The sequence below is a fragment of the Erythrobacter sp. YT30 genome, assembly GCF_001542875.1.
Taxonomy (GTDB): Bacteria; Pseudomonadota; Alphaproteobacteria; order Sphingomonadales; family Sphingomonadaceae; genus Erythrobacter.
In genome coordinates this window covers 1-112,413 of sequence record NZ_LMAF01000001.1, presented here as the reverse complement: position 1 = coordinate 112,413, position 112,413 = coordinate 1, and the positions used below count along the sequence as shown (strand labels likewise).

Annotated in this window: 111 protein-coding genes, 6 tRNA genes and 1 other RNA gene (1 of these 118 only partly in view); 46 read left to right on the top strand and 72 right to left on the bottom strand. The window is 56.4% G+C overall.

All coding sequences use genetic code 11. From position 1 onward, the window contains the following. Positions 1-945: the 3' portion of a winged helix-turn-helix domain-containing protein gene (locus AUC45_RS00580; RefSeq protein WP_067596829.1), read on the top strand. Its footprint begins 570 nt before the window's first position; 945 of the gene's 1,515 nt are visible here — the last part of the coding sequence; its start codon lies off the left edge, out of view; its stop codon occupies positions 943-945. 79 nt (positions 946-1,024) lie between these two features. Here the strand turns inward: AUC45_RS00580 and AUC45_RS00575 are convergent. The 7 genes from AUC45_RS00575 to AUC45_RS00545 form a co-directional block, all read right to left on the bottom strand. Beyond that, positions 1,025-1,101: transfer RNA gene (locus tag AUC45_RS00575), tRNA-Met, on the bottom strand. 125 nt (positions 1,102-1,226) lie between these two features. After that, a complete protein-coding gene (locus tag AUC45_RS00570) occupies positions 1,227-1,757 on the bottom strand; it encodes a 2'-5' RNA ligase family protein (protein WP_067596827.1) in 531 nt (176 codons plus the stop codon). 12 nt (positions 1,758-1,769) lie between these two features. After that, a complete protein-coding gene (gene mltG / locus AUC45_RS00565; RefSeq protein WP_067596825.1) occupies positions 1,770-2,738 on the bottom strand; it encodes an endolytic transglycosylase MltG in 969 nt (322 codons plus the stop codon). A 4-nt stretch (positions 2,739-2,742) separates the two neighbouring features. Next, positions 2,743-4,002, bottom strand: coding sequence for a beta-ketoacyl-ACP synthase II (gene fabF, locus AUC45_RS00560; protein WP_067596823.1), 1,260 nt, complete (start codon positions 4,000-4,002; stop codon positions 2,743-2,745). Between the two features lie 127 nt (positions 4,003-4,129). Continuing rightward, positions 4,130-4,366: an acyl carrier protein gene (locus AUC45_RS00555; RefSeq protein ID WP_067596821.1), complete on the bottom strand. Its 237-nt coding sequence runs from the start codon at positions 4,364-4,366 to the stop codon at positions 4,130-4,132. Positions 4,367-4,474: 108 nt separating this feature from the next. Further along, positions 4,475-5,254, bottom strand: a complete 780-nt coding sequence (locus AUC45_RS00550; RefSeq protein WP_067596820.1) for a hypothetical protein — start codon at positions 5,252-5,254, stop codon at positions 4,475-4,477. Between the two features lie 66 nt (positions 5,255-5,320). Further along, on the bottom strand, positions 5,321-6,337 hold the full coding sequence (locus AUC45_RS00545) for a tetratricopeptide repeat protein (protein ID WP_067596818.1): 1,017 nt from the start codon (positions 6,335-6,337) through the stop codon (positions 5,321-5,323). 204 nt (positions 6,338-6,541) lie between these two features. On the opposite strand from AUC45_RS00545, the gene AUC45_RS00540 reads away from it, so the two are divergent. Next, positions 6,542-6,979, top strand: coding sequence for a PA2169 family four-helix-bundle protein (locus AUC45_RS00540; protein WP_067596817.1), 438 nt, complete (start codon positions 6,542-6,544; stop codon positions 6,977-6,979). Between the two features lie 187 nt (positions 6,980-7,166). Here the strand turns inward: AUC45_RS00540 and aspS are convergent, their stop codons facing one another. Then, on the bottom strand, positions 7,167-8,969 hold the full coding sequence (aspS, locus tag AUC45_RS00535) for an aspartate--tRNA ligase (RefSeq protein WP_067596816.1): 1,803 nt from the start codon (positions 8,967-8,969) through the stop codon (positions 7,167-7,169). A 193-nt stretch (positions 8,970-9,162) separates the two neighbouring features. On the opposite strand from aspS, the gene rnd reads away from it, so the two are divergent. The 5 genes from rnd to AUC45_RS00510 all read left to right on the top strand — a co-directional run bounded on the left by rnd (position 9,163) and on the right by AUC45_RS00510 (position 13,719). Next, entirely contained in the window at positions 9,163-10,365 is a 1,203-nt protein-coding gene (gene rnd / locus AUC45_RS00530) for a ribonuclease D (RefSeq protein WP_067598806.1), read from the top strand. Further along, positions 10,365-11,261: a hydrogen peroxide-inducible genes activator gene (locus tag AUC45_RS00525; RefSeq protein WP_067596814.1), complete on the top strand. Its 897-nt coding sequence runs from the start codon at positions 10,365-10,367 to the stop codon at positions 11,259-11,261. Before rnd ends, AUC45_RS00525 begins: the two co-directional genes overlap by 1 nt. Before the next feature lie 247 nt (positions 11,262-11,508). After that, complete coding sequence (locus AUC45_RS00520) at positions 11,509-12,117, top strand: hypothetical protein (RefSeq protein ID WP_156423703.1); 609 nt, start codon at positions 11,509-11,511, stop codon at positions 12,115-12,117. 86 nt (positions 12,118-12,203) lie between these two features. Continuing rightward, positions 12,204-12,701, top strand: a complete 498-nt coding sequence (locus AUC45_RS00515) for a hypothetical protein (protein WP_067596810.1) — start codon at positions 12,204-12,206, stop codon at positions 12,699-12,701. A 100-nt stretch (positions 12,702-12,801) separates the two neighbouring features. Then, positions 12,802-13,719 carry a bile acid:sodium symporter family protein gene (locus AUC45_RS00510; protein WP_067596809.1) on the top strand — a complete coding sequence of 306 codons (918 nt, stop codon included), beginning with the start codon at positions 12,802-12,804 and terminating at the stop codon, positions 13,717-13,719. Between the two features lie 50 nt (positions 13,720-13,769). Here the strand turns inward: AUC45_RS00510 and AUC45_RS00505 are convergent, their stop codons facing one another. Continuing rightward, complete coding sequence (locus AUC45_RS00505) at positions 13,770-14,672, bottom strand: OmpA family protein (RefSeq protein WP_067596807.1); 903 nt, start codon at positions 14,670-14,672, stop codon at positions 13,770-13,772. A 281-nt stretch (positions 14,673-14,953) separates the two neighbouring features. Continuing rightward, complete coding sequence (gene pgsA, locus AUC45_RS00500; RefSeq protein WP_067596805.1) at positions 14,954-15,562, bottom strand: CDP-diacylglycerol--glycerol-3-phosphate 3-phosphatidyltransferase; 609 nt, start codon at positions 15,560-15,562, stop codon at positions 14,954-14,956. A 161-nt stretch (positions 15,563-15,723) separates the two neighbouring features. Here pgsA and AUC45_RS00495 point away from each other — a divergent pair, with 161 nt between their 5' ends. Continuing rightward, entirely contained in the window at positions 15,724-17,127 is a 1,404-nt protein-coding gene (locus tag AUC45_RS00495) for an MFS transporter (RefSeq protein WP_067596804.1), read from the top strand. On the opposite strand, the gene AUC45_RS00490 is transcribed toward AUC45_RS00495, so the two are convergent. Further along, a complete protein-coding gene (locus AUC45_RS00490; protein WP_067596803.1) occupies positions 17,128-17,418 on the bottom strand; it encodes a hypothetical protein in 291 nt (96 codons plus the stop codon). A gap of 147 nt (positions 17,419-17,565) precedes the next feature. On the opposite strand from AUC45_RS00490, the gene AUC45_RS00485 reads away from it, so the two are divergent. Next, the gene (locus tag AUC45_RS00485) at positions 17,566-19,263 is read left to right on the top strand and encodes a thiamine pyrophosphate-binding protein (RefSeq protein ID WP_067596801.1); all 1,698 of its coding nucleotides are present in this window, start codon (positions 17,566-17,568) and stop codon (positions 19,261-19,263) included. Between the two features lie 4 nt (positions 19,264-19,267). Here AUC45_RS00485 and AUC45_RS00480 read toward each other — a convergent pair whose 3' ends face one another. Continuing rightward, positions 19,268-20,017 carry an SDR family oxidoreductase gene (locus AUC45_RS00480; RefSeq protein WP_067596798.1) on the bottom strand — a complete coding sequence of 250 codons (750 nt, stop codon included), beginning with the start codon at positions 20,015-20,017 and terminating at the stop codon, positions 19,268-19,270. A 70-nt stretch (positions 20,018-20,087) separates the two neighbouring features. Further along, positions 20,088-20,480 (bottom strand): EVE domain-containing protein, encoded by a 393-nt coding sequence (locus tag AUC45_RS00475; RefSeq protein WP_067598804.1) that lies wholly within the window; start codon positions 20,478-20,480, stop codon positions 20,088-20,090. Between the two features lie 238 nt (positions 20,481-20,718). Here AUC45_RS00475 and AUC45_RS00470 point away from each other — a divergent pair, with 238 nt between their 5' ends. From AUC45_RS00470 to AUC45_RS00450, 5 genes are all read left to right on the top strand, one after another. After that, entirely contained in the window at positions 20,719-22,404 is a 1,686-nt protein-coding gene (locus tag AUC45_RS00470) for a bifunctional diguanylate cyclase/phosphodiesterase (protein ID WP_082700892.1), read from the top strand. A 76-nt stretch (positions 22,405-22,480) separates the two neighbouring features. Beyond that, positions 22,481-23,302 carry a diaminopimelate epimerase gene (gene dapF / locus AUC45_RS00465; protein WP_067598802.1) on the top strand — a complete coding sequence of 274 codons (822 nt, stop codon included), beginning with the start codon at positions 22,481-22,483 and terminating at the stop codon, positions 23,300-23,302. Continuing rightward, on the top strand, positions 23,299-24,495 hold the full coding sequence (locus AUC45_RS00460) for a MiaB/RimO family radical SAM methylthiotransferase (RefSeq protein WP_067596795.1): 1,197 nt from the start codon (positions 23,299-23,301) through the stop codon (positions 24,493-24,495). Before dapF ends, AUC45_RS00460 begins: the two co-directional genes overlap by 4 nt. Beyond that, positions 24,492-25,421, top strand: a complete 930-nt coding sequence (gene ftsY, locus AUC45_RS00455) for a signal recognition particle-docking protein FtsY (RefSeq protein ID WP_067596793.1) — start codon at positions 24,492-24,494, stop codon at positions 25,419-25,421. Before AUC45_RS00460 ends, ftsY begins: the two co-directional genes overlap by 4 nt. Then, the gene (locus tag AUC45_RS00450; protein ID WP_067596791.1) at positions 25,421-26,083 is read left to right on the top strand and encodes an inner membrane-spanning protein YciB; all 663 of its coding nucleotides are present in this window, start codon (positions 25,421-25,423) and stop codon (positions 26,081-26,083) included. The genes ftsY and AUC45_RS00450 overlap by 1 nt, the downstream gene beginning before the upstream one ends. 89 nt (positions 26,084-26,172) lie before the next feature. Here AUC45_RS00450 and AUC45_RS00445 read toward each other — a convergent pair whose 3' ends face one another. The 11 genes from AUC45_RS00445 to AUC45_RS00400 all read right to left on the bottom strand — a co-directional run bounded on the left by AUC45_RS00445 (position 26,173) and on the right by AUC45_RS00400 (position 34,995). Beyond that, entirely contained in the window at positions 26,173-26,370 is a 198-nt protein-coding gene (locus AUC45_RS00445) for a hypothetical protein (RefSeq protein WP_067596789.1), read from the bottom strand. A gap of 270 nt (positions 26,371-26,640) precedes the next feature. Further along, complete coding sequence (locus tag AUC45_RS00440) at positions 26,641-28,566, bottom strand: potassium transporter Kup (RefSeq protein ID WP_067596787.1); 1,926 nt, start codon at positions 28,564-28,566, stop codon at positions 26,641-26,643. Between the two features lie 89 nt (positions 28,567-28,655). Beyond that, the gene (locus AUC45_RS00435; protein WP_067596785.1) at positions 28,656-29,306 is read right to left on the bottom strand and encodes a tetratricopeptide repeat protein; all 651 of its coding nucleotides are present in this window, start codon (positions 29,304-29,306) and stop codon (positions 28,656-28,658) included. Beyond that, positions 29,303-29,728 carry a cytochrome c-type biogenesis protein gene (locus AUC45_RS00430; RefSeq protein WP_067596783.1) on the bottom strand — a complete coding sequence of 142 codons (426 nt, stop codon included), beginning with the start codon at positions 29,726-29,728 and terminating at the stop codon, positions 29,303-29,305. The genes AUC45_RS00435 and AUC45_RS00430 overlap by 4 nt, the downstream gene beginning before the upstream one ends. After that, the gene (locus AUC45_RS00425; protein WP_067596781.1) at positions 29,728-30,255 is read right to left on the bottom strand and encodes a DsbE family thiol:disulfide interchange protein; all 528 of its coding nucleotides are present in this window, start codon (positions 30,253-30,255) and stop codon (positions 29,728-29,730) included. The genes AUC45_RS00430 and AUC45_RS00425 overlap by 1 nt, the downstream gene beginning before the upstream one ends. After that, positions 30,252-32,264: a heme lyase CcmF/NrfE family subunit gene (locus tag AUC45_RS00420; protein ID WP_067596779.1), complete on the bottom strand. Its 2,013-nt coding sequence runs from the start codon at positions 32,262-32,264 to the stop codon at positions 30,252-30,254. Before AUC45_RS00420 ends, AUC45_RS00425 begins: the two co-directional genes overlap by 4 nt. An 18-nt stretch (positions 32,265-32,282) precedes the next feature. Further along, on the bottom strand, positions 32,283-32,765 hold the full coding sequence (gene ccmE / locus AUC45_RS00415; RefSeq protein ID WP_233998480.1) for a cytochrome c maturation protein CcmE: 483 nt from the start codon (positions 32,763-32,765) through the stop codon (positions 32,283-32,285). Continuing rightward, the gene (locus AUC45_RS15440; RefSeq protein ID WP_082700891.1) at positions 32,762-32,902 is read right to left on the bottom strand and encodes a heme exporter protein CcmD; all 141 of its coding nucleotides are present in this window, start codon (positions 32,900-32,902) and stop codon (positions 32,762-32,764) included. The genes ccmE and AUC45_RS15440 overlap by 4 nt, the downstream gene beginning before the upstream one ends. Then, positions 32,902-33,660 carry a heme ABC transporter permease CcmC gene (ccmC, locus tag AUC45_RS00410; protein ID WP_067596775.1) on the bottom strand — a complete coding sequence of 253 codons (759 nt, stop codon included), beginning with the start codon at positions 33,658-33,660 and terminating at the stop codon, positions 32,902-32,904. The genes AUC45_RS15440 and ccmC overlap by 1 nt, the downstream gene beginning before the upstream one ends. Positions 33,661-33,771: 111 nt before the next feature. Further along, positions 33,772-34,839 (bottom strand): Glu/Leu/Phe/Val dehydrogenase dimerization domain-containing protein, encoded by a 1,068-nt coding sequence (locus tag AUC45_RS00405; RefSeq protein WP_067596773.1) that lies wholly within the window; start codon positions 34,837-34,839, stop codon positions 33,772-33,774. A gap of 79 nt (positions 34,840-34,918) precedes the next feature. Continuing rightward, positions 34,919-34,995, bottom strand: a tRNA-His gene (locus AUC45_RS00400). A gap of 244 nt (positions 34,996-35,239) precedes the next feature. On the opposite strand from AUC45_RS00400, the gene AUC45_RS00395 reads away from it, so the two are divergent. Together AUC45_RS00395 and AUC45_RS00390 are read left to right on the top strand one after the other, a co-directional pair. Beyond that, on the top strand, positions 35,240-35,872 hold the full coding sequence (locus tag AUC45_RS00395) for a 2OG-Fe(II) oxygenase (RefSeq protein ID WP_067596771.1): 633 nt from the start codon (positions 35,240-35,242) through the stop codon (positions 35,870-35,872). A 128-nt stretch (positions 35,873-36,000) separates the two neighbouring features. Continuing rightward, positions 36,001-36,570, top strand: a complete 570-nt coding sequence (locus tag AUC45_RS00390; protein WP_067596769.1) for an MOSC domain-containing protein — start codon at positions 36,001-36,003, stop codon at positions 36,568-36,570. Positions 36,571-36,579: 9 nt separating this feature from the next. On the opposite strand, the gene AUC45_RS00385 is transcribed toward AUC45_RS00390, so the two are convergent. The 11 genes from AUC45_RS00385 to pyrH form a co-directional block, all read right to left on the bottom strand. Then, complete coding sequence (locus tag AUC45_RS00385; protein ID WP_067596768.1) at positions 36,580-36,906, bottom strand: multidrug efflux SMR transporter; 327 nt, start codon at positions 36,904-36,906, stop codon at positions 36,580-36,582. 97 nt (positions 36,907-37,003) lie between these two features. Continuing rightward, complete coding sequence (gene rpmE, locus AUC45_RS00380) at positions 37,004-37,228, bottom strand: 50S ribosomal protein L31 (protein WP_067596766.1); 225 nt, start codon at positions 37,226-37,228, stop codon at positions 37,004-37,006. Positions 37,229-37,322: 94 nt separating this feature from the next. After that, on the bottom strand, positions 37,323-37,808 hold the full coding sequence (fabZ, locus tag AUC45_RS00375) for a 3-hydroxyacyl-ACP dehydratase FabZ (protein WP_067596764.1): 486 nt from the start codon (positions 37,806-37,808) through the stop codon (positions 37,323-37,325). A gap of 30 nt (positions 37,809-37,838) precedes the next feature. Further along, entirely contained in the window at positions 37,839-38,531 is a 693-nt protein-coding gene (locus AUC45_RS00370; RefSeq protein ID WP_067596760.1) for an OmpH family outer membrane protein, read from the bottom strand. Then, on the bottom strand, positions 38,531-41,242 hold the full coding sequence (gene bamA, locus AUC45_RS00365; RefSeq protein ID WP_067596757.1) for an outer membrane protein assembly factor BamA: 2,712 nt from the start codon (positions 41,240-41,242) through the stop codon (positions 38,531-38,533). The genes AUC45_RS00370 and bamA overlap by 1 nt, the downstream gene beginning before the upstream one ends. A 190-nt stretch (positions 41,243-41,432) precedes the next feature. Continuing rightward, the gene (rseP, locus tag AUC45_RS00360) at positions 41,433-42,566 is read right to left on the bottom strand and encodes an RIP metalloprotease RseP (protein WP_067596755.1); all 1,134 of its coding nucleotides are present in this window, start codon (positions 42,564-42,566) and stop codon (positions 41,433-41,435) included. 8 nt (positions 42,567-42,574) lie between these two features. Continuing rightward, positions 42,575-43,738: a 1-deoxy-D-xylulose-5-phosphate reductoisomerase gene (dxr, locus tag AUC45_RS00355; protein ID WP_067598799.1), complete on the bottom strand. Its 1,164-nt coding sequence runs from the start codon at positions 43,736-43,738 to the stop codon at positions 42,575-42,577. 11 nt (positions 43,739-43,749) lie between these two features. After that, positions 43,750-44,433, bottom strand: coding sequence for a phosphatidate cytidylyltransferase (locus AUC45_RS00350; RefSeq protein WP_067596752.1), 684 nt, complete (start codon positions 44,431-44,433; stop codon positions 43,750-43,752). Continuing rightward, positions 44,426-45,154 carry a polyprenyl diphosphate synthase gene (uppS, locus tag AUC45_RS00345; protein WP_067596746.1) on the bottom strand — a complete coding sequence of 243 codons (729 nt, stop codon included), beginning with the start codon at positions 45,152-45,154 and terminating at the stop codon, positions 44,426-44,428. The genes AUC45_RS00350 and uppS overlap by 8 nt, the downstream gene beginning before the upstream one ends. Before the next feature lie 25 nt (positions 45,155-45,179). Beyond that, positions 45,180-45,737 carry a ribosome recycling factor gene (frr, locus tag AUC45_RS00340; protein ID WP_067596744.1) on the bottom strand — a complete coding sequence of 186 codons (558 nt, stop codon included), beginning with the start codon at positions 45,735-45,737 and terminating at the stop codon, positions 45,180-45,182. Positions 45,738-45,743: 6 nt separating this feature from the next. Next, a complete protein-coding gene (pyrH, locus tag AUC45_RS00335) occupies positions 45,744-46,466 on the bottom strand; it encodes a UMP kinase (RefSeq protein WP_067596742.1) in 723 nt (240 codons plus the stop codon). Between the two features lie 148 nt (positions 46,467-46,614). Here pyrH and AUC45_RS00330 point away from each other — a divergent pair, with 148 nt between their 5' ends. After that, positions 46,615-47,451: a metallophosphoesterase gene (locus tag AUC45_RS00330; protein WP_067596740.1), complete on the top strand. Its 837-nt coding sequence runs from the start codon at positions 46,615-46,617 to the stop codon at positions 47,449-47,451. On the opposite strand, the gene AUC45_RS00325 is transcribed toward AUC45_RS00330, so the two are convergent. The 3 genes from AUC45_RS00325 to rpsB form a co-directional block, all read right to left on the bottom strand. Further along, positions 47,448-48,182, bottom strand: coding sequence for a hypothetical protein (locus AUC45_RS00325; protein ID WP_156423702.1), 735 nt, complete (start codon positions 48,180-48,182; stop codon positions 47,448-47,450). The genes AUC45_RS00330 and AUC45_RS00325 overlap by 4 nt on opposite strands. Before the next feature lie 513 nt (positions 48,183-48,695). Continuing rightward, positions 48,696-49,631, bottom strand: coding sequence for a translation elongation factor Ts (tsf, locus tag AUC45_RS00320; RefSeq protein WP_067596736.1), 936 nt, complete (start codon positions 49,629-49,631; stop codon positions 48,696-48,698). A gap of 105 nt (positions 49,632-49,736) precedes the next feature. Next, complete coding sequence (rpsB, locus tag AUC45_RS00315) at positions 49,737-50,522, bottom strand: 30S ribosomal protein S2 (protein ID WP_067596734.1); 786 nt, start codon at positions 50,520-50,522, stop codon at positions 49,737-49,739. A gap of 315 nt (positions 50,523-50,837) precedes the next feature. Between rpsB and AUC45_RS15650 the strand changes: the two genes are divergently transcribed. Next, complete coding sequence (locus AUC45_RS15650) at positions 50,838-51,122, top strand: hypothetical protein (protein ID WP_156423701.1); 285 nt, start codon at positions 50,838-50,840, stop codon at positions 51,120-51,122. Here the strand turns inward: AUC45_RS15650 and AUC45_RS00310 are convergent. The 4 genes from AUC45_RS00310 to AUC45_RS00295 all read right to left on the bottom strand — a co-directional run bounded on the left by AUC45_RS00310 (position 51,085) and on the right by AUC45_RS00295 (position 55,412). After that, entirely contained in the window at positions 51,085-51,882 is a 798-nt protein-coding gene (locus AUC45_RS00310) for a phosphatidylcholine/phosphatidylserine synthase (RefSeq protein ID WP_067598795.1), read from the bottom strand. The two genes, AUC45_RS15650 and AUC45_RS00310, sit on opposite strands and share 38 nt — an antisense overlap. Positions 51,883-51,988: 106 nt before the next feature. Beyond that, a complete protein-coding gene (locus AUC45_RS00305; protein WP_067598793.1) occupies positions 51,989-52,738 on the bottom strand; it encodes a phosphatidylserine decarboxylase in 750 nt (249 codons plus the stop codon). Positions 52,739-52,821: 83 nt separating this feature from the next. Further along, on the bottom strand, positions 52,822-53,991 hold the full coding sequence (locus tag AUC45_RS00300; protein ID WP_067596732.1) for a beta-ketoacyl-ACP synthase III: 1,170 nt from the start codon (positions 53,989-53,991) through the stop codon (positions 52,822-52,824). A 41-nt stretch (positions 53,992-54,032) separates the two neighbouring features. Next, positions 54,033-55,412 carry a ShlB/FhaC/HecB family hemolysin secretion/activation protein gene (locus AUC45_RS00295; RefSeq protein WP_156423700.1) on the bottom strand — a complete coding sequence of 460 codons (1,380 nt, stop codon included), beginning with the start codon at positions 55,410-55,412 and terminating at the stop codon, positions 54,033-54,035. Between the two features lie 389 nt (positions 55,413-55,801). Between AUC45_RS00295 and AUC45_RS00290 the strand changes: the two genes are divergently transcribed. Together AUC45_RS00290 and AUC45_RS00285 are read left to right on the top strand one after the other, a co-directional pair. Further along, positions 55,802-57,448 (top strand): FecR family protein, encoded by a 1,647-nt coding sequence (locus AUC45_RS00290; protein ID WP_067596728.1) that lies wholly within the window; start codon positions 55,802-55,804, stop codon positions 57,446-57,448. Between the two features lie 157 nt (positions 57,449-57,605). Then, positions 57,606-59,894, top strand: a complete 2,289-nt coding sequence (locus tag AUC45_RS00285; RefSeq protein ID WP_067596726.1) for an EAL domain-containing protein — start codon at positions 57,606-57,608, stop codon at positions 59,892-59,894. Between the two features lie 70 nt (positions 59,895-59,964). On the opposite strand, the gene AUC45_RS00280 is transcribed toward AUC45_RS00285, so the two are convergent. Further along, positions 59,965-60,050 (bottom strand) — tRNA-Tyr (locus tag AUC45_RS00280). Positions 60,051-60,207: 157 nt separating this feature from the next. Between AUC45_RS00280 and rlmB the strand changes: the two genes are divergently transcribed. Both rlmB and AUC45_RS00270 read left to right on the top strand, forming a co-directional pair. After that, entirely contained in the window at positions 60,208-60,999 is a 792-nt protein-coding gene (gene rlmB / locus AUC45_RS00275; protein WP_067596724.1) for a 23S rRNA (guanosine(2251)-2'-O)-methyltransferase RlmB, read from the top strand. A 13-nt stretch (positions 61,000-61,012) separates the two neighbouring features. Beyond that, positions 61,013-61,969, top strand: a complete 957-nt coding sequence (locus AUC45_RS00270) for a hypothetical protein (RefSeq protein ID WP_082700889.1) — start codon at positions 61,013-61,015, stop codon at positions 61,967-61,969. Between the two features lie 118 nt (positions 61,970-62,087). On the opposite strand, the gene AUC45_RS00265 is transcribed toward AUC45_RS00270, so the two are convergent. From AUC45_RS00265 to AUC45_RS00225, 9 genes are all read right to left on the bottom strand, one after another. Further along, positions 62,088-62,360, bottom strand: a complete 273-nt coding sequence (locus AUC45_RS00265; protein ID WP_067596720.1) for an HU family DNA-binding protein — start codon at positions 62,358-62,360, stop codon at positions 62,088-62,090. 182 nt (positions 62,361-62,542) lie between these two features. Further along, entirely contained in the window at positions 62,543-64,951 is a 2,409-nt protein-coding gene (lon, locus tag AUC45_RS00260; protein WP_067596718.1) for an endopeptidase La, read from the bottom strand. 137 nt (positions 64,952-65,088) lie between these two features. Further along, positions 65,089-65,859, bottom strand: coding sequence for a hypothetical protein (locus AUC45_RS00255; protein ID WP_156423699.1), 771 nt, complete (start codon positions 65,857-65,859; stop codon positions 65,089-65,091). Positions 65,860-65,868: 9 nt separating this feature from the next. Next, the gene (locus tag AUC45_RS00250) at positions 65,869-66,210 is read right to left on the bottom strand and encodes a YbaB/EbfC family nucleoid-associated protein (RefSeq protein WP_067596714.1); all 342 of its coding nucleotides are present in this window, start codon (positions 66,208-66,210) and stop codon (positions 65,869-65,871) included. A 26-nt stretch (positions 66,211-66,236) separates the two neighbouring features. Continuing rightward, on the bottom strand, positions 66,237-68,033 hold the full coding sequence (locus AUC45_RS00245; protein ID WP_067598790.1) for a DNA polymerase III subunit gamma/tau: 1,797 nt from the start codon (positions 68,031-68,033) through the stop codon (positions 66,237-66,239). A 50-nt stretch (positions 68,034-68,083) separates the two neighbouring features. Next, positions 68,084-68,178, bottom strand: an RNA gene (gene ffs, locus AUC45_RS00240) — signal recognition particle sRNA small type. Between the two features lie 35 nt (positions 68,179-68,213). Continuing rightward, positions 68,214-68,492 carry an ETC complex I subunit gene (locus AUC45_RS00235; RefSeq protein WP_067596712.1) on the bottom strand — a complete coding sequence of 93 codons (279 nt, stop codon included), beginning with the start codon at positions 68,490-68,492 and terminating at the stop codon, positions 68,214-68,216. A gap of 41 nt (positions 68,493-68,533) precedes the next feature. Then, complete coding sequence (gene hrpB / locus AUC45_RS00230) at positions 68,534-70,960, bottom strand: ATP-dependent helicase HrpB (protein WP_082700888.1); 2,427 nt, start codon at positions 70,958-70,960, stop codon at positions 68,534-68,536. A gap of 18 nt (positions 70,961-70,978) precedes the next feature. Next, the gene (locus tag AUC45_RS00225; RefSeq protein WP_067596708.1) at positions 70,979-71,989 is read right to left on the bottom strand and encodes a polyprenyl synthetase family protein; all 1,011 of its coding nucleotides are present in this window, start codon (positions 71,987-71,989) and stop codon (positions 70,979-70,981) included. Positions 71,990-72,087: 98 nt separating this feature from the next. Between AUC45_RS00225 and AUC45_RS00220 the strand changes: the two genes are divergently transcribed. Continuing rightward, a complete protein-coding gene (locus AUC45_RS00220) occupies positions 72,088-72,372 on the top strand; it encodes a chorismate mutase (protein ID WP_067598787.1) in 285 nt (94 codons plus the stop codon). A 149-nt stretch (positions 72,373-72,521) separates the two neighbouring features. Here AUC45_RS00220 and AUC45_RS00215 read toward each other — a convergent pair whose 3' ends face one another. From AUC45_RS00215 to AUC45_RS00185, 7 genes are all read right to left on the bottom strand, one after another. Beyond that, positions 72,522-73,046: a hypothetical protein gene (locus AUC45_RS00215; RefSeq protein WP_156423698.1), complete on the bottom strand. Its 525-nt coding sequence runs from the start codon at positions 73,044-73,046 to the stop codon at positions 72,522-72,524. A gap of 143 nt (positions 73,047-73,189) precedes the next feature. After that, a complete protein-coding gene (locus AUC45_RS00210) occupies positions 73,190-74,140 on the bottom strand; it encodes a hypothetical protein (RefSeq protein ID WP_067596704.1) in 951 nt (316 codons plus the stop codon). Continuing rightward, positions 74,137-74,730, bottom strand: coding sequence for a sigma-70 family RNA polymerase sigma factor (locus AUC45_RS00205; protein ID WP_067596702.1), 594 nt, complete (start codon positions 74,728-74,730; stop codon positions 74,137-74,139). The genes AUC45_RS00210 and AUC45_RS00205 overlap by 4 nt, the downstream gene beginning before the upstream one ends. A 114-nt stretch (positions 74,731-74,844) precedes the next feature. Then, the gene (locus tag AUC45_RS00200) at positions 74,845-76,170 is read right to left on the bottom strand and encodes a HAMP domain-containing sensor histidine kinase (RefSeq protein ID WP_082700952.1); all 1,326 of its coding nucleotides are present in this window, start codon (positions 76,168-76,170) and stop codon (positions 74,845-74,847) included. A 118-nt stretch (positions 76,171-76,288) separates the two neighbouring features. Continuing rightward, positions 76,289-76,966, bottom strand: a complete 678-nt coding sequence (locus tag AUC45_RS00195; RefSeq protein WP_067596697.1) for a response regulator transcription factor — start codon at positions 76,964-76,966, stop codon at positions 76,289-76,291. Positions 76,967-77,088: 122 nt separating this feature from the next. Further along, on the bottom strand, positions 77,089-77,433 hold the full coding sequence (locus AUC45_RS00190; protein ID WP_082700887.1) for a PepSY domain-containing protein: 345 nt from the start codon (positions 77,431-77,433) through the stop codon (positions 77,089-77,091). 81 nt (positions 77,434-77,514) lie between these two features. Then, the gene (locus AUC45_RS00185; protein WP_067596695.1) at positions 77,515-78,276 is read right to left on the bottom strand and encodes an SIMPL domain-containing protein; all 762 of its coding nucleotides are present in this window, start codon (positions 78,274-78,276) and stop codon (positions 77,515-77,517) included. Between the two features lie 70 nt (positions 78,277-78,346). Here AUC45_RS00185 and AUC45_RS00180 point away from each other — a divergent pair, with 70 nt between their 5' ends. Further along, positions 78,347-80,161, top strand: a complete 1,815-nt coding sequence (locus AUC45_RS00180) for an ABC-F family ATP-binding cassette domain-containing protein (RefSeq protein ID WP_067596693.1) — start codon at positions 78,347-78,349, stop codon at positions 80,159-80,161. Further along, positions 80,158-80,754 carry a uracil-DNA glycosylase family protein gene (locus AUC45_RS00175; protein ID WP_067596692.1) on the top strand — a complete coding sequence of 199 codons (597 nt, stop codon included), beginning with the start codon at positions 80,158-80,160 and terminating at the stop codon, positions 80,752-80,754. The genes AUC45_RS00180 and AUC45_RS00175 overlap by 4 nt, the downstream gene beginning before the upstream one ends. Before the next feature lie 9 nt (positions 80,755-80,763). Here the strand turns inward: AUC45_RS00175 and AUC45_RS00170 are convergent, their stop codons facing one another. Beyond that, positions 80,764-81,312 carry a DUF4199 domain-containing protein gene (locus tag AUC45_RS00170; RefSeq protein ID WP_156423697.1) on the bottom strand — a complete coding sequence of 183 codons (549 nt, stop codon included), beginning with the start codon at positions 81,310-81,312 and terminating at the stop codon, positions 80,764-80,766. Between the two features lie 124 nt (positions 81,313-81,436). Next, a complete protein-coding gene (locus AUC45_RS00165; RefSeq protein WP_067596690.1) occupies positions 81,437-81,862 on the bottom strand; it encodes a LuxR C-terminal-related transcriptional regulator in 426 nt (141 codons plus the stop codon). 102 nt (positions 81,863-81,964) lie between these two features. Here AUC45_RS00165 and AUC45_RS00160 point away from each other — a divergent pair, with 102 nt between their 5' ends. Then, positions 81,965-82,318, top strand: coding sequence for a nuclear transport factor 2 family protein (locus AUC45_RS00160; protein ID WP_067596688.1), 354 nt, complete (start codon positions 81,965-81,967; stop codon positions 82,316-82,318). Between the two features lie 6 nt (positions 82,319-82,324). Here AUC45_RS00160 and AUC45_RS00155 read toward each other — a convergent pair whose 3' ends face one another. Beyond that, positions 82,325-82,798: a DUF6456 domain-containing protein gene (locus AUC45_RS00155; protein WP_067596686.1), complete on the bottom strand. Its 474-nt coding sequence runs from the start codon at positions 82,796-82,798 to the stop codon at positions 82,325-82,327. 98 nt (positions 82,799-82,896) lie between these two features. Between AUC45_RS00155 and AUC45_RS00150 the strand changes: the two genes are divergently transcribed. Together AUC45_RS00150 and AUC45_RS00145 are read left to right on the top strand one after the other, a co-directional pair. Beyond that, positions 82,897-83,478 carry a helix-turn-helix domain-containing protein gene (locus AUC45_RS00150; protein ID WP_067596684.1) on the top strand — a complete coding sequence of 194 codons (582 nt, stop codon included), beginning with the start codon at positions 82,897-82,899 and terminating at the stop codon, positions 83,476-83,478. 111 nt (positions 83,479-83,589) lie between these two features. Further along, on the top strand, positions 83,590-84,753 hold the full coding sequence (locus AUC45_RS00145) for a glycosyltransferase (RefSeq protein WP_369815206.1): 1,164 nt from the start codon (positions 83,590-83,592) through the stop codon (positions 84,751-84,753). Between the two features lie 13 nt (positions 84,754-84,766). Here AUC45_RS00145 and secF read toward each other — a convergent pair whose 3' ends face one another. Genes secF through yajC form a run of 3 tightly spaced genes read right to left on the bottom strand, consistent with a single transcriptional unit; the run spans position 84,767 to position 87,735 of the window. Continuing rightward, positions 84,767-85,759 carry a protein translocase subunit SecF gene (gene secF, locus AUC45_RS00140; protein WP_067596680.1) on the bottom strand — a complete coding sequence of 331 codons (993 nt, stop codon included), beginning with the start codon at positions 85,757-85,759 and terminating at the stop codon, positions 84,767-84,769. A gap of 12 nt (positions 85,760-85,771) precedes the next feature. After that, complete coding sequence (gene secD, locus AUC45_RS00135) at positions 85,772-87,373, bottom strand: protein translocase subunit SecD (protein WP_067596678.1); 1,602 nt, start codon at positions 87,371-87,373, stop codon at positions 85,772-85,774. A 38-nt stretch (positions 87,374-87,411) separates the two neighbouring features. Further along, the gene (gene yajC, locus AUC45_RS00130; RefSeq protein WP_067598781.1) at positions 87,412-87,735 is read right to left on the bottom strand and encodes a preprotein translocase subunit YajC; all 324 of its coding nucleotides are present in this window, start codon (positions 87,733-87,735) and stop codon (positions 87,412-87,414) included. A 223-nt stretch (positions 87,736-87,958) separates the two neighbouring features. Between yajC and AUC45_RS00125 the strand changes: the two genes are divergently transcribed. The 4 genes from AUC45_RS00125 to AUC45_RS00110 all read left to right on the top strand — a co-directional run bounded on the left by AUC45_RS00125 (position 87,959) and on the right by AUC45_RS00110 (position 91,665). Next, positions 87,959-88,035, top strand: a tRNA-Pro gene (locus AUC45_RS00125). Positions 88,036-88,093: 58 nt separating this feature from the next. Further along, positions 88,094-90,247 (top strand): TonB-dependent siderophore receptor, encoded by a 2,154-nt coding sequence (locus AUC45_RS00120; protein WP_082700886.1) that lies wholly within the window; start codon positions 88,094-88,096, stop codon positions 90,245-90,247. 37 nt (positions 90,248-90,284) lie between these two features. Continuing rightward, positions 90,285-91,169, top strand: a complete 885-nt coding sequence (locus tag AUC45_RS00115) for a CoA ester lyase (protein ID WP_067596674.1) — start codon at positions 90,285-90,287, stop codon at positions 91,167-91,169. 82 nt (positions 91,170-91,251) lie between these two features. Continuing rightward, the gene (locus AUC45_RS00110; protein ID WP_067596672.1) at positions 91,252-91,665 is read left to right on the top strand and encodes a holin family protein; all 414 of its coding nucleotides are present in this window, start codon (positions 91,252-91,254) and stop codon (positions 91,663-91,665) included. Positions 91,666-91,670: 5 nt separating this feature from the next. On the opposite strand, the gene AUC45_RS00105 is transcribed toward AUC45_RS00110, so the two are convergent. Next, the gene (locus tag AUC45_RS00105; RefSeq protein ID WP_156423695.1) at positions 91,671-92,093 is read right to left on the bottom strand and encodes a hypothetical protein; all 423 of its coding nucleotides are present in this window, start codon (positions 92,091-92,093) and stop codon (positions 91,671-91,673) included. 51 nt (positions 92,094-92,144) lie between these two features. Between AUC45_RS00105 and AUC45_RS00100 the strand changes: the two genes are divergently transcribed. The 5 genes from AUC45_RS00100 to AUC45_RS00080 all read left to right on the top strand — a co-directional run bounded on the left by AUC45_RS00100 (position 92,145) and on the right by AUC45_RS00080 (position 98,288). Then, positions 92,145-92,594, top strand: coding sequence for a type II 3-dehydroquinate dehydratase (locus AUC45_RS00100; RefSeq protein ID WP_067596668.1), 450 nt, complete (start codon positions 92,145-92,147; stop codon positions 92,592-92,594). 119 nt (positions 92,595-92,713) lie between these two features. Next, the gene (gene accB, locus AUC45_RS00095) at positions 92,714-93,220 is read left to right on the top strand and encodes an acetyl-CoA carboxylase biotin carboxyl carrier protein (protein WP_233998479.1); all 507 of its coding nucleotides are present in this window, start codon (positions 92,714-92,716) and stop codon (positions 93,218-93,220) included. 7 nt (positions 93,221-93,227) lie between these two features. After that, on the top strand, positions 93,228-94,577 hold the full coding sequence (accC, locus tag AUC45_RS00090) for an acetyl-CoA carboxylase biotin carboxylase subunit (RefSeq protein ID WP_067596667.1): 1,350 nt from the start codon (positions 93,228-93,230) through the stop codon (positions 94,575-94,577). 221 nt (positions 94,578-94,798) lie between these two features. Continuing rightward, complete coding sequence (locus AUC45_RS00085) at positions 94,799-96,238, top strand: NAD(P)/FAD-dependent oxidoreductase (RefSeq protein ID WP_082700885.1); 1,440 nt, start codon at positions 94,799-94,801, stop codon at positions 96,236-96,238. A 187-nt stretch (positions 96,239-96,425) separates the two neighbouring features. Continuing rightward, entirely contained in the window at positions 96,426-98,288 is a 1,863-nt protein-coding gene (locus AUC45_RS00080) for a hypothetical protein (RefSeq protein ID WP_067596665.1), read from the top strand. A gap of 10 nt (positions 98,289-98,298) precedes the next feature. Here the strand turns inward: AUC45_RS00080 and AUC45_RS00075 are convergent, their stop codons facing one another. From AUC45_RS00075 to AUC45_RS00065, 3 genes are read right to left on the bottom strand one after another with little or no spacing between them, the layout of a single operon-like run. Continuing rightward, on the bottom strand, positions 98,299-98,694 hold the full coding sequence (locus AUC45_RS00075) for a hypothetical protein (protein ID WP_067596664.1): 396 nt from the start codon (positions 98,692-98,694) through the stop codon (positions 98,299-98,301). Positions 98,695-98,729: 35 nt separating this feature from the next. Next, positions 98,730-99,206, bottom strand: coding sequence for a GFA family protein (locus AUC45_RS00070; RefSeq protein WP_233998478.1), 477 nt, complete (start codon positions 99,204-99,206; stop codon positions 98,730-98,732). A gap of 24 nt (positions 99,207-99,230) precedes the next feature. Beyond that, the gene (locus tag AUC45_RS00065) at positions 99,231-99,692 is read right to left on the bottom strand and encodes an Lrp/AsnC family transcriptional regulator (RefSeq protein WP_067596662.1); all 462 of its coding nucleotides are present in this window, start codon (positions 99,690-99,692) and stop codon (positions 99,231-99,233) included. A 248-nt stretch (positions 99,693-99,940) separates the two neighbouring features. Here AUC45_RS00065 and AUC45_RS00060 point away from each other — a divergent pair, with 248 nt between their 5' ends. The 5 genes from AUC45_RS00060 to AUC45_RS00040 all read left to right on the top strand — a co-directional run bounded on the left by AUC45_RS00060 (position 99,941) and on the right by AUC45_RS00040 (position 103,565). Continuing rightward, complete coding sequence (locus AUC45_RS00060; RefSeq protein ID WP_067596660.1) at positions 99,941-101,695, top strand: histidine kinase dimerization/phospho-acceptor domain-containing protein; 1,755 nt, start codon at positions 99,941-99,943, stop codon at positions 101,693-101,695. Between the two features lie 66 nt (positions 101,696-101,761). Then, a complete protein-coding gene (locus tag AUC45_RS00055; RefSeq protein ID WP_067596658.1) occupies positions 101,762-102,763 on the top strand; it encodes a polysaccharide deacetylase family protein in 1,002 nt (333 codons plus the stop codon). A gap of 115 nt (positions 102,764-102,878) precedes the next feature. After that, positions 102,879-102,955: transfer RNA gene (locus AUC45_RS00050), tRNA-Ile, on the top strand. A 45-nt stretch (positions 102,956-103,000) separates the two neighbouring features. Further along, a tRNA-Pro gene (locus tag AUC45_RS00045) sits at positions 103,001-103,077 on the top strand. A gap of 137 nt (positions 103,078-103,214) precedes the next feature. Beyond that, positions 103,215-103,565, top strand: a complete 351-nt coding sequence (locus AUC45_RS00040) for a MerC domain-containing protein (protein WP_067596656.1) — start codon at positions 103,215-103,217, stop codon at positions 103,563-103,565. A 75-nt stretch (positions 103,566-103,640) separates the two neighbouring features. Here the strand turns inward: AUC45_RS00040 and AUC45_RS00035 are convergent, their stop codons facing one another. Together AUC45_RS00035 and AUC45_RS00030 are read right to left on the bottom strand one after the other, a co-directional pair. After that, positions 103,641-104,894, bottom strand: a complete 1,254-nt coding sequence (locus tag AUC45_RS00035; protein ID WP_067596654.1) for a GGDEF domain-containing protein — start codon at positions 104,892-104,894, stop codon at positions 103,641-103,643. A gap of 166 nt (positions 104,895-105,060) precedes the next feature. Beyond that, positions 105,061-106,278: a diguanylate cyclase gene (locus AUC45_RS00030; RefSeq protein WP_067596652.1), complete on the bottom strand. Its 1,218-nt coding sequence runs from the start codon at positions 106,276-106,278 to the stop codon at positions 105,061-105,063. 193 nt (positions 106,279-106,471) lie between these two features. Between AUC45_RS00030 and ettA the strand changes: the two genes are divergently transcribed. Both ettA and AUC45_RS00020 read left to right on the top strand, forming a co-directional pair. Beyond that, positions 106,472-108,151: an energy-dependent translational throttle protein EttA gene (ettA, locus tag AUC45_RS00025; RefSeq protein WP_067596650.1), complete on the top strand. Its 1,680-nt coding sequence runs from the start codon at positions 106,472-106,474 to the stop codon at positions 108,149-108,151. Between the two features lie 67 nt (positions 108,152-108,218). Continuing rightward, positions 108,219-109,427 carry a diguanylate cyclase gene (locus tag AUC45_RS00020; protein ID WP_067596648.1) on the top strand — a complete coding sequence of 403 codons (1,209 nt, stop codon included), beginning with the start codon at positions 108,219-108,221 and terminating at the stop codon, positions 109,425-109,427. A gap of 31 nt (positions 109,428-109,458) precedes the next feature. Here AUC45_RS00020 and AUC45_RS00015 read toward each other — a convergent pair whose 3' ends face one another. Further along, positions 109,459-110,094: a pyridoxamine 5'-phosphate oxidase family protein gene (locus tag AUC45_RS00015; RefSeq protein ID WP_233998477.1), complete on the bottom strand. Its 636-nt coding sequence runs from the start codon at positions 110,092-110,094 to the stop codon at positions 109,459-109,461. 150 nt (positions 110,095-110,244) lie between these two features. On the opposite strand from AUC45_RS00015, the gene AUC45_RS15815 reads away from it, so the two are divergent. Then, positions 110,245-111,546: an RcnB family protein gene (locus tag AUC45_RS15815; protein ID WP_233998476.1), complete on the top strand. Its 1,302-nt coding sequence runs from the start codon at positions 110,245-110,247 to the stop codon at positions 111,544-111,546. Between the two features lie 106 nt (positions 111,547-111,652). Next, entirely contained in the window at positions 111,653-112,321 is a 669-nt protein-coding gene (locus tag AUC45_RS00005) for a 2OG-Fe(II) oxygenase (protein ID WP_067596646.1), read from the top strand. Positions 112,322-112,413 lie beyond the last annotated feature (92 nt).

The window sequence follows — 112,413 nt, the reverse complement described above, 5'->3', positions numbered from 1 at the left end:
CATTGTTCGATGACTGAAATTGCATCTGGAAGGATCTTATGGTCGGACGTCATCTATTGCCCTGCCCGGCCGCTGTTATCGACCGGCATTCCGGCTCATGAACTTGTTGTCGACTTGGCTTCGCGGTTCAGCACCATTGTAATCCGCGAAGTGACCGAGAGTTCGCTCGCACTCGATAAAGCCCAATCGGCCTGGCAGGCGGTCGTGCGTGCCAACGCCGCCTATCAGCAGATTGACTTGGCCAGCCTTGCTAGGGCCATTGAAGAGGCGCGTGCGGCAGTATCCATGGAGCCGAGGTATGCTGCCGCCCATGCCGCGCTCGCCAATGCATTGGCTGCACATTACGAGCTTGGCGGAGCGCAACGCGAAGAAGAGGCCGAAGAGGCACGGAAACACTGCGACATTGCGCTTGCGCTTGCTCCTGAAGACGCAAATGTGCTCGCCTGGATTTCCCAAGCATTGCTTATGATCACACGTCCAGCCGAAGGCATGTCGTTGGCGAAAAAGGCAGTCGAGCTTGCGCCCTGGCATCCAATCGCGCACCTCTACTTAGCACGGCACTACCTGCACCAAGGCTTGCCTGCAGAGGCCGAGCAGGCGCTGGATGATCATTCCCGCGTTGCCCCTCTCTTTCCATGGAAATACTTTCCAGAGCTCAATCGCGGTATTGCGCGCTTCATGCTCGGCGATCTGGACGGAGCACAAAAGCATCTTGAAGAGGCGGCGAGCCTGAATCCTCGCTATCCTTACAGCTGGATTTCCTTGATGGTGTTAGGTGCATTGCAGCAAGACAATGATCTGATGCGCAACTCGGCACGCCGTTTGCGACAGATTGACGGGAATGATGATCTCGAATTGCAGCTTGCTAGGCTAGCGCATTCATACCCCGATCCATCACAGGCCGCGCTGGTGCAAGCAGCATTCAAGACGGCCTGGACAGCGTGAAGATCACTTCATTAGCCCAAGGCAAGGATGCAGTTTGGACTTACATCATTTAACCAGCAGGCTATTCAACCAATGAGATTGGTAGCGGAGGAGGGACTTGAACCCCCGACACGCGGATTATGATTCCGCTGCTCTAACCACCTGAGCTACTCCGCCCCATACCTGCCATTTCAAAGGGCTGACAGGAGCAATTGCCGCGGGCTTAGCCGCAGGCGAGCAGCGCACATAGGGCGGCCATTATCCGGGGTCAACCATTTGTGCGCGACCCTCGAAGAATGTCACTACAATTGCTCTTTTCCTCTGAAGACCTGCCGCTTTACCAGCTCCCATGGGCCGTCCTTGTAAAGGTGCAATTCAAGGGACGGGAAGACAAAGGGTCCCGCGTCTTGTTTCAGCTCAATCTCCAGCGCGAGAGCTCGCTGCAGTTCGCGCGCTTCGCGTTTTGTGACCTTGTTCTGGATAGTGATATGTGGGCGAGGCTCGTATAGGTCCTGATCTGTTAGACTGCCGTGGAAATGTTCCGCAATCATTTCGCGAAGAGCGAGTAATGGTTCAGCGGACAAGGCGATGGCGGTGCCTGTGCCAAGGTCCATGATGCCGCTCACTTGCCCAACGGGCGGCGCGAATTCGGCAGTGATGCGCGGCAAAAAAGTCTTGAGTTCATCCAGCAGCGATGGTGCGAAAGAGTGGAACATCGTCACATGCGCAAGGAGGTGGTTGCGCTCTGGCGGGTAGTGCGCGCGGCGCAGCCCGTCTGCCCAGCCCTGTACTTCGGGCGGTAAGGCAGCTGTTAGGATAAATGGGCGAGCCACAGGGTAGCGGACCTACATCTCGCCGCGTTCTCTGCGCAGCTGATACCAACGCTCAACCGCTTCTTGATGGCCTGAGATAGTGGTGTTGAATTCGTGTCCGCCCGTCCCATCGGCTACCATGAACAGCGCATCTGTCGCCTCAGGATTGAGCACTGCGGCAATGCTTTCACGCCCCGGATTGGTGATCGGTCCTTCGGGCAGCCCTGTCCGCGTATAGGTGTTGTATCCATTGACCGACGCGATTTCGGATTGGCGGATGCGGCGGCCTAACGGTTTGCCCTGCGTGATGGGATAGATGATTGTGGGGTCAGCCTGCAGCATCATGCCTGTTTTCAGTCGGTTTGAATAAAGTCCTGCGATCATGCGTCGCTCTGACGGTTTGCCCGTTTCTTTCTCGACGATAGAGGCGAGGATCAAAGCCTCTTTGAGCGTATCAACAGCGATATCGGGTTTGCGATTGGCCCAAGCCTCTGCAAGGTATTCATCCATAGCCGCCTGCATCTGCTCAACCAGCGAAGCGCGCGATTGGCCGCGGACATAGGAATAAGTGTCTGGTAGCACCGACCCTTCGAGTGGGACGTCCACTTCTCCAGTGAGAAATTCCTCCGCCATCAGTCGTTCAGCAACCAGAATAGACGGCATGCCCTCGGGGATCGTCACAAATCGCCGTACGACATCACCTGATTGAAACAGGGCGAGGATATCGCCCTGGCTCATTTCAGGTTTCAGCTCAAATTCGCCTGCCTTGATAGGCTCTGATGATCCAAACAGGCGCGCGTTCATGATGAAGCCATCGGCGGAAGCAATGTGTCCCTGCTCCTCCAGATCGCGCGCTACCGAAGTGACAGATGCGCCGTCGGGAATGATGAATGACGTCTCCTGCTTGATGGTTGCCGCGCCCAGATACAAGCTGCCCATGTAGAGCGCGCCTGCGACCATAACCACAAGCGCAATCCCGGCGATCAGACCGAGACGTTTCATCGACTTAGTCCACCTTCTGCATAATCAGAGAAGCATTGGTCCCGCCAAAGCCGAAACTGTTGTTGAGCACAGCACGCACTTCGCGTTTCTTGGCCTTTAATGGCACCAGATCGATCCCTTCTGTACCCTCGTCCGGATTGTGAAGATTGAGCGTTGGTGGCACCACGCCATCGCGCATCGCAAGGATGCAGAACACCGCCTCAACTGCTCCTGCGCCGCCCAGCAAGTGGCCGATGGCCGACTTGGTTGAACTCATCGATGCGCCGCTCAGATCAGCACCCAGAACGCGTTTGACAGCGGCGAGTTCAATCGTATCGGCCATGGTCGATGTGCCGTGGGCGTTCACATAGTCGATATCGCCGGGGCCCAATCCCGCTTTTTTGAGCGCCATCTTCATAGCGAGCTCTGCGCCCTTGCCTTCGGGATGAGGCGCTGTGACGTGGTAAGCATCGCCTGAAAGACCGTATCCGGTAACCTCGGCATAGATATTCGCACCACGCGCCTTGGCATGCTCGTATTCTTCAAGGATTACGATGCCTGCGCCCTCCCCCATCACAAATCCTTCACGGTCCTTGTCGTAGGGCCGGCTCGCCTCTGTCGGGCGATCGTTGAAGCTGGTGTTGAGCGCGCGTGCCTGAGCAAAGCCAGCAATGCCCAGCGGATTGATGGTGCTCTCGGCCCCTCCAGCAACCATTATATCTGCATCATCCATCGCAATCATGCGCGCAGCATCTCCGATTGAGTGCGCGCCCGTTGAGCATGCAGTCACAACCGCATGGTTCGGCCCCATAAAGCCGTATTTGATCTGCACTTGCCCCGTGACGAGGTTGATGAGGCGCCCGTGGACGAAGTGAGGAGATACCCGACCAGGTCCGCGCTCATGGAGGTTTACACTCTCCAACTCGATCCCCGGAAGGCCGCCAATGCCAGCGCCAATGGAACAACCCACGCGCTCTTTTTGATCGTCACTAAGATCGGTGAGACCTGCATCTTCCAAAGCCTGACCGGCTGCATCGATACCGTAGACAATAAACGGATCGACTTGCCGCTGAATCTTACCGTCCACGCGCTTGTCTGCGTCAAAGCCCCAAGGGTGATCCTTGCCCTTCACCTCGCAAGCGATGGTGCACTTCTGCCCTTCGGGTTCAAACCGCGTAATCGGCCCCGCACCGCTTTCGCCCGCAATGAGGTTCTTCCATGAGGTTTCCACGTCACCGCCCAAAGGCGTGACAAGACCAAGCCCGGTTACCACCACACGGCGCATGCACTACTCTCCCAGTTCCGATTGGCCCAAAATCATCTTGGCCGAAATACTACAGGCCCGCACCCATATCAGGGTTCGGGCCTGTCGATAGGTCGCCCGCCAATACAGCGGCGCGGTCGGGACTCAATCAGCCCTTATGCTCTTCGATAAACTTGGTCGCATCGCCCACGGTTGAGATCTTCTCAGCCGCATCATCGGGGATTTCAACGCCGAACTCTTCTTCAAATGCCATCACCAGTTCAACGATGTCGAGGCTATCTGCGCCCAAATCATCGATAAAGCTGGCTTCCTGGGTAACTTTGTCGCCTTCAACACCAAGGTGTTCGACAACAATTTTCTGCACGCGGTCGGCAGTATCGCTCATGTGTATCCCTCTTGAATTTGGGGTTTTGAAATCTTTGTTGTGCCCTAAAGGTCGGTTTCGTTAAGCGCAAGTCAAGATGCAACCTTGCGAAACGCGAATTGCAGCACCTCACATGAAGAGGTCTCGGGTGTCGAGAAGTTTGATATCGCGTCGCCCTTCAAGACTGTTCAAAATCATATACTTATGCGCAGTTCCGAACATGATGAGTGCGGTAAGACCTTGCCCGCTGATGGAATCGAGCGCGCTGTTGATAAGATCGGTGTGCGCAGCGTTAATCGCAGTCCAGCCACCGGGGCCCAGATCATCGTCAAAATACTGCTGATAGGGTGTGCGCGATGCTTCGACGAGCCGGTCGAATTCCTCCGTGTGGATGAAGAGCGGATCATCCCCTCGTCCCGCCACTCTACGGCTGTACTCACGCAAAGCCTCTTGGTGCGCTGCCCATTGATCCGCGCGAGCGGGATCATCTTCAATCGCATTGAGCGCTTCCCGCCGATTATCCGCTATCTCGCGCGTCCATCCTGCAGTGCCAACGATACGAAAGTCCATCTTTTCGCTCAAAGGGAAGACGACATCGGTGTATTCTGGAAACACTTCGGTACGCGGCTCGTCAACTTCGCCGGTTTCGCGAAAGCTGGTGGTTGCCTTATCAATCCGGTCAGGCGGGATTTCTGACAAAACAACGTCTGGCGCAGCCTTCCGCACAGCTGAGCGAAGCGCGTCGAGCGAGTAGCTATCGCTTTCTCGGTGACGCCCATGGATGACGCCCATGACATAAACGCGCGTGGTGCCCGGATCGATTGGCTCGCCAATACCGCAACCCGCAAAAGGTATCGCGGCAAGGCAGGTAAGCCCCAGTGAAAGCGCCGAGCGTCGATCATGCGTCATATCTTGAGATTAGTAGCCTATCACCAATCCGTTACAAATCACATGTCTCGAAGACGCCTTTCCGCCTTAATTTCCTTCTGCAGAGGCAGGGTCTGAAGGCTGAGCGCCATCCTCAGCAAGATTGGGCGCAGGTTCTGAATAGCGCGCAAGCATATTCGCCTCTCGCTCACGCAATTGACGTTCCGCCTTCATCCAAGCCCGAACGCGATCGACCGATTCCAGAGCCATAAGCTTTTTGGGCTCAACAGCGAGCGCCCGATCGAGCGTCGCGAGCGATGCGGAGTAGTCGCCCTCACGCTCCTGACACATGGCGATATTGAATAGAACGGAGACCTGAGCGGGATTGTTCGCCTCCAGCTCTTTGAAGGCATCGCACGCATCGTTTTCATCGGTCTTGGTCAGTTTCACAGCTGCCTTAAACGCTTTGCGATCCTCTTTGCGAAGTCCCTTACGCCGCTCAAGTATGCGGTAATCGCGCTGCAAATACCGCGGGGCAAGAGCGGTGCGCACTTGCCAGACGAAATTGCCGATCAACTCGTCACCCATTGCATTCACTGAAGGAGAAGCGCCGGCATCCGCGCAACTATCAATTGCTCGCCTCAACTCATCGCGCACCGCGTGGATGACGTACCCATCCTCTCCGATCACCTCGATATCGGGATAGAGCGATACTTCAGTGCGAGTGCATTCATAAATGTCTGTGCGATACCGGACGCATTGATCATCATCGTTTTTCTCTTCGCACTCGCGCACTTCTTTGGGTTGCAGTTCGACGACCGACCCCTGAAACGATGCGCTTCCCTGGATGACAGCGTTCACAGCGCTGGTGTTCATAGGGACGATCTCGAACCAGGGTTCGCCCTCGACACGCGTTTGTCCCAGCGTTTCTTTCAGTTCGAACGCCAGCTGGCTTCCCTTCGCGCCGCGCAGTTCATCAACCGCGATTGTCTCGATGTTAAGGCCAGCATCGGTCGTGGCCGGCAGATGAGCGCCCACTCGCAGCGTTTCTGCATGCGCAGTTCCGGCATATAAAGTTGCCGCCAGAGCCACGAAGGAAGCCGATGTTTTGCAGATGATGGCCATGTTCGCCCTTCCCTATTTAATCCTATCCACTGCCTTGCAGCAGCCACATTAGGAAAGGATGAACCGGCCCCTTTCTCGACTTATCTCAGCTCATGAACGGGTTAGCGAACACTCGGAACAAAATGGCAAGTTCGCCCGTTAAGTTATTGAAAGCGCGGCGCATTCGGTGCCACGCAGTAAACGAAAACTCGATCAAGGAGAACCATGAACAATATTAATACTCTGAAGAAACTTACCCAAACAACATTTGATTCAGTCGAAGGCTATCGCAAAGCAATCGACAAGGCGGAAAGCCCAGCACTCAAGAGTGCATTTGAACGCCGTTTGAACTCGCGCGAAGAAACGCTGACCAAGCTGAATAACGCGCTCGCAGGACGCGGCGAAGATAGAATTGACAGCGCAAGCGTGTCAGGCACCGCCCACCAGACCTTCTTTAGTATCGCCGATGCATTTTCGGACAGCAACGAAGCCGCGATTGAACGCGTCGAAGAGGGCGAAGATTATCTCGCAGAACAGTTCCGTGATGTGCTGAAGGATGATGCCGAGATGGACCAATCCATCAAGATGGTAATTGAGCAGGCATACGAGGAAGTACGCGAAGGTGAACGTTTCACCGACATGCTGGAAAAGCAGTACGCGTAATTTGTAGCGTAGATTGATCATTACATTCGCAGGTGGGGACTTGCGAAAGGGCGTCGAGCGGGCTTGCCGCGCAAAGCTCAAGGTAGCTGGCCGGTCGAGCCACGCTCCGCTCGAAATTCAAAACAATAACGACATTCCCTGAAGACTTGGGCGCTCCCTTTTGAGGCGAGCGCCCTTTTTCATGCGATCATGCCTTCGGTGCTTCGGTGCCCGGCTTCTTAGGTGGCTCAACGACGCGAATGGAAAGCTCACGCAATTGCGCTGGTTCCGCCCGCGAAGGTGCACCCATCATCAGGTCTTCGCCCTTCTGGTTCATCGGAAAAGCGATGACTTCACGGATCGCTTCTTCCCCTGCAAGCAGCATCACAATACGATCAATACCCGGTGCCGAACCGCCATGGGGCGGCGCGCCCAGTTTGAACGCTTCGATCATGCCAGAGAAGTTCGCATCAACGTCTTCTTTTGAATAGCCGGCGATCTCAAATGCCTTGTACATGATGTCCGGGCGGTGATTCCGGATTGCGCCTGACGAAAGCTCATATCCGTTACACACGATATCATATTGCCACGCCTTGATTTCGAGCGGGTCCATCGACTCCAGCGCTTCCATCTCGCCCTGCGGCATTGAGAAGGGGTTGTGGCTGAAATCGACCCGTTTGGTGTCCTCGTCATACTCGAACATCGGGAAATCGACGATCCAGCAGAACTTGAAGCAATCAGGCTCGATCAAGTCCAATTGTTCAGCAACTTGTGTGCGCGCAGCACCGGCCAGCTTCGCAGCGTCGGTCTCCTTGCCGGCTGCAAAGAACAAACCATCGTCCGGGCCAAGGCCAAGCTCATTATAAAGCTCTTCCATGCGGTCAGGCCCGTGATTTTTCGCAATCGGGCCACCAAATTCGCCGCCCTTGCGTGTGACATAGCCAAGACCAGCAAAGCCTTCGCCCCGCGCCCAATTGTTCATGTCATCGAAGAATTTACGGCTCTTCTCGTTCGTGTTGGGCGCAGGCACCACGCGCACGACGCCGCCACCGCCAACAATCTTTTCAAATAGGCCAAAGCCGGATTTTTCGAAGTGGCTTGTAACATCCGAAATGATCAGCGGATTGCGCAGATCAGGCTTGTCAGTGCCGTATTTAAGCATCGCCTCCTTGTAAGGGATGCGGGGAAACTCACCCACAGGCGTCACGCTTTTGCCGTTCGCGAATTCGGCAAACAAGCCGCCCAGCACGGGTTCAAGCGCTTGGAATACATCTTCCTGTGTCACAAAGCTCATTTCAAAATCGAGCTGGTAAAATTCGAGGCTGCGATCAGCGCGTAAGTCCTCATCGCGGAAGCATGGTGCGATCTGGAAATACCTATCAAAACCCGACACCATCAAAAGCTGTTTGAACATCTGCGGTGCTTGCGGAAGCGCGTAGAATTTGCCCTGCTGCATACGTGAGGGCACGAGGAAGTCGCGCGCGCCCTCCGGTGAAGAGGCAGTGAGGATCGGGGTTTGAAACTCGGTAAAGCCCTGTTCCACCATCCGATTGCGGATCGAGGAGATTACCTGGCTGCGCAGCACGATGTTGCGGTGCATGGTTTCGCGGCGCAGATCGAGGTAGCGATACTTCAACCGGATTTCTTCGGGATAGTCCGGTTCTTCAAACACCGGCATTGGCAGCTCTTCAGCGGCGCTTTGAACGGTGATTGAGCGAGCGAACACTTCGATCTCACCGGTTGAGAGGTTTGCATTCACCGTTTCGGGCGTGCGCGCTTTCACTTCGCCATCGATCGTAACCACCGATTCGGCGCGCAGGCTCTCAAACACGGGCAGCGCGGGCGAATCTTCGTCCGCAACAATTTGTGTAATCCCGTAGTGATCCCGCAAATCGACAAACAAGACCCCGCCATGATCGCGTTTTCTGTGCATCCAGCCAGACAAACGGACGGTTTCGCCCACATTTTCTGAAGAAAGCTGTGCGCAGGTGTGGGTACGATAGGCGTGCATCTAAACTCTTGTCCTGTTCGCGGGTATGGAGCAAAGGGCGCAGCTTGAATTGCCACGACCGTTAAGGCGCGTATTTGCGCCTCTAACATGGGGCGCGCTAACAGGGGAACCGGGGGGCTTTGTCAAGCCACCTGACACTTACATGGAGCAAGAGCTCCGCGAGCGGCACTCCGCTCCAAGCCAAGAAGACGATATGAAAATACATGATCTGATAACGACGACCGACGAATTGACTGCCTTGTGCGAGCGTCTCGCCCAGTCTGAATTCGTTGCGGTTGACACCGAATTCATGCGCGAGAACACCTATTGGCCGGAACTGTGCCTGGTGCAGATCGCCAACACCGAAGAAGCCGCCGCTATCGATCCGCTTGCCGAAGGGCTCGACATGACGCCCTTGCTCGATCTGATGTGCGAGAATGAGGACGTCTTGAAAGTCTTCCATGCAGGCGGACAGGACGTTGAAATCATAGTCAATCTGACGGGCAAGACCCCGCACCCGGTATTCGACACACAAATCGCGATGATGGCGATTAGCCAGTCAGAACAGATCGGCTATGCGAATCTGGTCGAAACCTGGCTCAATATCCAGATCGACAAGGGCGCGCGTTTCACCGATTGGAGCCGCCGCCCATTAACCGATCGGCAGATCGAATACGCGATTGGCGATGTGACGCATCTGTCGAAGATATTTCCCAAGATTCTCAAAAAGCTGATCAAAACAGGGCGCGGCAACTGGTTGAATGCGGAAATGGAAAAGCTCGCTGATCCGTCCAATTATTTGATCAATCCGGAAACCTCGTGGAAACGTATCCGGTCTCCGGGTCGCAATCCTCAGGTTCTGGGCCGATTGAAAGCGCTTGCGGCATGGCGCGAAGGCGAAGCGCAGCACAAGAATATTCCGCGCGGCCGCATCATGCGCGATGAGACACTGGCCGATATCGCAGCGCATCCTCCCAAGAGGCAGGCTGATCTCGCAAAAGTGCGCGGGCTCTCTTCGGCCTGGAAAGACAATGACATCGGCAAAAGGTTGATGAAGGAAATCGCCGAGGCCGAGCCGCTCCCCAAATCCGAAATGCCAGAAAAGATGAAACGCGGCGCTCCTTTAGGCAAAGAAGGTGCTTTAGTTGCGGATTTGCTCAAACTTCTCCTGAAAATCCGCGCGCGCGAAATTGATGTCGCAGCTCGCCTACTCACCCGCGCTGACGAAATGGAAGCGCTCGCCGCCGGAGTGCGGGATCTAAAAGTGCTCGAAGGCTGGCGTTATGACGTGTTCGGCAAAGACGCATTGGAACTGGTCGAAGGTAAGCTGGCCTTTGCCGTCCAAGGCGGGAAACTCGCCATGACACACATCGATGACATGCAAGCAAGCATGGAAGAAGCGCTGGCAGCGGAGTAGTGTCGACCTACCTCCCCACAATCAAACAGCTTCAATATCTCGTCGCGCTGCACGAGCATGGCCACTTTGGCCGCGCTGCTGATGCTTGCTTTGTTTCGCAATCGACACTTTCGGCAGGGCTTCGCGAATTAGAGTCGCTTCTTGGCGTGACACTGGTCGAACGATCCCGGCGTGTTGTGCGGTTTACGTCGTTGGGCGAACAAGTTGTTGCAAAGGCTGGCCGGTTGCTGCGCGAGGCAGAAGAACTATCCGATCTCGTGCAGGCTTCGGGAAAGCCGCTGTCTGGTCAACTGCGCATGAGCGTTATCCCCACCATCGCGCCTTTTATGCTCCCGCGCTTCCTGCCGCGCCTTGGCAAGGAACGACCTGATCTGAAGCTGATGCTGCGCGAGGAAACCAGCCAGGATGCAATGGAATCGCTCACCCATGGGCGCGTCGATTGCGTGCTCCTCGCCCTTCCCTTCGACACAGGCGATGCGGCGATTGAGCATATCAGCGATGATCGTCTGTTTGTCGCCTTCCCAAAGGATGATCCGCGCGATCCACCAGCGCAAGTGCCTCCTGACATGATCGATCAGGGTCGATTGCTCCTTCTCGAAGACGGACACTGCCTGCGCGATCATGCCCTGGCTGCGTGCAACCGATCCGAATTGCGCGCGAGTGCGGCCATGATCGGGACGAGCCTCCACACGCTGGTGCAGATGGTCGATCATGATCTGGGGCTCACCATGCTCCCTGAAATGGCGATCGAGGCTGGCATTCTTGCGGGCACTGATGTCGTCGCGCGGCCCGTGAAAAGCGACACCGCCAAGCGAGAGATTGTGTTGGTTTGGCGCAAGAACTCCCCGCGCGAAGCGGATTTCAAGCTGCTCGCCGAGGAATTGCGCGCGGGTTGATTGCGACCACTCGCCCTTGAAGAGGGACGAGAAGCCTTGGCGTTTGTTGCGTTTTTATGACAATCGGCCTAGCCCCTGTAAAAATATCAGTAAAAACAATCACTCAGGCTATCAGGATCCCTCCTGAATTGAGGTGAGCATTCTAGACCGGAAGTCTTTCTCCGCACTATTGCTGATTTGGCTTCCGCTGCTGGCATCGGCGACTTGGTTCGCACTCGCTTTCAATCCTGCAACATACGACTTCGCCGTGAGCGGTTTTCTGGACCGCCGAGAATACACCTTCACGGAAATGGCAACAGTTGGCTGCTTCCTTGCCGCATCCGTGGCGGCTGCAATTCTCGCCTTCCGGCATTGGAGGGATCGGAAAGACAGCTTTATCGCAATTCTGTTCATAGGCTTTGCTGCCACGGCGTTTTTGGTCGCCATGGAAGAGGTGCAATGGGGCCAACCGATCCTTGGATATGATATTCCGGGATTCATCGAAGGTGGCAATCGGCAGAACGAGATGACCCTGCACAATCTCGAAGGAATGCACGGCAAGGCAGGACGGTTTTACATGGTCTTTTGCATTGCGGCACTGACCTTGAGTCTACCGAGGGTCTGGCTGCTCTCTGACAATCTCTGGTCTGCTGTTAAATCACCCAAGGCCCTACTCCCGATTGTATTGCTCATCCTCCTAATGGCTTTGCTTAAGGTGTATGCGGAAATTTTCGAGAACCCGTTCAAGCCGATCCAGCCAATCCGCTGGACAACTGAGATTGCAGAACTGCTTATTGCCTATTGGTGTGTGGCTTACATCGTTATCAAATTGATAGAATTACGAGGCAAAGAGCGTAAGCGTGCATCATCCGCGTAAGGCTTTGTAAACCGTGCGCTTCAACTCAAATCCAAATGATTTTCCCTAGGTTAACCGCAATCCACGGGTAACTTCGGACTGAAATCATGATGAAGATAACGAAACTAATCGGTGTGACAGCGGCGCTCTTTGCTAGCAGTGCAGCTTGGGCAAGCGATGGAAGCTGGACGATCTCGGACGCCGATGGGCAAGTTACCGTCACTCGTGCAGACAAGCCGCTCTACGGCGCCAAGGGAACAGTTTTGAAGGCTGGTGATGTCATCTCCACCAGCAAGACAGCGCGCGCCGTATTGGTCCGGGATGGCAAGTTTGTTGTGGTGGAACCGGGAAAGAAAGTTCGGATTTCCAAGCCCACGGAAAAGGGCGCGATGACCCGCATTTTCGAATACTTGGGCAATATCGTGTCGACGAGCTCACCGCGAAACTCGTTCAACGAACAGACTGCCGCTGCTGTCGTTAAGGGATACGACAAAGACGTCGAAAAAAGCCTCTCCACAACAAACAAGGCGACATACAACGCCGCATCGGATTCCGATGATCCAGCCATGTGGAAAGAGATGGAGCCTCAGACCGTCCAGCCATGATTGGGCGCGCCAAAACCCTCTGAAATGGAAAAAAGCCGCTACGCTTGATCGAGCTGGCGGTGTTAGGGCATAGCTCGCGCTCTTCGCGGCCGGGGGTCTTATGGGCGAGCTTTATCTCGAATATGAATACTGGGTGGCAGTATTCCAGCTGTTTACCGCAATGCTCGGCATGGGCGCCACGCTTACCCTTCGCGATTTTCGCGAAGTCTTGATTGAGCCCAAAGCGGTAAGCATTGGTACGGTCATTCAATTGGTGCTCGTGCCACTGGTCGCAGGCGGCTTTATTGCCGCATTTGGGCTTACCGCAGGAATTGCCGTTGGGCTCGCGCTGATTGCAGCGATACCCGGCGGGACCGTCAGCAACATCTTTACCTTTTTTGCGCGCGGCAATGTCGCGTTGTCGATAACCATCACCGCGCTCACAACGCTTGCATGTCTGTTCACGACGCCGCTGATCCTCGAACTGCTGATCACGGAATACATGCCGGCCGATTTCGTAATGCCGCGCATGCGGATCATGACGGAGATTGCGTTGGCGCTGTTGCTGCCGCTCGCGATCGGGATGGTCATCCTCAAATTGATGCCTTCGATTGCTGAAGCATTTTCGAAATGGTGCGTGCGTGCTTCGCTCTTCGGGATAGTCCTGATCGTCGTTGGATCAGCGTCCTCCGGCAGGCTCGATTTCGCAGCATTTGGTGCGACAAATGTTGCGATAACCGCCGGGCTGGTCGTAGTTTTGATGCTAGCTGGCTGGGTCGCGACAAAGGCGGCGCGCCTCTCGTCGCCCGATCAGAGCGCGATTACGATCGAAGTGACAGTGCGCAACATCAATCTTGGCGTAATGCTGAAAGCGTCGCTGTTTCCGGCTGCCGCTGCCGCATCAGATCCAATCGGTGACACGGTGCTGTTTGCGCTGCTCTTGTACGGATCGCTGCAATTGTTGCTCGCCACAGGCCTTATCGCGTTGGGGCGACGTGGAGCCAGGCAAAGGGCGGAAGCCCCAATGCAAGCGGGGTGAGACAGCGATTTTGTTGCCCCACCCCGCTCGTGGTTCAGTCCAAGTGAGACTTAGATGCCGTCAACACTCTTGCTGACGAGGATATTCACAGCAACGCGGCGGTTCTGTGCTTTGCCCTCCGGCGTGGTGTTGTCAGCAGCTGGATCAGATGCTGCCATGCCGGTTGGCGTAAGCATACGCCATGGCTGCCAGCCGCATTCCTGCTGGAGGAAGTTCACAACGCGGCCAGCGCGCTTTTCAGAAAGCTCCTGGTTGATTTCATAGCTGCCGGTTGAATCGGTGTAGCCAACCACCAGAAGCAGTGCATTGTCCATGGCTTCCGCTTGCGATGCCGCTTGGCAAAGCTCGGCGCGTGCCTGACCTGAAAGGTTGTAACGGCCAGTGTCGAAGTACACGTTCGTGGTGCCACGAATGTTGTACTTGTCGATGTCAGCAACGCGGCCTTTTAGAGCTTCGGTTGCTGCAGCGTTGGCAGCGATCTCAGCTTCGTTCATGCCGAAACGCTGATCGGTGCCGTTGCGGATCATCTGAGCTGTTTTCAGATCTTTGCCTTTCAACGCAATCTTCGAAGCAACAAGCGAATTGGCCCACTGCACAGTGTCCACTTTCACCGGAAGGCCATTGAGCAGCTGATCTGCACCCAATTGATCGCGATTAAGACCAAGGAAACCGCCCGATGCACGGATGCTGGTACCTTCGCTCAGCGAAATAGTCATGTTCTGGCCGCTTTCGGTGGTGACCTGGAAGTCATTGCCGTTGCGCGCCGAAATGATGCCTTCGACCTCTGGACCTTCAGCAAGGCCTTCAAGATCAGCTGGCGGCGTTCCGACCACAGTGGTCAGCACTTCGCCTTCATCAGTAGTGTACTCCTGCGCCACCGCACCAATTGATGCAGTGCCTGCAAGCAAGCCGATGACGGCAAGCTTTGCTGCGCTTTTTGAAGTGATGGTCATTGTATTACTCCTTTAACCTGTCACGGCGATGATTTTGGGGTCTTCCCTCTGGGTAGTCTGCGATCCGCCCCCTAGGGAAAAGCGTCATCCTCCGTGTGAATCCCTGTTGGTTTGTCCTCGTGTGTCAGTGAGCTGTTAGATGCGGTGCCTAACCGCGATTCCTGCTCACAGCCGACGAAATGCCGCCGAGACATTGCGCGTAAATGAATGATGCTTTCAGGAACAATGGACTCGAAGACGGCAAGAGTGCAGCTTGCGATGAACCGTTAATAACTGTCGATTCATTCCATATGTTTGAGGCCGACGCGCAGGTAATCCCACCCCGTAATGCACGTCAAAACGGCTGCTGCCCACAGAGTCGTGAGGCCCAGAACATGGATCCAGTTGTCCGCAACCGTGCCGCAATCCTCCGCAAGAGACTGGCACGGCTGGCCATGGATTGCACCGCCCAGGATTAGCGCTGCAAGGCTTATCAGCTGGAAAGTCGTCTTCCATTTGGCGAGTTTCGAAACCGGCACCGATATCTGAATCCCGCCCAGAAATTCGCGCAATCCCGACACAGCAATCTCGCGGATCAGAATGATAGCGCCAGCAATCACATGCATATCGCCCACATAAGGGCCGCGCAGATATCCTTGCGCTGTGAGGATAAGAATGACGGACGCGACCATGATCTTGTCCGCAATCGGATCGAGAAACTGGCCCAGTTTCGAAACGGTCCCTTGCGCGCGTGCGAGATAGCCGTCGAAAAAATCGGTGATGGCAATCAAACCATAGAGCAGAAAGCCAATAAGAAAGCCGAGCTTCCATTCCGGCCACCACAGGAAAAAGCCCAGCAGCGGCACTGCCAAAATACGCGATAGCGTAAGGATGTTGGGCAAGGTCAGCATGATCTTCAGATTCCCTTAGCCGCTTGGGCCTAGAACCCAAACCTTAAGCGAATGGCAATTCACAGACCCAATCATCCCACAAACCTTGTGCCCTCAGTGTTCATCGCTATGTCAGGCGGCCTAAGGGGAATACGCGCATCGGCGCACTTACGCATTAACGCATGACGACATCGACGAACCTCTTGCGCAAAAAGCGCTTTTTGCCGCTCATGGTCACGCAATTTTTCAATGCGTTTAACGATAATTTGTTCAAGACGGCATTGGTCCTGTTTGTCGTTTACTCTGTCTACAATGACGAGAAACAAGAGGCGCTCTTCAGCGGACTTGCCTCGGTTATCTTTATCGTGCCGTTCGTCATTCTTTCAGCGCTTGCCGGGCAATTGGCCGATACGCGGGATAAAGCAGCGATAATTCGCACGGTGAAGATTTGCGAGATTGGGTGGGCCAGCCTCGGGGCATTTGGCCTATTTCTCGCCTGGCAGGGGATCGCGGTACATACATTCGCCATCCCGCTTTTGCTGTTCGTGGTGTTCTTGGCCGCTGCGCAATCGACTTTCCTGGGACCGATTAAATACGCGATCCTCCCGCAGCATCTTGAGAAAGACGAAGTGCTACCAGGCACCGGATTGATTGAAGCGGGCACTTATATCGCCATCCTGACAGGGACAATACTTGCCGGCTTCATATCGGTAGAGGTCGCGATGGTGCTCGTCGTCATCACCTCATTTATTGGCTATCTTGTGTCGCGGTTCGTGCCCGATGCTCCTCCGCAGAGCGATTACGAAATGCACTATCCGCTCCTGGAACCCTATTCGGAGCAAGTGAAAAGCCCCTTGCTGCGCTGGCTTGGTTACGCTCCTGTTGCCGTGGCCGATCAGGCCGTCATGAGCTGGCGCCTGATCCGCGACACCATGCACAATCGTGAGATTTGGCTTTCTATCGTCGCCATCAGCTTTTTCTGGACGATTGGTGCAGTGCTTTTCATCCAGTTTCCGCCGCTCGCCAAGAACCAGCTGCTCGCGAGCAAGGAAGTCGCCAGCCTGTTTCTGGTGATCTTTTCAGTCGGTATTGCGATTGGTTCGGTTGGTATCAACGCGCTGTTGAAAGGCGAGGTGTCTGCGCGATTTTCGCCCTTCTCCGTCGTCGTGATGGGCGCGTTTGTGCTTGGCTTTTATCTCGTGGCGAAGGCCTGGACACCCAACGCAGCGGGTGAATTGTTGCCAGTCGAGATTTGGATCTTGGAGCCGCTCGCAATCCCGCTCTCACTCATGCTGCTAGGCATTTCGACTGCGGGCGGCTTCTTCGTGGTGCCACTCTACGCGTTCCTGACAACGCGGTGCGAACATGACGCGGCATCGCGGACGATTGCCGCCAACAACATTGTTAATTCGCTGTCGATGGTGATCGGATCGATCTTTGCTATTGGGCTGACGACACTGGGCATTCCTGTTGTCGAACAATTGCTGTTCGCTGCCGCAATGACGGTTGTGTCAGCGTGGCTGGGATACCTGCTTTACAAGGCAGAGAAGGACGCGAAAGCGCTCACCCCGCAAGCTGCTGAATGATCAGATAATGAAAGCAAAGATGGCTGCGGTAGCGGCGACATAAGTCGTCACTGCTCCTCGCACGTCATCCTTTGTCAGACGCCACAGGCTTTCTGCCGGTATATCGTGCAAATCCTCTCGCACGTGCGGGGGAAGGCTTGCGCGATAGGGATGGTTGGCGCCGTCATCAGTCAGAACAAGCGAACGGCGTCCATCAGAAAAGCGCGTGTTGGTGGGGGGGAAAGGGGTCTGACTACCCTCAGGATCACGTTGGGGACGGATCCTCACTTGCGTAAGGCTGGCATAAGTCATGAGGTCGACGTTAAGACTTTCTTAACGGTTTGCCAGAGCAGGTTTTCCCCATGTTGCACGGCGGGACAGTTCCCAACCTATCTTAACCGCGTTGATTGACCATGCTGTGCGCGATAGAGCGCTGCGACCAAAGGGAGAGCAGCCTCAATGACCGGCAACACCACGCAAACAGCTGCAAAAACCGCAGGGCAATTGCTCGTCGAGTGCCTCGCTGAACAGGGCACTGATCGCGTTTTTACGGTGCCGGGGGAGAGCTTTCTTGCCGTGCTCGATGCGCTGCACGATGCGGATGGGATCGAGACGATTACCGTGCGGCAGGAAGGCGGAGCCGCATTTATGGCATGCGCGGACGGAGCGTTGAGCGCTGCTGAAACGCTGCGACCCGGTGTTGCTTTCGTAACCCGCGGCCCAGGCGCAACCAACGCGAGCATTGGCGTCCATGTGGCACACCAGGATTCGCAACCCATGATACTGTTCGTGGGTGATGTGGCCCGCGATATGAGAGATCGCGAAGGGTTTCAGGAGATTGATTTTACTGCCTTTTTCGCCCCCATTTCGAAATGGTCAGCGCGTATCGATGATCCCGCGCGCATCCCCGAATACGTAGCGCGCGCCTTTTCGGCCGCCATATCGGGGAGGCCCGGCCCTGTCGTCCTGGCGCTTCCCGAAGATATGCTGTGCGATACCGTTTCCGCCGATGTCTCCCCTCGCCCAGCCGTCAATCGTCCTACCCAAGCCGTTTGCCCTGATGCGATGCAGGCAATGTTTGCGATGCTTTCCGATGCGGCGAGCCCAGTCGCGATCATCGGCGGTGCTGGCTGGAATGTGAAGGCACGCGATCACTTTGAAAGCTTTGCAGAAAAAATCGGACTGCCCGTCGCAACAGCATTCCGACGTCAAGACGCCATTGCGCCATCTTCGCCGGTCTATGCAGGAAATCTGGGATATGGCCCCAATCCCAAGCTCGTGAAGCGAGTGAAAGAGGCCGATTTGATCCTCGCGGTCGGCGCGCGTCTCGGGGAAGCAACCACCGATGGCTACACAGTGCCCTTACCCGGAACGCGCGATCAAAAGCTGATCCATGTTCACCCAGACCCGAACGAGCTCGGCAGCGTCTATCCTGCCGATCTTGCGATGGCTTGCTGCATGGATGAATTTGCTGAGGCTGCAAGCCTCTGGGAAGATGCTGGAATCATCCCCTTCGATGCGGGAGAAGAAGCGCACCGCGAATGGCTCGATTGGGCAACGCACAAACCCGCTGATAACCCGCCAGCTCTCGACATGGCTGCCTGTGTTACCGCCATGCGCAAGGCGCTGCCTCAAGACACGATAATCTGTAACGGAGCGGGCAATTTTGCTGGCTGGTGGCACCGTTATTGGCGGTATCAGGGCCATCCCACCCAGCTTGCCCCCACATCAGGCGCAATGGGATATGGCGTGCCAGCTGCCGTTGCTGCTGCGCTACGCTATCCGGAGCGAACCGTGGTCGCCGTCGCAGGAGACGGCGATTTCATGATGAACGGGCAGGAACTTGCCACGGCTGCGCAGTATGATGCGAACATGATGGTGCTTGTGGTCGACAACGGCGCCTACGGCACAATCCGCATGCATCAGGAGCGCGACTATCCAAAGCGTGTTTCTGCCACGCAGCTTTCAAATCCGGATTTTGCCGCCTTAGGCGCGGCCTATGGTGCATGGGAGGCGACAGCCACGACGACAGCCGAATTTGAAAGCGCGCTGGCACAGGCGAAGGACAAAAAAGGGCTCCGACTGATTCACATGAAAATCGATGTCGAACAGCTCGCTGCGAGCGGTGCGACGGTGAGCGGGTTGAGAGCGCGCTGATTGATCAGCGCATCGTCATTCCGCCATCGACCATGTATTCCGATCCCGTCACATAAGAACTGTGATCGGAGAGCAAGAACAGCGCAACTTGCGCCACTTCATCAGCCTCAGCCAGACGGCCAAGCGGGACGGCCTGCTCAATCTGCTCAAGGAACTGTTCCTTTTCCTCTTCGGACAGTCCCATGCCGTTCATGAAGTTGGTGTCAACCGGACCTGGAGCGATCGAATTGACGCGCACTTTGCGAGGGGCCAGAGCGTTCGCCCAGCTGCGCGTCATCGCGGTTACTGCGCCTTTCGTGCCGGCATAAACCGCGCCCTCAGCCTGTCCGAGATACGGCGAGACGGAAGAGGTAACGACGACCGATCCCCCGTCAGACACCGCATCCATCAATTCGGCCATCTGCAAAACAGGGCCGCGCACATTGACGTTGTTCATGTGATCGAAGAAATCAGCGTCCATCGCATCGTTGGGCCCAAACTTGCCGTAACCCGCATTAAGCCAAAGCCCATCAATGGAGCCCATCTGCTCTTTCACCTTGTCGCCCAACTCTTTGGCAGCGTCGGGATCAGCGGCGTCATTGCGCAGCACAAGCGAGCCTGAAGGCAGCGAACGGCCAGCTTCATCAAGGTGATCTTGCGTGGTGCCGGTGACAGCAACCTCGCCGCCTTCTGCGACGATCTGCTTAGCCGCAGCAAGGCCCATGCCGCTTGTTCCGCCGGTGATGAGTATACGCTTGTTTTCGAACCTGTTCATGGTCGTCTCCGCTGATGAATGTGTGTTGGTTCATCAATGGATTGGCGACCCTCATCGTTCCAACGACGTGTCAGCTTTCGGACATCTTGCAGATCAGGTCCCATTCGTCAGGTTTAATGCTGGCAACAGACAACCTTGAAAGGCGGACCAATTCACAATCGGCAAGCTTGGGTTCCGCCTTGATCTGCTTGAGCGTCACCGGATTATCGAACTTGCGTTTTGGCTTGATCTTCACGGCCGCCCATTTGCCCGTTTCATCGGTCGGATCGGAAATGCCATCGACGGTTATCTCTGCAATACCGACAATCTCCAGGCCCTCGCGCGAGTGGTAGAAAAAAGCCTCATCCCCCACTTTCATGGCCTGCAAATTGTTCTTCGCCAGATGATTGCGCACCCCGTCCCAGGTGCCCTCTTTTTCTTCAACCAGATCATCCCAGCTATATTTAAACGGCTCTGATTTCATTAGCCAGTAATTGGGGCGGTCTTTGGCCACGAAGCGTCTCCTGTTGATTTCCAAATCGGCAAGGGGGTGTGAGCGCTCTCGCCTATTACGCACGGAAGGAGGCGAAAACCCAAAAGTAAACTGATGTTACGGCAAATTCGAAGTTAACCCAATCTTTATGCGCTCTGCGTACGTCCCCTCAGTTGCGAAAGGCAATTTCACGGGGAATGCACCGTAAAAACGTGCATGAGAGCAATTGGTGGCGACTAAACAAGAACCTGATCGGATCAACAGCGCGCATCGCGATGTCGTAACGCTGGGGATTGCGACAGCAGCGATAATTCTTTTCATCGGCACTGGCGGATCGGTTTTGCCGAGTGTCGTCAAAGTCGTTCTAGCAAGCGGCGACGGGCCCGATGTGATGCTCGTCAATGCTTTGCTTCTTAACATCGCTCTCATCATCTTTGGCTGGCGCCGATACACGCAGCTCACCCTTGAAATCCGCGAACGTGAAATCGCCGAAGAACTTGCGCGGCAGTTATCCGAAATCGATCCGCTGACAGGCTGCCTCAACCGCCGCAGTATGGCGAGCGCCACTGAAGAGACGAGAACAGCAGCCAACGAACGCGGCGAAGGCATTGCCTATGCCATGATTGACGTCGACAACTTCAAGCAGATCAATGACATGCACGGCCACACTGTCGGCGATCAATTGCTTGAGAGAATGGCAGAACGTCTGCGCGCCCTGCTTCCGGTTGATACGCCGCTTGCAAGGTTGGGCGGCGATGAGTTTGCATTTGTGATTCCTGTTGACAAAGCGCAGCAGGAACGGGTTGATGACCTCGTTATCCGCCTGTTTGAAACCGTTGCCACCCCATTCAAGCTCTCAAAGCTGACCCTGCACGCAACCATTTCCATTGGTGTCGCTAGCGAGTTTACGGACAGAGCCACAAGCCCTGACGAGCGCGACACCGGATCGCTGATGCATCATGCAGACATCGCGATGTATCACGCCAAGAAAGAGGGAAAAAACCGCTTCTGCTGGTTTGAGCCTTCGATGGAAAACGAGCTGCGGTTCCGCAACCAGCTTGAAATCGGCATTCGCGATGGCATTGAGCGCGATGAATTCCTGCCATTCTACGAACAGCAGGTTGATCTGGAAACGGGTGAATTGGTCGGGTTTGAAGTGCTGGCGCGTTGGCAATCGCCCGATTTGGGCCTTGTAAGCCCCGAACTATTCATTCCGATCGCTGAAGAAATCGGCCTCATCAACGACCTGTCCGATATCGTCATGCGCAAGGCTTTTGCCGATGCGCGCGAATGGGATCCATCACTCTCTATCTCGGTCAACATTTCGCCCATGCAGATGCGCGATCCCTGGTTTGCGCAGAAGCTTTTGAAAACGCTGATTGAATGCGATTTTCCCGCGAGCCGCCTTGAAATTGAGATCACCGAAAGCTGTCTGCACGACAATATCTCTCTCGTGCGTTCAATGATCACCAGCCTCCGCAACCAGGGCATTCGCGTCAGCCTTGATGATTTCGGCACCGGCTATGCAAGTCTTGAACAATTGCAGACGCTGCCATTCGATCGCCTGAAGATCGATCAATCCTTCATCCGCGACCTTGCCGATAAATCCAGCAGCACCACGGTTGTCGATGCCATCATCGCGTTGGGCAATGGCCTGGGCATGCCTTTGACGGCGGAGGGCATTGAAACGCAAGCCACCGCTGATGCGCTTAAAGGCAAAGGCGGGTTCAAAGGCCAAGGCTATCTCTATGGACGGCCCGAATGCAGCGAGGACGTGCGCAAGCGCCTGATGGCAAAAGGTCGTCTGCTGGCCCAGGCATCGGAAAAGAAGCGCACACGAGCCGACGCGCTGGCGAACGAGCGCGAGGATTTTGCCGATCACCAGACCGATTGGCGCCGCACCGTCACCAACTGATCCGCTTCAACGCCATCGCCCCAAAATCGCAGCACTGGACGCGGGCCATCGCGGTGCATAAATGCGCACCGAAACTATGCGCGTTCCCTTCATCAAGATGCACGGGCTGGGCAATGATTTCGTTGTGCTGGACAGGCGCAAGGATGATTGGCCTGCCATGACTGCGAAAGCCGCCCGCGCGCTGGCTGACCGACGCACAGGTGTTGGCTGTGATCAACTGATCCTGCTGGAAAAAAGCGAGCGCGCTGATTTCCGGATGCGCATATTCAATTCGGATGGCGGTGAAGTGGAGGCTTGCGGCAATGCCGCCCGCGCGGTCGCCTTGCTTCACGGGGACCCAGCGCGGGTCGAAACAGACGGCGGGATAATCGCCTTGTCACCTGCGAATAGCGGCGCGAGCGTAGACATGGGATCACCGCGATTTGATTGGGACGAAATCCCGCTTGGATACGCGATGGATGCCTCTGCCATGCCCGTGGGCTGGAGTGAGGGCAAAGACACGCTTGAGGCACCCATGGCGGTAAATGTGGGCAATCCGCACGCCGTGTTCTTTGTCGATGACGCGAACGCGGTCGATCTGGCTGCGATCGGCCCGATGATCGAAAATGATCCAGTTTTCCCTGAGCGCGTGAATGTGAATGTAGCGAGCGTGGCTGGCGAAAGTCACCTCAGGCTGCATGTGTGGGAACGCGGGGCAGGACTTACCCGCGCTTGCGGAACGGGAGCGTGTGCGACGGGAGTTGCGGCGATCCGCAAAGGACTGGTGCAGAGCCCAGTGACAGTGACCCTTCCCGGCGGCGATCTGGTGATTAAGTGGCAGCAAGGCGGCTCCATCACCATGACAGGGCCAGCAGCCGAGGCATTCCGCGGTGAGTTCGAATGGGGGGATTTTGCATGAACGCGCCCTCCAAGCCGACGCGCAAATCGGAAGTCATCAATCTCGGCTGCCGTTTGAACATCGCGGAAGCTGAACGCATGCGCGCCATGCTTGCAAATGAGAGCGATGTGGTTGTCGTCAATTCGTGTGCGGTGACATCCGAAGCTGTCCGCCAAACGCGTCAGGCCATCCGCAAAGCGCGCCGCGAACGCCCCCATGCGCGGTTGATCGTGACAGGCTGCGCGGCCGATATCGAGCGCGAGGCATTGGCCTCCATGGAAGAGGTCGATGGCCTTATCCCAAACGCGGCAAAGCTGGACCCGCGCAGTTTCAATATCCCCTCTGAGAAAGCGCCGCTAGCTCCAACAAAAACCCGCGCCTTTATCGCGGTGCAAAACGGCTGCGATCACGCCTGCACGTTCTGCGTCATTCCCCAGGGGCGCGGGGTCAGTCGATCTTTGGCAGTCAACGAAGTGTTGGCGGAGGTAGAACAGCATCTCGAATTGGGCGCTAAGGAAATTGTGCTGACGGGTGTCGATCTTACCAGTTGGGGACACGATATTTCCAACACGCCCAGACTAGGCGATCTCGTTCACACCATACTGAATGCCTTTGGTGAACTAAAACGTCTCCGCCTATCCTCGATGGATGGCATCGAAGTCGACCCCCTGCTCGAAAACCTGATCGCATCGGACCAGCGGATCATGCCGCATATTCACCTTTCGCTTCAGCACGGCGCGGACCTCATTCTCAAACGTATGAAGCGCCGTCATCTGAGAGGCGATGCTGTTGCGCTGGTGGAACGGCTCAAAGCACGCCGTCCGGATATCGCTGTGGGGGCAGACCTGATGGCAGGCTTCCCTACGGAAAGCGCGCAGCATCACGCCGAAAACCTCTCGATCATCCGCGAACTGGAAATTGTCCACGGCCACATCTTCCCGTTCTCCCCCCGCCCCGGCACTCCCGCCGCCCGGATGCCACAATTGGATCGCGCCCTTATCAAGGCCCGCGCAGCAGACTTGCGCAACGAAGTGTCAGAAATCCGCAGGGAATGGCTCGATGCCCATGTGGGCAAAGCACAAAGCGTCCTCGCAGAACGCGATGGCACAGGCTATGCGCCTGACTATGCAAGGATTGCTCTTCCGGAAAACACGTCAGCAGGCTCCATCGTGAGTGTCACCCCGACCCGCATCGACGAAGGTCTGCTGCGATGAGCGATGCGCCATCTGGCTGGAGCGACCGCGTTCTTGGTGGCTTCCGCAAAACGTCCGAGCGCCTCGGCGAAAACCTTTCAGGTCTTGCCGGGGGAGGCAAGCTCTCCGACGCTGAACTCGACGATATCGAAGACGCGCTGATCATATCCGATCTTGGACCCTCAGCGGCAGGCCGTATCCGCGCCAAGCTGGCCGAAAAGCGGTTTGGCAGCAGCATTACCGAGCGAGAACTGAAAGAGGCGGTGGCCGAGGAAATCGCAGAAATCCTGCGCCCGGTGGCAAAGCCGCTCGAAGTGACGGCATTCCCGCGCCCGCAAGTGATCCTCGTGATTGGCGTCAACGGGTCGGGCAAAACAACCACCATCGCCAAGCTGGCTCACCTCTTCATGGAGGATGATTATGGCGTGCTCCTCGCAGCAGGTGACACCTTCCGCGCTGCCGCCATTGGCCAACTTGCGACATGGGCAGAGCGCGCAGGCGTAGATATCGTCAAAGGACCAGAAGGCGGTGATCCGGCTTCGATCGTATTCGACGCTGTAAAGCAGGCGACTGATACAGGCATCGACGCGCTGATCGTAGACACGGCTGGTCGTTTGCAGAATAAAGCCGAGTTGATGGACGAACTGGCGAAAATCCGCCGCGTCCTCGGCCGCCTCAATGAAGCTGCACCGCATGACGTTGTATTAGTACTCGACGCAACCAATGGGCAGAACGCGCTGTCACAGATCGATGTGTTCAAAGAAGTCGCCGGTGTTACAGGCCTGATCATGACCAAACTCGATGGGACAGCGCGCGGAGGCGTCTTGGTCGCCGCGGCAGAGCAATATGGCCTTCCGATCCACGCGATTGGCGTTGGCGAAAAGATGGAAGACCTGCGCCCCTTCGATCCCGATCTGGTCGCGCGCGTGATTGCAGGAGTGGCGTAGTGGCCGAAGCTGAGAATACCCAGACGAAGAAGCCCGCATCAGGCTGGCTAAATGTTGCGATCGATTATGGCCCGCTGCTGGTGTTCCTCGCCGTCTATCGTTGGAATGCACCCGAAGATCCGAACCCGGCAGGCGAACTCACAGCTATCATTTACGGCACCGGAGCCTTTATGATTGCCGCCGTCATCGCTCTGTTCAGCAGCCGCGCGCTGCTCGGTAAAGTCTCGCCGATGCTGTGGTTTTCAACTGCGCTCATCGTCGGATTTGGTGCGCTAACAATCTTCTTTGGCGATCCGGTGTTCGTGCAGCTGAAGCCGACGATCATATACACCGTCTTCGGCGTCGCTCTTCTTGCTGGCTTTTTTGCAGGCCGCGCGCTTCTCAAGATATTGCTTGAGGCTGCTTTCGAAGGACTAACAAGCGCGGGCTGGCTCAAGCTTTCGCGCAATTGGGGTGTCTTTTTCCTATTCCTCGCAGGCTTGAACGAAGTTCTCCGAGCGTACCTCACATTTGAAAGCTGGCTGTGGGCTAAGCTGTGGGTGTTTCTTCCCCTCACCTTCCTTTTCACGTTCACGCAGATTCCCATGCTGCTGAAGCATGGCCTCGATATCGGCGATGATGAGGGGGAAAACTCAGCGAAAGACGAGAAAAGCCCCTCCTAAATCAAGTACGCCCGATGCTCGCTTGAGCACCGGGCGGCAATTGGTTTGCTGTCCGTCAGGCACCCACGCTGGGAGCCCCCCTCACTATATCAGGCTGCGTGGTACTCCCACGCGCTGCCTGCCAATTCGCAATTCATGTAGAGATCGCGGCGGGCCCGTTCTGTACGGACGGCCTGCAGGACCTCTTCCTGATTGTCGACGACCCGGCTGGTGCCGAAATCCAGATATCCGTAATGCCCAAAACGGTTATCTCTGTGACCGGAGCTGTAAATGCGGCGCGCTGCCATAATTATTCCCCTTTAAGTTTGACCAATTGCCTAGCTCGTAATTCTGCCCTTGTTGAATTCTGTATCACGCTACATCTTTCATCCGGAAACGCCTCGTGAGGATAAGACCACATCGGGACGGCTCCGTGCGAAAGGTTAACTCCAAAGTGGAGAAACTTTCCGAATAGAGTAAACACGGGTTAGGGTTTTAACGGATAGTAGAAACCCGTCATTTTGGACGCAGTTCCCAAATTATCGGCGAATAAATCTGTGAAAGACTCGAGTCTTAGCTCAGATTTCGACTTGACTGCCCAATTCAACGACTCGGTTCGTCGGCAGTTTGAAGAAGTCCATTGCGCTTGCCGCATTGCGCAGCATCCATGCGAAAATCTTTTCTCGCCAGATCGGCATTCCCGGCTTGTCCGATGCGAGAAGCGTCTGGCGTGAGAGGAAGAAGCTGGTGTGCATCATGTCAAAATGGCCGCCGCAATAGACGCCCATCCCTTCAAGCCCCTTGGGCACGTCAGTTTCCTCCATGAAGCCGTAATGCAGCACTGCTCGGTAAAACCCATCGCCCATATCGGTGTATTCGCAACGCTTGTCAGGATCGACATAGGGCACGTCCTGAATGTTGACCGTTAGGATCACGACCCGCTCATGCAGTACTTTGTTGTGCTTGATGTTGTGGAGCAGCGCGGACGGAACGCCCGAACTCTGGCTCGCCATGAAGATCGCGGTTCCTGGAACTCTCAATGCCGAATTCTTTGCGGACTTGGCGAAGATCTCGATCGGAAGCGCGTGCTCCGACATATTGGCCCGCATCAGCTTTCGCCCGCGTGCCCAGGTTGTCAAAAGCGTAAACGCGATAAGGCCAACAACCAGCGGGAACCAGCCGCCTTGTGGAACCTTCGTAAGGTTGGCAGCAAAGTACGCGCCATCAACGATCAGGAATAAGAGTACGACCGGCGCAGCGTACCACCACTTCCATTTCCACACCGTCACCAGCAGCACTGCCATCAACAGCGTATCAATGGTCACGGCGCCCGTCACCGCGATGCCGTAGGCGCTCGCAAGGTTCGATGAATTCTGGAATGTGAGCACCAGAATGATCACCGCCACCATCAGTGCCCAATTGACGAAGGGGATGTAGATCTGCCCGCCTTCAGTCTCCGATGTGTGGAGGATGTTGAGACGCGGCATGAAGCCCATCTGCACCGCCTGGTGCGTGATCGAGAACGCACCCGAAATCACTGCCTGACTTGCGATAAAGGTTGCAACGGTCGCGAGGAAAACGAGCGGCAATCGCCATTCCTCGCTAGCAAGCAGGAAGAACGGGTTCTGTACAACTACGGCCGCTTCCTCAGCAGGAAGCCCAGCAATCATCGCGCCCTGCCCGAAATAGTTCAAAAGCAGACAGGGCATGACAAAGCCAAACCAAGAAAGCCGCATCGGTCCGCGCCCAAAATGCCCCATATCGGAATAGAGCGCTTCACTGCCTGTAACTGCGAGCACCACCGCACCCAGCGCCAGAAACGCCACGACGCCATCTGTTACGAAGAACATGAAGGCATAATAGGGATTGAGCGCCCACAAAATGTCAGGGTTCTGCAAGATCTGCCAACCGCCAAGCCCTGCGATGACGGTGAAATAGACGATCATCACTGGCGCAAAGAGCGCGCCCACTTTCGCCGTTCCGCGCCTCTGCAATAGGAACAGGAACACGAGAAGGCCCAAGGCAATCGGTATAACGAAGCGTTCAAAGCCGGGATCGACTACGGTTAGTCCCTCAACCGCTGACAAAACCGAGATGGCAGGCGTAATCATGCTATCGCCATAGAAAAGCGACGTCGCGAAGACGCCCAGCAGCACGACCAACCAGCCGTATTTCGATTTTCCCATATGCCGAGACAGCAGCGCCACCAGGGCAAGGCTTCCGCCCTGCCCCTTGTTATCGGCGCGCATGAGAATGGTCACATATTGGATCGCCACCACAAGCAGCATCGACCAAAAGATCAGACTAACGACGCCCAGCACGTGCATGCGGTCAATCGCGATGTTCGCAGTGCCGGCAAATGTCTCACGGAAAGCGTAAAGCGGGCTCGTCCCGATATCGCCAAAAACGATGCCGATCGCACCAATAGCCAGCGCGCCCTTCGACGCGCTGTGCCCTTTGCCTCCGGTGGGAGGCTGGTGTGCTGGTGCTGCTGTCTCGCTCATCTTATGCGAAACTCCCGTGTGCGGGCTCTGTTTCCCGAAGGGCCGCGCCCCTAGCACTGGATATTACCACTCGCAACACAGCGTCGCGCCTATTGTCCACGCTGTTGCAGCATGGGAGCATTGGCGATCATTTGATCAAGCGCCTCTACACGCTGTTCCAGTTCGGGCCTCCATGGAGCATCTTCGGGCGATCGCAAAAGCAATTCCCCCCAAACACCGCGTGCATTCCGAATTTGCCCCGTCTGCATATAGGCAATGCCAAGAAAGAAATCTGCGCCGGGATTGGCAGGATCAATCTCGCGCGCACGCCCATAGGCATACAGAGCAGGCGGCGTCACCACGCCATCCGCATGACCCGTCAATGCCATTGCGAGCGCCAACCAGCCTTCAAGGTGATTGGGATTGTCTCGCAATCCAATGCGCAGCAGGTTTGCAGCGTTATCGAACTGGCCCTGCCTCGCAAAAGCATCTGATGTGATGAGATAGGCAGGCTTTAATTGCGCGGAGTCAAACAATTGCTTGCGCGCTTCGATCATGGCCTCGCCCGAGCCCGTTGTGTCTACTTGCGCCTGCTTGGGACTGGATGCCTGTTCGGGTACGCCCTGCCACGCATAGCCAGCCAAGCCGATCGAAAGCACCGCGCCAAACAGCGTCCAGCTTTGTCTGGGCAGCTTGAGCACAAAGATTGCAACCGCAAAGGTCGCAATTGCTAGGGCCAGCACGGCGAACCAACCGATCATTGCCCGCCACCCTCTTGCACTTTACGTCCCCTGAGACGCCGCCAAAGGACAAGCAAAACCAGCACGATGACGAGAGCAGGCACAGCGAAAAGCGGCCACGTCGTGCTGCTAACTTGCGGAGTATAGGTGACGTAATCACCATAGCGATCCACCAGCCAATCGCGGACCTCATCAGGCGATTGTCCGGCTTTCAACCGTACCCGGACTTGATGCCGCATATCGCCTGCAATCGGCGCGTCACTGTCAGCGATGGATTGCGATTGGCAGGTGAGACAGCGCAGTGTCTCCATCAAATCGGTCGCTTGCGCCTCAAGCGCAGCATCCTCCAGTTGCACATTGGCATAGGGCGCGGGCGGCGCTTTATCCTGCGCAGCGAGAGGAGCCGCCATCAATGCAAATAGAGCAAAGAGCAGCGCGCGCATCACTTGGCTTGCTCCAACAATTCGAGAAGCATCGGCACGTGCTCTTCGCGAATGTCACCAATATGCTGATATCGGATCACGCCATCACCATCGATCACGAAGGTCTCGGGCAAACCCGATGATCCCAGCTCAAATTGGATTGCCGAAATCTCATCATGGCCGATCGCCACATATGGATTTCCATGATTGGCGAGGAAAGCTGCAACATCTTCAGAAGTATCGCGCATGGCGATGCCGTAAATCGGTACCCCTGCCTCTTTCAGAGTATCAAGATGCGGAGCCTCGGCAATGCAGGGCGGGCACCAGCTGGCCCATAGATTGAGCAATTTGGGTTCGCCTCCGATCAGGTCTGTCCTCGAAACGCCCTTAATCCCGTCTGTTGCCGGAGGTAGATCGAATTGTGGAAGGGGCTTTTCAACCATCTGTGATGGGATGGCCTCATCCTTGGTCTGCGTGAGCATGTAGCCGCCCAGACCGGCGATGAAGGCAAACACACCCAGCGGGATAAGATAAACAAGACGGTTCATTCCGCAGGCTCCGGCAAAGTCCGCGGACCAGCATTCAATTCTTCTATGTCGGCTTGTTCTTCCTCACGGCGCTGGACGCCTTTCCTCCGGCGCAGATCATCGCGAATGCGGCCAACCATGGCCAGCAACCCGCCAAATCCGACAAGCAATCCGCCATACCAGATGAACGTCACGAACGGTTTCCACCAGATGCGCAGCTGCCAGCGTTCATTGCCGTCATCATCGACGCCAACACTCTGCCCGATTGTCGCATAAAGTTGGCCATCCCATTGGGTGAGGAGCGCGCTTTCGCTCGTGGCCTGCACGGGTGACCAGAAATTGCGCGATTGTGGGTTGAGAACAGTTGGCGCCCCCTCCCCCCGCGCCACGGAAAGCCGGGCTTCCATCGCAGTCCAGTTTGGTCCTGCAACTGCATCGACACTGCTCAGCGTCACATTCCAATCGCCAACTTGCGTTGTTTCGCCCGCGCTTACAGCAGCGAGCTTCTCTTCGGTAAATGCGCTTTCCGATGCCATCCCGAACAGGGCCACTGCCACGCCAAAATGCGCGCAAACCATGCCCCATGTGGCAGTGGGCACGCGCGCCAACTTGCGTCCGCGCAAAGGCAGAAGGGCTGCGATTGCCAAGACTGCTGCAAGGGCAAGGCCGAGAAGCGCAAGCACGCTGATCTCCGCGAGCAATGCGATCAGGACGGCCGCCACAACGAGGATAGCCACAAGAGCAGCAAGCTCGCGATTGATCCGCCCTGCTGTATCCTGCTTCCAGCGCAAAAGGGGCCCTACCGCCATCACAAGGAACATCGGGATCGCAAACATGGCAGAGGCGGGGTTGAAGTACGGTGGGCCGACCGACACCCTCACATCAAATGCTTCGGTCAGAAGCGGGTAAAGCGTGCCCAGCAGCACAATCGCAAGGATCGCCGTCAGCATCACATTGTTGAACACAAGAGCACCTTCGCGGCTGGTGAACGCAAAGGTTTTTCCCTCGGCAACCGCGCTTGCTCGCATGGCAAAAATGCCCAGCGCCCCACCAATATAGATGAGCAGCAGTACGAGGATAAAAGTTCCGCGTTCCGGATCCACTGCAAATGCATGGACGCTGGTGAGCACGCCTGAACGCACAAGGAATGTCCCCAGCATCGACATCGAAAACGCAAGTACGCCCAGCATGATCGTCCACGTGCGAAGGGCATCGCGGGCGGCGAGAACACTCACCGAATGCATCAGCGCTGTTGCTGCAAGCCATGGCATCAGCGATGAATTTTCAACCGGGTCCCAGAACCACCAGCCGCCCCAGCCAAGTTCGTAATATGCCCAGTAACTCCCTGCCGTAATGCCGAGCGTAAGGAACACCCAAGCTCCCAGCACCCATGGCCGCATGACCCTCGCGAATTCCGGCGTCACCTGCCGAGTGATGAGCGCGCCCATCGCTAAGCTGAACGCCACCGATAGTCCGACATATCCGACGTAGAGTGTCGGCGGATGCAGGGCGAGACCGATGTCCTGCAAGAGCGGGTTAAGGCCAATCCCTTCGGCTGCAGGGATAGGCAAGCGTTCAAAGGGATTGGAGGATGCGATAAGGAAAGCGTAAAACCCAAGCGCAACAAAGCCTTGCACCGCAAGTGCTGCCTGCATGGTCCGCTCTGGCAGACGCCGCTCCAGCCCGGCAAGCAAACCTCCAGACAGCGCCAAAACCGCCACCCACAAAAGCATCGATCCCTCGTGATTGCCCCATGTTCCAGTCAGTTTGTAAAGGAGCGGCTTTGCCGAATGCGAATTGGTGGCGACCAGTTTGACTGAAAGATCGGTCACCGCGAACGCGTACAGCAGAGCAGCAAAAGCCACAGTCGCTAGCAATGCCTGCACAACAGCCGCAGGCCGAGCGTAGAATGCAAAGGGCGATGCTCCCCCGGCTGGCGCTTCTTTCACACTAAGCGCCCCTGCAACCAGTTGCAGCACCGAAAGCGCTGCGGCAAGCCACAGGGCGGCAAGGCCAATCTCAGGTATCATCGCTTAAGCCCGCCCGACCTAATCGAGGCCAACGGTAGTGTCAGCGACTACATCGGCTGCCTGATGCTGCTCAAGCCCTTCGAGCTCTCGCGGCACGTAGTTTTCATCGTGCTTGGCCAAAAGGTTGGTTGCGACGAACACGCCATCTTCTGACAAGGACCCTTCCGCAACGACGCCTGATCCTTCAACAAAGAGATCAGGCAGGATGCCGGTGTAGCGCACCTGAACCAAATCGGCCGTGTTGCCGGACACTTTGAATTCCACGGTTACGCCGTCGTCAAGTTGCGTTAGCGTTTCGGGTGCGACCATCCCGCCAAGGCGCACAGCGCGGCCCACTTCGGGAGGGTCTTCAACCATTTGCTCGGGCAGGTAAAAGAAATTGGCTTGGTTGGGCAAAGCCCATGCGGCAAGAAACCCTGCCCCAACAATTGCGAGTACGGCCAAAACGACAAGCACCATCCTCTGGTGTTTGGCTTTCATCGGCGCATTAGTCTGGCTCATCGCCGTTTCACCTCATCGCGGCGTTTTTCCGCGCGCTTCATGGCGAGCCAGCTGAATACAATCAGCATCACAATCGCGCCAACGCCGACGCCATAAGCGCCGATCACATAGGGCCAATGATCCAGACTTTCGCGCATCACGCCGTCTCCATACGGCTGCTCGGCTGAACCGCAGGTTCATCGTCCAGCGCGCGGCGGCGCAGACGGGCCTCTACCTGTTGCTCTGCAATCAGAGTGCGCATCCGCATGAGGACAACAGCGCTAAACAGGAGCGAGAAACCGATTACGGCGACAAGCAGAGGAATAAAATACTCAGCCGTCATCGCACTTTTGCCAGCGGTAATACTGGGCGGTTGATGGAGCGAGTTCCACCAAACGACGCTGCGATTGATGATGGGGATGTTGATTGCTCCAATGAGCCCAAAGATAGCCGCGATCTTGTCAGAGCCGCCTGATCGCGCGGTCGCTTGCGACAAAGCGATATAGCCTGCGTACAAGAACAACAGCACTAGCATGCTTGTAAGTCTGCCATCCCATTCCCACCAGGTGCCCCATGTTGGCCGCCCCCAGATGGAGCCTGTGGCAAGGCAAATCGCGCAGAACACCAGTCCAGGCGCTGCAATTGCGCGCGCGGCAATCGCCGCCAAAGGATGCTTCCAGATAAGCAACATAGCGCTTGAAATCGCAATGCCGGCCCAGCCGCCCATGGCCAACCATGCAGAGGGCACATGGATAAACAGAATTCGTACGCTTTCGCCCTGCAATGCCTCGGCAGGGGCCATAATTAGCCCCCAGAACACCGCACCGCCAGCCAGTGCCAATCCGCTCCATAGTGTGAGCGGCATCAGCCACTTGGCAAGCGTCAGAAAGCGCTTAGGGTTCGCGTAAATGTGCATGTCGGCTCTTTAACGCTTTGGCATAGTGTCTGTGCCCGACTGAGCCAAGAGGCTGCAACGCGCAAAAGACGCAAAAGGCCGTGCAAACGGGCCAAGACAGCCCGGCATTGCTTAACCGCGCCCAATCAACGCTTGCGCCATCCGGTCTGCCACCACGTCGGGTGAGGTTTTCGACGCATCGCTTTCCTGCCAGATTTCTTCAAGCCGGGTAGGGATATGGCCGATCCGATCGAGCACGTCTGACCGTCCGCAAACAGTGCCGTCGCGCCGTGCTAGATACTCAGATGCAACCGAAACAATTCCTCCAGCATTGATCACATAATCAGGTGCATAAAGGATGCCGCGTTCAAACATCTTCGCGCCGTGTCCTGCTCGCGCCAATTGGTTGTTCGCACCGCCCGCGACGATCTCCGCCTGCAAAGCGGGAATAGTGTCATCATCGAAGATCGCGCCCAACGCGTTCGGGCTCAGCACATCGCAAGGCGTCGACAAGACAGCTTCGGACGCAACGGTTTCCGCACCAAGCTCCTTGGCGAGTGCATTAGCGCTTTCTTCGCGAATGTCGGACAGTGTCAGCTTCGCTCCGTCAGCAGCCAGCAATCGCGCGACACCGCCGCCGACACTGCCCGTGCCTTGAACTGCGACATGAACGCCCGCCACACTGTCCTTGCCAAGCTTGTGACGAACGGCTGCCTTGATACCGAGATAAATTCCATGCGCGGTAAAAGGACCGGGATCGCCGCCAGCAGCCCCTTCGCCCTCTACCGGCAAGCCAGAAACGTGCTGCGTGCGTTTCGCCACAGCAACCATGTCAGCCTCGGAAATCCCGACATCTTCTGCGGTCACATAACGGCCGCCAAGCGCCTCGACAGCATCACCGAATGCGGCGAGCAATTCAGGCGTCTTGGTGCGCGCTTCGTCCGCGAGGATCACAGCTTTGCCACCGCCCATCGGCAACCCAGCCATTGCGTTTTTGTAGCTCATCCCGCGCGACAGGCGCAAAGCATCGCGCAAGCCGTCTTTCGGATTGGGATAGTGCCAGAACCGCGTGCCACCGGCACCGGGGCCAAGATGCGAGGAATGCACCGCAATAATCGCTGTGAGACCCGCCTTTGCATCGCGCACAAAGTGCACCATTTCGTGATCGTCAAAATCAGGCTCGGTCCAGAAAGCGGTCATTCGCATACATCCTTGTTCCAGCGCACATATTCAGCGCATGGCAGACGAAGGTGTTTTCGCACTCTCAAAATCAGGAAAATGGGGCGATCGAGGGGTCTCGAACCCCCGACCTCCGGTACCACAAACCGGCGCTCTAACCAACTGAGCTACGATCGCCACATGCCCTGCAACGAGGCTAAACCCTGGAATGCCAAGCGTGCACTATGCGTGCCTGTTACGCGTCGCGAACCGTGGGTCAAGTACGGCAGGACAGGGAGCGAGCCTGTTGCACAAAGCGCTTTTCAAGGAAAGTGAAAACTGCGTGGAAATCGTCTGAGCGCAAGATTATTTCGCAGGCCGATCACCGGCGGTCCGTCGCGCCGCCCTTGTTTCGCGCAAAAGCACTTATAGAGATGCCGTGATGAGAGAGTTTGTCGATTCTGTCGCCGATCATTTGAGCAACCAGGCAGGCGTGCAGCGCGTCCCAAGCCCGAAGGCGGAAATTTATCAAATCCGAAACTTCGTGACACAGAGCCTGCGCGAGCAATTGATTGCGCTTATCGAGAAAGACCGTCGGCCCTCCACAATCGCCGACCACAATGGCGATGACTATTTCCGCACCAGCGAAACCTGCGATCTTGATGCAGCAGAGCCTGCAGTTGCCGCAATGGAAAGCCTGTTAAGCGCCTTGAACGGCATTGACCCGGTGTATGGCGAACCATTGCAGGGCCAACGCTATGATGTGGGCCAAGAATTCAAACCGCATACTGATTACTTCACGCCGGGCGGTACCGATTTTGACAAATTCTGCTCAGTAGCTGGCAATCGCACCTGGACATTCATGATTTACCTAAACGATGTCGAAGCGGGCGGCGCTACGCGGTTCAAGGCGGTATCAAAAACCTTTCAGCCTGAAGCTGACAAGCTGCTTTGCTGGAACAACAAAAGAGCTGACGGAAGCGTCAACCCAAACACGCTGCATCACGGGATGAAGGTGCGCAAAGGCCTCAAATACGTCATCACCAAATGGTATCGCGAACGCCCCTGGGCGTGAGGCCAAGTCGATGCTTCTGCCGTCCCACTTGTAGGCCACATGGCGTATGATGCACCGAATACACTTGCATTCGGTTCTCAAGAGGCGCAGCTTCCAGTCAACAATTGTCCTTGGGTGTGGGATCAACCATGGCAACAGAAGCATCAGGCGCGCCCGCGCTGAGCGGGAATGTTGTCGCTGTTAGTCGCGACAGCCTGCACCGATTCTCAAAACCAAAAGCGCGCGAAATTCGCATCATGGCCGGGCTCGGTGTGCGCGGAGATGCACATGCTGGTGAAACCGTTCAGCATTTGAGCCGAGTCACGGCGAATCCGAAAGCCCCCAATTTGCGGCAAGTTCACTTGATCCACAGCGAGCTGTTTGGCGAACTAGCCCAGAAAGGTTTTACGGTTCGTCCGGGTGACCTCGGCGAGAACATCACCACGCGCGGCATTGAACTGCTTGAACTCGGTCGCGATACCTTGCTTCGCATTGGCCCCGAAGTGGTGTTGAGCGTGACGGGTCTCAGAAATCCGTGCGGCCAGATCAATAATTTCAGACCCGGCCTTTTGAAGCATCTCGCTTTCAACACGCGCGAGCGGATCATTCGCAAGGCGGGGATTATGAGTGTCGCACTCAAGGGCGGGATCATTCGTCCAGGTGACCGAATTTCGATAGATCCGCCTGACGGACGGCACATCCCGCTCGATCGGGTTTAGGCTGCAGATTCATCCGTTCTGGACGGTCAGGTTCAGCCCTACGGCCCCGGTCAAGATCATCGCAATGAACACGTATTGAAGCGCGCTTAGCCTATCATCGAACGCGAAAATACCGATCAAGCTGATGGCGACAATCCCCACTCCAGACCAGATCGCATACACCACCCCAACGGGCAGCACTTTCATTGCAGGAGCGAGCGCCCAGAAGCAGGCCGAATAAGAGGCAATCGAAGCGATGCCCCAATGCCATTTCTCAAAGCCGTCCGAAAGCTTGAGAAATATGGTGCCCGTCACCTCAAGAATGATGGCAATGGCAAGGTAGATCCACGCATTCATGCACCGTGCTTAGCGCAATGCAGTAGTCAGAAAAACAAAGGCCGCGATGGGTATACCCAACGCGGCCTGTTTTTCGTGGATTGGTTGCTCGCTAAGCCTACTTCTTGAGCGAAAGCCCACCGAAACGCTTGTTAAAGGCTGCCACGCGGCCACCTTCCTGGATCTGTTTCTGACCGCCAGTCCAAGCTGGGTGGCTTGTCGGGTCAATATCAAGCGAAAGCGTATCGCCTTCGCTGCCCCAGGTTGAGCGGGTTTGAAATTCGGTGCCATCGGTCATTTTGACCGTGATCATGTGATAATCGGGATGCCCTTCGGCTTTCATCGTCTTTGTCCTTCGTAGCTTTCACCGGTTCCGACCGGATGCGCTGTTGAATTGGGAAAGCGCGCACATAACGCGGTGCAGCGCAAATGCAAGCCTAATCCCCAGGCGGATCGGCGATCATTGCGGTAAACTCGGTCTCGCAAGTGGTCTTGCCCTCGACACTCGCCTTGCCTTTGAACTTGTAGATCGTCCGGCGCTTCTGGAGGAATTCAACCTCGAGATCGAGCAAGCAACCCGGGGTGACAGGCGCACGAAATTTGGCGCCATCAATGCCCATAAAGATGACGAGCTTTCCGGTGCCAGCAAGTTCCAGCGTTTCGATACCAAGGATTGCAGCGGCCTGAGCGAGCGCTTCGATCTGGAGAACGCCCGGCATGATCGGAGCACCAGGGAAATGACCCTGAAAAAACTCCTCATTCATGCTGACGGCCTTCACCGCATGAATTCGCTCTCCAAGCTCAATCCGGCGAACTCGGTCAACCAGCAAGAGGGGATAGCGATGCGGCAGAGCTTTGAGGACTTTATGAATATCATAGTCCACGATCGCGCTCTGCTCACCGGTTTGATCGGTATCGCTCATGCTATGCCCCTTTTGCGTGATTGCAGAGCGTTACCGCCCTGCCGGAGCCTGCTGCTGCGTGCTCTGCTGCTGGTTCTGTTGCTGCGCCTGCTGATCACGGATCTGCTGGATAAGCGCACGGCGCTGAATTTCCTGGAAAACCTGCAACGTGTTGGGACCAGGACGCCAGCCATTTGGCGGGACGATACCGACTGTCGGCACTTTTGCGTTGAGCGCGGTCGTAACGAGCGGCGTGATATCAGCTTCTTCGACAGCATATTGAAGGCTGGCAGGATCAACCACCATCTGAACCTGGTTTTGCGTTGCCACTTCCTGGAGGGCGGTAGGGTATTGTACCAGAACCTGCTCTACCGCGTAAACGCGAGCTGCGGTCACCTGATCGTTGATCGAGGCAATCTCGCGCTGAAGCGTCTGAATTTGCGAGAAATTGGGAGCGGCCTGCAATGCAGCGCTTTCGGTTTCGTTGATTTCACCATTGCCATCGGTGTCGAATGGCTTGAGCAATTCGGAAAGCTCGCCCTGCTTTGTCTGAGCAGTTTGGATCTGGGCGTTATAGGTCTGGTTGACCTGGCTATAGGCGGTTTGCAGCGCCGTCGTACCTTGGATTGCGCGGGAGATACTGGCCGTGCCGACGCGGCCCTGAACCTGAGCGATCGCCGGAGCAGCCACAGTGGCAGAAAGTGCGAGGCCCGCAATGGCGAGCGTTTTGGTAAGCTTAATCATTAGAACTGAGTTCCTACGTTGAACGTGAAGGTTTTGTCATCATCGCCCTCGACCTTACGAATGGTCTGGGCGAAATCGATACGGAACGGCCCGAAAGGCGAATTCCAGTTTACGCCGATACCGGCGGTGATACGCGGGCTGGGAGAGTTTCCGAGGAATACTTCTTGGAAACCGTTGCTGACGAGTGTGTTAAGGGACCCATCAGCTGCAAACGGATTTGTAGTCGTTTCTCCAGGATTGTCACCGTCGAGGAACACAGGTTCAACAACGGTAAGAACCGGCTGTTCGACCGACCATAGAGCACCGACGTCAGCCCAGATTGATGGCCTGAGGCCAAGCTCACGCGCGCCAGTACCCAGCGGGATTTCAAGCTCTGCACGAGCAAGATAAAAATTGCGCCCACCAATGGCATCATCCCGAACTTGCTGGCGGTCTGTCACCACGATGATTTCGTTAGTGGTCTCATCAACGAGTAATTGCTGGGTCAAGATACGCGGGCCAACACCACGAATGTCGAAGCCACGGAATTGCGGTTCACCCAAGAAGAAACGGTCAGTCAGCAGAATATCGTCAACACCCTCGCCCGGACGATCCCGCAGCGGAATGATGGTTCCACCTTCGGCCGAAAGCGAAAAGATGAAACCGGAGTTAGCGACATTCCAGAATTGCTGCGCTCGACCACGGAAACGCGCATAACGAACGTCGCCGCCTAGTCCCGCAAATTCAGAAGTAAGCGAGAACGTGCGACCACGGGTTGGGCGAATTCGTGAGTTCAAGGAGTTGTAGTTGAGGCTGAGGCCAACGATCGAGCTCAGACGATCTCCCAAGGCATCGCAAAGGAAACGGCCAGCCGCTAAAGGATCGCAAAAGTCGTCTGGGCTGTTGCCGCGAACGCCATCGCCATCAAGATCGGTGAAGAACAGGCGTTCATCTAGGCTCACTTCGTCGTAATTCAGCGTGTAACTGCCAACAAGCGACATAAATTCGGTCAAAGGCACGCCTAGTCGCACGGCAAAACCGGTGGTGGCTTGTTCAAACGTGTTGTTACGCTCATTGCCAAAACGGTTGAAGCTGTTGAAATCCTGCCGATAGATATCAACGCCGGCCTGAATGTTGCGATCGAAAACATACGGCTCGGTGAAACTGATCCGCGCCGATCGGGAGAACTGCGAATAGTTTAAGCTCAGACCAATCGTCTGACCACGTCCGCGGAAGTTGCGCTGGCGGATGCTGCCGGCGAGAATGAACTGCTCAATCGACGAGAAGCCAGCCGAAAACTGCAATTCGCCCGTTGGCTGCTCTTCGACGTTGGCTTCGAGGATGATCCGGTCAGGCGCGCTGCCTTGTACCTGATTGACCTCGAAGTTCTCCTGAAAATAGCCCAGCGAATTAATCCGAGCCGTCGTTCTTTGGACGCCAAGAGAGTTGAAAGCATCGCCTTCGCTGATACGGAATTCGCGGCGGACGACCTTGTCCTGTGTCAAGGTATTGCCGTTGACATCAACGCGCTCGACGTAAACACGCGGTGCCTGACGCAGTATGAAGGTGATATCCATCGTCAGATCATCGGGGTTACGATTAAAGCGAGGCTGAACGTCGGCAAACGCATAGCCAAAACGCCCTGCAACCTCCGTCAGCGATTCAACGGTATCCTCTACATACTTAGCGTTGTACCAGTCGCCGCCCTTGACGGTGAGCTGCTGCGTCATCCGATCGCTGTCAAAGTCGCGCAGCTGGCTGTCTACTTTGACTTCGCCGAACTTGTAGCGCTCGCCTTCTTCCACCACGTAGGTGATGATGAAGTCTTTCTGGTCGGGAGTAAGCTCCGCCACGGCAGAGACGACACGGAAATCGGCGTAGCCTTCGGTCAGATAGAACTGCCGCAGCTTTTGCTGGTCGAACGCGAGGCGATCTGGGTCATAGCTGGTGTTAGAGCTGAAGAAGCGCGTGAAACGAGCCTGTTTCGTGACCATCTCACCGCGCAGCTCTCCATCGGAGAACTCTTCGTTGCCGATGATGTTGATCTGGCGAACCTTGGACTTTGGCCCTTCGCTGATCTCGAAAACCACATCGACGCGGTTCTGCGGTAGCTGAACCATTTTTGGTTCAACTGTCGCAGCAAAGCGTCCCTGCCTCTTATAAAGCTCAATGATGCGAGCAACGTCAGCACGGACTTTGGAACGCGTGAAGATTTGCCGCGGCGCCAGCTTGATTTCGGGAAGTATCTTGTCGTTATCGAGCCGCTTGTTGCCCTCAATCACGATCCGGTTGATCACCGGGTTTTCCGTCACCGTGATGACAACGTTGCCGCCATCATTGCGGATATTGAACTGCGAAAATAGCTCCGTCGCGCCAAGGTCTTTCAACGCTTGGTCAGCGGCCGCAGACGTATATTCATCGCCTACCCTCAAGCGGATATAGCTGAGGATTGTCGTCGGCTCGAGCCGCTCCGAACCCGATACGCTGATCGTGCGGATGATGTTTGTCGAAGGCGCGGGTGCTGGCGCTGGTGCAGGTTCATTCTGCTGCGTCGTCGCGGGGACTGGCGCTTCCTGAGCGTCTTGGTCCTGTGCAGACGCAGTAAAAGGCACACCTGCAAGCATAGAGCCGCAGGTGAGCGCAATTATCATCCGGCCCGCATTCGACGTTCGCTGCGGTGCCGCAAAGCTGTCAGTGGCAGACGCTAGGCCTGTCTCGCTGCATCGATTCATCAAAAACTGTATTCCCGTCTAACCCAACATTTTACGCGCCCAGCCCTTAGACGCGATAATTCTGTGGCATTGGCACAAATGCACCCAGCCCATCCCTGTTGCACTGTTGCTTGCCGCCATTGCCCGAAGCGCCCCCAGCAATCAAGCGGCCAACCCGGTGTTCACGCTTTGGCGCGTTTCCTTTCCCCGACTAACTGTCCAGCAAGTTCCCGAACAGAGGCAGGGATGTGACATCATTGAATGTAACCACAACCATAAACACCAATACCAAGGCGATGCCGGTGCGATATGCCCATTCCGTTGCTCGAGGACCAACCGGCTTGCGGCGGATCGCTTCGGCAGCGTAAAAAGCAAGGTGACCGCCATCGAGCGCGGGGATTGGCAGGAAGTTAATGAATGCCAAATTAAGCGAGATCAGCGCCGCAAAGTTGAAAAAGGCAAGTGGACCCGAACTCAGCTGCTCACCCGAATACTTCGCGATCTTAACAGGCCCGCCCAATTCCTTGATTGAGCGTTCGCCTGTCACAACCTGTTTAATCCCGGTCACCATCAGATCGAATACGCGCCATGTTTGCTCACCGGCGAGAACCACCGAACTGCCCAAGCCCACGGGCTCAAATTTGTATGCACCGGCCGCGGGTGAAACGCCCATCTGCCCGATGCGGTTGATGTTGCCGAATTTGTCTTTCGTTTCCACCAGATTGGTGCGGAATTCGAATGTCCGCTCTTCACCGTCACGCAAAACTGTAACGGCGATGTCACGGTCGAGATAGATGGCGACCTTATCCAGTATCTCTCCGAAGTTTGCGACGGGCTCACCATCGATAGCGATGATCTGATCGCCGACTTCGACGCCCGCCTCTTGCGCGGCGCTTGTTTCGCTGAAGCCGCCGACTTTCGTTGAACCTTCAGGGTCTACCGGCACAGGCTTTCCCAGAATGGCAAAAAACGCGGCAAAAATCGCAACCGCAACGACAAGATTGGTCACAGGACCAGCCGCAACTATCAGCGCACGTTTCCACAGCGCGGCAGATTGAAAACTACCCGGCTCATGAACCACCTGCCCATCGGGTACGCTGGCAGGGTTCATATCGCCTTTGAATTGAACATACCCGCCCAATGGCAATGCGGACAGCTTCCACCGAGTGCCGCTCCTGTCGTTGAATCCGATAATTTCTTTGCCGAAGCCAACCGAAAACGCTTCCGCATGGACACCAAAAAAGCGCCCAACTAGGTAATGGCCCAGCTCGTGAACGGTCACCAGCGGGCCCAGCACAAGCAGGAACCCCACCGCGTACATCCAGAAGGGTACGGACTCAAACATCACAATTCTCAGGCACTTACAGGCGACTCCAAAATGCGTGCCGCATTTTCGCGGGCATCTTTATCCAGCGCCAGTACATCATCGAGGCTGGCGGGGGCTGGCTCGCTATAGCGGCTCAGCACTTCTTCCGCCAATGCCGTAATGCGTGTGAATGCAATCTGACCGTCCAGAAACGCCGCCACTGCAACTTCGTTTGCGGCATTGAGCGTTGCTGGCGCCGCCCCGCCCGCCTGAATGGCCTCGCGCGCAATGCGTGTCGCGGGAAAACGTTCTTCATCAGGTGCATGAAACGTGAGTTCACCGATAGCGGCGAGGTTAAGCGGCTCCAGCGGTGTTTCCATCCTCGCCGGATATGCAAGGCACGAAGCAATCGGCACACGCATATCCGATGGACCAAGCTGAGCGAGCGTTGAGCGATCCTTGTATTCGACCATCGAATGGATGACGCTTTGCGGATGGACCACGATTTTTAGCCTGTCGAGACCAACAGGGAACAGGTGATGCGCCTCAATATACTCGAGGCCCTTATTCATCATGGTCGCGCTATCCACACTGATCTTTGCGCCCATCGACCAGTTGGGATGGGCAACAGCCTCCGCAGGTGTTGCCGCCGCCAATTGCTCGTGTGACCATGTGCGCAATGGCCCGCCACTCGCAGTTAGCGTTATGCGCGCGACATCTTCCAAGGAGCTGCCCACGAGGCATTGGAAGATCGCATTGTGTTCAGAATCCGTAGGGAGGAGCGTCGCGCCGTGTTTCGCGACAGCAGCAGTCATGACTTCGCCCGCCGAGACTAGCGCCTCCTTGTTGGCAAGCGCGATCGTACCGCCCCGCTCAATCGCCGCCATTACCGGAGCAAGACCTGCGCAGCCTACAATTGCCGCAACGCACATATCCACGGGTCGCGCTGCTGCGTCACGCAGCGCCTGCGCGCCGCCAGCCGCCTCAATACCGCTTCCCGCTAATGCGTCTTTCAAATCGGCCAAGCATGTTTCATCGCCGACGACGGCGATCTTGGCGCCGAATTCGCGAGCCAATCCGGCGAGCTCTTGTGCGCTGCAATTGGCTGTCAGCGCCTCAACCTTCCACTCGCCCGGATTGCGACGCACTAGATCAAGCGTTGACGCACCGATGGAGCCTGTAGCTCCCAAAACTGTAATCGAACGGGTCATCGACGTCTCATTCACAGCAGTTTGGGCACAACCGCAACCACAAACAGCACAAAGAAGACCGCAAGAAAGCCATCGAGCCTGTCGAACACTCCGCCGTGTCCTGGTATCAGGTGGCTTGAATCCTTGACGCCAGCCCGGCGTTTCATCCAGCTTTCGAAGAAATCGCCCGCTTGTGCGATAATCGCAATTAGAATTCCGGCAACAACGATCTGAACCCACGAAGGTGCACTCACGTTTTCCAACGTAGTCATCCGGCTCAGATTGGCAGTCACTCCAAAAGCAACCGCGCTCGCGGCCACCGCTCCTCCCATCAGACCGGCCCATGTTTTGGATGGGCTGATCGATGGGGCGATTTTTGGGCCGCCAATGGTTCGGCCAGCGAAATAGGCACCGACATCGACTGCGATGATCGGAGCAATGAAAGCAGCTGCAACAAATATTGCAGGGTAATCCAGCCGCACCTGGACCATCGCGTTGGCAGCGGCAAATACGTAGGCCGCGCCGGCGAACAACCACAGCACCTCTGCAATCGCGGAGACGCCGAAGCCTTTGACCAGGTTGTTCCACTCCCAAAGGACAAGTCCCGCGAGCAAAACCACAAATCCAATCCAGAACCAGCCGCCCAGCCAAAGGGCGGCCGCCACCACTCCCAGCATCACCACCGCGGAACCGACCCGAACTCCAAGATCAGCCATTGGTGGGTTCCGCTAGGCGCCCACCATAGCGCCGCTCACGCTTGGCAAAATCATCGAGCGCTTGCGCGAGATGTTCGGGCTTAAAGTCCGGCCAAAGAGTGTCGACGAACAGCATTTCGGAATATGCCGCCTGCCACAGAAGGAAGTTCGAAAGGCGTATCTCACCGCTTGTGCGGATCAGCAGATCGAGTGGCGGCAGGTCAGCCGTATCGAGCTCCGCCGCGATGGTTTCCGCCGAAATCTCCCCCTTTTCACCGGCTTTTGCTGCAGCTCGAGCAATCTCATGCTGAGATCCGTAGTTAAGCGCCACTGCCAATGTCTGCTTGCCATTAGCGGTCTGCGAAAGCGCGTCTTCGAGCATTTCTACGATATCAGGAGCAAGCGCTTGCCAATCGCCGATAATCTTCAATTTCACATCATTGGCGACAAATTCAGCGAGGTCCGATTTGATGAACCGACGCATCAGGTTCATTAGGCTATCGACCTCATCGATTGAACGCTTCCAGTTTTCAGAAGAGAACGCATAAAGCGTCAGACATTCTAGCTGCATCGGCTCAAGCGCGCGCACCAATCGCCGTACAGCCTCAACGCCGCGCTGATGGCCGATCGCTCTGGGCAGTCCGCGTTTCTTCGCCCACCGACCGTTGCCATCCATGATGATTGCAACGTGCCGGGCGCCAGCCTTTGGCTGCTCACCATGGTTAGCGGGCGCGGTGCCCATTATGGTATATCCCTCATATCCCGACCTACTGAGTCAGGATTTCCTGAACCTTCTTTTCAACCGCTGTATCGATATCGGCGACGGTTTTGTCGGTCATCTTCTGAACCTCATCTTCGAGGCGTTTGCGCTCGTCCTCAGAGATTTCTTTCGCCTTTTCGTCGGCTTTCAGCGATTCCATGCCATCGCGCCGCACATTGCGCGCCGCGATCTTGGCTTTTTCGCCGTATTCGCCCGCGAGTTTTGCAAGATCCTTGCGCCGTTCTTCGGTAAGGTCCGGCATCGGCAGACGGATAGTCTGTCCATCGGTCATCGGGTTGAGACCAAGATTGGCTTTCGTAATGCCCTTCTCAACCGCGCTCACATTGGCCTTGTCCCACACCTGTACGCTAAGCATCCGCGGTTCAGGAGCGGAAACGGTAGCAACTTGTGCAAGTGGCATCATCGCGCCGTAAACCTCGGCCACCACTGGATCGAGCAAGCTCGTGTTGGCTCGGCCTGTGCGAAGACCTGAAAGATCGCCTTTGAGCGCTTCGACCGCGCCTGCCATGCGGCGTTCAATGTCTGACTTGTCGTATTGCGGCATTGTCTTTCACACTTCCTTTTGAACAATAGTCTGGGTGCCCTCGCCTGCGAGCACTCTCGCGACGTTTCCTTTATCGCGGATCGAGAAGACCACTATCGGAATGTCGTTCTCTCGGCAAAGCGCTACGGCCGTCGCATCCATCACTTTGAGATTTTGAGCAAGAACGTGGTCATACGCGATGGTTTCAAATCGCGTCGCATTGGGATTGCCCTTAGGATCGCTGTCATAGACGCCGTCAACACTGGTGCCTTTTAGCAGCGCATCGCAGTTCATCTCCGCCGCACGCAGAGCCGCACCAGTATCGGTGGTGAAGAACGGATTGCCTGTGCCGGCTGCAAAGATGACGATCCGTCCCTTTTCGAGATGCCTTTCTGCGCGGCGGCGAATGTAAGGTTCGCAAATGGAGGACATTGGGATTGCCGATTGTACGCGGGTTGGCACACCCAATTGCTCCAACGCGTTTTGCATCGCCAAAGCATTCATCACCGTTGCGAGCATACCCATGTAGTCGCCCGTGGTGCGGTCGAGCCCCTTCGCCGCACCCGATATCCCGCGAAAGATATTGCCCCCGCCGATAACCAGGCACACCTCGATGCCGCTGTCTTTCGCAGCTTTCACTTCTTCGGCGAGCCGCGTCACATAGGCAGGATCGATCCCGTATTCCTGTTCCCCCATCAAGACTTCACCGGAAAGCTTAAGGAGAACACGCTTGATTTCAGGAATTGCCATGAATGCTTCGCTCGCTTCGAAGGATAATCGCTGAGGCCAGCCTCTATCTGCGCAAGGGGACGCTGCCAAGGGCTATGGCGCGCCTGTCCACTCAGATGCTCCATTTGCTGTGTCAGATCGGGTCGTTCTGAGGCAAGGGTCGCGGGCGATGATTCGAAAAGCAGCTTTGTTCTTGATCCTGTGCGCCGTGATCGGAGCTGCCAAGGTCTGGTACGACACGATGCGCGATCCTGTGATTGAGCGTTTTGTGCTCGAAAGCGACAAAATGCCCGCAGGCGCCGGGCCCTTCACCATCGCCTTTATAACCGACATCCACGTCGCAGGTCCTGACATGCCGCCGTCGCGCGTCGAAGAGATCGTGGCGCAGGTGAACGCTTTGGATGCAGATCTGATCGCGATTGGAGGCGATCTGGTGAGCGAGAAACGCGTCGCGACCCATATTTACGAAGCTGAGGAGATCGTCGCGCCCCTCGGAAAACTGGATGCTCCGCATGGCGTAGTCTTTGTACCGGGCAATCACGATCACTGGTACGATTGGCCAGCCTTATCAGCGGAGCTGGCAAGGTATCCGCAAATCACCGTGCTCGAAAATGAAGCCATGCAGTTCGGCCCTTTGGCGATCGGCGGCGTGGACGATGATTTCGTCGGCTATGCCGATATCTATGCGACCACCGAGGCGATGCAGCCACTCACCGGCCCACGCATTATGCTAACTCACACCCCTGATGTTTTTCCCAGCCTGCCGGTGAACATAGAACTATCCCTCGCAGGCCACACCCATTGCGGCCAAATCGCCTACCCATGGGGCGGCGCACCTGCGACCATGTCAGATTATGGCGACAAATATGCCTGCGGCGTGGTGGAGGAGAACGGCAAAACGCTGATAACGAGCGCAGGATTGGGAACGAGCCTGCTGCCGATAAGGCTGTTTACGCATCCTGAGATATGGGTGATTGAGGTGCGGGGTAGAGCCAGAGACAACTAGGTCTTGGCGTGCTCGTTCGTAGCAGACCGGTCGCGATATACTTCCAAGTTTACTGAAGGCCACCCGCTCCTTTTTACTTGGAACATTGCGCCAGCGACGCACTTCCAAGGGGTCTCTGCATCAGACTGGATCTTCGCAACAAGTCTATCAGCGAAATCTGGCGAAGAGGCTGCGGCTCCGGCTCGTTGAACTAGTTCATCCAGCTCCCGAAAGCTCTGATCGCTCAGCTCCTCGGCAGAGAGCGACAGACCGCCGAGCATAAAGACGCAGGCATTAGTTGTATTGGAATGCCCAACAAAGATAGAAATGGTGTAAGGGACCGCATCACCATTTACGTCGCTGCCCAAAAGCTCATAAGATGCGGCGAGATCGCGTTCTGCGCCAATCTTGGAATAACGCTCCTCCATTTCGACAAGAGCAAAGCGAGGCAAGCCAGCTTCCACATCTGAGGCAGGGATTGGTAGAGCTTTATCAAATTCTGCCAGGTGTTTTGCCACCATTTGGTATTCGGCCAAAGGATGTGCCGTCACGCCCAACACAGGATAACCGAGTTGCTCCCAAGCACTTTCAATCGCGACAACTTCGGATGCTGTAATCTGTTCACCTCTATGAATGAGAGTGCCTTCCTGGGTGATGATCAATGGACAACCAGGGCTTTCGTTCTCTGCCCAGCATCCGCTCTCGTTAGGAAAAGCGATGCCTGGTTGGTCAATCGTCAAAGCAACGACCATATCCGCGACTGGTTGTTCGTCGTTGTCGGTGCATGATGACAGGACGGCTATCGTTGCCAATGCGACCGAAAATGATCTGCAGACCATCGCCATCCCAGCAAGCTAGCATGGGTCGCAACGTACACAAAGATCGCATTTTCCTACACCGCGCCTGATACTCATACTGCGCGTGGCTCTTTCTGATCGTCCATCCTCAATCAGACCGCAAAAAGGGTGATCTTTTTGCGGAACGAAGCCACATAGACCTCAAAAAGCGCCTCCCCCACCTGTCCGTCACCCAACTCAAAACGCAGCTTTATCATGTTATTTCATAGCTTTGCGCATAAGGGCATAGGGTGACACGGTGTCACCTTTGTCACCCTGTCCACCTTCGGTAGGAATTATCTGGAATGCCTCCCTTTGCGATCGCTCACCGAAGACAAAAAAGGCCGCCGCAACGCGATCGCTGCGACGGCCTTAGATTTTTTGGACCAAGCCGCCCCTTAAGAAATGGGGCGCGGTCAGATAATTTGATTACCCACCAACAGCAGCGGCAACCTCGGCTGCGAAGTCGCTTTCTTCAACTTCAATGCCTTCGCCCAACTGATAGCGGACATAGTCTACAAGCTTGATTGAAGCGCCCGCTTCTTTTGCGGTGCGAGCAACGTACTCTTCAACAGTGGCCTTGCCGTCTTTGACGAAGATCTGGCTAAGCAGCGCGTTTTCTTTCGCGTACTTCTTGATCGCGCCTTCGACCATTTTTTCCTGCACGTTCTCAGGCTTGCCGCTTTCGGCAGCCTTTTCCTGAGCAATCGCGCGCTCACGCTCGATCACTTCGGCATCAAGGCCGTCTGCGTTGAGAGCCAGTGGGAACATGGCCGCTGCATGCTGAGCAATGTCCCGGCCAAGCGCGGCAAGCACATCCGCGTTCGCATCACCTTCAAGCGCTACAAGGACGCCAATCTTGCCTAGGTCCTGATCGTCAGGAGAAACGGCATTGTGCATATAAGCGACAACTGCGCCCTGCTCTACGCTGACTGTTTTCATACGGCGGACCTGCTGGTTCTCGCCGATGGTCGCAACGTTATCGGTCAATTTGTCAGCAACAGTGCCGCCATCAGGGTATGCCGCAGCCTTGAGCGCATCGACATCGTCAGCATCCATTGTCGCAGCGACTTGAGTAGTCTTGCGAACGAAGTCCTGAAACTTGTCATTCTTTGCAACGAAGTCGGTTTCGGAGTTGACTTCAACAGCCACGCCTTTGGTGCCTTGGACTGCAACGCCGACAAGACCTTCGGCAGCCGTACGGCTCGACTTTTTCTGAGCAGTCGCCAGACCTTTGGCACGCAGAGCGTCTACGGCAGAATCAATATCACCACCTGCTTCGGTCAGCGCTTTTTTCGCATCCATCATTCCTGCGCCGGTAAGTTCGCGCAGTTTCTTCACATCGGCGACAGAGAAATCAGCCATGAGAATTTCCTTTATTGTGTATCAGGGGGCACCCGGCGCCCCGCTTTTTGGGGATGCCCGGCGCAATAGTTCAGATTTATGGCACCCGCTTGACGGGAAAACCGATTAAGCGCTTTCGGCAGGCGCTTCTGCTGGAGCTTCTTCAGCTGTTGGCTCTGCTGGTGGCTCGGCCATGGCGCCGACATCGGCACCGCTGTCAGCCACTGCTCCGCCTTTGCCGGCAGAGGCCGCATCACCGATCGCCTGGCAATAGAGACGAACCGCACGGCTCGCATCGTCATTGCCGGGAACAGGAAACGCGATGTTGCTTGGGTCGACATTGGAATCGAGCACGGCAATCACCGGAATGCCGAGAACAGCGGCTTCCTTAATGGCGAGGTCTTCCTTGTTCGCATCAATCACGAACATCACGTCAGGAATGCCGCCCATATCGCGAATGCCGCCTAGCGATAGCTCAAGCTTGTCACGCTCACGGGTCAGCTGGAGGACTTCTTTTTTGGTGAAGCCGCTGGTGTCGCCCGAAAGCTGCTCTTCGAGGGTCTTGAGACGCTTGATCGACTGGCTGATCGTCTTCCAGTTGGTGAGCATGCCGCCCAGCCAACGGTGGTTGACGAAGTGCTGGCCCGATGCGCGAGCAGCTTCTGCGATGGGCTCCTGCGCCTGGCGCTTGGTTCCAACGAACAGAACCTTGCCGCCAGCGCGCACAGTCTGCTCAACGAAATCAAGCGCGCGCGCGAAAAGCGGAACGGTTTGCGATAGGTCGATGATGTGAACCCCATTGCGAGCGCCGAAGATATACGGCTTCATCCGCGGGTTCCAACGGTGTGTCTGGTGGCCGAAATGGGCGCCAGCTTCAATCAATTGCTGCATTGTGACGGTAACAGCCGCCATAGGTATTTCCTTTCCGGTTTATCCTCTGGATGGCTGGAACTGCTTTTGCGGAGATCCCGCGGAGCAAGCACCGGTGTTAGCGCCATCCATGTGAATTTCGCCTCATCCAAGCCAAAGTGATTCGGCTGATTAATGCTGCGAGGCCGCGCCATTACCGTCATTGACCCGCAAAATCTAGTAGCAAAGCACGCCTTTGGAACACAAGTGGAACATTTTGCTTGACGGATCGGAACGTTTAAGGAACAAAGCTATCAGAACAAAGATTGAACAAGTCAATCCGCAACAATCCGGACACGACTTCAGAAGGATAAGCCCATGATCGTTTTGACTGTCTCTGCATTTCTGGCTGTCGTTGCAGTCGCCACGGCGATCGCGTTAGTCGACAACTGGATCCGCGGACGCGAGGTATACAATCAACTCGTGCATGAACGGGCTCTAGTCCGCGCAGGATTTGTCCCTGTCGTTGACTCTCCTGAAATCCGCCAACGCCCGCGCCTTCCCCGTGGCCGGGCTGGCGTGTCCCCGGCCTTCACCAAGCGAGCACCGCGTGCACCCCGGCGCGCTATTGCTCCGCTTGGTGAAGCGCTCGGCGTCGCTTGACCTTGCCGTATCTGAACAAGGCGTAAGGCATTAGCACAAGGTAACCGACGCTCAGCGTGATGAGCAGCCACCAAGGCTCTATCAGCGATGCGGCAACCGCCATTCCGGCGATTGCAATCAATGGAAGCCGCACGTCGCGGCGAGGTCGTACTGCAGTCCAGCTCAAAGTTGCGATATTAGAAATGACAAGGCTCGCGATAAGTCCAAGCCAGAGAGTTGTAGCCAAGGGATCGCGAAACGCATCATTGCCGGTCTCGATCCATAGATACACCGGCAGAAATGCAAGACCTGCACCGACAGGTGCGGGCACGCCCGTTAAAAACCCAGCCGACTTGTGAGGTTGGTTTTCGATATCAATCCGAGCATTAAATCGCGCCAACCGCAGTGCCATGCAAATCGCGAAACCAAGTGCTGCAAACCACCCGAAGCTGGGCAGGCCCTGCAAAGACCAAACGAACAAAATGAGAGCAGGTGCCACACCGAAAGAGATACAGTCGGCAAGGCTATCAAGCTCTGCGCCAAAGCGCGACTGCGCGTTCAGCATCCGTGCAATTCGGCCATCCACTCCGTCAAGTACGGCTGCCAGAACCACAGCCAACACCGCATATTGCCATTGGCCTTCGATGGCGAAACTGATGCCGGTTAGCCCCGAACATAGAGCCGCAGCCGTGATCGCGTTAGGCAGCATGGCCCGCAAGCTCAGGCCGCGACCGTCCGGGCGGACAGCGATGTCTTCATCCTCAGCCGCTTTTGGCCCAATTCTAGCAGGCGGATGGTCGGTGTTCTTTTGAGGTTCGCCTTTGCTCAAAGATCAATCTCAAATGAAAATGTAAAAGGACTGACAAATGCAGAGATCTTTCCCCAAATCACTGCGCAATTCCTTCGAGCAGTTTTTGCGATCCACGCTCTGCCAGAATTGTCTCGCCTGCAATTACGCGCTGACCCATCAGCACTTTTGGATCGGTGCCAGCGGGGAGATAGACATCTACTCGGCTACCGAACCGGATAAGACCTACGCGTTGCCCTTTCGCAAGAGTATCACCCGGCTTCACAAATGGCAGAATTCGACGCGCCACAAGGCCAGCGATCTGCGTAAAACCGATCATTACTCCATCGTTGCGCTCGATAAGGAAATGCTGGCGCTCATTTTGCTCGCTCGCTTTGTCGAGGTCAGCAGCCATGAACTTGCCCGGAATGTATACGAGACGGCGAACGGTCCCCGCCAAAGGTGCGCGATTGATGTGCACGTCGAACACGCTCATGAAGATCGAAACACGGGTAACAGGTCCTGGTGGAAGGCCCTGGTGACCGGAACCGTCGTCGATGCGTAATTCCTCAGGCGGTTCAACTTGCGTGATAAGAGAGATCAGCCCATCTGCGGGCGAAACAATGGCATCGCTATCCTGCGGGATCACACGTTCGGGATCGCGGAAAAACGCGAACACCCAAGCGGAAATTCCCAAAACCACCATAAAACCAAAGGTCCAGCCGAAGAAAAGCGGGATCAGGCTGATCGCAAGCGCAATGACGCCGAACTTGCGTCCTTCGGGATGGATGGAGGGCCAACTCCAGCTTGCTTCGCCGCGGCCCTGATTGTCTAGTATTTCACCTGGCATAGCGCCCATCTAAGGTGCGCTGACATGGCTCGCAAGCGGGACGGACGGGGAATGCGGGGCAAAAGTACCCCGCCATCACCGAATTAGGCAGCCTTTTGAACGAACACCGTGCCTGCAGAATATCCAGCACCAAAGCTGCAAATGAGGCCAGTGTCGCCCTTTTTCAGATCATCGCTACTAAGGTGAAATGCAATGATCGAACCAGCACTTGACGTATTGCCATAAGTGTCGAGCACAGTCGGGCTTTCGTCTTCATTGGCCTCATGACCCAAGACGCGCTGTGCAATCAGCCGGTTCATACCAGCATTGGCCTGATGTAGCCACAACCGCCGTAAAGCATGCGGATTAAGTTCCAGACGTTCAGCTTCATCAAGGATCATTTGCGCGACCATGGGCACTACTTCTTTGAAAACCTTGCGTCCTTCCTGAACGAAAAGCTTGTCGGCATCTCCGGCGCTTTCGGGGTGTGCGCGGTTCAAGAAGCCAAAATTGTTACGGATATTGTTAGAGAATACCGTCTTCAGCTTGGTACCGAGAATGTCCCAATGCTGGTGAGGAGCGACGGCCGCATCTTCCACAAGGACCGCCGTTGCAACATCGCCGAAGATGAAGTGGCTATCACGATCCCGCCAATTGAGATGGCCTGATGTAATCTCAGGGCTTACCACTAGAACGCTTTTGGCATTGCCAGCTCGAACGTAATCCGCGGCTGTTTGGATGCCGAACGTCGCCGAAGAACAAGCTACGTTCATATCAAAGCCGAAACCTTCGATACCCAGCGCTTCCTGAATTTCGATCGCCATTGCCGGATAAGGGCGCTGCATATTCGAAGCGGCGCACAAGACAGCATCGACATCCTTGGGATCACGTCCCGCCCGCTCCAATGCCTGCCGAGCGGCCAAAACGCCAATTTCCGCCATAATCGAGATTTCGTCATTGTCGCGATCGTCAAGACGCGGACACATCGTTTCGGGATCAATGATCGGCGCCTTGCTCATCACATGACGCGCTTTGATACCGCTTGCTTTCTCAATAAACTCAACCGAAGAATGATGCAGCGCTTCGACCGCACCAGCAGCGATTGCATCTGCGTTGCGTTCGTTGTGGAGGTCGACAAACGCATTGAAACTCTCAACGAGCTCTTCGTTGGTTATGCTCTCCTCAGGCGTAAACAGACCTGTTGATGAAATGACGGGTCGGCCCGTCAAGGAGCCTGGGGATTTTTCAGCGGTGGTGTCTTGCGTGGTTTGCATGGCGGCGGGGATTAATGCCCCAGTCGAAGCCTCGCAAGAGTCTAAAAGTTAACACCCGCTCGCAGGTTGATCTGTGGCCCATCATCAGAGCGTTTACCCGAACCACCGAGCGGAAAACCACCTTCCAGTTCAACATCAAGAACGCCCATACGTGCTCTCACGCCCGGACCTGCGGAGAACAGCGAGCCCTCGCCAAAGTCTTGCTCGATATCATTGACGGTTCCGCCATCAACAAAGCCATATAGCTGCAAACGATCGAGCGGCAATTTGTCCGTATTCACATTGTATCGCAGTTCAGCGAGCCCGTAGAAGCCTTCATCGCCAAGCACTTCACTGAAATTGTAGCCGCGTGTTCGGTACGCACCGCCAAGCGCCAGTTCCTCGCTGCCCAGGAGTGGACGATCCGCAATTTGCCCACCCATGGCAAAAAACAGATCGACCCTGTCGCTCAGCGAAAACCTGGCATCGCTCCAGAATTCGACCTTTGAGAACACGCCGTCGCCATCGCTGCGCGATGCAATCGGGTCACCTAGACGGGTAGCGCCGAACAAGTCGAGACCGCGAACATGCGACACACCAGCGCGAATGCGTCCACCGGGCACGACCACTTGCGTTCGCAGGCCGACTGACGCTGTAACGACTGTGTCGTCGCGCAACATGGCGTTGAGATCGTCCTGCTCAATAGAGATATATTCAGACCTGCCTTCCACCCAGAGGCTCGCCTTCTTTCCGCGTGCCACAGGATGAGTGACTTGCAAGCCAGCTCGTGCGGATTCGCCGCTTATGTCGGTGTCATTAAATGCTCCGCCGGGCGCGGTCGTACCTACAGAACCGGAAGCAGTCAGAGTTAAGCCGTCATTTCCAATCTTTGTCTCGTAGGACGCGCTCAGGAAAAGCAACTCACCAACATCAACCGGGTTGACCCGCACTGCAGCGCGAACCTGATCCCCGCCCGACAAGACATCGCCTGCGGCCATGGCAATTCTCGCTCTGACAGGCCCGAAAGATGCAGAGCCGTAATTGTCCGCCGCCATGCCGAAAGCATTGTCGCGCCTTGATAGTTTGACCGACAAGACACCCAAGCCATCAACCTGTTCGAAGCTGGCATTGCGCAATCGCACCGCTGGAATGTCTGAAACGAGCAGAAGCGCACGCTCCAGATCGGCCTTGCTGATCGAGGCGCCTTTCAATTTGTCGAGGATGCGTCGCGCTATAGAGTTATCATACCCTTCGATCTCGACGACATCAATCGAGCCCTCGTTGAGCCTGACCTCAACAATTCCCAATGCGTTTGGATCGCCGACGATTTCGCTGCTGGCGTAGTCAAAGCCTTGATCTCTCGCTAGTTGCGCGACTTCGTTGGTCAGCTCAGCAAGACGTTCTTCGGTCAGGGTTTCGCCGAAAAAGTCATTGAGTGCCATCTGAAATACGGAATCATCGATTGACTCATTTCCGGATATCACAATTGCTGAAATCTGGCGTTGGCGTGGCTCATCGTCATCTTTTTCAATGGCTTGCGTGCCGGAAGTGCCGACCTGCAACACTGGTGCGAAGGCAATTTGTGGTGCGCGCGTCTCGTTCGCGAAAGCAGGCGAGCATAAGCCCGCCCAGAGCAACACTGCTCCAATCCCTTTCGCTTTCAAGAATTGCACGGCTTACCTCCAAAAATAGAGGCAGCGCCTAGATCAGATCACACTAAGAAATGCTTACAGGAAGCGGCAGTAAGCCAATTTTTACTATCGGGCTTAACAAGCTCTTGAAGCAGGTCCTCCTAAGCGCAAGCTGACTGAAATCCAATTTTGGACCGACAATGATTAAGCTTGCTTTCAAAACCACCGCAGTTGCGGCCCTCCTTTCGACCACCAGCGCGATGGCCGCGACATCTGGTTGGGTCATCTCCGAGGCCAGCGGCAGTGTTGTCATCACTCGCGATGGCAAAACTATGGCAGGCAAGAAGGGCGCTCGACTTGACGAAGGCGACCTGGTGCAGACTGCATCGAAAAGCCGCGCGGTGCTTGTGCGTGGCAGCGAATATGTTGTCGTCTCTCCAAAAGCGAAGCTCAAGATTGCTGAGCCTGAAAAAGCTGGTCCGGTGACGCAGATATTCCAGTATCTTGGAAACGCGCTGTTCAAGATTGAGAAGAAGAGCAAGCCACACTTCGGCGTTGAAACTCCCTACATGGCTGCTGTCGTGAAGGGCACCACGTTTAACGTATCTGTTTCTGAAGAAGGGACAAGCGTTCAAGTAACCGAAGGTGCAGTTGAAGTTATCACGGCCGACGATCTTGAGGCTGCGTTGCTGACCCCAGGCATTGTAGGCGTCGTAGAAGCGGGCCGAGTGGAAGATTTGGTGGTGATCGTAAGCGACAACGCCAACGTCAATCGCGATCAGATTATCACGCGAGGAAACCCAAACCTGGTCGGAAGCCTTAGCCAGATCGGCAATGGGTCTGATGTGGATGTTTCAGTTTCTGAAGGTCGCGGTTCAAATTCTGACCAGTCTTCTCGAGGTAACGGCTCATCTGGAGCTGAGGAAACTAGCGGCTCAAATGTGGATCTCGCCTTCGCTGTCCCCGAATATCGCGATGATGTCGTGACTGATGGTGGCTTTGTTGCGAGCGGCGGGCAAGAGGAAGACGGTGCGCAAGATCTCGAAACTGACTTTGTACAGGATCCCGCGATAGAGGCCGCAGAAGAACCCGATGATCTGCTTGTCGGGGAACAAGAAGACGATGGTGATGACGAAGATGTCGAGGTCGATCCAAAGGATGATTTCGATGATGGCGAGGAAGCGGACAAAGACGACGCTAAGAGCCAGGACGAAGACGACGATGAAGGCGTGGAGCAAGAAATCGAAGATGACGAGTCTTCAGACGATAATGCAGAAGACAGCGATGATGACTACAACGACGACAATCGCGAAGATGATGACAGCGACGAAGATGCTGAGGAAGATGAAGACGGCTCGGGTCAAGGCGTTGACCTAGGAAACGGAAACGGTCTCGGAAATGACGACGACGACACCGAAGATGGCGACGACGACGATGATGACGATGACGACGATGACTACGAAGATGATGATGATCGCGACGAAGACGAGTACGACGAAGACGATGAAGACTCAGATGACGAAGATGCCGATGATGACGAAGAAAACGAAGTCGGCAATGGGCCCGGAAATGGTTTGGGTCTTGGATTAGGTAATGGCAACGGAAACGGTCTTGCTCTTGGTTTGGGTCTAGGAAACGGTGACGATCAATCCGCCCCTGACGATGAAGGTGAAGATCGCAATGGACCGGGCAATGGCCGCGGCCTCGGGCTAGGCAACGGGAATGGGCTCGGATTGGGCCTCGGTCTCGGAAACGGTGACGACGAATACACTGAATTTGACGAAGATGAAGTCTATGGCAGCAATCAAGGCCGAGGTCGCGGTCGTGGACGCGGCAACGCCAACTAGACTTGGTTAGCAAGTTCCCCAACGAGCTAGTACAGACACAAAGCAACACGATCTCAATCATTTCACGATAATTGCACTCCCGCAGCGTTCATTTTGCGCTGTCAGAGGAGAAACCCAGATTGTGCTGAAGAGGAAATTGCCCTCTCTTTCGCAAGAAATGCAAGCATCGCTCGCGGCGTTTGTGATCGCGATCCTTGTTGCGATCGCGGGGCTTTACAGCGGCCTTTCTGACATTTTTGAAGCGGACATGCGCCACGCGCGAGACACGATGCGCGCTGCCCCCACTGATAGCGATATAGTCATTGTCGAAGTGGATGGCCGCTCGCTTCAAGACGTGGCCACATGGCCATGGCCGCGCGAAACCTATGCAAAGGCAGTCGCTGAGCTGGATTGTCTTGGCGCAAAACAGATTGCGTTCGATATCGAATTTTCTGCGCAGTCAACGCCTGAACAGGACGGGATTTTCGCAAAAGCTTTAGCCGAAGCCGAAGCGTCAATCGTTCTTCCGACATTTCGTCAGGTGAACGGTGCCAGCGATGATCAGGTGGTGTCTGAGGCTTTGCCAATACCAGAGCTGCGCGAACATGCTTTTCTTGCCTCAGTGAATGTCCTTCCCGACGCGAACGGCCAAATCACACACTACGGATTCGGCACGGTCACACAAAATGTCCCTCGCCCCTCGCTTGCCAGCATGATTTCAGGCACTGCAGGCGATATCACAGACACATTCCGAGTTGATCAGGCCATTTCGCCTGCATCATTCGACCGGATTTCCTTTGTCGACTTGCTCGATGGCACCATTCCAGCAGCAAAGGTGCGCGGAAAACGGGTCATGATTGGGGCCACTGCGATTGAACTGGGTGATCGTTATCCCACTTCGCTATACGGTGTGCAGCCAGGCGTCGTGGTTCAAGCTCAGGCTGCGGAAACGCTAATACAGGACCGTGCGCGCTCAGACGTCAATCAGGTTTTCTTTCTGGTTCTCGCAGCATTGCTGGTGCTGGCAACGCTCATCAGTCCAACGCTTCGACGGTACACCTTGTTAGTCTTGTTCGGATCAGCCGGTATCGTTGGAGTAACTGCTTTGGCAGCCGATGCCGTGCATCTGCCCTATCTGCAGCTTTCGAGTGCACTCATATTCGGCGTAACTTTCGCCATTGCGCAACGGCTGATCCAGCTCTTGCAGAACCTCTCCGCAGCTCGCTTTACTGATCTCGCATCGGGCCTCAAAAACCGGCGCGCGTTAGAAGCGGCGCAACGCCGAAATCCAAAGCTTGCAATCGGCACTGTCAGGATTGCCGATTTCGATCAATTGGATGCTGTCACTGCTGGTGACGCGGCAGGCCAACTCGATCAAGCTATCGCTCGCCGTCTTCAACTGCTCGCCAAAAGCGAGAGGATTTATAGGATCGAGTACGGCGTTTTCGGGTGGCTTATCCCGGCGGATCGCGACGACGATCTCGACGGCTATTTCTCGTCCGCTTACTCGCTGTTCAACGCGCCGATTGAGCTATCGGGAAGGCAATTGCGCGCAGTGCCATCTTTCGGCGTGTCGAAAGACACCGTTTCTGATGCGGTGCGGGCTAGTGATTTTGCCCGAAGGCGGCACCTGCGCTGGTCTTCGGCTGCCAATTCCATGACGGAAGAATCGCAGTACGAGCAGGCTATCCTGACTGAGCTTGATGAGGCGCTTGAAACGGGTGCGATCTACGTTGTTTTTCAACCAAAACTTAAACTGCCATCCCGTCAAATCACCAGCGCTGAATGTCTTGTGCGCTGGCATAGTCCATCTCTTGGTCAGATTTCGCCTAGTGAGTTCATTCCTCTGCTTGAAGCGAAAGACTCGATTGATCGGTTGACCCTATTCGTGCTGGATGAAGCGATTGAGCGGACGCGGTTGGCCGCATCGCTAGGGCAAGCGCTTAACCTGGCGGTCAATGTCTCCGCACAATTGCTGTCCGACCAGACTTTCGTCGATCAGATTGCGGATCGTCTCGCCAAGATCGCAGATCTACCGGGCACTCCGATCACGCTGGAAGTTACCGAAAGCGCTCCTCTAGACGATCCTCAAGTTGCACAGAAAGCACTGGCGAATCTGCGCGATGCAGGCGCTCGGATCTCCGTCGATGATTATGGCACCGGTCATGCGACACTCAATTACCTCAAGGATTTCCCTGCCAACGAGATCAAACTCGACCAAAGCTTTGTCAGCGACCTCATGACCAATCAGGCGAACCGCGTGATGGTTAGCTCGACAATTGAGCTCGCTCATGCACTGTCTTTCGAAGTCGTGGCAGAAGGCGTCGAGGATGCCGAAACGCTTGAAGCTTTGGCTGATCTTGGCTGCGATTATCTGCAAGGATGGAATATCGGTAAGCCGATGGCATGGGACGATTTTGCGGCCATGCTAGTTGACGAAACACCTACGAAGCGCGCCTCTGCCTAACCGAACAGGACAGCAAAATTTCCTAAACTTGGAAGATTGTTCTGCAGTTGACCTGCTGTGCAAATTCCCGTGGTGGACAGGGCTGGATTCGAACCAGCGTACGCTTGCGCGGGCAGATTTACAGTCTGCTGCCTTTAACCACTCGGCCACCTGTCCACATCGGGCATCTGAAGAGTGCATGAAAGCACCCAACAATAAGCGCGCAGCCCATGGGGCTTCGCTGCCGAGGCGTGCGCTTTGGCGAAGCGAGCCTTGCCTGTCAATGGGGGTGCTGGCAGGGAACCGCCAAGAGTGTCAATTATGGAAGACTGCAATGGCGAAAGGTGAAAAAAAGCGCGCGCTTCGCGGCCGTGCTGGACGAATGAAAGGCGGCCGCGGATCAGGGCGTGCCACATCTAGCCATGTGCGATTGTGGGGCCGCCATCCCGTTGAGGCTGCACTCAAAAATCCTAATCGTAAACACCGTAAGCTTTGGGCAACTAGGGAAGGCATCGAAAGCCTCGATGGCGAGTTGCCGCAGGATTTCCCGATCGAATACGCCGAGGTCACAGATCTTGCTCGCCTAGTCGCCAAAGATGCGCCGCATCAGGGCCTCGTCCTCGAATGTGAGCCGCTTGACGGCACTTTCCTTGACGAGGTTGCAACGGGCGACCCGTCGCGCCCTGTTATCCTGCTCGATCAGGTGACAGATCCGCATAATGTTGGTGCGATCCTGCGTTCTGCCGCAGCTTTCAATGCCGCCTGCATCGTCACACAGGATCGACACGCCCCGCCCGAAAGCGGCGTCCTCGCAAAGTCAGCATCAGGCGCGCTTGAGACGGTGCCTTGGGTGCGCGTCGTCAATCTGGCACGCGCCATGGATGAATTGGCAGAGGCTGGCTATTGGCGGATCGGCCTGGCCGGCGAAGCAGAAGCCACATTAGCCGACGCATTGCCAGTGGGGCCAGTCGCCCTCGTAATGGGTGCTGAAGGCCCCGGAATGCGGCACAATATCTCGCAGCATTGCGATGCGCTGGCACGGCTTCCCATTTCGTCGGCGATTGAAAGTCTTAACGTATCCAATGCCACAGCTATCGCGCTATATGCGACCTCAACACGTTCATAAGGGGAAACTGACAATGACTATGTTTTCGTCCATGAAAGTGAAAGCCGCTGCCGTTCTGGCCGGATGTTCACTCATGCTTTCAGGCTGTCTGATCCAACCGGGCAAGTTTACCTCGGAGCTGATGCTGCTCGAAGATGACGCCTTCACATTCACCTATGAAGGTGAAATCCATTTCGTCGGTCTTGCTAAGCTCGCTGAAGAGAGCAAGCGCAGTTCAGCGGGGGAATTCCAAGCCTATTGCTATGGCCCCTTGCCGGAGGACGCGGAAGAGCAGGAAGCAGCCACCGAAGAGATGACCGCACAAGACGCGATGGACGCTGCTGATGCTGCAGCAGAAGCTGCCGAAGATGCTGTCTATTCTGGCGATCGGGAATGTACGCCTGAAGAAGAAGCAGAACAACGCCAGCAATGGGAAGAACGCCAGCAGAGACGCATTGAAAAGGATCGCAAAGAAGCCGAGCAAATGTCACAAATGTTTGGTGGCGTTGATGTGACAGATCCTGAGGCAGAAAAAGAGCTGGCAGCTATGCTTTTGCGTCAAAAGGGTTTTGACCGGGTCGAAGCCAAGGGCGATGGGATGTTTGACGTCAGCTATTCGATCACCAGCACCCTGCAGCATGATTTCATGTTTCCGATGTTCGAAGGTTTCCCAACATCTTCGCCGTTCGTTCAAGCAATTGTGAGAGATGGGAACGTAGTGCGGATAAACGCGCCAGGCCTCACGCCTGCTGCGGGTGGTGGACAACTCGCACCATTGATGATGGGCGGCGGCATGTTCGGGGGAAGCTCATCGCAAAAAGACGAACTCAACTTGCCAGAAATCGAAGGCACTTTCTCAATTGTGACGACCGGCGATATCCGCGCCAACAACACCGATGAGGGTCCCGCAACTGAAAACGGCAGGAAGCGCCTGACTTGGCAAATCAATTCGCGAACTGAGGCTGCGCCAACAGCGCTCATTGCGATGTGAACCAATCCTGCTCCAAAAGGGCGACATAAACCGCAAAGAGAAACCCCGCCGATCACTCGATCGGCGGGGTTTTTCGAATCCCATGATGCGCCATTTCAGGCGCCGCTATTGGACGTGATTAATTGACCGCGTCTTTTAGGCCCTTACCTGCTTTGAACTTGGGCTGGTTCGATGCCGGAATGTTCATCGGCTCGCCAGTGCGCGGGTTACGCCCCGTCGAAGCTTTACGCTTGGCAACTGAAAATGTCCCAAACCCAACCAGTCGCACTTCATCGCCTTTGGACAGTGCCGTCGTGATAGATTCAAAAACACCTTCAACAGCGTTCGATGCATCATTTTTCGACAGGCCACTGGTATCGGCAACTGCACTGATCAGATCATTCTTATTCATATTGGGAACCCCCTCAATCTTATCAAAGGTCTTGGATCAAATTCGTGTTCGAGGAATCGCATCCTCGAAAGCGCGAAGATTGAGCGGGTTTTTCTTAGGCTGTCAAAGGCATTTCGCTAGGAAAAGCGCCCTTTTTCAGGAAATTTGCAATATTTAAGCCGAACTGCCAGCACTTCGGCCGATCAATGGGCTGTCGGGACGTCAGTTCCTGGCGATCCGGGAGTGCTGCTTGATCCACCCGGCTGCGATGCCAAGTCATCTGCTTCGCTCCATTCGATTGGCGCGGGCGTTTCAACCAGAGCCTGTTCGAGCACCTGGTCAACATGGCTGACGGGAATGATTTCCAACCCCTCTTTCACATTGTCAGGGATTTCAGCCAAATCTTTGACGTTCTCTTCGGGGATGAGCACCGTTTTAATGCCGCCGCGAAGGGCTGCGAGCAGCTTTTCCTTGAGACCACCAATCGCAAGCACACGGCCGCGTAAGGTGACTTCGCCCGTCATCGCCACATCAGGACGGACAGCTATGCCGCCCAGAGTGGAAACAATCGAAGTGACCATGCCAATGCCCGCGCTGGGCCCATCCTTGGGCACCGCGCCTTCGGGCAGGTGGATATGCACATTTCTACGCTGAAACAGGCTCGGCTTGATACCATAAGCCGGCGCGCGTGATTTGACGAAGCTGAATGCCGCGGCAACGCTTTCATTCATCACTTCGCCAAGCTTGCCGGTCGTTTTGACCTCGCCTTTCCCGGGAGTTGTGACACTCTCAATGGTAAGCAATTCGCCGCCAACGCTCGTCCAAGCAAGGCCCGTAACAGCGCCGATCTGAGCTTCCTCCTCTGACGTGCCATGCTTGAATTTGCGCACCCCTGCGAAATCGCCGAGATTTTCTGGCGTGATGGTGACACTCATTGCGTCGCCCTCAAGGATTTTACGCAAAGACTTTCTGGCAAGGCGCGCGATCTCGCGCTCAAGAGTACGAACGCCTGCCTCACGAGTGTAGTAGCGGATCAGATCGCGCAGACCCTCTTCGGTCAGTTCAAATTCGTCTGTTTTCAGGCCATGCTCTTTTACTTGCTTGGGCAAGAGGTGACGCTTGGCGATTTCAACCTTCTCATCCTCGGTGTAGCCTTCAAGACGAATAATCTCCATCCGATCAAGCAGAGGCTGAGGCAGATTGAGGCTGTTCGCGGTGGTGACGAACATGATGTCTGACAGGTCGAGATCGAGTTCGAGGTAGTGATCCTGAAATTTGTCGTTTTGCTCTGGGTCCAGAACTTCGAGCAATGCAGACGCAGGATCGCCACGGAAATCCTGGCCCAACTTGTCAATTTCATCGAGCAGGAACAGCGGATTACTGGTGCCCGCTTTCTTCAGATTGTTGACGATCTTGCCAGGCATCGATCCGATATAGGTGCGCCTGTGACCGCGGATTTCCGCCTCATCACGCACTCCGCCAAGAGACTGACGCACGAACTCGCGACCGGTCGCCTTGGCGATCGATTTGCCTAGCGAAGTCTTGCCCACACCCGGAGGGCCCACAAGGCACAGGATTGGCCCCTTGAGCTTGTTGGTCCGCGCCTGCACCGCGAGGTATTCGATAATGCGGTCTTTGACTTTCTCCAAGCCATAGTGATCGGCATCAAGCACTTCCTGCGCTGTTCCGATATCCTTTTTGAGCCGCGACTTCTTGCCCCACGGCAGCCCCAACAGCACATCCAAATAGTTGCGGATGACTGTGGCTTCAGCGCTCATCGGCTGCATGCCCTTGAGCTTCTTGAGCTCGGCATTCGCTTTGGTCTTGGCTTCCTTCGAAAGCTTCGTCTTTTCGATCTTCTCGGTCAGTTCGGCAATCTCGTTGCCTTCCTCCCCATCACCGCCGCCAAGCTCACTCTGGATCGCTTTCATCTGCTCGTTGAGGTAGTATTCGCGCTGCGTCTTCTCCATCTGACGCTTCACGCGTCCACGGATCTTGCGCTCCACCTGAAGGACGGAAAGCTCACCTTCCATGAACGCCATTACAAGTTCGAGGCGTTTTAGTGGGCTGCTCTCGGTAAGAAGCGATTGCTTGTCGGAAACTTTGGCGTTCAACGCTGCCGCAATCGTGTCGGCCAATTCGCCAGCATCATCAACATCGGAAAGATCGATGTCGCTTTCTTCGCCCATTTTTTTGTTGAGTTTGGCGTATTCGCCGAATTGCTGCGTAACCTGACGCATCAGCGCTGTGACTTCGTTGCCAGCCACAGTTTCTGGCTCGATCAGCTCGATCGCAGCCGTGACATACCCGTCATCTGGGACCATGGCAGAGAGCTTGGCACGGTGCGTCCCTTCGACAAGAACACGCACTGTTCCATCAGGCAGCTTAAGCAGTTGAAGTACCTGAGCAACCACACCCACATCATAAAGATCGTTCTGCCCCGGATCATCGCAAGCAGGATCAAGCTGTGCGAGAAGGAAGATATCCTTCGACGCTTCCATCGCCGCCTCAAGAGCAGCAACAGACTTATCGCGCCCCACAAAAAGCGGCACAACCATGCCAGGAAAGACGACGATATCGCGCAAAGGCAAAAGAGGAAAAGCTTGTGTCATAAGAGATCAGATTTCGTGATTTTGTGTCCCAAGAGGCGCATCACGCCTCAATTCCTACAAGATATGGGTAATGCGCCGGTGGTGCGCAATGGGGCGCTTTGGGAAGGCTGTGGATCGGTCGCAAACAAGTCTGCAAGTCACGCCCAAGCAGACAGCTCCATCTCTGAAAGTTCCGACGCCAAATCAGTGTGCTTCTTGGCGAGGTATCTGTGCGCCTTGCGATGGACCGACTTTAGGTAAGGCTTCAGATGATGTTCAGCACCCGCTGGTGCTGAAAAACGCTTCTCAAAGATGGCAACCGCAGTGACTAGCGCATTTTCCGAGAGGTATCCCGACGTGTCCGACTGCCACCCCTGCATCGCGCCATCGGTGAACTGGCTGAAGTTGCGTGCGCTGTTTGCGAGGAATACGCCGAAACCGAGATATACAGCCGTGCAATCAGTCGCATGCTCTTCCAGCTCGTGCCCGCCCGGTGGCATGCCGAGCGAGTGGATCAGCAAATGCGACAATTCGTGCGCGAAGGTCGCGACGAGTGCGTCGGGTTTATGGAGCAGCTCCGGGTCATAGCGAATTATGGGAGTGTTTCCCTCAACGCTGAAAGTGCCGAGAGCCGAATTCTGTGAAAACGGCCCCGTATCCAATCCCGTATTGACCAATTCTCTTCGCGCCTCGCCTTTCTCCAACTGGCAATGCCATTGCTCAAGACCGGCCGCACGCTTGACCACATCGAACATCTGCGGAGCGGTCGTCGCAGCCATCAATTCAGGATCGTCGGGTAAAATCAAATGCGGGCGAAAACCATCTGGGCCACTTCGCTGCCCGATCTCTCGATCGAGCCAGGCAAAGCACGCCATAAGCCATTCGAACTCGTCCTTCTCAATGGGTAGTTTTGGACCAAACAGACCCACCGCTGCCTGTTATCCCATTCCCGGCAGATTGAAGCCCGGTGGCAGGCCCATGGAGCCTTGCATCTCTTTCATCTGCTCAGCGGACACCCTGTCAGCCTTGTCGCGTGCATCGTTAAACGCGGCGGTCACGAGATCTTCGACGATGTTCTTTTCTTCTTTCACCATCAGGCTGTCATCGATGCTAACGCCCAAAATGCGCCCCTTGGCACTTGCGCGCACTGTAACGAGACCGCCGCCAGCTGTGCCTTCGACTTCGATAGCATCCAGTTTGACCTGCATGTCGTTCATCTGGTTTTGGATCGTTTCGGCCGCCTGCTGCGCGGCTTTCATCATTTCTTCCATGCTTTTCATGGGGGCGTATCCTTTCGCTTATGGGGTCAGCGCCGCCTTGCAGAGGATGCAAAGGCGGCGGTGTTGTCGTTGTCTATGAGTTCGGCATCGGGAAATGCTTCGAGGGCAGCTTTTACGAGGGGATGCGCGCGCGTGCGCTCTTCAGCGGCTTTTGCGTCGGCATCGGCCTGTTCGCGCAAGCTTGGCTGAGCGACCCCTTCCCCGCGTTCGACCTGCCAACGCTTGCCAGTGAGCTTGAACAGAGCGTCACGGATATCAGGGATCGGATCATCAGAGAATTGATCCGCCTGCTCAAAGATCAATCGTTCCGCAGCCAGCTCAATCACTCGCACCCGATCCCGCATCATCTGGGCGACGCGCAATTGTCCAGCCTTATCGACATTATCGACAAGCTCCGCCCAATCGAGTGCGCCCGACGCGGCCTGCACCGCAGGTGCGGCTTCACTTGGCATTGCAGTAGCGGCGGAAAGAGGATTGCTCGCCAATTCCTCAAGGCGTTTTGCAAGCTTGCCGGGATCGGGCATTTCTGCAGCATGCAGCACGCGGAGCAAGGCCATCTGTAGAGCAACCAGAGGGTCTGGTGCCTGACGGACTTCCTCGTGACCCTTCAACAGCAATTGCCAAAGACGATGGAGCTGTGATGCGGAAAGACGCTGCGCAAGTTCACCAAGCGCGCTGCGTTCTTCCTCACTCGGAGCGTCAGCTTCTCCGCCGGAAACTTGCGCGACGGTGACGCGGTGCACCAGGTCCATCATCGCGCGCATGAGCGCAAGCGGCTCAACCCCAAGAGCATATTGCTCATCAATGCCTTTGAGAAGCGCGGGCGCATCTGCTTCCAGCACGAAGTTCAATAGCCCACGCTGCGCACTTTTATCCGCCAGCCCCAGCATATCACGCACGCGTGCGCCGGTGACCTGTCCGCCTTCCTCAAGATCAGCGTGCGCAATCGCCTGATCGAGGATCGACAAGCCATCGCGCACTGACCCTTCTGCTGCGGCAGCGATAATGGCGAGCGCTTCGTGCTCAGCCGCAACGCCTTCCTGCTCGCAGACATGACCGAAGTGTTTAGCGAGCAAATCGGCTGGAATACGCCGCAAGTCGAACCGCTGCGTTCGGCTGAGTACGGTGACGGGCAGCTTGTCGACTTCAGTGGTAGCGAAGAGGAATTTCACATGCGCAGGCGGCTCCTCGAGTGTCTTGAGCAACGCATTGAATGCATTGCGAGACAGCATATGAACCTCGTCAATGATGTATATCTTGTAGCGCGCTGAAACGGCCGCGTAGCGAACTTGCTCGATAATTTCGCGAACATCATCAACGCCGGTGTGGGATGCGGCGTCCATCTCGATCACATCGATATGGCGCCCCTCAGCTATAGCTTCGCAGAATTCGCATTGTCCGCAGGGATCAATCGTCGGCCCGCCCTGACCATCGGGACCAACGCAATTCAGCGCCTTCGCAATCAAGCGCGCCGTAGAGGTTTTACCGACCCCCCTCACTCCGGTCATCAAGAATGCATGCGCCAACCGATCCCGCTCAATTGCATTAGCCAGTGTGCGCACCATCGGCTCTTGGCCGATCAATTGAGAGAAAGTCTGAGGTCGATATTTGCGTGCAAGGACGCGGTAAGGTTGGCTTGCCTCGTCCGCTGTTGGTGTGGGCTTCACTTCTGGTGTCGGTTCGAGGACTTTGGTTTCGGGCGGTTCTGCGTTGCCCAAATCAGACCCGCCGAACATTGAATCCTGACCCGCAGCCTCGAGCTCGGCAGCGCTTGGCGCATTCTCGTTTTCGGTATTACGTGGATCGGGATCGGAATCAGTCATCATCGCTAAAGCTAGGCGCTTGATGCGCGTTTGTCATCGCGATGTTGAAGGAAAAAGGAGCCGAGCGACCCGCCGCAATTCACCTGGGCTGCTTCCTTCCGGACCTGACCCGGTGAGCGAACGCAAACGTCCACCCGACTCCCGAACGCGCATATGGCGGCAAGCGATGAAGAATTCAACTCACTTAAAGTTGTCGGCGTACGCCTGGATCTTGAGTGACTTCGGCGGTGTCGCATGAACACGCGCCGTGATCCCATACTTTTCGGCATAGGCCTTCGCTGCATCTTTGTCCGGAAAGGTCAGCTTCACCTGCGATTGCGTGTCTCCGCTCCCAGTCCAACCCATGAGCGGATCAGGCCTGCGCGCTTCAGATTGCTCAAATTCGAGCACCCATGTGTCTGTCTTCGCCTTGCCTGATTGCATCGCGCTTTTGGGTGTCTGATAGATAATCGCAGTCATATTATTTGTGATCCCTTTTCGCGACGCCAAATACCCAAAACTTAGCCGCGTTCAAATCGGTTTTTAGTCTTGAGACTGGGTTTTTCAGTCCACGGCTGCTTGGGCCAGCGATGCTTAGGATAGAGACCTTTCATATCGCGCACCACATCCGCCCAACTACCGCGCCAGAATCCTGGCAGATCGCGCGTTGATTGGATCGGACGGCCCGCGGGCGAAGTCAGCTTCAAGAGCAAAGGTGTGGTGCCAACTTTGGGATGCTGATCAAGCCCAAACACTGCCTGAACTCGCACTTCGACGCTGGGCGCATCGTCTCCTGCGTAATCAATGGCATGGCGCGTATCAGCTGGCGAGGTGAAGTGAGAGGGCGCTACTTTTTCAAGCCGCTGACGAGTGTCCCAATCGAGCTGTGCAAGAACGGCTTCGGCAAACCTATGGGCCGGTATATCAAGGTCGCGTCGCTCGCTCAGCAATGGCTTCAGCCACAATGCAGCAGAGTCACGCAGCGCACCCTCGGAGAGCGCTTCAATCCCCGCAAAATCGGCCCGCGCCAGAAAACCATCAGGCAGAATTGTCCCAAGATTTTCCAGAGCCTTATCCACAAGGAGGTCCACAACCTGCTGCGGGTCTTGATCAGGATCCGCCGCGCGCGAAATTGTAATAGCACCCAAGCGGTTCTCCAGGCGCGCATCGACGCGATTTTTCTCGCTATTCCAATGCACAAGGCGGATTTTCTCCACGCGGTCTGAGAAGGCTTGCTCAACCTGAACTGCGTCGAGTTCCACTGCTGCTGTGATCCGCGCACCTTTCGCTTGTCCCTGCGCATCGCCGATCACGATCCATTCCGCGCGGGCGAGCGATGATGCTGGATCAAGCTGAAAGCCGCGCCCACCTACCGTCAGCCAATTTTCCCCACTTGTATCGCGGCGCTTGGCAACAAAATCAGAGCGAGCAAATGCAAGGCATAAGCTGCTATCGAATTCATCTTCATTCTCGCATTCGGTCAGCTTTGCCGCCAAATCGGCCCAGCGCCGCGCAATCTTGCGCGCCTCTTCGGCGCGGCGTGATCGGTCGCCCATCCAGCGCGAATGTCGTTCGGTCAGATCAACACTGCGCCCGCCAAGCCCGCGTTCCTGGAGCAGCATAATGGTTTGCGCAGCTTCATTGGCGACACCGTACTTCGCCCCAAACAATATGTTGGCTGCATGATCGGGAGCCATGGGCAATAGCGCCATCGCTTGACCCCATGGGGTGATCCGTCCGTCCGCATTGAGAGCTCCGAGCGAATACAGCATCTTGTGAGCTGCTGAAACGGATGCTTCTGGTGGAGGATCAATCCACGGCAGCGCCGCGGGATCGCTCGTCCCCCATTTCGCGAGCGTCAAGAGCAGTCCGGACAGATCGGCCGTTTCAATCTCGGGCGGCGCAAACTCAGGGCGGCCCAGGTGCCCGCCTTCTTCCCAGAGCCGGTAGGCAACTCCCGGTCGCTGCCGCGCCGCGCGCCCTGCCCTTTGGGTCGCAGCCGCCTGACTTGCCCTTTTCGTTACCAGATGCGTGGTGCCAGCCGCGCGGTCATATTCGGCCATACGCGCAAAGCCGCTATCGACAACAACCGAAACGCCGTCCAGCGTTAAGGAGGTCTCAGCAATCGCACTCGCCAGGACAATCCGGCGACGGCCTTCGCTGTCGCGCTTGATCGCTGCTCGCTGGCCTGCCGGTTCGACCTGTCCGTGCAAAGGCAAGATTGGAGTGTTGGGCAGCTTCGTTTCCAGCCGCTCCCTTACTCGCTCAATCTCCCGCACACCGGGAAGGAAAGCGAGGATATCGCCATCCTCGTTGCGCCACGCAGTCATCACCGCATTGGCAACCTGATCTTCGACAGGAAGCGCTGGTTCACTGGCCAGCCACTTGATATCAAGTGGAAAGCTGCGTCCCTCGCTCTCAATTATCGCGGCTTCATCGCCCAACAAATCGGCGAAACGCGCGCCATCAATCGTCGCCGACATGACCAGAATGCGCAAATCCTCGCGCAGTACACTTCTCGTCTCCAGAGCAAGCGCAAGTCCCAGATCGCTATCAAGATGTCGCTCGTGCGCTTCATCGAAAAGGATCGCTGACACCCCTGGCAATTCCGCATCATCAACAAGCCGGTTCACCAGAATCGCCTCCGTCACGACCAGAATGCGAGTTTTCGCCGAAGCTTTGCTGTCAAGGCGGGTTATGTATCCCACCGTGCCTCCGGGTTTTTCGCCCAGAATTTCCGCCATCCGCTCAGCTGCGGCGCGAGCTGCAACTCGGCGGGGCGATGTGACTATGATCTGGCCGGTGCACCAGTCTTCTTTGATAAGCTCTGGCGCGATCGCGGTCGTCTTGCCCGCACCTGGCGGCGCTATCAGGACAGCCGCACCGCGCGTGGCCATAGCCTCGCGAATGTCTGGCAAAACGGCTTTTATGGGAAGATCGAGGCTCACGCGCCCCGATTAGCGTGATCAGTATCCGCGCGCGACCGCAAACTGCGCCGCTTCGGCCATAGCAACGCGAGCTTTGCTATCGGGGAAGATCGAGATCGCATCAATCGCGCGTTGGGCGAAATGGCGTGCCTTCTCGCGTGTGTCCTCAACCGCGTTGTGCTTTGCGATGAGTTCAATCGCGTGCGCTAGGTCCTCGTCAGACGACCGATGACCGAGGATGGCATCTTTCCAGAACTTGCGCTCCTCCTCATTCCCACGCGCATTGGCGAGGATAACGGGCAGCGTCATTTTGCCTTCACGAAAATCGTCGCCCTGATCCTTGCCCATCTTGGCTGCATCGGAATCGTAGTCGATCGCGTCATCGACAAGCTGAAAGGCTACTCCGAGATTGCGGCCATAATCTTCAAGCGCGCGCTCTTCGTCCTCGCTGCATTCAGCAACAACCGCGCTGATCTGGCTCGCCGCAGCAAACAGGGCAGCCGTTTTTGCACCAATGATGTGCAAATAGCGTTCTTCACTGGTTTCAATCTGGCGCTGCGCACTTAGCTGCGAGACCTCACCTTCGGCAATGACGGCGCTGGCGTGGCTCAGAATTTTGAGAACCTTGAGGCTTCCATCCTCTGTCATTAGTTCGAAGGCGCGGCTGAAGAGAAAGTCACCCACCAGCACCGTTGCCGGATTGCCAAAGATGATATTCGCCGCCGCTTTGCCCCGGCGCAATTCGCTGCCATCGACCACATCGTCATGAAGCAAAGTTGCGGTGTGAATGAATTCGACCGCCGCTGCGAGTTTATGATGCCTTGTTCCCTGATAACCGACCAGCTCAGCACCCGCGAGTGTCAGCATCGGACGCAGGCGTTTGCCCCCGCCCGATATCAAGTGCCCGGCAAGGCGCGGGATGAGCGGGATTTCGCTCTGCATTCTGTCAAGAATGACGGTGTTGACCGAATTCATCCCATTGGCTGTCAGGGCCAGCATGGGTTCAAGCGTTGGCTGCTTGCGCGGTATAGGAACGACATCTGCGCTCATGCAGGCGCATGTGGGCGAGTAAGTCCTGCTTGGCAAGCGCTCAATTGCTGCTAGCCTTGCAAGCGATGTCCGATGAAACGCACATATCCGCCAATGACATGGGTGATGACCCCGTGCTGGCAGGCTTCCGCAAGAGTATTGATAACATCGATGCCGCTCTCATTCACATGCTTGCAGAGCGATTTCGCATCACGCAGGCCGTGGGTGAATACAAAGCGAAGGTAACGCTGCCGCCAGCCGATCCCGATCGCGAAAAGCGCCAGATCGCAAGACTTAGATCATTATCCGAAGCGGCTGATCTGGATCCTGAATTTTCCGAGAAATTCCTGCGTTTCATCATTGATGAAGTGATCCGGCACCATGAACAGGCACGTGATAAGTAGCAGTTTCTGATTGCTTGGAGTCGCAAAAAACCACGGCAGCGTCTCGCTACCGTGGCTCTTTGTATCCGCGCAAAGGGGGCAAACAATAGGCGCGGCAGCATACTGGGCTTAGCCGCCATGGGGCAGTGGCTCAGCCCTGCATCTCTGTATTAGCGCGGGCCTCGGTTGCCGCGTGTCCGTGTTACGGTACGGTTAGTCCCGCCGCGATTGCGAGTTGTCGTCCGAGTGCGAGTGCCGATCGTCTCTCCAGCAGAATTGGTCACGCGTTGCCCGGCTCTCGAATTGCCGCGGCCGTCGCGTACCCGTCGGCTATCGACGCCAAACTCATTGCCTTGTGGACCAGTCGCAGTGCCTGAAAAGGTTGAACCTCTTGGCGTCCGGGTGCGTTCGCCGGAAAGCGTGCGAGTGTTTCCCTGAGGTCCCGTTTTCGCGACATCGATGGTCGCGCCTGTTTCGGTCCGCTGGCGTGTCGCCATACTGCTGCGTGTGTTTCCATTGTTGAGATTTGTGGCGGTTCGATCGCGCGTCGCGGTGCCCGTCTCTGGGTTGGTCGTGGTCGTGCTCGTAGCGCTGACATTGGGACCTTCAAATGTGCGGGTTCGCGTCTGGTCCTGCGCTGCGGCAGCTGTCGCGGTCATGGCAGCGATGGCTGCAAAGGCGATGGACTTCTTCATTTTTCATTCTCCAGCATTTGATCGACTTGATTTGCGGGGTCGTTCGGTTGGGCTTTAAACCCATTGGCGATCCACCCATCGCCATCCGTTGACGCAACTCAAACGGAGCTGGAGCGAAAACCCTTCGCGGCCTGTCGCAAAATTTATTGCTCAGGCGGTATTGGAAGAGGTTCCGGTTGGCTTTCTTCGCCCTCGCCGTTTGCATCAGCGGGCTGAGTTGAAGGCTCAGATGGAGAGGTTCCTAAACGGTTTTCACGCATTTGCTGGCGCCGTTCACGAAACTCGCGCAAGCGTTGGCGGCGTTCTTCGGGGGGTAGAGAGCGCAATTCCTCGATCCGTTCGCGCAGACGCTCACCGCCTGCCGCCCCGCGTTCTTCGCGCAGGATTTCTCGAGGGGAAAGCTCCTCGCCATCTTCTGCCCGTTCGCGCAGCTCATCGCGGCGAGTGCCGATGCGTTCATCGACTCTTTCATCGCGCCGAGTGCGTGCCTCCTCCAGCCTCTGCTTAAGGCGAGCCTCCTGTTCTGCGTCCGGCACGGGCAGGCCACGTTCGCGCCGCCGTTCAATCGCCTGGTCTATCCGATTGTCCACCCTGCCCCGCCGGTTTTCGAGGCGCTCATCGCGCACTCGGTCGATCTGGTCGAAGGCTGCTTCGAGTTCTTCGGGCGTATCGATGGGGCCTTCGATGGTAACGGGGGTTTCCTTATCGGCAGATCCGACCTCGCGTGTGACCGCGTCTGGTGTTTGTTCAGGTCTTGTAGGAATTGGATTGCCCGTGATAGTCGCCCAGACCTCTTCGCCCGAGGGCAAGTCAATCGGCAGATTGTCCAACAGGCCGGTTGCTGCAGCGCCGGTTGCCAGAGCGCCAAAGGCACCCGCACCAATCGCCAGCCGCCGGACCCTGCGCCAACGTGTCCCTCTCGCCTCCCTTATGTCCGGCAATGGCGCAGCGCGATCCTCGGTCTGAGCCAGCACTCGGTCGGCAAAGTCAGCAGAAAGCGCGGGCGCTTTGTAGCCATCGAGGAGCTTTGCCAGCGCTGCATCTGCAGGATCGAGGCGATCGATCGGCCCTGTCTTGGGATCATGCTCGCTCATACAGATCCTCCTGCATCAGCCTGCTTCTCGAAGGATTTTCGCAAAGCCGCGCGCGCTCTGAAAAGCAGCGATTCAAAGGCTTTCAATTGCATATCAAGCACTTGGGCCGCATCCGCATTGGGCAGCTCTTCATAATAGGTGAGCACAATTGCAGCGCGTTGCCTTTCGGGCAAAGCCGATATGAGATCACGCGCAGCCGCCTGCTGCTGATCATCCTCAATCCGCGCATCAGCTAGCTTTTCATCATCCGCGCGGTCAGGGATTTCGCCATCCGACATCCGGCCCAACAGCCGCAATCGATCATAGGTCAGATTTATCGCCACGCGTTTGAGCCACGCGCCAAGCTTCATCTCGCCCGAATTGCGGGCGGCCAGCTTTTCTGCATTGTCCCAAAGTCTTAGCATGGTTTCCTGCGCGATATCCTCAGCTTCGTGTGCGTCCCCCATCATACGATATGAAATCCGGTGAAGCAGCGGCGCATAGGTTTGGATCGCCTCACGCAGAGCCGCCTCTTCACGCGCAGCAATGCGCGCGACGAGCGCAGCCTCGTGTTTGAGGCGATCATCCCTAGGCGCGAGGCCTTGTGTCATACCCTATCCGCAGAAGCCCCTGTTTGCTGCCTTGGGCGGTGTCGCGTTTTAATCGCTTGAGGTGTTAACGGCCAAAGGTTGCAAACCCTTCGCCAGATGCGCGCAAAAAGAGGATCAGGCGCGCGGGAGGCGCAATTCGACCAGCAATCCGCCAAGGTCTTCGCTTTCCCCCAGCGTCACATCGCCGCCGTAAATCTGGACCACGTCGCGCACAATCGCGAGGCCAAGTCCGGTGCCGGGTTTGCCGGTGTCCAGACGTGCACCGCGATCAAAGATTTCGCTGCGCTTTTCGGGTGGAATGCCCACACCGTCGTCCTCAACTTCGATCAGGCACATCTCACCATCGGGATCTGCATCCAGCGTCACAAAGACGCTCCCGCCGCCATATTTCGCAGCGTTTTCAATCAGATTGCCGAGAATTTCATCAAGGTCCTGCCGTTCAATGGCGACAACGGCTTCCTTGCCGCCTGCAATATCGAGCCTGCCCTGCGGATAAAGCCGCTCCACCGCGCGCCGAACGGCTTCGGCGCTTGGCCGCAGCTCGGTACGAGATTGGCCGACAGCGCGGCGTCCGACGGCTCTTGCGCGCGCGAGGTGGTGATCGACATGCCGCTGCATTGTGCGGGTCTCACGGAAAACGGCGTCGGTTAAATCAGGCGCTCGGGCAGTTGCGGCATTGGTCAACACAGTAAGGGGCGTCTTCAATGCGTGGGCGAGATTGCCGGCATGCATTCGCGCTTCTTCTGCCTGGTTTTCTGTGTGTTCGAGTAGCGCATTCACTTCTTCGACAAGCGGTTGCACTTCCGCAGGAAGCGGATCGGTGATGCGGTTTTCACCCGTCGTCCTCAACTTCTGGATTGCCGCCCTCACCCGGCGCAGCGGCGATAGGCCGTACCGGATCTGGAATAGCGCCATCATGAAGAGGCCAAGTCCAAGCACGACAAAACTCCAAATCAAAATCTGGCGCACGCGCGTTATCTGCGCGTCCATTTCAGCTGTCGCGCTCGCCACGGCAAAGGTCCATCGCGTTTCGTTGCCCGGGAGGATCACAGTCCGTTTGGCAATGCGAAGAGGTTCACCCTCAAATTCACTTGAATTGTAGTATTGGACTTCGCTGTCGAAGCTGTCGTCACCATCTGGAACGCCCTCAATATCGAGAGTGCGGTCCCACAGGCTGCGCGATGGCCACGGTTCATATCCATCACCGTTGATCTGGTAATAAAGGCCGCTGTTGGGCTCCAGGAACTTCTGATCGCCGAGAACGCGGTCAAAGTAGATTTCGCCAAACGGATCGATTTCCGCTGACGCAATCATTGCCGTCAGGATGTAATCGAGTTGCTCGTCGAAATTGCTGCGGACTTGGCTGGTCAACGTGCGTTCAAGAGCGATCCCGCCGCCGAGCAGCAGCACGATGATCCAGGCTGCTGCGATAAGGCCCATACGGCGGGCAAGGCTTGGTTTGGCATTCGCCTGCGGGCCGCCCGCACGATCAGTTTCGCCCGCGGCATGTGCTGCTTTGGCAGGAGCATTCTCCCGCCCTCGCACGTTGCCAGCGCCTTTACGCTCGGGGAGCGTCTTGGGGGTCGTCGAGGCTGTAACCGAGGCCACGGATCGTTGTTATCACTTCTGCGCCAAGTTTTTTGCGAATACGCGTCACAAACACTTCGATCGTGTTCGAATCGCGGTCGAAATCCTGATCATAAATGTGTTCGATTAACTCAGTCCGACTGACAACCTTGCCCTTGTGGTGCATCAGATAGGACAGCAGTTTGTATTCTTGCGCGGTCAGCTTCACCGGCTCTCCGTCCAGCGTCACCCGGCCAGAACGTGTGTCGAGGCGAACATTGCCAGCCGTCAGTTCAGACGACGTGTTGCCAGAAGCGCGGCGGATAAGAGCCCGCAGGCGCGCGATCAGCTCCTCTGTCTGGAATGGCTTTGCGAGATAATCATCTGCGCCCGCATCAAGGCCTGCCACCTTGTCAGACCAGCTGTCACGCGCCGTCAGAACCAGAACCGGGAAATCGCGTCCCTCTTTGCGCCACATGCCGAGCACTGAAAGACCATCGATTTCCGGCAAGCCCAGATCGAGGATAACGGCATCGTAATCCTCTGTACTGCCAAGGAAATGCCCGTCTTCGCCATCGGTCGACAGGTCAACGGCATAGCCCGTCTGTTCCAGCGTCGATTTGAGCTGCTGGCCGAGCGTTGGTTCATCTTCGACAATCAGGATGCGCATAGTCCACCATTTGCATTGAAAGTTTGGAAAGGTTCGTGGGCTTTTGCAATGTGCGCGTCAAGCAAGCGGCACATATCTTGGGAGCCTCTGTCCCCAGTGTTTGCTGTGAATTTTCAGAGTATCTACCGCGAACGGCCCACAATTCGGCCAGTGCGTGCATCGACATCGATGTAGGTCACTCGTCCATCCTTGATGAATTTCAGGCGATAGGATTTGGTGGCCCGGTCAAAATTGGACATGCCGAGATATTCACTGCCGCGCATTTTGGGCACGATCCGGCGTTCAATCTCTCGCAGCGTGAGTTGCTTGGCCGCTTGCATTTCACGGCGCGCTTCGCCTTGGTCGCTGCGCTGCTGATCCTGCGCAATCCGCGCATCATCGGCCGCAAGGCCAGCCGAGACAAAGCCTGAGCCAGCGAGCAGCAAAGCGACGCCCACCGCGCCCAGAAGAGATGACCTAGTTGTCATAATAGCGTCATGCCTAAAGCCGCAGCATTGAACAAGCAGTGAATATTGGCGTTGTTGCGCATTCAGGCTCGTTAAGTTTCATCAACCATCTTCCTCGGTCTCGGCTTCGCTCTCCTCGCCGCCAGTCAGTTCGTACTTGATCGTGATTGTAACCCCGGTGCTTACCTGACCGGGCTGGATCGGTGCGACCTCATCGGCGGCCATTTCAGCAACAGGCTCGCGCATGGCAGCGCGCTGCATCCCGCCCCGCCCCGTGATCGTTTCGTTGATCTCGAGCACGCGGGCTTCTTCGTATCCGAGCATGGCCGCATAGGCCATTGCGCGCTCTCTCGCCCGCTCGATCGCACGCCCGCGCGCCTGATCCTTGGCCGAGGTGTCGTCATCGAGACCAAATGTGGGGCCGGACAAATCCGTTGCACCAGCGGTGACGAGCGCATCGAGCGCAGCGCCCGTTTCGTCAATTTCTCGCAGTTTGACGCTAACGCGGTTTGAAACCTGATAGGCTCGGAAAACCTGCCGCCTGTTGGTGCGATCATAATCGTATTGCGCGTTGAGATTGATGCCGGTGGTCTGAATATCCTCATCCGGAACGCCCAGCGCCTTTATCCGATCAATTACCGCTCGCATTTGCGCGGAATTCTCGCGCAGCGCCGCAACCGCGGTGGGCGCTTCGCTTGTCACCCCTGCCCCAATCGTCACGATATCGGGCTCTGCCGTGACGCTTTCATAGACGCTGAGTTCGATCACCGGGCCTTCAGCTTCAATCTCGATTTGGGCCGCATGCGTCAGCGTTGGCAAAGCAAGCATTCCAGCGGACAGGCACAGCATCATTTGTCGGATCATCGGGAATTCCTCCTATATCTGCACTCAACCGACTTGCCGCGCCCGATGCAACCCCCTAACTGCGCGCGCTATGGCACAACCTCCCATCCTCAGCCTCGAAGGGCTCGGCCTGCAGCAAGGCGGGCGCTGGCTGTTTGGTGGCCCCCAGCCGGGCCAGGGAGCAGAGCCGATTGATCTGCATATCGGGCCAAGAGACCGGCTGGCGCTGATCGGGCGCAATGGTGCAGGCAAAACGACATTGCTCAAGATCATCGATGATCGCATCGAAATGGATCGCGGCACGCGGCGGGTTAAGCCCAATATGCGGATTGTGTTTCTGGAGCAGGAGCCGGATTTTTCAGGATTTGGTTCGCTGATGGATTTCGCCCTCGTAGGTGACGATGCCCCAGCCGCGCACGAGGTTGAAAGCATTGCAGGCCAGCTCGGCATCGATATGGAACGTGATGCCGCCTCAGCCAGCGGCGGTGAAAAACGCCGCGCCGCGATCGCCCGCGCACTGGCGCAAGACCCTGACCTCCTGCTGCTTGACGAGCCGACCAACCACTTGGATCTCGGCGCGATTGATTGGCTGGAGGATTGGCTGAAGCGCTATAAAGGCGCATTCATCACCATCTCGCACGACAGGACTTTCCTGAAACGCCTTACCAGCGCGACCTTGTGGCTCGACCGGGGTACGTTGCGGCGCAAGGAAGTCGGCTTTGGCGGATATGAAGCATGGGAAGCCTCTGTCTATGCCGAAGAAGCACGTGCGGCCGAAAAGCTGGATGCCAAACTAAAGCTGGAAGCACACTGGCTTGAACGCGGCGTCACGGCTCGGCGCAAGCGCAACCAGGGGCGGCTCGAAAAGCTTTATCAGATGCGGGCAGCCCGCGCGGCGATGATCTCGGATACCGGCTCTGCCAAGCTGAAGCTTGCCAATGACGATGAATTCAAATCGAAATCGGTGATTGTCGCAGAAGGGATCAGCAAATCCTACGATGGCCGCGCGATCATCAAACCGTTCACACTGCGCATCCAGAACGGCGATCGGATCGGGATCGTTGGCGCGAATGGCGCGGGCAAAACGACACTGCTCAAAATGCTCACTGGCGAGCTTGAACCCGATAGCGGCAAGATCACCCACGCCCGCACCTTGTCGGGCGTGATGATCGATCAGCAGCGAAGGCTGTTGGAGCCTGATGTCAGCGTTCGCGACATCCTTGCCGAAGGTGGCGATTGGATCGTTGTGCGCGGGCAGCGCAAGCATGTGCAGGCATATCTCAAAGATTTCCTGTTCGATCCCAAGATCGTCGACACAAAAGTCGGCATATTATCGGGCGGCGAAAGGTCACGCCTGCTTCTCGCCCGCGAATTTGCGCGGACAGCAAACCTGCTGGTGCTCGATGAACCGACCAATGATCTCGACCTTGAAACGCTCGATCTCTTGCAAGAAGTGATAGCAGATTTCGACGGGACCGTGCTCATCGTCAGCCACGACCGCGACTTTCTGGATCGCACGGTAACGGTCACTTTGGGCCTGGATGGAACAGGCCGGGTCGACATCGTCGCAGGCGGCTATGAGGATTGGGAAGAGAAACGGCGAAAGCCGGTCGCAGAAAAATCCAAAACCGCTGCGCCAACACCCGCTCCTGCCTCAGCGCCATCCGCTCCCAGATCAGACAAGCTCTCCTACAAAGACCAGCGCGATTACGAGCAATTGCTTGCGAAAATTGAAGAGCTCGAAACGGCGATAACCAAAGCTGAAGCGATCCTCGCCGATCCCGATCTCTTCACGTCAGATCCGCAACGATTTGCGACGATCACCAAAGGCCTCGAAAACGCGCGCAGCCAAAAGGACGCAGCCGAAGAGCGCTGGCTCGATCTAGCTGAAAAAGTGGAAGGATGAGCGAGGACGCCGCATCGCTCCACACCGCGATCAAGGCCTGCACCCTGTGCGCAGAGCATCTGCCACTTGGCCCCCGCCCCGTGGTGCAGTTTTCCGAGACGTCCCGCATTTTGATCATCGGCCAGGCACCCGGCACCAAGGTCCACAAAAGCGGTATACCGTGGGATGATGACAGCGGGGATCGGCTGCGCGAATGGCTCCAAATCGATAAAGCCGATTTCTACAATCCAGCACAGATCGCGCTTGTCCCGATGGGGTTTTGCTATCCAGGCAAGGCAAAAGGAGGCGATCAGCCGCCCCGCCCCGAATGCGCTCCCAAATGGCATGACCGCGTGCTCGATACGCTGCCCAAAGATCGGCTAACTCTGCTCCTCGGTGCCTATGCTCAGAAAGCTTACATGAGCAATACGAGCAAACTCACGATGGCGGACAGGATTAGGGCGTGGGCTGAGTGTAATGAGGCAAACAGCACTCTCATCCCTCTGCCTCACCCCGCATGGCGATCGCGCCTGTTCATGGCAAAGCACACATGGTTCGAGGACAAAGCACTGCCGCGATTGCGCAGCGCGGTCGATGCAGTCTTGGCCCGGTGATGCGACCGATTAGGCCGCGCTCGCCGCATTGGCCCGTGCAGGAAGCACCTTCGGAAAACGCAGGATTGCAGCGGATAGCAACGCCACAACAAGGCCAACTGGGAAAATCTCTATAAAAGTAATGGGCAAGCGAAAAAGTGGATTGCGGTATTGCTCCATCCCCGCTTGCACTTCGGCTATTTTCTCCGCCTCTTGCGCTGCTGGCAGACCTTCCGCCTTGATCGCGTCAATCTGCGACTGGCTGTATGTCTCGATAAAGGCATAGTCGGTGGCGACGAGCACACCTTCCCAGCTGATCGTGTAAATCAACGCGGCAATAACGGCGATGCCCGTTCCAACAAGAGCGCCTTGTTTGAAGGTAATGACGCCGCCCTGTTCCAGGTCGCGATACCTTTTGATCCCCATAAACAGCAGGCTGAGAATGGCGAGCATTGTGACATAGCCAAGCAGCTCCGTCGTACCGCCAGCATCTGGTCCCAGCGCAAAAAGGGTCACTGTCATCAGCGCGATAACAAGGACGCCAATGATTCCGCCAAATGTGAGTGAGTAGCGCAGCATGTGATTGTCTCCCGATATGGTGAGGCCCGCCAATCGGGCTGCGTCTTGAATTCTCGATTCTAGTCTGAAATCCTATCACCCAGATGGGTGAATTCGCACTGATCGCCCAATTTTACGAGGGCAGTCAGGGGATGAGTTCTAACTTGCGTGCAGCCTCCACCGCTTTACCGCGCCCCGTCACATCCAGCTTGGTATAGAGATTGGCGATATGCGTTTTGACCGTGTTGGGCGATACGCCAAGTTCGCGCGCAATTTCTTTATTGCTCGATCCCGTTGCCAGCTGATCGAGGATTTCACATTCCCGTTTTGTAAGACCCAATGCGGCAATGGCTTTGTCATTGCGCTCGAACTCAGCACCCGCGCGCTGCGGGGTAAGGCGCATTCCCACCCAAATGCCAATCGCCACGAATATCGCCGCGACGATCGCAATGTACGCTTCGCTCGGCATGTTCATCACGGTGTAGCGGTACTGCACCCATTGGAGCAGCATCGCGATACCAGCGAGCGCAGAGCCATAAAGCAGCCCGTATCGGATGATTGTCCCCCGCATATTGCAAAGGCTGCCAGAAGTAGCTCGTGTTATCCAGCCCCTTCCAGACCCAATAATGACACATTCCATGGGTAGTTTTTCGACTGTAATGGGAGACGGAAAATGAGCATCGAACAACTCGCCAAGGATTTCACTCAAGCTGTCAAAGAGGACGATGCTGAGAAATATCAGTCGTTCTGGTCAGACGATATTATCAGCCTTGAACCAACTGACGACGAAATGGCCCGGGTCCAAGGGCGTGAGGCCTTGCTCGCAAAACACAAATGGTGGGAGGAAAACGCCGAAATGCACTCCTCGACCACTGAGGGCCCGTACGTCTTCGGTGATCAGTTTGCGGTGAATTACGGCATGGATGTGACCATGTTTGGCGAACGCTCGCAAATGAAGGAAGTTGGCGTGTACACCGTCGCCGATGGCAAGATCGTGGAAGAGCGGTTTTTCTACGGCAGCGAATAGTCCAGATCACCTGATCCGGTAAAAATCGGCAATCCGCTCCAGCGCCAGTTTCAACACCAGCTTGCCGCTGCGCGCTGGCCATCCAAGGGTCTTTTCAGCATCTGGCAAGCCTTCGCCAGCGCAAACCACGCGCCACAAGATGTCTTCGAGGCCCTTGCCCGCCTCTTTCAATGCAGCATCAAATCGCTGCTTGGCTGCAATCTGCCGTTCGGTTTGCGATAGCCCTTGCTCGCCGGTCGTCTTGATCCGCACGGGATCCCAGCGCATCGTCACATTGGCGGGTAATTGCGCGTACTCGTAATCGCGCCGCAATGCTTCGCCTGCATCGAATAGCCGCGTGTCCAGATGACCGCGCGAATGCAGCCAGGCGAGTGGGCTTTCACCCAGGTTCACGGTGACTGTGCGCCTCTTTCCCTTCGCGCTTGAGCCGTGACGCGGCCCCTCGACAGTCATTTCACGTTCAACGAGCTTGCGTGGCATGGAAATCTCCCTTTTTCACCGAATTGGTGAACGCCACCCTTGAACTTTCACCTGAGGTGTAGGAAAGTGATAAAAGTCGTTGAGCGAGGGGATACGTAATGATCAATCGGATCCGTGATATTCGCAAGGCCAAGGGCATGACGCTGGCCGAGCTGGCAGAAGCCTGCGATCCGCCCACCACTGCGCAAACCATTGGCCGATTGGAAACGGGGATGCGCAACCTTTCGATCAAGTGGATGGATCGGATTGGCGCGGCTTTGGGCGTTGATCCTGAAAGCCTCGTCCGGTCAGAAGCCTCTCCCGCACCGCAGATCGTGGCGGAATTGGGCGCGGACGGGCCAGACGCGCTGACAAGCCCGCGCGAAGCGGTTTTGCCTAGCGATCTTGCATCAGTGGCCGACGGAGCGCCGATGATGGCATTGAGCGTGACGGCGAGCATGGGCGAATACAGGCCCGGCGACATGATTTTCATGCGGCAATTGCCACCCGAAGACGCGACCGAAGCCATCAATCGCGATTGCCTGATCCCGCGTCCGGGTGGTCGCTTTGCCTTTGGCAGACTGATTGATCGGCGCGGGACTTTGGTTGGAGTGTTGCCTCCTGACGCAGGCCAGAAACAGCAAGTGGTCGACAACCCGCCCTGGATCGCTCTCGCTGCAATGCTGGTGCGCCCCTTATAAGTTGATCAGCATCTGCTAAGTTCAGTCGATGATTTGGTCAGGCACTCTTAACCAGAGTGGGTTATCTTTGGCGCAAGTCATGAAGGGCAAGATGTGAAGCACGTCCTTTCCTTGAGCACGCTTTATCCCAACGCGGCAAATCCGCGCTTTGGCACCTTTGTGGCGCGCTCTTTGGAAGCTCTTGCCAAACGCGGCGATTGGCGCGTCACATGCATCAATCCGATTGGTATTCCGCCGCTTGTTTTTGGCCGCTACCGTGCTCTGTCGGAATTACCGGCGACAGGCGAAGAAGGCGGCGTCGTCATTCACCGCCCGCGCTTCACTCTGATCCCCCGGATCGGCGCGCGGCGCAATGCAAGCGCAATCGTAAAAGCGGCCTACCCGTTGATCGAGCAGATCCATGCGAAAAGACCAATCGACGTTGTCGACGCGCAGTTCTTCTTTCCCGATGGACCTGGCGCTGCTTCGATTGCAGGCGCTTTGGGCAGACCGCTCTCGATCAAAGCGCGGGGCAGCGACATCACGTATTGGGGCAAGCAGGATTTCGCGCGAGAGCAAATGCTGGACGCGGCGAAAAAGGCAACAGGCTTGCTCGCAGTTAGCGAAGATCTTGCTGACAAGATGGCGCTGTTGGGCATGCCAAAGGACAAGATCACGCTGCATTACACCGGCCTTGACCGTGATCGTTTCAGGCCGCTCAATCACACACAATTGCGAGGCCAACTGGCGAGCGCTCTCAAGTTTGCCCTGCCCGACAATGCGCCCCTATTGGTCTGCGTTGGCTCGTTGATCCCGCGCAAAGGCCAAGAATTTGCCATTGGTGCCCTGCCACAAATCCCGCGTGCACGACTGATCCTGGTGGGCAAAGGCGAAGATCGCGCAAAGCTGGAGGCGCAGGCTGATGAATTGGGCGTTTCCGAAAGGGTTTTGTTCGCAGGATCGCTGGATCACGATCTGCTCCCGCTGATCCTGTCCGCAGCCGATGCAATGGTGCTTCCGACTGAGAATGAAGGCTTGGCCAATTCCTGGGTCGAAGCTCTGGCCTGCGGGACGCCTGTTGTCACAACCGACGTCGGCGGAGCGCGCGAGCTGATTACCGACGATGTGGCAGGCAGATTGCTTACAGAGCGCTCATCAGAAGCGGTGGCCCAAGCGGTCAACACCGTGCTCAACAACCCGCCGCGAAGGCAGGAAGTCGCGGCCTTTGCAGAGCGCTTTAGCTGGGAAAAGAACGCCGCTGAACTCGCGGCGCACTTCGAAAAGATCGCGAGCTAACCGCGCTTGTCGGTCACGCTTTGCTACGCGCTGCCGCTGCTCTCGCCTTGTTCTCCTGCCGATCGGCCTCGGTTTCCTGCGGAACGAAGCTGTCAGAATTGACCCCCATCCAGATCAGGATCGGCGATGCCAGATAGACGCTCGAATACGTACCGACGAAAAGGCCAAAGGTAATAGCCGCGACAAGCCCAAACAGGCTTGCCGGGCCAAAGAACAAGAGCGGCAGCATCGCCACAAGCAGCGTCAACGAGGTCATCACTGTGCGCGCCAGAGTCTCATTCATCGACAGATCGAGAAGCTCAGGAATTTGCATCTTGCGAAACTTCTTGAGGTTCTCACGGATGCGATCGAAAACGACGATCGTATCGTTGAGCGAATACCCGATCAAGGCGAGAATGGCGGCGATGATCTGGAGGCTGAATTCAAGCTGGAACAGCGAAAACATACCCAGCGTCAGCGACACGTCGTGGAACAGTGCGAACAGCGCGCCCACACCAAACTGCCACTCAAACCGAACCCAGATGTAAAGCGCAACGCCCAGCATAGCGAGGCCGAGTGCGAGGATAGCGCTCGTTTGGAACTCCTCCGCGACTTTGCCCGACACGGTATCGTTGCCATCGGTTCGGACGCCGGGGAATTCTGACGAGATAGTATTGACCACCTCATTGCCGATTTCGGTGGCTGCTCCGGGCTGGTCCTCAACGCCTTCGGGCAAAGGAACACGGATCGATACAGCGTTGGGCGCGCCAAATTCCTGCACCACCGGGGATCCATAGCCGAGATCTGCAACCTTGCTGCGCAGCTCACCAATCGGGGCTTCTTCGAGCTCTTCAAAAGTCAGGCGCACTTCCTGCCCACCTGCGAAATCGACGCCGTAATTGAGGCCCTGCGTCAGAACCAAGGCCCAGCTGGCAATCACCAGCAGCACGCTTAGTGAGAACAGCGGGACGCGCAGTTTGAGGAACCTGATGTTGGTATCGGCGGGGACGAGTTTCAGAAGCTTCATGTCACCTACCCCTTAAATATTGAGATCCACGGGACGTTTCTTGCGGATATAGTCCGCAACCCACATCCGCGTGAGCAACAGGGCTGTAAACACCGACGTCACCAGCCCGATAATCAGCACGATAGCAAAACCGCGTACCGGACCGGAGCCAAAGCTCAGCAGCAGAACACCAGCGATAAAGTTCGTGATGTTGGCATCGTAAATCGCGCGGCTGGCTTCCTTATAGCCATTCTCAACCGCGGCAATGACCTTGCGCCCGCGCTTGCGCTCTTCCCTGATACGCTCGTTGATGAGCACGTTCGCATCAACTGCTGCCCCGACTGTCAGCACAAAGCCTGCAATACCGGGCAGCGTCAGCGTGAAATTGCCAATCGCCATCAGGCCAAGCAGCCCGCCAACGTTAAAGATGAGAGCGATGGTCGCGTAGATGCCGAAACGGCCATACGTCGCGATCATCAGCGTAATCACAGCAAGGCTGCCAATGAGCATGGCGAGCATGCCGCGCTGGATCGAATCCGCGCCCAGTTCCGCAGAAACGCTGCGTTCCTCGACGACGGTAAGTGGCACGGGCAGTGCGCCCGAACGCAGTTGAATAGCGAGCTCATTCGCGCTGTCTGCATCGAAACTGCCGGAAATCTGAGCAGAACCGCCATAAATCGGTTCGTTGAACACCGGGGCGGATATCACCTCGCCGTCCAGAATAATGGCGAATCTCTTGTTTACATTCTCGGTCGATAGCTTGGCGAATTTCTGCCCGCCCTGCGTGTCGAACTGAATGTTGACGACGTCTTCGTTGTTACGGGAATCGACGCCTGCTTGCGCACCCGTCAAACTGTCCCCGCGTATGCCGCCGAGCCGCTCCACCGCGATGAATTGCCCTGCAAAATCGCTGTCTTCAGCGAACGGGAAAATCTCGCTTCCAGGAGGCGCAATTCCCGCTTGGACCTGTGTCGGCAAAGCGCTGTCATCAACGAGTTTGAATTCAAGCTGCGCGGTCGTGCCCAGCAGTTCCTTGAGCGCCTGTGGGTCTTCAAGACCCGGCACCTGCACGACGATCCGCGTGTCGCCCTGGCGAATGATCGTTGGTTCGCGTGTACCAAGCGCGTCGATCCGGCGGCGAACAACTTCGGTGGCACTGTCCATGGCATCATCGACGGCCTGCGAATTCCCGCCCGACGTGGGCGAAAGGACAACACGCTGCGTATCGACAACGCTCAGTTCCCATTGGCGCGTTGCGTTAATGGTGCCTTCGAGCAGCGGTTCGAGGAGCCCCCGAGCGCGATCAATGTCCGATGCCTGATCAAGCATGAAGCTGAGTTCGCCGCCGGCGGTCGACACATCGCCAAATCGGATGCGCGGTTCGGCATTGCGCAGTTCTGTACGAACATTCTCTTCAAGGTTTTCGAGCCGCTGAGACGCGATATCTTCAGGCTTCGCTTCGAGAAGGAGGTGCGAACCACCCGCAAGGTCTAGCCCCAGATTGACCGAAGGCGCTGACACATCATCGGGAATTTCAACGCCCGCCGTGCTCAAAATCGATGGCACTGCAGCTGCAAAAGCTGCGAGCGTAATGCCCCACAGCGTCAACCGTTTCCAAAGGGGAAATTCAAGCATGGCCGCTTATTCTCGTTTTCTCTGCTGCGCTTATGCGGTCAATCGTTCGCGGGTTTGCCGCCGGGCTCAATTATATCGCCGATTGTGTGTTTGACCGCTTTCACGCGGACATCTTTGGCAAGATCAATTTCGACGTAATCATCGGTAACTTTCGCCACTTTGCCAACGAGGCCACCGGCGGTGACAACCTGATCGCCTTTCTTCACGCTGCCGATCTTTGCCTGATGCTCTTTTTGCCGCTTCATCTGCGGGCGGATAATCAAGAACCAGAATATCGCGACCATCCCGATGATCGGGAGGAAATTGATCCAGGCTGGCGGCGCTTCTGCACCTGCGCCCGCTGCGGCAAGAATGTCGATAATCACGTAAATTTCGCCCGTCTTTTACCAAATTATGTGTGAGAATTCGGCAGGTGCATGGAGCGTGCCCACGCGCGTACCTCCCGTATCCCATGGGATTAAGTGGGCGCGCCTAGCAGCATTGCAAGACACTCGCAATCAATGGCGCACGCGCTTTGGCGATTATACACGCAATCGCGCTTGCAAGGTGTGCGCTGCCGCTCTAAGGAGCGCGCCTCCACTCGGCCGGGACGTAGCGCAGTCTGGTAGCGCATCACACTGGGGGTGTGGGGGTCGTAGGTTCGAATCCTATCGTCCCGACCAGTGGAGTGTTCGTCGAAAAATCCTGTTTGTTTATTGCGGTGCGGGGAAAGGAACTTTCATGCTTTCCCGACCGTTATTGCGGGCTATGTCCACCCGCGTCTTTTTTTGTGGCAGCGCTTTGTCTGCGCTGTGCACGGTCGGCCTCGCGTCGCCTGCTTTTGCGCAAGAGCAAAGATCGATCGACGAACCTGATGTGGAAGACGGAGCGACCGCGCCCGCAAGCGCAGATACGTCAGGCAATACGACGACGCGCCGGAGTTTCGGACCCGAAGATTTTGCTCGCTTCGCCCCGCGCAGCGCGCTCGACATGGCGCGCCAAGTGCCCGGCTTTTCGATACAAGAGGGCGATGGCGCGCGCGGCCTTGGGCAAGCAGACACCAATGTCCTGATCAATGGTCGGCGCATTTCGGGCAAATCGAACGGGCCGGTTGCAGCTCTTCAGCGCATCCCAACCGAAGAAGTTTTGCGGCTGGAACTGGTGGATGGAGCGAGCCTCGATATTGGCGGGCTGTCGGGTCAGGTTCTGAATGTCATCACTGCATCGACGGGCACAATTTCGGGCCAATTCCGCTACGCTCCGCAATTCCGTACCCGCGGCACGCCTGCTCGCCTATATGAAGGATCTGTGGCGATCGCCGGTGGCGGGCAGAAAGATGATTGGACATTAGCGCTCGAAAACGACTCTAATCGGCGCGGTGATGATGGGCCGGAACTGGTGTTCGATGGCGACGGACTGCTCACCGAAATTCGCGAAGAACGGCGCAACAGCGATTTCGACACCATCCAATTGTCGGGTTCGTATTCGCGAGTTGCGGACAATGGCAATGTGCTCAACCTCACCGGCGAAGTGAATGGCTTTCTCCGGCGCGGGATCGAGATTTCCGATCGGGTTCCCCAAAACGGCGACACGCCGAACGTTCGCACCTTTCGCGATTCCGAGGACGAGTTTAACTTCGAGATCGGCGCTGACTATCAGTTCCAGTTCGGGCCCGGCAGGCTCAAACTCATTGGCTATCATCGATACGAGGACAGCCCAACCGTCGACAGCTCGATCACCGAATTCGCTGACGGGAGACCTTTGGAAGGCTTCCGGTTCGAACGCGACGCCGATGAAGCTGAAACCATTGTCCGGTCAGAGTACTCCTTGGATGGCCTAGGCGGCAATCTGGTGTTCGCGCTTGAAGGCGTGCGCAATTTTCTTGAGATCGAATCCTCGCTTCAACAACGCGACGCAACCGGAGAATTGGTCCCCACCCCGCTCGCAGGCGCAAATGCGCGGGTTGATGAAGACCGGGTCGATGGCGGCATCACATATGGTAAAGTGCTAAAGCCGGGCCTCCAGCTACAGACGTCGATTGGTGCAGAGTATTCGCAGATCAGCCAAAGCGGCCCTTTCGGCCAAACCCGAGAGTTCTGGCGTCCGAAGGGCTTTGTCTCGCTCGATTGGAAAGCGAGCGATGCACTAAATCTGTCTGGCCGGATTGAGCGTGAAGTAGGACAACTCAGCTTTTTCGACTTTATCGCTTCGGTCGATCTCGATCAGGAGCGCGAGAATGTCAGCAATGCCAATCTCGTGCCCGAACAAAGCTGGGTTTTCGAAGTTGAAGCGGCAGTAAATCTCGGCGCGCTTGGCTCTCTGAGCCTAAGACCATTTTTTGAAGAGATCACGGATATCGTTGATCAGATCCCGATAGAAGGTGGCGGGCAGGCGCCAGGAAACCTTCCCTCGGCTCAGCGGTACGGAGTGGAAAGTGACCTGACGCTCCTGTCAGATGGGCTTGGTTGGAGAGGCACCCGCCTTGACGTGACATTCAACGCAATCGGCAGTTCGGTGCGCGATCCTTTGCTCGGCTTCAAACGCCAATTGTCGGGCATTGAAACCTACAACTTCGAAAGCACATTGCGGCACGATTTCTTCGGCACATCATGGGCGATTGGCAGCGAGATGTTCTGGGAAGAAAACGCTTTTGACGTTCGGCTTGATGAGATTGCGCGTCAGGGTGAGACATTTGCTTTCACAACCGCCTTTATCGAAAACAAGGATGTCGCAGGCATGACTATCCGAGCGAGCGCGTCCAACATCCTGGACCGGACCAACCTGTTCGAACGCACCGTCTTCCTTGATCGCTCAGCCGGCGTCATCGATTTTTCAGAAGACCGCAGGCGCACTTTCGGCACGATTTTCACGCTAGAGATTGAAGGCTCATTCTGACGCGGTTAGGCCATTCCCGAGTTAGGGAGCGAATGCGATGACGATCAAGATGCGCAGCTGGCTGTTTGCGCCGGGCGATAGCGACAAGAAAATGAGCAAGGCAATCGGCGGAGATGCCGATATTGCGCTGCTCGATCTGGAAGACTCGGTCAGCCCTCAAAACAAACCGCAAGCTCGCGAGATGGTCGCCGCGCAGTTAAAAGAAGCTGATGACCGCGCGCGCATCTGGGTGCGGATCAATCCGCTTACGACGCCCGATGCCGTCGTGGATCTGGCTGCGGTCATCCCCGAGGCGCCCGGCGGGCTGTTTTTGCCCAAAGCAGAAGGCAAGGCCGACATCGCCCAACTGCATCATTATCTGACAGCTTTGGAAGCCGCGCATGGCCTGCAGCTTGGCTCCACCAAGATTGCAGCGCTCATCACCGAAACCGCCGCTGCGATGTATGCAACGCGCGAATATGCAGAGGACTATCCGGGCCGCGAACGCCTTGTCGGCTTGAGCTGGGGCGCAGAGGATTTGTCGAGCGCGCTTGGAGCACGCGAACAGCGCGGCGCAGACGGCGAATACGCGCATGTTTATGAGCTAGCGCGAAGCCTCTGTCTGCTCGCGGCGGTCAATGCAGGCGTCATGCCGATCGAAACCGTGCAGCCGGAATTTCGGGATCTTGATGCCCTCGCCTCTCGCGCCAAATCTGTGCGCGCCGCTGGTTTTCGCGCCATGCTGGCCATCCACCCGGCTCAAGTTGAACCCATCAACACCGCCTTCACGCCCAGTGAAGATGAAATCGCTCACGCCCGCGCAATCGTACAAGCCTTTGCCGACAACCCTGGCGCTGGCGTAGTCGCAATGGATGGAGCCATGGTCGATCGGCCGCATCTGGCTCTTGCCGAAAGGCTTTTGGCGGAGGCTGATGCGGGTTAGCTCGCCCAAGCTCCCATTTTCCTACTTGTACCATATTGGTTAGCCATTCTCGCGAATCACAACTCAGTTGGAGCGCGCAAGAATGGCTATCATCGAAACTCTTATCGGTCCGATCACGTCCCTCCTCGACAAGATCATTCCCGACAAGGAAGCCCGCGCAAAGGCGCAATTGGAGCTGCTCAAGCTCGAAGGCTCGCAGGAAATGAACCTGATTGAGACGCGATTGAAAGCCATCGTCGCAGAAGCTGAATCGAAAGACCCATGGACCAGTCGCGCGCGCCCAAGCTTTCTTTATGTCATGTATGTCCTGATCCTGACGGCACTTCCCATGGGTGTGCTGTCAGCTTTCGACCCCAGCGCCGCGCGCGATATCGCCCAAGGCATGAACGCCTATCTCGGCGGGCTTCCTGAAGAGCTCTACATGCTCTTTGGAACTGGCTATCTCGGCTACACGGCTGCGCGCCAGTGGGGCAAAGTGAAAGGCGTGGATCGGTAGAGCGATCAGCCGGGGCCCGGCACTTGCGGACGCCTGCATTCGGGCGTGTCGAGCGGATGATATTGTAAGTTGGCAGTGACATCTGGCGAACTCGCCCGATCAATCGCAACCACCAGCGTATCCTTGGCGCACTTTATCGGCGGGCTCGGCTTGTTCGGGCAATCATAGTGGATTTCGTGCGCCATTGAGACTTCGCCGCGCTCGTGCTCAGCGACAATCTCGCACCCGTCAAGCTTCTGAAGAAATGCCGCGTTTGTGATAGGCTTCAATTTCAGGTCGAAGGCTGTAAAACGCATGGAATCAAGCGCTTCAGCGTCTTGAGCAACGATTGCAGCCGCCGCCTCACCCACAATATCAGGTGGTTCGTGCGCCAATGCACCAGTCGCGATGCAGCATGCGGCAAACAACGCTGTAACTTGCCTTATCACTTAAGATCGCCCTCCCTTTCGCAGCCGCACCTTAAACGCTAAGGCGCGCTTATGGCGAGTAATCCTGAGACTATCTACGTCCTTAACGGTCCTAATCTGAACCTTCTTGGACTGCGCGAGCCGGAGATTTACGGCTCGACCACGCTCGATGAGATCGCAGGAATGCTGGAAGATCGCGCACGCGAACTTGGTCTCACCATAGACATGCGCCAAACCAACCATGAAGGCATGCTGGTCGATTGGCTGCATGAAGCGCAAGCCGAAGGTGCGCGCGCTGTTTTGCTGAACGCAGCTGCCTACACTCACACTTCAATCGCGCTGCTTGATGCGATCAAGGCAATCAAAACTCCCGTGATCGAAGTGCATTTGTCCGATCCAAAGACACGCGAAAGTTTTCGCCATACATCCTTTGTGGGGATGGCAGCGGCAAAAACAGTGGAAGGGCAAGGGGCCAATTCATATGTCATCGCGCTCGAAGCGGTGGCGTCGGGCGAAGTCTGAGCTGGCGCAATCAAATCGATGAAATACGCCGATTGCCACTTGTCAGCCGCAATTTGCGTCAATAGTCACCGCGTCAACTAAGCATGGGGCCGCCTTAGTGGCCGAATAAAGGGGTATGCATGGCTACGACAAAGAAGCCTGCCGCTGGGAAATCTTCCGGCATGAATGTCGACATCAAACTGGTTCGCGAACTGGCGGAATTGCTTGCCGAAACCGGTCTTACCGAAATCGAAGTTGAGGATGATGATCGCAAAATCCGCGTTGCACGTGGTGGCGCGGTCGCGGCAGCACCAGCTGCAACATTCTCGCCTGCACCAGCGGCACCTGCGCCCGTTGCAGCAGCACCCGTTCCCGCAGCAGAAGCGCCAAGCGATACGCCTGCCGCCGATAACTCAGATGCCTTGAAATCGCCAATGGTTGGCACTGCGTACCTCGCGCCAGAGCCCGGCAAGCCCGCCTTCGTGAAAGTCGGTGACAGCGTTTCTGAAGGCGACACCTTGCTCATCGTCGAGGCGATGAAGGTCATGAATCCGATCTCCGCCGACAAATCAGGCACGATCAAGGCGATCCTTGTTGAAGATGCGCAGCCGGTTGAATTTGACCAACCGCTCGTCGTCATCGGATAATCCAGTCATGGCAATAAACCGCATCCTGATCGCCAATCGCGGCGAAATCGCTTTGCGTATCCACCGTGCAGCCCACGAAATGGGGATCGAAACGGTCGCGGTGCATTCTACAGCTGATGCAGACGCGATGCATGTACGCCTTGCCGATCACGCAGTGTGCATTGGCCCGCCAGCGGCGGCAGAAAGCTATCTCAACCACGCAGCCATTATCTCTGCTGCCGAGGTTGCCGGATGCGACGCAATCCACCCGGGCTACGGCTTTTTGTCCGAGAATGCGAGATTCGCCGAAAAGGTCGAAGCGCACGACATAGCCTGGATCGGGCCAAAGCCTGAGCACATCGTCACCATGGGCGACAAGGTTCAGGCAAAGAAAACGGCTGGCGAATTGGGCCTGCCGCTCGTTCCCGGATCAGATGGAGCAGTGTCAGACCCCGAAGAGGGCCGCAAGATCGCTTCCGAAATCGGCTATCCCGTCATCATAAAGGCCGCATCAGGCGGTGGTGGTCGCGGGATGAAAGTCTGCGAAAGCGAGGACAAGATCGAGAGCCTGATGAGCCAGGCGGGGTCCGAGGCCAAGGCTGCCTTTGGCGATGCGACTGTCTATATCGAGAAATATCTCGGCAATCCGCGCCACATTGAATTTCAGGTATTTGGCGATGGCAACGGCAACGCGATCCATCTTGGCGAGCGGGATTGCTCATTGCAGCGTAGGCACCAGAAAGTGCTGGAAGAGGCCCCCTCCCCAGTCATCTCGGACGAAGAACGCGAACGCATGGGCGAGGTTTGCGCACAGGCCATGCGCGACATGGGCTATCGCGGCGCGGGCACGATTGAATTCCTGTGGGAAGATGGTGAGTTCTACTTCATCGAAATGAACACACGGCTTCAGGTCGAACACCCTGTGACAGAAGCAATCACCGGGGTTGATCTGGTGCGCGAACAGATCCGTATTGCCGATGGCAAGCCGCTGTCGGTCGCGCAAAAGGATTTGGAATTCAGAGGCCACGCCATCGAATGCCGGATCAACGCGGAAGATCCGTTCACATTTGCTCCCTCGCCCGGGAAGGTCACTTACTATCACCCGGCCGGAGGCATGCATGTTCGCGTCGATTCAGGCCTTTATGCAGGCTATTCCATTCCGCCTTATTACGACAGCATGATCGCAAAGCTGATCGTCTATGGCCGCGACCGCGAAGGCTGCATCATGCGATTGCGCCGGGCGTTGGAAGAGATGGTGGTCGAAGGCGTCAAAACGAACATTCCGCTCCACCGCGAACTGCTCCACCAAAAAGATGTGCTGCACGGCGATTATTCGATCAAATGGCTGGAAGAATGGCTTGAAAGTCGCGAGGATTGATCGCACCGCACCGCACTTCGTGTCGCGCCGGGCACTAAGTCACTGCTCATCCGTTGTCTCTCAAAAGCACACATGCGCTCGCCTGCTTGGCGCGGGCGGCAAGTTGATCTAATCAGCATCAACCTCCCCATGGCGAAAAGTGTGTTGCGCGGCATTGCTTGAGCATTGTCGGGCTTGGATTACTTGGCGGAAATACTCCGCTCAGATGACGGACGGCCTTGATGGAAAACCCTGCAACCAATCCGGCGAAAGCAGAAGCAGCGAGCTTGCCCAATGCGGCGAATGACCCGGCGACCGACGACATCGACGGCGCCATCGCGCAAGACCCTAGTAAGCCCCGCAAGACGCAGATCGTCGTGGTCGGCGGCGGTGCAGGCGGGCTTGAGCTTGTCCGACGGCTGGGCGCGCGCTTTGGGCGCAAGCATCACGATATCATCCTCGTCGACAAAAACCCCTCGCACATCTGGAAACCCTTGCTGCATGAAGTGGCCGCCGGATCGCTTGATGCGAACCTCGATGAGGTCGGCTATCGCGGGCATTGCTACCGTTGGGGCTATCGCTTCTTTCAGGGGAGCCTCGATGGCATCGACCGAGAGGCAAAAACAATCAGCCTTGCCCCTGTCGATGACGAGCACGGCGATGAACTGATCGGCAGCCACACGATCCGCTATGACTACCTCGCGCTTGCTGTAGGGTCGGTGTCGAACGATTTTGGCGTGCCGGGCGTGTCCGAACATTGCATATTCCTCGATTCCCGCCCCGAAGCGGACCGGTTTCGCACCAAACTCCTCAACCACTGCCTGCGCGTCAGCCGCACGATGAGCGCCAATCCAAAAGCCGATGCTCGCGTCAAGGTCGCTATTGTCGGCGGCGGAGCGACGGGCGTTGAGCTGGGGGCAGAACTTTACAATGCAGCGAACGCCCTGGCTCACTATGGCCTTGAAGTTTTTGATGAAAGCCGGCTGGAAGTGACGTTGTTGGAGGCTGGCCCGCGCATCTTGCCCGCCCTCCCCGAAGACCTGTCCAACGCGGCCAAATCAGAGCTCATCAAGCTGGGTGTCGATGTCAAAGAGAACACGCAAGTCATCAAGGCCACGCGCGAAGGGCTGACCACGCATCGCGGCGAAGTCATCGATGCCGATATGATGGTTTGGGCGGCTGGCGTTAAAGGCGCTGATTTCCTTGCCGAGCTTGGATTGGAGACCAATCCGCGCAATCAAATCCTCGTTCGCGACACTTTGCAAACCACTGTCGATGATGACATTTTCGCGTTTGGCGATTGCTGCTCATTCGTGCCTCCGGGCGGCGAAAGCCCCATCCCTCCCCGCGCTCAAGCTGCACACCAGATGGCCGATGTCGTGTACGATAATCTCGTGCGCAAAGTGAAAGCTCAAAAACGCAAGAAAGAGGCCAAGCTTAAGCCCTTCGTCTACAAGGATAACGGCTCGCTGATCTCGCTCAGCCGCTTTTCAACCGTGGGCAGCCTGATGGGCAATCTCGTCGGCGGCGCGCTGGCGGTGGAAGGTCGTATGGCCCGCTTTATCTACACCTCGCTTTACCGGATGCACCTGCTCGCAATCCACGGCTGGCTTAAGGGCTTCGGCTTGATGATCATAGGCCGGGTAAACCGCATCGTCCGGCCGAGGCTGAAATTGCACTAAAATCGATTTGGCGTGCTTTCGTTTACTTAATCGCCACCCTTAGCCCACCGTCATATAAACCCAAAGCTCGGTCGCCATCAGACCCAACTATTTGACATTCTGATGCTTTTGCGTTCAGTATCAGGTCAATAACGAAACCTTCGGTTCGCTTTTCTTTTGCGCAGAAACAAGAAAAGTGAGTGTTGAAATGCTGAAGCGTCGTTTCGCCCGGTCAGGCGGTATTTTCCCGATCATCATTACTTCAGGACTGCTCGCAGGGTGCTCTGTCTCTTTGACCGACCGGACGCAGCGGACACTTCTCTATGACAGCCCGGTCAATTCGCAGATATTCGCTGCTGAAACCAAGCCCGGACGCGGCAACACCATTCGCGCTGTTTCGATTGATATCGATGGCAAAACTCTGCCATTGCAAGAGCAGTCTGCCAACAGCTGGATTGAAGCTGTAGAGATTGCGCGTTGCCGCGGCGTCGTCAGTTACAGCTATACCGTCGATTACGAGGCTTCATCGGGTCCCGCCAGCAAGCGCTTCCCCGGATCAGGTACATTTACAAGGCGGGTGGAAGGGCAGCCGCTTGATTGTGATGGAAGTGATCAAGGGGCGTTTCAGGTTAACAGCGCGGAAAATGCTCCCGACCTTAACCCCGGCGATGGCATTTGCTCTGCGGGCCCAGGTCTCGATTTGCGCGGAAATCAGGTGCAGCAAAGGTGCACTCTCAGGGCTGCCATCATGGAGGCCAATGCAACACCCGGGATCAATTCAGTCGCCGTGCCCCCGGCGCAGTATTCGCTCTATGACGGGGCACCCGTGGCCGAAGAACCTGACGAGGCCATTGCAGGCGTGGGCGATCTCGACATTACGGACGATCTGATCATCGCCACAGAGAATTTCGATCGCCCCGGCGAATGCGTCACAAGTGTCGATCAGGTGTTCGACAGAGCCGGCCGGGACTATTATGAGTTTTTGCCCGGCACCCCTCCAATCGCTCGCATTGACGGGATGGGTCAGGGCCGTGTGTTAGATATCCATGATCGCGAAGATGGGAGCGACGTCCGGGTGGAAATAGACTGCATTCTGATAACTGGTGGTGTCGTCGTGGATACACCCGACAGAATTAGCGGCGCAGGTGGGGGAATCCTGAATCGCGGTAGCTTGAGACTGAACAGAACAATCATTGCCCGAAATCACAGTCGGGGCTTCGGCTCTGGAGCGGGTATTGAAAACCTTGGGACAATGCGGATTGTAGAGAGCGCATTCCTCAACAATGGATCGGGCGTAGGAGGTGCCGCAGTCGGTGGCGTGAGCGGCGGGGCGATCGCAACACGCAACGGATTTAGTTCGATATCACGAACCGCTTTTATCCAGAACTACGGGGCGCGTGGCGGTGCAATCTATGCTCAAAACGCGAGCGTCAATGTGTCGAATTCTAGCTTCAATGAAAATCGCTCGGGAGCAGGGCCTCGCTGGCCTACTGAGCTGAAGGGTTCAGGCAACGGTCTCGACGCTGGGATTGCAGCAGGTTTTGGAGCAAAATTTCGAATCACAAACGCGAGCTTCCAGAACCAGCTAGGGAGACATTTCAACGTCAAGGAAACGGGCCGGATTACCGTTGATCGTTCAATCATCTGGACTGAGGTTATCCGTGAACCGGACCGACCCTTCAGATCAGTGTGCAGCACGCAGGGAACAATTGAGAGTCTCGGTAGCAATTATCTCAGGACCGAAGGATCAAGCTGTTTCAAGACGGCTCGGCCCACCGATATCTTTGCGAGGCAGTTCAACAATCCATTTCGCGACCTGTCCAGCGATTCATTCGGCCCCACTCTGGAATTGAGGAGCATCGATCTGTTGCTGGAACGCCAAGCCGACGGTCGCGACACGCCGGAACTTGGTATCTACGATCACGGTGCGCGCTTCTTCCAGAGCGGAACAAGCATCATCGCGCCTTGTGCCTCCGTCGATCAACGCGGATTTGCGCGCTCTGTACCCGCCGCACCGGGCCGCAGGGCTGAATGCGATATCGGGGCCTATGAATTTGGCGCTCAGCCATAGCGCCGTTGCTCTAGAAATCGATTTTCAAGCGCACTTCGCCGCCATTTGCGTTCCAGCCACCTACGCCTTGATTGATGGCATTGGCCTCCGCTTCGGCATTGTCCGACAATTTGAGGCGAGCGCGCGGGACTGCGCTGCCAAATTGATCTTCATCCGTCGGGAGGTTTTGCGCCCCGAACCGGGGTGACGGCTGGGTCCTGGCGCACACGATGATTTCCGGATTGAACGGGTCAGGCTCTTCTTCGACGCAGTCTTGGGGCGGAGGCGCAAGCGGCATGAGGTCGATAACAACTGTGCCATCATCACGCATTTCCATCTTGAGTTCTGTTTCAGCCGGCGCACCAGCAGCCACTCCGCCCGTCTGCGTTTGCTCCGCAATTTCGATCTCGATCGGTGGCTCATCCATGAATTGCACTCAACCCGCTTGGCATCAGCTTTACCTCACTCGAAACTGATGCCCGATGCTTCCGCTTCTGCGATGATCTCAGCACCTGTTTTCATTGGACTTTTTTGCGCAAGATCATACCAGTCCGGCTTCTCATCAACGAAAATCTGCTGCTTGATTGGCAGGCCCTCGGGCAATTCGAAATGGCCTGCAGCAAAGCTGTAGAAGTTGGTCGGGATGAAACGATAAAACAGCGCGCTTCCGCAATTCTTGCAGAAGCAGCGTTCTGCCCAATCGCTTGATTTGTAAGTGCCGACGCTATCTTCACCGTCGATGGTGAAATCGGCACCGGCGACCATCGCAGCGAAACTCCCGTAGTTTCGGCGGCACATCTCGCAATGGCACACGTCCACTTCGCGCCGCATGGATTGAACAGTGATAGAAACAGCACCGCAAAGGCATTTGCCGGTCAGCGGTTCATCAAGAACGCCCACCCCAGCGGCAGCATTCTCTTCGCCGAACATCTCGCTCATGGAACCGCTCCTATTGAAGAAATTCTAAAGTGGCACTCCCGGTGCGTATTTCGCCGTGCGTATGGTCAGCGATGTCTTGACGCTCTCCACGTTGGGCGCTGGCGTCAGTTTGCCGGTAAGAAATTCCTGAAAACTTTGAAGGTCTTGGCTCACGATCTTCAGGATAAAATCAATCTCTCCATTGAGCATATGGACTTCGCGAACCTCGGGTAGATCACGCATCGCTTCTTCAAACTCTCGAAGCGCGCCTTCGGCCTGGCTTTTAAGGCTCACCATCGCAAAAACCGTGATTGCGAAACCCAGTTTGGATGGGTCGAGATCGGCGTGATATCCGCGAATTACCCCGTCTTCTTCAAGCCCTCGCACACGGCGGAGACAGGGCGGCGCGGTAAGGCCGACGCGCTGTGCCAATTCAACATTGGTCACGCGCCCCTCGGCCTGCAGCTCGCTGAGCAGACGTTTGTCGATATCATCAAGATTTGCCATTCGGGCTCAAACTCCGGATCTGCTCTTGGCCAAGTGCGAAAAGAAACACGCATCTGCACAAAAACGTAAGAACAGGCGTCGCGTTTCGCGCACTCGCCTAATATTATTATGTCTGGCAGCAATTGTCCCGCTTTGCAACGCATGATGAAACCCAACATGGGACAAGCCTCCCGAACTGGTAGATGAATCACCAAACTGTGCGCTAAGGCGCACCGCATTGCGCGCCGTCTGCCCAATTAGGAGCCTGAATGTTCTTCGATGATCGCCTTGCGACAGTGCTGCGACAGCGCACCGACAGCGATCTTGGGCAGCGCACACAGTTTCGCCAATTGCTCGATATTCTGGGCAACAGAAAATACGGCCGCGATCCAAGTCTCGTTGCGGCAGCATGGCTGCGGATGAGCGCATTGGCGCAAGAGATTCCGTCGGCAGATCGGGCATTCATGATCCGGGAGCGTGGATGGCGCTTTCGCAACGCTGAACTGGTTGCGCACCTGGCTGAGCACGAATCCGAAGTGGCATCGGCCGCTCTCAACAGAGCCACTTTGACCGAGGATGATTGGGCCGATTTGATCCCCCGATTGCCCGTGCGTGCACGCGGGTTTCTGAGGCTTCGCAAGGATTTGCCGGTCAATGTCGAGGAATTGCTCGATCAATTGGGCGTCTATGACCGGGGGCTGCCTTCACCCATGCAGGCAGGCGCTGGCGATGAAACACCGCCCGCCGAGCGGTTTGCGACAGAAGGCGTACCTTCCACTTTCCCTGATCGCGCTCTCGACGCACACGAGGACTTCGATCCCACATTCGGCGATGGCGCCTTGGATCAGGATGCCCCGATTGATGAAACCGAAGCGGAACGCAGCGAAATTTCCGCATTGGTCGAACGGATCGCTCAGTTCCGCCGAACGCGCGAAGAAGTTGCCGAAGATGCCGATCGATCGCCTCGCCTACCTCTTGGAGAAGTCACTCAGCCAAAAAGCCGCAAAGCGCAGAGCTTCGGTTTCGTAGCTGATGCTGCCGGGCGGATCGAATGGGCCGAACCCGAAGTTGCCGCCATGGTTATTGGCACGCGCCTTATCTCGCAGCCGGAAATGGGCGCGATCGGCCAGGAAAGCCCGCTTGAACACGCCTTTGCTCGGCGCCAACCGCTACTAAGTGTCAGCAAGACGCTGGCGGGTGCTGGCGCGATCGAGGGCACGTGGATCGTAGATGCCCAGCCGCGTTTTACCGATGATGGCAGCTTTGCTGGCTATGTTGGGAGGTTCCGTCGTCCTGCACAAACAGAGGATGACACGCCTTCGCCAGCACAGCAGGAAGCTGACAAGATCCGCCAATTGCTGCACGAATTGCGCACACCCGTTACTGCGGTCCAAGGCTATGCTGAGGTTATCCAGCAGCAGCTTTTCGGCCCGGCCCCCCATGAATACCGCGCTTTGGCCGCTGTCATTGCTGCGGATGCTGCTCATGTTCTGGCCGGGTTTGAGGAGCTGGACCGGTTGGCTAAGCTGGAGACCGGAACGCTCGATCTCGAAACCGGCGAAACCGATCTTGGCGCTTTGGTAAAGCGAACCGCCGATCAACTTACGCAGGTGTTGAGCCCGCGTATGGCAGGGTTGGAGTTAGAAGACGCTGAGACAGGCGCATTTGTGGTCTCGCTCGACACGGACGATGCAGAGACGTTGCTGTGGCGATTTCTGGCCACTTTGGCAGGCGGCTGCGCGACAGGGGAGGTGCTTAAAGCGCGCCTTAAACGTCGTGGGCACCTGATTGCTCTGACATGCGATCTGCCATCGCAACTAGCCATGGAAGAAGACATCTTTGCAGCAGAGGCAAAACCCATTGGCAGCGCCATCAATGCAGGTCTTTTTGGTGCTGGCTTTGCTTTGAGGCTGGCACGCGCTGAAGCGGCATCAGCGGGTGGACACTTGCAGCGCGATAACGGGACCGTAACGCTCACCCTGCCAAAGCTGAACGGTGATGCATTCATGCACAATCTCGCCTGACAAGGTGGATGAGGCCCGGCGTGTGCTTGCGCAAGCGGGCATAGGCGCGCAGATTGCAGTCGGGGAATGAGCGAAATTTCGATACTCGATCCGCCGGCAAATGCCGATGCAGCAGAGTTTGAGGCCGGATTTGGCCCGCGCGTCCTGCTGACCATTGATACCGAAGAAGAATTCGACTGGAACGCCCCCTTCAGTCGCGACGGGCACACTCTCAAACACATTCCAAAGATCGCCCATTTTCAGAGCTTTTGCGAAGGTATCGGCGCGCATCCCGTCTTTCTTGTCGATTGGCCGATCGCGAACGATGCGCAAGCAATGGAGATCATAGGCGGCGCGGCAAAGTCAAAATCGGCCGATCTGGGAATGCAGTTACACCCCTGGGTGAACCCGCCTTTTGACGAGGCGGTGAGTGATTTCAATTCCTATGCCGGCAATCTGTCACCCGAACTCGAAGCGGCGAAATTTGAGCAATTGCATGCTAAGGTTATCGAGGCGACGGGCATTTCGCCGCTCATCTATCGCGCCGGACGGTATGGCGCTGGCCGTGCGACGGCGTCCATTCTCCGTAATGCCGGAATCGCTATTGATACATCGGTTCGCCCATTGTTCGATTACACCGCGCAGCATGGGCCTGATTTTTCGCGCCATCCGGCTCAGGCCTATTGGGCGGACAGGGAGCGCAGTCTGCTCGAACTGCCGATCACCAGCGTCTATTGGGGAGTTCTGAGAGAATTGGGCCGACCGCTCCAGGCGCTGGAAAGCAAAGCGCCTTCACTGCTCGGAGCGCTCGCGAATCTGGGCTTGCTCCAGCGGATCGCGCTAACGCCCGAAGGCGTAACAGCCGAGGAGGCCATTCGCGGCATCGATATAGCACTCGACGATGGGTTGGACTTGATCGTCCTCTCATTCCACAGCCCGACGCTGGAGCCCGGATGTACGCCTTACGCGAAGACGCAGGCGCAGGTGGATGCGATCTATGATTGGTTTCGAACCGTCTATGCCTACCTTGATCGCCGCGGCGTGAAGAGCACAAATGTCGCGGAAATTCTCGCTTCAGTGAAAAAATGATCACAAAAGCGGCAAAGCAGGGCCGATGCCCGCTTGTGTCTTTGCAAAACGCGCTGTAGGGGCCTTGCTGCTTCGCTAGCGATGACTTATTTCAAGATCGCGTTTGGGGACAACCGGGCCTGTAGCTCAGTTGGTTAGAGCTGGCCGCTCATAACGGCTAGGTCGCGGGTTCGAATCCTGCCGGGCCCACCAAACGGCGTCTTTTGATAGTTAAAAGCGTAGCAGCTGAAATAGAGTCGGGGAGTGGCGCAGCCTGGTAGCGCACCTGTTTTGGGTACAGGGGGTCGCTGGTTCGAATCCAGTCTCCCCGACCATTTCGGCAAAATCTGCTTTTTCATCTGAGCGATAACGAAGGACACCGCCCCGTGGCGCGGCGTGCAATTGCGATTGACGCGGTCGCCCTGGGCCAATAGCAGCGGGCCAACTCTTCCATTCTGCTGAAGGCCCTCTTTTGCGACAAAGCGTCAAATCTGACCGCGCGGCGGTTCTGCTCAGCTTTGCATGCGTTCTGCACTGCCTCGCTTTGCCGCTGCTCGCATTTGCGCTTCCGATAGCAGGCACAATCGCCGAAATTGAAGCAGTGCACTGGGCGCTGGGCATCGCGGCCATAGCAATTTCAATGAGCGTGCCCGTGCGGTATTCGAGCGCGCGAGTGACAAGCTTCCTCCTGCCAGCGGGCCTTGGATCAGCTTTCATCGCGAGCGCGTTTTTTGCAGAGGGCTTTGGAATCGACGAAACCCTGCCCACTCTTATTGGCGCGAGTCTTATGGGTTTTGCCCATTTGCGCCGAGTTTACGCCTGAGTGCCAATCCATCGATGAGTCGACGATCACCCCACCAAATCAGCGCCTGAGATTCGACTACGGGCGCGACGAGGACTAGCTGCTTCTCGAAATCTGGCGGTTAGGCAAACGGACGATCTGCGCGCCTGACTTGTCAATTTCGCCGGTCTTTTCATCATCACTCGAAACGACCGGCGTGAAGACCCCGAATTGATCGCCAACTACGCAGTTCCTGCCATGGCGTTTCGCGCGATAAAGCGCTGCATCTGCCCGTTTAAAGCTCTGCGCATAGTCGGAACCAATGCGAAATTCCGCAACGCCAAAGCTGGCTGTTGCCATCTCGCCCTCGGGCAGGTCAGGGTGCTGTATGCGGGCAAAGGCAAACCGCAGCCGGTCCGCGAGCGCGCATGCGCCTTCCTCGGTGCAATTCCATGCGATGATGCAAAACTCCTCCCCGCCGATCCTTCCAGCGGCATCTCCCGGTCTGATCCTTTCAGCAATAAGCGCGCCGAAACTGCTGATCACGCGGTCGCCTGCCGAGTGGCCGAATGTGTCATTGATCCGTTTGAAATGATCAATGTCTCCGACGATCAAACTCGCCACGACCCGTTCCGAGGCAGCACGCCCCAGCATCTGTTTGGCGAGCGGCTCAAAAGCGCCGCGCGTGGGAAGCCCGGTGAGACTATCCTGTGTCGCAGCCTCCTTTGTCTCTTCAAGCCTGTCCGTGATGACGGTCGCAATGAGTGCAAGCGACACGATCAGGCTGAGAATGGCCGTCATCGCAAGATTGACGGTGAGCATTATCGAGGATTGATACTCTTCCATCGTCATTGTTGAGGCGAGGACCATCGTCACCGAAGGGCGGAAAATCGAATAGGCGGCAAGCAATATGAATGCCCAAAACAAGGCGCGGTCAGCCATGCTCGCCCTGCCCGACATCCAGCAAGCATAAGCACCGATGGTGAACAACAGCCCGGAATTGAAGTTCTGCGACATGATAACCACCATCTGCACTTCGGCAGCGCGGGCAAATGCGATCAAAACTCCCGTCAAAGCCGTCACAGCGATAAAGCCGGCCATCGGCACGGAACGGTCCTGGCGTGTTTCAACGCCCCACAGCAATGCAATTACGCCAGATGATGCAAGAGCATGGTAGGCCACGAGCTCCACCACTCCGAAATCTTTGATTACCCATGCTTGCAGCGCGATGCATGTCGCAACAGCAGCGGACCAATAGGCGTATGTCAGGATGTATCGCTTGTGCTTTTCCTGCCGCCAGAGCGCCACGAATAATCCCGCGAACACGGCTGCCATTACGAGAATGACTGAGGTCAGGATGTCGGTTTGCATGGCGTTTGTTTGTTTCCGCAAACGCTCCTAGCGCGAAGTGCTTAGGGCACCGCCACACCTCTCCTCGGGGGAAACACGCAATTGAGGAACCAACTGAACGAAGGCTGAGGCCTGTCAAAATTGCGCAAGATGGCCTCGTTTTGGATACCCTCCAGGAGGAGAAACGTTATCCCGTTGCCCTGGCCGGGTTGATCTCAAGCGGGAATGGCACAGCCGAGCGAACATCGTCCGAGGCTTTCATCCGCTCTGCAGTTTCCACCCTGTCACGTCCTAGCGACTTTGCCTCATACAATGCCGCATCAGCCCTTGCGAAAAGACGATCATATGTCTCGCCCGGTCGCACGGTCGCAACACCAAAGCTTGCCGTCAGAGAAACTTCCCGATTTATCTCAGCGTGTTCAAGCCGGGAAAATGCCCGCCTGATGCGCTCGGCCAATCGTTCCGCCGGTTCGTTCTCGCAATTCCAAACCGCTATGCAGAATTCCTCACCGCCTACCCGACCCGCAAAGTCGCATCCGCGCACCATTTTCTGGATCAGCCCACCAAAACCTGCGAGCGCGTGGTCGCCCGCTTGGTGGCCCCAGATATCATTGACCTGTTTGAAGTGATCGATATCGGCGACAACCAGACTGACGGGTCGCTCCTCATCCTGAGAACGGGTCAAAAGCTCGCTCATGGATTTCTCGAAAGCCGCGCGATTTTGGAGCCCTGTCAAGGAATCGCGATCATTGCTTTCGCGCACCGATTTCGTCCATTCGGCGACGGTTGCTCCCATAAAGACAACCGCAGTGATCACGCCTCTTATTCCCAAGACAAGCCCGATGAGCGAATAATAGATGGATTCGCGATAGACCTCGGCAGGGATTGCGCCTTCGAGTGTGAGAGTGAGCGTTGGCCTGATCAGGAAATCAGCCGCCTGAAACGCAATGACGGCAATGATCGCCATATCCATCCAACTGCGACGCCGTGCGGTGAGAAGCGTCGCAAGGCCCATCGCGAACATCACGCCATAACCGGTGTTGACAATGACAAGCCTAGGCCCTGCAAAATCGGACACGCTGACCGTCAGCGCGAGCATCGACGCGCTCAGGATGTAGACGCCTGCCATGCTTGGCAGGTGCAGCTGAACGCCCGCGCGCTCGCAGACCGAGGCAAGAAGGAAAACCGCACTCAGACTGTAAAACGCCTGCGTCGCATGGAAAACATAGAACGCATCGCTGGGAGATAAATGCGTGATGAGGAAAGCCACGGCTGCAAGCCCAAAGGCGATGCCATAGCCAAGCACATGCCGCTTCATGCGGCCAAGGCGCCAGAACACCACGAACGTTGCTGCAAAAAACAGCGTCATAAGCGGCGTTAAAAGTCCAAGAATTTGCGTTTGCATCGACCCGTCACGTTCCCTTTGTCATCGGATAGGTCGATAAGGTTAAGAGCGCCTTTAGGAGCTGTGCGAAGAAGTGAATTAATCCTGCAAACAAGGTTCGCTAGAACTCTCCTTGCCCCGCCGCGCCCATATCCCTATTTCGCGCGGGCAATCACACGAAATTTTCAGATTCCCGATCAAAAGGATCCGCCAAATGGCCGCGCAATACGCCTATGTCATGAAGAACATGACGAAGACTTTCCCCGGTGCTCAAAAACCGGTGCTCTCGAACATCAATCTGCAATTCTACCAAGGCGCGAAAATCGGCATCGTTGGTCCCAATGGCGCGGGCAAATCGACGCTGATGAAGATCATGGCCGGGATCGACACTGACATCACCGGCGAGGCGTGGCCGGGTGAGAATATCACTGTCGGCTATCTCCCGCAGGAGCCGCAGCTTGATGAGAGCAAAACCGTCCTTGAAAACGTGCGCGAAGGCGCTGGCGAAACCGCGGAAATGGTGGAGCGGTTCAATGCGATTTCGGCCGAAATGGGCGATCCGGGCGAAGACACCGATTTCGATGCTTTGATGGAAGAAATGGGCGTCCTTCAGGAAAAGATCGACGCGGTCGACGGCTGGACTCTTGATAACCAGCTCGAAATCGCGATGGAGGCGCTGCGCTGCCCGCCATCCGATGCGCCCGTCACCAACCTTTCTGGCGGGGAGAAACGCCGCGTCGCGCTTACTCGGCTGCTGATCCAGAAGCCGTCAATCCTGCTGCTTGATGAGCCTACCAACCATTTGGATGCCGAGTCAGTCGAATGGCTCGAAAACCACCTCAAGGAATATGCAGGCGCCGTGCTGATGATCACGCACGATCGCTACTTCCTCGATAATGTGGTGGAGTGGATCCTCGAACTCGATCGCGGCTCTTACTACCCCTATGAGGGCAATTACTCGACCTACCTCGAGAAGAAAGCCAAGCGCATGGAGCAGGAAGCGCGCGAGGAATCGGGTCGCCAGAAATCGCTTGCCCGTGAACTGGAATGGATCAGGCAGACACCTTCTGCACGCCAGACCAAATCGAAAGCGCGTATTCGCAAGTTTGAGCAGCTTCAGGACGCGCAGAACGATCGCAAGCCGGGCAAGGCGCAGATCGTTATTCAGGTGCCGGAACGCCTTGGCGGCAAAGTGATCGAGGCAAAAAACATATCGAAAGCCTATGGCGACAAACTGCTGTTCGAAAACCTGTCTTTCATGCTGCCACCCGGCGGCATTGTTGGCGTGATCGGCCCCAATGGCGCGGGCAAATCCACGCTGTTCCGCATGATTACCGGCCAAGAAACACCCGACAGCGGCACGATCGAAATCGGCGACACAGTCCACCTTGGTTATGTCGATCAGTCGCGCGATGATCTCGACGCATCAAAGAACGTTTGGGAGGAAATCTCCGACGGGCTCGATTACATGCAGGTCAATGGCCACGACACCTCGACCCGTGCCTATGTCGGTGCGTTCAACTTCAAGGGCGCAGACCAGCAGAAAAATGTCGGCAAACTGTCAGGCGGCGAACGCAACCGCGTGCACATGGCCAAGATGCTGAAGCAAGGCGGAAACGTCCTGCTGCTGGACGAGCCGACCAACGATCTCGACGTTGAGACTTTGGGCGCGCTCGAAGAAGCCATCGAAAACTTCGCCGGCTGTGCCGTGGTCATCTCGCACGACCGCTTCTTCCTGGATCGCCTCGCAACGCACATTCTTGCGTTTGAGGGGAACAGCCACGTCGAGTGGTTTGAGGGGAACTTCGAGGCGTATGAGGAAGATAAGCGGCGCCGTCTCGGTGATGCGGCTGATCGACCTACGCGATTGGCCTACAAAAAATTGACGCGGTGATCGGGCTTGGCCCTAACCTTGCCTTAACTCTGTTTGGATAGTCCCGCAGCTTCGATAAGGAGCAATAATGCGGGACGCCATTCTCGGCCTGGTCAATCCATTGATCGCGCTGATCTTTGCCGTGACTTTCTTTGCCATTTGGCAAAGGGAAAGGTCGCGCAAGGAGGTGCTGGCGTTTGCCGGTGCATATCTGATGCTTGGCATCGGCTTTCTGATTTCTCAGCTGATGCCCGTGGGCTATGGGCGGCCCGGCCTCAGTATCACCAACATCCCCTATTTCACAGGAACTGTCCTTTTGATCTGGGCAGCGGCGAGCCGCGTGGGAGCAAGACTGCCTTTCACGCTCATTTGGTCTGCCGGTGCAATTGGCGCGGTCTTGATCGTGGTCGGCCAGTTATTCAGCAAGTTTGAAAGCTCAGATTTGTACATCGCGAACACGCTTTACGGTATACTTTTCATGCTAGGGGCACAGGCTACCGCGTCAACGCGAGATCACAGCATCGCGAATAAACTGGTGTTCTGGATGCTCGCCCTCACTGCAGTCCAATTTTTTGTGCGGCCGACGCTTTCATTTATGATTGAAGGCGCGCTCGAGCATGAAACCTACAAGCAATCGGCGTATTATTCTGCACTGAATGCAACCGTCGCGGTGAACTCGCTAGGGCTTGCAATTGCCTTCATCGCCGCTTGCGTCACTGATGCATTCACTGCCGAAAAGCAGACCATGGTCACCGACCCTTTGACAGGCTTGTTGACGCGAAGAGCCTTCGAAGAAGAGGTGAACGAGGCAATTTTGCGCTCGCATGAAAAGCAGACACCACTGTCCATGATTGTGGGAGACATCGATCACTTCAAGAATGTGAACGATATCTGGGGACACCAAATCGGCGACGTGGCGATTTCTGAGTTCGGGCAACTCATCAACAGAACGATACGCAGCGGGGATTTTGCCGGTCGAATTGGCGGTGAGGAATTCTGTATCCTTGTTTACGATTGTGACGAAAGCGGCGCCGTAAGGTTGGCAGAGCGATTGCGCACGGAAACTCCAAATATCAGGTTGGGCGCAGACACAACGCTCGATGTTCGGATCTCAGCGAGCTTTGGGGTTGCTGGCCTAAGGCCGGGTGAGGGATACAAATCGCTCTTCGCAAGAGCTGATAGCTCGCTGTACGAAGCAAAGCAGAACGGGCGCAATCGCGTGGAACGCAGCAAAAAGAATCAAGACACAAGCGAGGCACAATCTGGAGGCGGAGCATACGAAAGCGCAGCCGCCTGAGCGCTCACGCGTGCTCAAACCTGCCAATCGTTCATGGGCTCACCCAGCGCCCGGCCCATTCACCGCTCTCAATACGCGAAAACTGCGCTCGCACATGGCCAGTGTGGGCCAGATACAGCCAGTCAATTTCGGTCAAAGTCACCAACAAGACGGCAAAGTTGTCACGCGCTGGTTCAAGCTGGAAATCCGTCGGTTCGACGCCTTCCAACTCCACTGGCAGCCCTGAAGTGGGCGCGCTGCTCACCACACCAGGCCCATCGCCCATATAGCAGCGGCGCGCAAAGTTTGATCCGTTTTCCCATGCAGCCTTGGTCACCGGTGCATCGCGCAGAATAGCGCCCTCGCCCCTCGCTCTGATCTGGATTTTGGCTCCCTTGTCATAAAGCAGCACGGCCATCCTCGGGTCAGCCTCAATCGGAGCAACCTTCGGCGCGCGGGTGTCTGTGTGGAATCGCAAGGTCCATGCCGCGCTGTCGAATTCGCGCAAGACCATGGTGCGCGCATCCACATCGCTGGTGATGACAGCGGGCGTATGCATGGGCGATTTGCGATCCTTGGCTGCGCGGATCAAACGGTTGATGCAATCCTGGCGAACATCGTCGAGAGTTTCGAACATGCGCGTCCATGTGGCGGCCCTGTCGCGTGGGTCAAGCGCGATCTGCCCCATCGCGAGACAGCGTTCAGATTAATTGCTTCAAACATGAACAGAAGCCTTACCGAGCGGTTAAGCCTGATGACAGCGACGTCAACGTACTAACGCTGCACAGACACGTATGAACGAGCCGTAAGTGGTGGGGCGGCGCTTTTGGAGGCTCTTATGAGTATCAATCTTCTTTTGAAAGGCAGTGCGCTTTCCGCCCTCGCGTTCGCGCTCGCCTTTGTCGCGCCGCCTCTCACCGAGGAGGCAGAAGCGGCGGAAACGGCTGAGGCAATGGCCGAGAACACAAGTGCGCAAGACAGGCAGGATCGTAGAGCGCGCCGCGCGGAACGTCGCGGCAATCGCCAGCAGGCTCGCCAGAACCGCGGACAGCGCCAGCGCGCCAATCGCGGAGCACGATCAGAGCGCCGTCAGGAACGACGCAGCGAGCGCAGAGGCTCCAGTGCCCGCCGCGAAGGTATTACCTACACCGCAGTCGATGAAGGTCGCCGCGCAGAGCGCCGCCAAGAACGCCGCGTGCAGCGTTCGCAAAACAGCCGCGTTCGCGCTGATCGTGTAGATCGCCGGAGCGAACGCAGAGCAGACCGCGTTGATCGCCGAAGCGAACGCCGGGCAGACAGAGTTGATCGTCGCAGCGGCAACCGGGCCAATCGTGTTGAGCGGCGCGGTGATCGCCGGGCAGATCGTCTCGACAGGCAGGGCCGCAACAACGCAGCCAATCGGGTGGATCGTCGTTCTGAACGCAGAGCTGGCCGGATCGAACGGCGCGGTGATCGCCGTGCGGACCGGATCGAGCGCCGGGGCGATCGCAGGGCTGATCGAATTGAACGGCGCGGTGATCGCAGAGCGGACCGGATCGATCGGCGCGGCAACCGCGGCCAGTTCAACAATCGCAGCGATCGCCGCTTTGAGGATCGCCGTGACCGCAGCTTTGATCGTCGGCAGGAACGCCGTGTGGACCGCGCCCGCCGCAATGGCTTCCGCAACGGCGTGAGAGCAGAACGCCGCGCCGACCGCCGTGCCGAGCGCAGAGCAGAACGCCGTTTTGATCGTCGGTTTGATCGCCGCGAGGCGCGCCGGGCCAACCGCTATTCATACAATCGCGGTTTCCGCAATGGACGCCAATTCCAACGCGGACGCGATTTCCGTCGCTGGGATCGGCGCGGATGGCGGGCGGATCGCCGCTTTGGCTGGCGCAATTATCGCCGGGCGAACCGCTCGCTCTTCCGTCTGGGCCGTTATCACGCCCCGTTCCGCGCGCACCGGTACAATAGGCTTCGGATCGGATTTTTCCTCGATAGCTTGTTCTATCAGGATCGCTTCTTCATCCATGATCCGTGGGCATTCCGCCTGCCGCCGGTCTATGGTCCTTACCAATGGGTACGGTATTATGACGATGTCGTCCTAGTGGATATATATACCGGTGAAGTGGTTGATGTGATCCACGATTTCTTCTGGTGATCGTATTACCCTAACGCTGAAAAGCCCCCGCCAAGAGCAATCTTGCGGGGGCTTTTTTCTGCCCGAAACGCCTTGCGCGCAGATTGCGACTTGGTAGGTAATCGGCATGGCGAAGACGGCAATCATCCCCGACAAAGACGCGTTGGCGAAACTGGGCAAATCAGTGCGAGAGCGGCTTTCGGCTGATCCGGGTGCCTATCAGATTGAGACTGACAAAGCTGATATGTTCGCGATTGGCGATTTTCTGACGCCAGCAGAATGCGAGCGGCTTTGCATCATGATCGATCTGGTCGCGCGGCCCTCTTCGCTGCACGAACTTGGGTATGATGCGGGGTTTCGCACGAGCTATTCCGGAGATCTTGATCCGGAGGACAGTTTTGTAAAAGGGATTTCGCGCCGGATTGATGATCTGTTGGGTGTGAACCCGATTATTGGCGAATCCATTCAGGGCCAGCGATATCTGCCCGGCCAGCAATTCAAGCCGCACAACGATTGGTTCTACACCAGCGAAGACTATTGGAAGCTTGAACGCAAACGCGGCGGACAACGCAGCTGGACGGCGATGGCCTATCTCAACAATGTCGAAGAAGGCGGCGGTACACACTTCACCGAGCTTGGCATCAATATTGAGCCGAAAGCTGGCGTGCTGCTCGTATGGAACAATGCGACACCTGAAGGCATGCCGAACGAAGCGCTGATGCACGCCGGCACGCCTGTCGTGAAGGGCACAAAATACGTGATCACCAAATGGTATCGCACGAGGGCTTGGAAGTAATCTTGCTAGCTCAGATCCAGATCAAGCGTCCGCTTGATCTGGCGCCGTAGCCACCCGCGCCCTCCACCCTTCCACCCGGATTTTGACACCGG

Excerpts from the sequence above, each read along its gene's own strand:
- secD (WP_067596678.1), bottom strand. The coding sequence starts at position 87,373 with ATGCTTGAATTTCCCCTTTGGAAACGGTTGACGCTGTGGGGCATTACG.
- frr (WP_067596744.1), bottom strand. The coding sequence starts at position 45,737 with ATGCCGCAATACGACAAGTCAGACATTGAACGCCGCATGGCAGGCGCG.
- AUC45_RS00155 (WP_067596686.1), bottom strand. The coding sequence starts at position 82,798 with ATGCCACGCAAGCTCGTTGAACGTGAAATGACTGTCGAGGGGCCGCGT.
- AUC45_RS00550 (WP_067596820.1), bottom strand. The coding sequence starts at position 5,254 with ATGACGCATGATCGACGCTCGGCGCTTTCACTGGGGCTTACCTGCCTT.
- AUC45_RS00495 (WP_067596804.1), top strand. The coding sequence starts at position 15,724 with ATGACGACATCGACGAACCTCTTGCGCAAAAAGCGCTTTTTGCCGCTC.
- fabZ (WP_067596764.1), bottom strand. The coding sequence starts at position 37,808 with ATGAGCGATACCGATCAAACCGGTGAGCAGAGCGCGATCGTGGACTAT.
- AUC45_RS00270 (WP_082700889.1), top strand. The coding sequence starts at position 61,013 with ATGACTATGTTTTCGTCCATGAAAGTGAAAGCCGCTGCCGTTCTGGCC.
- AUC45_RS00425 (WP_067596781.1), bottom strand. The coding sequence starts at position 30,255 with ATGAACCGTCTTGTTTATCTTATCCCGCTGGGTGTGTTTGCCTTCATC.
- tsf (WP_067596736.1), bottom strand. The coding sequence starts at position 49,631 with ATGGCTGATTTCTCTGTCGCCGATGTGAAGAAACTGCGCGAACTTACC.
- rseP (WP_067596755.1), bottom strand. The coding sequence starts at position 42,566 with ATGTTTGAGTCCGTACCCTTCTGGATGTACGCGGTGGGGTTCCTGCTT.
- AUC45_RS15650 (WP_156423701.1), top strand. The coding sequence starts at position 50,838 with ATGATCGTTTTGACTGTCTCTGCATTTCTGGCTGTCGTTGCAGTCGCC.
- ccmC (WP_067596775.1), bottom strand. The coding sequence starts at position 33,660 with ATGCACATTTACGCGAACCCTAAGCGCTTTCTGACGCTTGCCAAGTGG.
- AUC45_RS00250 (WP_067596714.1), bottom strand. The coding sequence starts at position 66,210 with ATGAAAAGCATGGAAGAAATGATGAAAGCCGCGCAGCAGGCGGCCGAA.
- AUC45_RS15440 (WP_082700891.1), bottom strand. The coding sequence starts at position 32,902 with ATGCGCGAAAGTCTGGATCATTGGCCCTATGTGATCGGCGCTTATGGC.
- rpmE (WP_067596766.1), bottom strand. The coding sequence starts at position 37,228 with ATGAAAGCCGAAGGGCATCCCGATTATCACATGATCACGGTCAAAATG.
- AUC45_RS00285 (WP_067596726.1), top strand. The coding sequence starts at position 57,606 with ATGCAAGCATCGCTCGCGGCGTTTGTGATCGCGATCCTTGTTGCGATC.
- AUC45_RS00160 (WP_067596688.1), top strand. The coding sequence starts at position 81,965 with ATGAGCATCGAACAACTCGCCAAGGATTTCACTCAAGCTGTCAAAGAG.
- AUC45_RS00035 (WP_067596654.1), bottom strand. The coding sequence starts at position 104,894 with ATGCAAACCGACATCCTGACCTCAGTCATTCTCGTAATGGCAGCCGTG.
- AUC45_RS00055 (WP_067596658.1), top strand. The coding sequence starts at position 101,762 with ATGAGCGAAATTTCGATACTCGATCCGCCGGCAAATGCCGATGCAGCA.
- AUC45_RS00515 (WP_067596810.1), top strand. The coding sequence starts at position 12,204 with ATGATGAAGATAACGAAACTAATCGGTGTGACAGCGGCGCTCTTTGCT.
- AUC45_RS00070 (WP_233998478.1), bottom strand. The coding sequence starts at position 99,206 with ATGAGCGAGATGTTCGGCGAAGAGAATGCTGCCGCTGGGGTGGGCGTT.
- AUC45_RS15815 (WP_233998476.1), top strand. The coding sequence starts at position 110,245 with ATGAGTATCAATCTTCTTTTGAAAGGCAGTGCGCTTTCCGCCCTCGCG.
- AUC45_RS00350 (WP_067596752.1), bottom strand. The coding sequence starts at position 44,433 with ATGGCTGATCTTGGAGTTCGGGTCGGTTCCGCGGTGGTGATGCTGGGA.
- AUC45_RS00030 (WP_067596652.1), bottom strand. The coding sequence starts at position 106,278 with ATGCAAACGCAAATTCTTGGACTTTTAACGCCGCTTATGACGCTGTTT.
- AUC45_RS00420 (WP_067596779.1), bottom strand. The coding sequence starts at position 32,264 with ATGATACCTGAGATTGGCCTTGCCGCCCTGTGGCTTGCCGCAGCGCTT.
- dapF (WP_067598802.1), top strand. The coding sequence starts at position 22,481 with ATGCGCGTTCCCTTCATCAAGATGCACGGGCTGGGCAATGATTTCGTT.
- bamA (WP_067596757.1), bottom strand. The coding sequence starts at position 41,242 with ATGAATCGATGCAGCGAGACAGGCCTAGCGTCTGCCACTGACAGCTTT.
- pgsA (WP_067596805.1), bottom strand. The coding sequence starts at position 15,562 with ATGCTGACCTTGCCCAACATCCTTACGCTATCGCGTATTTTGGCAGTG.
- AUC45_RS00295 (WP_156423700.1), bottom strand. The coding sequence starts at position 55,412 with ATGGCACTCAATGACTTTTTCGGCGAAACCCTGACCGAAGAACGTCTT.
- lon (WP_067596718.1), bottom strand. The coding sequence starts at position 64,951 with ATGACACAAGCTTTTCCTCTTTTGCCTTTGCGCGATATCGTCGTCTTT.
- accB (WP_233998479.1), top strand. The coding sequence starts at position 92,714 with ATGGCTACGACAAAGAAGCCTGCCGCTGGGAAATCTTCCGGCATGAAT.
- AUC45_RS00440 (WP_067596787.1), bottom strand. The coding sequence starts at position 28,566 with ATGAGCGAGACAGCAGCACCAGCACACCAGCCTCCCACCGGAGGCAAA.
- AUC45_RS00325 (WP_156423702.1), bottom strand. The coding sequence starts at position 48,182 with ATGGTCGTTGCTTTGACGATTGACCAACCAGGCATCGCTTTTCCTAAC.
- AUC45_RS00235 (WP_067596712.1), bottom strand. The coding sequence starts at position 68,492 with ATGACTGCGATTATCTATCAGACACCCAAAAGCGCGATGCAATCAGGC.
- AUC45_RS00545 (WP_067596818.1), bottom strand. The coding sequence starts at position 6,337 with ATGGCCATCATCTGCAAAACATCGGCTTCCTTCGTGGCTCTGGCGGCA.
- AUC45_RS00245 (WP_067598790.1), bottom strand. The coding sequence starts at position 68,033 with ATGACTGATTCCGATCCCGATCCACGTAATACCGAAAACGAGAATGCG.
- fabF (WP_067596823.1), bottom strand. The coding sequence starts at position 4,002 with ATGCGCCGTGTGGTGGTAACCGGGCTTGGTCTTGTCACGCCTTTGGGC.
- AUC45_RS00120 (WP_082700886.1), top strand. The coding sequence starts at position 88,094 with ATGCTTTCCCGACCGTTATTGCGGGCTATGTCCACCCGCGTCTTTTTT.
- rlmB (WP_067596724.1), top strand. The coding sequence starts at position 60,208 with ATGGCGAAAGGTGAAAAAAAGCGCGCGCTTCGCGGCCGTGCTGGACGA.
- AUC45_RS00435 (WP_067596785.1), bottom strand. The coding sequence starts at position 29,306 with ATGATCGGTTGGTTCGCCGTGCTGGCCCTAGCAATTGCGACCTTTGCG.
- AUC45_RS00115 (WP_067596674.1), top strand. The coding sequence starts at position 90,285 with ATGACGATCAAGATGCGCAGCTGGCTGTTTGCGCCGGGCGATAGCGAC.
- AUC45_RS00555 (WP_067596821.1), bottom strand. The coding sequence starts at position 4,366 with ATGAGCGATACTGCCGACCGCGTGCAGAAAATTGTTGTCGAACACCTT.
- AUC45_RS00395 (WP_067596771.1), top strand. The coding sequence starts at position 35,240 with ATGAGAGAGTTTGTCGATTCTGTCGCCGATCATTTGAGCAACCAGGCA.
- ettA (WP_067596650.1), top strand. The coding sequence starts at position 106,472 with ATGGCCGCGCAATACGCCTATGTCATGAAGAACATGACGAAGACTTTC.
- AUC45_RS00150 (WP_067596684.1), top strand. The coding sequence starts at position 82,897 with ATGATCAATCGGATCCGTGATATTCGCAAGGCCAAGGGCATGACGCTG.
- AUC45_RS00330 (WP_067596740.1), top strand. The coding sequence starts at position 46,615 with ATGATTCGAAAAGCAGCTTTGTTCTTGATCCTGTGCGCCGTGATCGGA.
- mltG (WP_067596825.1), bottom strand. The coding sequence starts at position 2,738 with ATGAAACGTCTCGGTCTGATCGCCGGGATTGCGCTTGTGGTTATGGTC.
- AUC45_RS00210 (WP_067596704.1), bottom strand. The coding sequence starts at position 74,140 with ATGAGCGAGCATGATCCCAAGACAGGGCCGATCGATCGCCTCGATCCT.
- AUC45_RS00080 (WP_067596665.1), top strand. The coding sequence starts at position 96,426 with ATGCTGAAGCGTCGTTTCGCCCGGTCAGGCGGTATTTTCCCGATCATC.
- AUC45_RS00510 (WP_067596809.1), top strand. The coding sequence starts at position 12,802 with ATGGGCGAGCTTTATCTCGAATATGAATACTGGGTGGCAGTATTCCAG.
- AUC45_RS00220 (WP_067598787.1), top strand. The coding sequence starts at position 72,088 with ATGGGTGATGACCCCGTGCTGGCAGGCTTCCGCAAGAGTATTGATAAC.
- pyrH (WP_067596742.1), bottom strand. The coding sequence starts at position 46,466 with ATGGCAATTCCTGAAATCAAGCGTGTTCTCCTTAAGCTTTCCGGTGAA.
- AUC45_RS00065 (WP_067596662.1), bottom strand. The coding sequence starts at position 99,692 with ATGGCAAATCTTGATGATATCGACAAACGTCTGCTCAGCGAGCTGCAG.
- AUC45_RS00200 (WP_082700952.1), bottom strand. The coding sequence starts at position 76,170 with ATGGGCCTTATCGCAGCAGCCTGGATCATCGTGCTGCTGCTCGGCGGC.
- AUC45_RS00005 (WP_067596646.1), top strand. The coding sequence starts at position 111,653 with ATGGCGAAGACGGCAATCATCCCCGACAAAGACGCGTTGGCGAAACTG.
- AUC45_RS00385 (WP_067596768.1), bottom strand. The coding sequence starts at position 36,906 with ATGAATGCGTGGATCTACCTTGCCATTGCCATCATTCTTGAGGTGACG.
- AUC45_RS00290 (WP_067596728.1), top strand. The coding sequence starts at position 55,802 with ATGATTAAGCTTGCTTTCAAAACCACCGCAGTTGCGGCCCTCCTTTCG.
- aspS (WP_067596816.1), bottom strand. The coding sequence starts at position 8,969 with ATGCACGCCTATCGTACCCACACCTGCGCACAGCTTTCTTCAGAAAAT.
- AUC45_RS00165 (WP_067596690.1), bottom strand. The coding sequence starts at position 81,862 with ATGCGGGGGACAATCATCCGATACGGGCTGCTTTATGGCTCTGCGCTC.
- rnd (WP_067598806.1), top strand. The coding sequence starts at position 9,163 with ATGAAAATACATGATCTGATAACGACGACCGACGAATTGACTGCCTTG.
- AUC45_RS00085 (WP_082700885.1), top strand. The coding sequence starts at position 94,799 with ATGGAAAACCCTGCAACCAATCCGGCGAAAGCAGAAGCAGCGAGCTTG.
- accC (WP_067596667.1), top strand. The coding sequence starts at position 93,228 with ATGGCAATAAACCGCATCCTGATCGCCAATCGCGGCGAAATCGCTTTG.
- AUC45_RS00300 (WP_067596732.1), bottom strand. The coding sequence starts at position 53,991 with ATGCAAACCACGCAAGACACCACCGCTGAAAAATCCCCAGGCTCCTTG.
- AUC45_RS00265 (WP_067596720.1), bottom strand. The coding sequence starts at position 62,360 with ATGAATAAGAATGATCTGATCAGTGCAGTTGCCGATACCAGTGGCCTG.
- AUC45_RS00170 (WP_156423697.1), bottom strand. The coding sequence starts at position 81,312 with ATGCTGCGCTACTCACTCACATTTGGCGGAATCATTGGCGTCCTTGTT.
- ftsY (WP_067596793.1), top strand. The coding sequence starts at position 24,492 with ATGAGCGATGCGCCATCTGGCTGGAGCGACCGCGTTCTTGGTGGCTTC.
- AUC45_RS00480 (WP_067596798.1), bottom strand. The coding sequence starts at position 20,017 with ATGAACAGGTTCGAAAACAAGCGTATACTCATCACCGGCGGAACAAGC.
- AUC45_RS00185 (WP_067596695.1), bottom strand. The coding sequence starts at position 78,276 with ATGATCCGACAAATGATGCTGTGCCTGTCCGCTGGAATGCTTGCTTTG.
- AUC45_RS00445 (WP_067596789.1), bottom strand. The coding sequence starts at position 26,370 with ATGGCAGCGCGCCGCATTTACAGCTCCGGTCACAGAGATAACCGTTTT.
- AUC45_RS00390 (WP_067596769.1), top strand. The coding sequence starts at position 36,001 with ATGGCAACAGAAGCATCAGGCGCGCCCGCGCTGAGCGGGAATGTTGTC.
- AUC45_RS00430 (WP_067596783.1), bottom strand. The coding sequence starts at position 29,728 with ATGCGCGCGCTGCTCTTTGCTCTATTTGCATTGATGGCGGCTCCTCTC.
- AUC45_RS00020 (WP_067596648.1), top strand. The coding sequence starts at position 108,219 with ATGCGGGACGCCATTCTCGGCCTGGTCAATCCATTGATCGCGCTGATC.
- AUC45_RS00110 (WP_067596672.1), top strand. The coding sequence starts at position 91,252 with ATGGCTATCATCGAAACTCTTATCGGTCCGATCACGTCCCTCCTCGAC.
- ccmE (WP_233998480.1), bottom strand. The coding sequence starts at position 32,765 with ATGAGCCAGACTAATGCGCCGATGAAAGCCAAACACCAGAGGATGGTG.
- AUC45_RS00180 (WP_067596693.1), top strand. The coding sequence starts at position 78,347 with ATGGCACAACCTCCCATCCTCAGCCTCGAAGGGCTCGGCCTGCAGCAA.
- AUC45_RS00540 (WP_067596817.1), top strand. The coding sequence starts at position 6,542 with ATGAACAATATTAATACTCTGAAGAAACTTACCCAAACAACATTTGAT.
- AUC45_RS00195 (WP_067596697.1), bottom strand. The coding sequence starts at position 76,966 with ATGCGCATCCTGATTGTCGAAGATGAACCAACGCTCGGCCAGCAGCTC.
- AUC45_RS00370 (WP_067596760.1), bottom strand. The coding sequence starts at position 38,531 with ATGATTAAGCTTACCAAAACGCTCGCCATTGCGGGCCTCGCACTTTCT.
- AUC45_RS00405 (WP_067596773.1), bottom strand. The coding sequence starts at position 34,839 with ATGACCGCTTTCTGGACCGAGCCTGATTTTGACGATCACGAAATGGTG.
- AUC45_RS00060 (WP_067596660.1), top strand. The coding sequence starts at position 99,941 with ATGTTCTTCGATGATCGCCTTGCGACAGTGCTGCGACAGCGCACCGAC.
- AUC45_RS00460 (WP_067596795.1), top strand. The coding sequence starts at position 23,299 with ATGAACGCGCCCTCCAAGCCGACGCGCAAATCGGAAGTCATCAATCTC.
- AUC45_RS00100 (WP_067596668.1), top strand. The coding sequence starts at position 92,145 with ATGGCGAGTAATCCTGAGACTATCTACGTCCTTAACGGTCCTAATCTG.
- AUC45_RS00505 (WP_067596807.1), bottom strand. The coding sequence starts at position 14,672 with ATGACCATCACTTCAAAAAGCGCAGCAAAGCTTGCCGTCATCGGCTTG.
- AUC45_RS00305 (WP_067598793.1), bottom strand. The coding sequence starts at position 52,738 with ATGCCAGGTGAAATACTAGACAATCAGGGCCGCGGCGAAGCAAGCTGG.
- AUC45_RS00490 (WP_067596803.1), bottom strand. The coding sequence starts at position 17,418 with ATGACTTATGCCAGCCTTACGCAAGTGAGGATCCGTCCCCAACGTGAT.
- AUC45_RS00475 (WP_067598804.1), bottom strand. The coding sequence starts at position 20,480 with ATGAAATCAGAGCCGTTTAAATATAGCTGGGATGATCTGGTTGAAGAA.
- uppS (WP_067596746.1), bottom strand. The coding sequence starts at position 45,154 with ATGGGCACCGCGCCCGCTAACCATGGTGAGCAGCCAAAGGCTGGCGCC.
- AUC45_RS00485 (WP_067596801.1), top strand. The coding sequence starts at position 17,566 with ATGACCGGCAACACCACGCAAACAGCTGCAAAAACCGCAGGGCAATTG.
- AUC45_RS00205 (WP_067596702.1), bottom strand. The coding sequence starts at position 74,730 with ATGACACAAGGCCTCGCGCCTAGGGATGATCGCCTCAAACACGAGGCT.
- AUC45_RS00015 (WP_233998477.1), bottom strand. The coding sequence starts at position 110,094 with ATGGGGCAGATCGCGCTTGACCCACGCGACAGGGCCGCCACATGGACG.
- secF (WP_067596680.1), bottom strand. The coding sequence starts at position 85,759 with ATGAAGCTTCTGAAACTCGTCCCCGCCGATACCAACATCAGGTTCCTC.
- AUC45_RS00175 (WP_067596692.1), top strand. The coding sequence starts at position 80,158 with ATGAGCGAGGACGCCGCATCGCTCCACACCGCGATCAAGGCCTGCACC.
- AUC45_RS00225 (WP_067596708.1), bottom strand. The coding sequence starts at position 71,989 with ATGAGCGCAGATGTCGTTCCTATACCGCGCAAGCAGCCAACGCTTGAA.
- AUC45_RS00075 (WP_067596664.1), bottom strand. The coding sequence starts at position 98,694 with ATGGATGAGCCACCGATCGAGATCGAAATTGCGGAGCAAACGCAGACG.
- AUC45_RS00190 (WP_082700887.1), bottom strand. The coding sequence starts at position 77,433 with ATGACAACTAGGTCATCTCTTCTGGGCGCGGTGGGCGTCGCTTTGCTG.
- rpsB (WP_067596734.1), bottom strand. The coding sequence starts at position 50,522 with ATGGCGGCTGTTACCGTCACAATGCAGCAATTGATTGAAGCTGGCGCC.
- dxr (WP_067598799.1), bottom strand. The coding sequence starts at position 43,738 with ATGACCCGTTCGATTACAGTTTTGGGAGCTACAGGCTCCATCGGTGCG.
- AUC45_RS00215 (WP_156423698.1), bottom strand. The coding sequence starts at position 73,046 with ATGAAGAAGTCCATCGCCTTTGCAGCCATCGCTGCCATGACCGCGACA.